General features: G+C 55.9%; 105 protein-coding genes (1 of these 105 cut by a window edge). 62 read left to right on the plus strand and 43 right to left on the minus strand.

Going from position 1 to position 115,343, the window contains the following annotated elements; translation table 11 throughout:
* A partial coding sequence (locus tag LA5095_RS15685; protein WP_055116444.1) for a cadherin-like domain-containing protein occupies positions 1-3,401 on the minus strand: 3,401 nt, incomplete at its 3' end.
* Between the two features lie 571 nt (positions 3,402-3,972).
* On the opposite strand from LA5095_RS15685, the gene LA5095_RS15690 reads away from it, so the two are divergent.
* Positions 3,973-5,190: an NADP-dependent isocitrate dehydrogenase gene (locus tag LA5095_RS15690; protein ID WP_055116446.1), complete on the plus strand. Its 1,218-nt coding sequence runs from the start codon at positions 3,973-3,975 to the stop codon at positions 5,188-5,190.
* A gap of 22 nt (positions 5,191-5,212) precedes the next feature.
* Here LA5095_RS15690 and LA5095_RS15695 read toward each other — a convergent pair whose 3' ends face one another.
* Both LA5095_RS15695 and LA5095_RS15700 read right to left on the minus strand, forming a co-directional pair.
* The gene (locus tag LA5095_RS15695) at positions 5,213-5,566 is read right to left on the minus strand and encodes a hypothetical protein (protein ID WP_055116448.1); all 354 of its coding nucleotides are present in this window, start codon (positions 5,564-5,566) and stop codon (positions 5,213-5,215) included.
* 82 nt (positions 5,567-5,648) lie between these two features.
* Positions 5,649-7,196 carry a S8 family serine peptidase gene (locus LA5095_RS15700; protein ID WP_082442429.1) on the minus strand — a complete coding sequence of 516 codons (1,548 nt, stop codon included), beginning with the start codon at positions 7,194-7,196 and terminating at the stop codon, positions 5,649-5,651.
* A 506-nt stretch (positions 7,197-7,702) separates the two neighbouring features.
* On the opposite strand from LA5095_RS15700, the gene LA5095_RS15705 reads away from it, so the two are divergent.
* Positions 7,703-8,341 (plus strand): glutathione S-transferase family protein, encoded by a 639-nt coding sequence (locus LA5095_RS15705; protein ID WP_055116957.1) that lies wholly within the window; start codon positions 7,703-7,705, stop codon positions 8,339-8,341.
* Positions 8,342-8,587: 246 nt separating this feature from the next.
* Here LA5095_RS15705 and LA5095_RS15715 read toward each other — a convergent pair whose 3' ends face one another.
* The 3 genes from LA5095_RS15715 to LA5095_RS15725 form a co-directional block, all read right to left on the minus strand.
* Positions 8,588-8,887 (minus strand): hypothetical protein, encoded by a 300-nt coding sequence (locus LA5095_RS15715; RefSeq protein WP_144436008.1) that lies wholly within the window; start codon positions 8,885-8,887, stop codon positions 8,588-8,590.
* 93 nt (positions 8,888-8,980) lie between these two features.
* Positions 8,981-10,987 (minus strand): HAMP domain-containing methyl-accepting chemotaxis protein, encoded by a 2,007-nt coding sequence (locus LA5095_RS15720; protein WP_055116454.1) that lies wholly within the window; start codon positions 10,985-10,987, stop codon positions 8,981-8,983.
* 606 nt (positions 10,988-11,593) lie between these two features.
* A complete protein-coding gene (locus LA5095_RS15725) occupies positions 11,594-12,292 on the minus strand; it encodes an aspartate/glutamate racemase family protein (RefSeq protein WP_055116456.1) in 699 nt (232 codons plus the stop codon).
* Between the two features lie 124 nt (positions 12,293-12,416).
* Between LA5095_RS15725 and LA5095_RS15730 the strand changes: the two genes are divergently transcribed.
* On the plus strand, positions 12,417-12,824 hold the full coding sequence (locus LA5095_RS15730; protein ID WP_208992712.1) for a hypothetical protein: 408 nt from the start codon (positions 12,417-12,419) through the stop codon (positions 12,822-12,824).
* A gap of 103 nt (positions 12,825-12,927) precedes the next feature.
* Positions 12,928-13,386, plus strand: a complete 459-nt coding sequence (locus LA5095_RS15735) for a cupin domain-containing protein (protein WP_055116961.1) — start codon at positions 12,928-12,930, stop codon at positions 13,384-13,386.
* Positions 13,387-13,412: 26 nt separating this feature from the next.
* On the opposite strand, the gene LA5095_RS15740 is transcribed toward LA5095_RS15735, so the two are convergent.
* Positions 13,413-14,699: a cyclic nucleotide-gated ion channel gene (locus LA5095_RS15740; protein WP_055116458.1), complete on the minus strand. Its 1,287-nt coding sequence runs from the start codon at positions 14,697-14,699 to the stop codon at positions 13,413-13,415.
* A gap of 191 nt (positions 14,700-14,890) precedes the next feature.
* Here LA5095_RS15740 and LA5095_RS33415 point away from each other — a divergent pair, with 191 nt between their 5' ends.
* Positions 14,891-15,016 carry a hypothetical protein gene (locus LA5095_RS33415; RefSeq protein WP_268873255.1) on the plus strand — a complete coding sequence of 42 codons (126 nt, stop codon included), beginning with the start codon at positions 14,891-14,893 and terminating at the stop codon, positions 15,014-15,016.
* 76 nt (positions 15,017-15,092) lie between these two features.
* Here the strand turns inward: LA5095_RS33415 and alaS are convergent, their stop codons facing one another.
* Together alaS and recA are read right to left on the minus strand one after the other, a co-directional pair.
* Positions 15,093-17,750 (minus strand): alanine--tRNA ligase, encoded by a 2,658-nt coding sequence (gene alaS, locus LA5095_RS15745; RefSeq protein ID WP_055116460.1) that lies wholly within the window; start codon positions 17,748-17,750, stop codon positions 15,093-15,095.
* A 270-nt stretch (positions 17,751-18,020) separates the two neighbouring features.
* A complete protein-coding gene (gene recA / locus LA5095_RS15750) occupies positions 18,021-19,106 on the minus strand; it encodes a recombinase RecA (RefSeq protein WP_055116462.1) in 1,086 nt (361 codons plus the stop codon).
* Positions 19,107-19,422: 316 nt separating this feature from the next.
* Here recA and LA5095_RS15755 point away from each other — a divergent pair, with 316 nt between their 5' ends.
* The 11 genes from LA5095_RS15755 to LA5095_RS15805 all read left to right on the plus strand — a co-directional run bounded on the left by LA5095_RS15755 (position 19,423) and on the right by LA5095_RS15805 (position 31,282).
* Positions 19,423-20,364: a PfkB family carbohydrate kinase gene (locus LA5095_RS15755; protein ID WP_208992713.1), complete on the plus strand. Its 942-nt coding sequence runs from the start codon at positions 19,423-19,425 to the stop codon at positions 20,362-20,364.
* A 93-nt stretch (positions 20,365-20,457) separates the two neighbouring features.
* On the plus strand, positions 20,458-21,390 hold the full coding sequence (locus LA5095_RS15760; RefSeq protein ID WP_306360548.1) for a pseudouridine-5'-phosphate glycosidase: 933 nt from the start codon (positions 20,458-20,460) through the stop codon (positions 21,388-21,390).
* 279 nt (positions 21,391-21,669) lie between these two features.
* Entirely contained in the window at positions 21,670-22,875 is a 1,206-nt protein-coding gene (locus LA5095_RS15765; RefSeq protein WP_055116464.1) for a hypothetical protein, read from the plus strand.
* A 63-nt stretch (positions 22,876-22,938) separates the two neighbouring features.
* The gene (locus LA5095_RS15770; protein ID WP_055116466.1) at positions 22,939-23,874 is read left to right on the plus strand and encodes a DUF6384 family protein; all 936 of its coding nucleotides are present in this window, start codon (positions 22,939-22,941) and stop codon (positions 23,872-23,874) included.
* Between the two features lie 37 nt (positions 23,875-23,911).
* Positions 23,912-25,366 (plus strand): coiled-coil domain-containing protein, encoded by a 1,455-nt coding sequence (locus LA5095_RS15775; RefSeq protein WP_055116468.1) that lies wholly within the window; start codon positions 23,912-23,914, stop codon positions 25,364-25,366.
* Between the two features lie 166 nt (positions 25,367-25,532).
* Positions 25,533-26,027 carry a hypothetical protein gene (locus tag LA5095_RS15780; RefSeq protein ID WP_055116470.1) on the plus strand — a complete coding sequence of 165 codons (495 nt, stop codon included), beginning with the start codon at positions 25,533-25,535 and terminating at the stop codon, positions 26,025-26,027.
* A 160-nt stretch (positions 26,028-26,187) separates the two neighbouring features.
* On the plus strand, positions 26,188-27,126 hold the full coding sequence (locus LA5095_RS15785; protein ID WP_055116472.1) for a hypothetical protein: 939 nt from the start codon (positions 26,188-26,190) through the stop codon (positions 27,124-27,126).
* Entirely contained in the window at positions 27,123-28,004 is an 882-nt protein-coding gene (locus LA5095_RS15790) for a HesA/MoeB/ThiF family protein (RefSeq protein ID WP_055116474.1), read from the plus strand. Before LA5095_RS15785 ends, LA5095_RS15790 begins: the two co-directional genes overlap by 4 nt.
* Positions 27,997-29,202, plus strand: coding sequence for a hypothetical protein (locus tag LA5095_RS15795; protein ID WP_055116476.1), 1,206 nt, complete (start codon positions 27,997-27,999; stop codon positions 29,200-29,202). The genes LA5095_RS15790 and LA5095_RS15795 overlap by 8 nt, the downstream gene beginning before the upstream one ends.
* Positions 29,202-30,311 carry a GNAT family N-acetyltransferase gene (locus LA5095_RS15800; protein ID WP_055116478.1) on the plus strand — a complete coding sequence of 370 codons (1,110 nt, stop codon included), beginning with the start codon at positions 29,202-29,204 and terminating at the stop codon, positions 30,309-30,311. The genes LA5095_RS15795 and LA5095_RS15800 overlap by 1 nt, the downstream gene beginning before the upstream one ends.
* On the plus strand, positions 30,308-31,282 hold the full coding sequence (locus LA5095_RS15805; RefSeq protein WP_055116479.1) for a nitroreductase family protein: 975 nt from the start codon (positions 30,308-30,310) through the stop codon (positions 31,280-31,282). The genes LA5095_RS15800 and LA5095_RS15805 overlap by 4 nt, the downstream gene beginning before the upstream one ends.
* On the opposite strand, the gene LA5095_RS15810 is transcribed toward LA5095_RS15805, so the two are convergent.
* Entirely contained in the window at positions 31,269-32,933 is a 1,665-nt protein-coding gene (locus LA5095_RS15810) for a c-type cytochrome (RefSeq protein WP_055116482.1), read from the minus strand. The genes LA5095_RS15805 and LA5095_RS15810 overlap by 14 nt on opposite strands.
* 534 nt (positions 32,934-33,467) lie before the next feature.
* A complete protein-coding gene (locus LA5095_RS15820) occupies positions 33,468-33,896 on the minus strand; it encodes a VOC family protein (protein WP_055116485.1) in 429 nt (142 codons plus the stop codon).
* A 123-nt stretch (positions 33,897-34,019) separates the two neighbouring features.
* Between LA5095_RS15820 and LA5095_RS15825 the strand changes: the two genes are divergently transcribed.
* Both LA5095_RS15825 and LA5095_RS15830 read left to right on the plus strand, forming a co-directional pair.
* Positions 34,020-34,613, plus strand: a complete 594-nt coding sequence (locus tag LA5095_RS15825) for a TetR/AcrR family transcriptional regulator (protein ID WP_055116487.1) — start codon at positions 34,020-34,022, stop codon at positions 34,611-34,613.
* Positions 34,614-34,911: 298 nt separating this feature from the next.
* On the plus strand, positions 34,912-35,622 hold the full coding sequence (locus LA5095_RS15830; protein WP_082442459.1) for a DUF1287 domain-containing protein: 711 nt from the start codon (positions 34,912-34,914) through the stop codon (positions 35,620-35,622).
* 394 nt (positions 35,623-36,016) lie between these two features.
* Here the strand turns inward: LA5095_RS15830 and LA5095_RS15835 are convergent, their stop codons facing one another.
* Positions 36,017-36,865 carry a helix-turn-helix domain-containing protein gene (locus LA5095_RS15835; protein WP_055116489.1) on the minus strand — a complete coding sequence of 283 codons (849 nt, stop codon included), beginning with the start codon at positions 36,863-36,865 and terminating at the stop codon, positions 36,017-36,019.
* A 140-nt stretch (positions 36,866-37,005) separates the two neighbouring features.
* On the opposite strand from LA5095_RS15835, the gene LA5095_RS15840 reads away from it, so the two are divergent.
* From LA5095_RS15840 to LA5095_RS15885, 10 genes are all read left to right on the plus strand, one after another.
* Entirely contained in the window at positions 37,006-38,478 is a 1,473-nt protein-coding gene (locus LA5095_RS15840) for an NAD-dependent succinate-semialdehyde dehydrogenase (protein WP_104702129.1), read from the plus strand.
* Positions 38,475-38,792 carry an NIPSNAP family protein gene (locus tag LA5095_RS15845; RefSeq protein ID WP_055116493.1) on the plus strand — a complete coding sequence of 106 codons (318 nt, stop codon included), beginning with the start codon at positions 38,475-38,477 and terminating at the stop codon, positions 38,790-38,792. Before LA5095_RS15840 ends, LA5095_RS15845 begins: the two co-directional genes overlap by 4 nt.
* Before the next feature lie 19 nt (positions 38,793-38,811).
* A complete protein-coding gene (locus LA5095_RS15850) occupies positions 38,812-39,441 on the plus strand; it encodes a hypothetical protein (protein ID WP_055116495.1) in 630 nt (209 codons plus the stop codon).
* Positions 39,442-39,461: 20 nt separating this feature from the next.
* Entirely contained in the window at positions 39,462-41,132 is a 1,671-nt protein-coding gene (locus LA5095_RS15855) for a thiamine pyrophosphate-binding protein (protein WP_055116970.1), read from the plus strand.
* 28 nt (positions 41,133-41,160) lie between these two features.
* Positions 41,161-41,913 (plus strand): SDR family NAD(P)-dependent oxidoreductase, encoded by a 753-nt coding sequence (locus tag LA5095_RS15860; protein ID WP_055116497.1) that lies wholly within the window; start codon positions 41,161-41,163, stop codon positions 41,911-41,913.
* A gap of 30 nt (positions 41,914-41,943) precedes the next feature.
* Entirely contained in the window at positions 41,944-42,933 is a 990-nt protein-coding gene (locus LA5095_RS15865) for a TRAP transporter substrate-binding protein (protein WP_055116499.1), read from the plus strand.
* A gap of 58 nt (positions 42,934-42,991) precedes the next feature.
* A complete protein-coding gene (locus LA5095_RS15870) occupies positions 42,992-43,543 on the plus strand; it encodes a TRAP transporter small permease (protein WP_055116500.1) in 552 nt (183 codons plus the stop codon).
* Positions 43,540-44,796, plus strand: a complete 1,257-nt coding sequence (locus tag LA5095_RS15875; RefSeq protein ID WP_055116502.1) for a TRAP transporter large permease — start codon at positions 43,540-43,542, stop codon at positions 44,794-44,796. The genes LA5095_RS15870 and LA5095_RS15875 overlap by 4 nt, the downstream gene beginning before the upstream one ends.
* A gap of 502 nt (positions 44,797-45,298) precedes the next feature.
* Complete coding sequence (locus LA5095_RS15880; RefSeq protein ID WP_055116504.1) at positions 45,299-45,751, plus strand: ester cyclase; 453 nt, start codon at positions 45,299-45,301, stop codon at positions 45,749-45,751.
* Between the two features lie 101 nt (positions 45,752-45,852).
* Positions 45,853-46,245 carry a nuclear transport factor 2 family protein gene (locus tag LA5095_RS15885; RefSeq protein ID WP_158510387.1) on the plus strand — a complete coding sequence of 131 codons (393 nt, stop codon included), beginning with the start codon at positions 45,853-45,855 and terminating at the stop codon, positions 46,243-46,245.
* 85 nt (positions 46,246-46,330) lie between these two features.
* On the opposite strand, the gene LA5095_RS15890 is transcribed toward LA5095_RS15885, so the two are convergent.
* Together LA5095_RS15890 and LA5095_RS15895 are read right to left on the minus strand one after the other, a co-directional pair.
* Complete coding sequence (locus LA5095_RS15890) at positions 46,331-46,672, minus strand: GNAT family N-acetyltransferase (RefSeq protein ID WP_208992714.1); 342 nt, start codon at positions 46,670-46,672, stop codon at positions 46,331-46,333.
* 366 nt (positions 46,673-47,038) lie between these two features.
* Entirely contained in the window at positions 47,039-47,950 is a 912-nt protein-coding gene (locus LA5095_RS15895; RefSeq protein WP_055116975.1) for a LysR family transcriptional regulator, read from the minus strand.
* 113 nt (positions 47,951-48,063) lie between these two features.
* On the opposite strand from LA5095_RS15895, the gene LA5095_RS15900 reads away from it, so the two are divergent.
* The 6 genes from LA5095_RS15900 to LA5095_RS15925 are packed head-to-tail and all read left to right on the plus strand — an operon-like array spanning position 48,064 to position 53,770.
* Positions 48,064-48,891: a putative hydro-lyase gene (locus LA5095_RS15900; protein WP_082442434.1), complete on the plus strand. Its 828-nt coding sequence runs from the start codon at positions 48,064-48,066 to the stop codon at positions 48,889-48,891.
* A gap of 33 nt (positions 48,892-48,924) precedes the next feature.
* A complete protein-coding gene (locus tag LA5095_RS15905) occupies positions 48,925-49,971 on the plus strand; it encodes a TRAP transporter substrate-binding protein (RefSeq protein WP_055116509.1) in 1,047 nt (348 codons plus the stop codon).
* Positions 49,972-49,983: 12 nt separating this feature from the next.
* On the plus strand, positions 49,984-50,517 hold the full coding sequence (locus LA5095_RS15910) for a TRAP transporter small permease subunit (RefSeq protein ID WP_055116511.1): 534 nt from the start codon (positions 49,984-49,986) through the stop codon (positions 50,515-50,517).
* Positions 50,514-51,794: a TRAP transporter large permease gene (locus LA5095_RS15915; protein WP_055116512.1), complete on the plus strand. Its 1,281-nt coding sequence runs from the start codon at positions 50,514-50,516 to the stop codon at positions 51,792-51,794. The genes LA5095_RS15910 and LA5095_RS15915 overlap by 4 nt, the downstream gene beginning before the upstream one ends.
* An 11-nt stretch (positions 51,795-51,805) precedes the next feature.
* Positions 51,806-52,459, plus strand: a complete 654-nt coding sequence (locus tag LA5095_RS15920; protein WP_108873823.1) for a DUF2848 domain-containing protein — start codon at positions 51,806-51,808, stop codon at positions 52,457-52,459.
* A 39-nt stretch (positions 52,460-52,498) separates the two neighbouring features.
* The gene (locus LA5095_RS15925; protein ID WP_055116516.1) at positions 52,499-53,770 is read left to right on the plus strand and encodes an amidase family protein; all 1,272 of its coding nucleotides are present in this window, start codon (positions 52,499-52,501) and stop codon (positions 53,768-53,770) included.
* 65 nt (positions 53,771-53,835) lie between these two features.
* On the opposite strand, the gene LA5095_RS32415 is transcribed toward LA5095_RS15925, so the two are convergent.
* From LA5095_RS32415 to LA5095_RS15940, 3 genes are all read right to left on the minus strand, one after another.
* The gene (locus LA5095_RS32415; RefSeq protein WP_055116518.1) at positions 53,836-55,875 is read right to left on the minus strand and encodes a M10 family metallopeptidase; all 2,040 of its coding nucleotides are present in this window, start codon (positions 55,873-55,875) and stop codon (positions 53,836-53,838) included.
* Between the two features lie 388 nt (positions 55,876-56,263).
* On the minus strand, positions 56,264-58,009 hold the full coding sequence (locus LA5095_RS33420; protein WP_158510388.1) for a CAP domain-containing protein: 1,746 nt from the start codon (positions 58,007-58,009) through the stop codon (positions 56,264-56,266).
* Positions 58,010-58,412: 403 nt separating this feature from the next.
* Entirely contained in the window at positions 58,413-59,357 is a 945-nt protein-coding gene (locus tag LA5095_RS15940) for an AraC family transcriptional regulator (RefSeq protein ID WP_144436009.1), read from the minus strand.
* 219 nt (positions 59,358-59,576) lie between these two features.
* Here LA5095_RS15940 and LA5095_RS15945 point away from each other — a divergent pair, with 219 nt between their 5' ends.
* The 5 genes from LA5095_RS15945 to LA5095_RS15960 all read left to right on the plus strand — a co-directional run bounded on the left by LA5095_RS15945 (position 59,577) and on the right by LA5095_RS15960 (position 65,678).
* A complete protein-coding gene (locus tag LA5095_RS15945) occupies positions 59,577-61,217 on the plus strand; it encodes a sulfatase-like hydrolase/transferase (protein ID WP_055116524.1) in 1,641 nt (546 codons plus the stop codon).
* Between the two features lie 166 nt (positions 61,218-61,383).
* Complete coding sequence (locus LA5095_RS15950) at positions 61,384-62,655, plus strand: DUF3179 domain-containing (seleno)protein (protein WP_055116526.1); 1,272 nt, start codon at positions 61,384-61,386, stop codon at positions 62,653-62,655.
* 118 nt (positions 62,656-62,773) lie between these two features.
* On the plus strand, positions 62,774-64,438 hold the full coding sequence (locus LA5095_RS15955; RefSeq protein ID WP_055116528.1) for a sulfatase-like hydrolase/transferase: 1,665 nt from the start codon (positions 62,774-62,776) through the stop codon (positions 64,436-64,438).
* Between the two features lie 15 nt (positions 64,439-64,453).
* A complete protein-coding gene (locus LA5095_RS32420) occupies positions 64,454-64,786 on the plus strand; it encodes a hypothetical protein (RefSeq protein WP_144436010.1) in 333 nt (110 codons plus the stop codon).
* A 133-nt stretch (positions 64,787-64,919) separates the two neighbouring features.
* Positions 64,920-65,678 (plus strand): hypothetical protein, encoded by a 759-nt coding sequence (locus tag LA5095_RS15960; RefSeq protein ID WP_055116529.1) that lies wholly within the window; start codon positions 64,920-64,922, stop codon positions 65,676-65,678.
* 68 nt (positions 65,679-65,746) lie between these two features.
* Here LA5095_RS15960 and LA5095_RS15965 read toward each other — a convergent pair whose 3' ends face one another.
* Genes LA5095_RS15965 through LA5095_RS15980 form a run of 4 tightly spaced genes read right to left on the minus strand, consistent with a single transcriptional unit; the run spans position 65,747 to position 71,316 of the window.
* On the minus strand, positions 65,747-68,872 hold the full coding sequence (locus tag LA5095_RS15965; RefSeq protein WP_055116532.1) for an efflux RND transporter permease subunit: 3,126 nt from the start codon (positions 68,870-68,872) through the stop codon (positions 65,747-65,749).
* A complete protein-coding gene (locus LA5095_RS15970) occupies positions 68,869-70,002 on the minus strand; it encodes an efflux RND transporter periplasmic adaptor subunit (protein WP_055116534.1) in 1,134 nt (377 codons plus the stop codon). Before LA5095_RS15970 ends, LA5095_RS15965 begins: the two co-directional genes overlap by 4 nt.
* Positions 69,999-70,460: a DUF2147 domain-containing protein gene (locus LA5095_RS15975; protein WP_055116536.1), complete on the minus strand. Its 462-nt coding sequence runs from the start codon at positions 70,458-70,460 to the stop codon at positions 69,999-70,001. Before LA5095_RS15975 ends, LA5095_RS15970 begins: the two co-directional genes overlap by 4 nt.
* Positions 70,453-71,316, minus strand: coding sequence for an ABC transporter six-transmembrane domain-containing protein (locus LA5095_RS15980; RefSeq protein WP_029063050.1), 864 nt, complete (start codon positions 71,314-71,316; stop codon positions 70,453-70,455). Before LA5095_RS15980 ends, LA5095_RS15975 begins: the two co-directional genes overlap by 8 nt.
* Before the next feature lie 191 nt (positions 71,317-71,507).
* Here LA5095_RS15980 and LA5095_RS15985 point away from each other — a divergent pair, with 191 nt between their 5' ends.
* The 4 genes from LA5095_RS15985 (at position 71,508) to LA5095_RS16000 (ending at position 74,387) form a co-directional block, all read left to right on the plus strand.
* The gene (locus LA5095_RS15985) at positions 71,508-72,101 is read left to right on the plus strand and encodes a TetR/AcrR family transcriptional regulator (RefSeq protein WP_158510389.1); all 594 of its coding nucleotides are present in this window, start codon (positions 71,508-71,510) and stop codon (positions 72,099-72,101) included.
* Positions 72,102-72,210: 109 nt separating this feature from the next.
* Positions 72,211-72,822 (plus strand): CDP-alcohol phosphatidyltransferase family protein, encoded by a 612-nt coding sequence (locus LA5095_RS15990; RefSeq protein WP_055116540.1) that lies wholly within the window; start codon positions 72,211-72,213, stop codon positions 72,820-72,822.
* The gene (locus LA5095_RS15995) at positions 72,819-73,745 is read left to right on the plus strand and encodes a phosphatidate cytidylyltransferase (RefSeq protein WP_055116542.1); all 927 of its coding nucleotides are present in this window, start codon (positions 72,819-72,821) and stop codon (positions 73,743-73,745) included. The genes LA5095_RS15990 and LA5095_RS15995 overlap by 4 nt, the downstream gene beginning before the upstream one ends.
* 12 nt (positions 73,746-73,757) lie before the next feature.
* Positions 73,758-74,387, plus strand: a complete 630-nt coding sequence (locus LA5095_RS16000) for a lysophospholipid acyltransferase family protein (protein WP_055116544.1) — start codon at positions 73,758-73,760, stop codon at positions 74,385-74,387.
* A 238-nt stretch (positions 74,388-74,625) separates the two neighbouring features.
* Here LA5095_RS16000 and LA5095_RS32725 read toward each other — a convergent pair whose 3' ends face one another.
* The 12 genes from LA5095_RS32725 to LA5095_RS16060 all read right to left on the minus strand — a co-directional run bounded on the left by LA5095_RS32725 (position 74,626) and on the right by LA5095_RS16060 (position 84,137).
* On the minus strand, positions 74,626-74,784 hold the full coding sequence (locus LA5095_RS32725) for a ClpB D2-like domain containing protein (RefSeq protein ID WP_158510390.1): 159 nt from the start codon (positions 74,782-74,784) through the stop codon (positions 74,626-74,628).
* 89 nt (positions 74,785-74,873) lie between these two features.
* On the minus strand, positions 74,874-75,209 hold the full coding sequence (locus LA5095_RS16010) for a cupin domain-containing protein (protein ID WP_055116979.1): 336 nt from the start codon (positions 75,207-75,209) through the stop codon (positions 74,874-74,876).
* Between the two features lie 250 nt (positions 75,210-75,459).
* The gene (chrA, locus tag LA5095_RS16015) at positions 75,460-76,788 is read right to left on the minus strand and encodes a chromate efflux transporter (protein ID WP_055116981.1); all 1,329 of its coding nucleotides are present in this window, start codon (positions 76,786-76,788) and stop codon (positions 75,460-75,462) included.
* Between the two features lie 4 nt (positions 76,789-76,792).
* Positions 76,793-77,611 (minus strand): chromate resistance protein ChrB domain-containing protein, encoded by an 819-nt coding sequence (locus tag LA5095_RS16020; protein ID WP_055116549.1) that lies wholly within the window; start codon positions 77,609-77,611, stop codon positions 76,793-76,795.
* A 136-nt stretch (positions 77,612-77,747) separates the two neighbouring features.
* A complete protein-coding gene (cckA, locus tag LA5095_RS16025) occupies positions 77,748-80,297 on the minus strand; it encodes a cell cycle histidine kinase CckA (protein ID WP_055116551.1) in 2,550 nt (849 codons plus the stop codon).
* A gap of 162 nt (positions 80,298-80,459) precedes the next feature.
* Positions 80,460-81,539: a flagellar biosynthesis protein FlhB gene (gene flhB, locus LA5095_RS16030; protein WP_055116553.1), complete on the minus strand. Its 1,080-nt coding sequence runs from the start codon at positions 81,537-81,539 to the stop codon at positions 80,460-80,462.
* 9 nt (positions 81,540-81,548) lie between these two features.
* The gene (fliR, locus tag LA5095_RS16035) at positions 81,549-82,322 is read right to left on the minus strand and encodes a flagellar biosynthetic protein FliR (RefSeq protein WP_055116555.1); all 774 of its coding nucleotides are present in this window, start codon (positions 82,320-82,322) and stop codon (positions 81,549-81,551) included.
* A 13-nt stretch (positions 82,323-82,335) separates the two neighbouring features.
* Positions 82,336-82,605 carry a flagellar biosynthesis protein FliQ gene (gene fliQ / locus LA5095_RS16040; RefSeq protein ID WP_029063062.1) on the minus strand — a complete coding sequence of 90 codons (270 nt, stop codon included), beginning with the start codon at positions 82,603-82,605 and terminating at the stop codon, positions 82,336-82,338.
* A 22-nt stretch (positions 82,606-82,627) separates the two neighbouring features.
* Positions 82,628-82,942, minus strand: coding sequence for a flagellar hook-basal body complex protein FliE (gene fliE, locus LA5095_RS16045; protein WP_029063063.1), 315 nt, complete (start codon positions 82,940-82,942; stop codon positions 82,628-82,630).
* A gap of 33 nt (positions 82,943-82,975) precedes the next feature.
* Positions 82,976-83,386: a flagellar basal body rod protein FlgC gene (gene flgC / locus LA5095_RS16050; protein ID WP_055116557.1), complete on the minus strand. Its 411-nt coding sequence runs from the start codon at positions 83,384-83,386 to the stop codon at positions 82,976-82,978.
* Between the two features lie 31 nt (positions 83,387-83,417).
* Positions 83,418-83,822: a flagellar basal body rod protein FlgB gene (flgB, locus tag LA5095_RS16055; protein ID WP_082442462.1), complete on the minus strand. Its 405-nt coding sequence runs from the start codon at positions 83,820-83,822 to the stop codon at positions 83,418-83,420.
* Between the two features lie 93 nt (positions 83,823-83,915).
* On the minus strand, positions 83,916-84,137 hold the full coding sequence (locus LA5095_RS16060) for a hypothetical protein (RefSeq protein WP_055116559.1): 222 nt from the start codon (positions 84,135-84,137) through the stop codon (positions 83,916-83,918).
* Positions 84,138-84,241: 104 nt separating this feature from the next.
* On the opposite strand from LA5095_RS16060, the gene LA5095_RS16065 reads away from it, so the two are divergent.
* The 3 genes from LA5095_RS16065 (at position 84,242) to LA5095_RS16075 (ending at position 87,755) form a co-directional block, all read left to right on the plus strand.
* Positions 84,242-85,816: a flagellar biosynthetic protein FliO gene (locus LA5095_RS16065; protein WP_055116561.1), complete on the plus strand. Its 1,575-nt coding sequence runs from the start codon at positions 84,242-84,244 to the stop codon at positions 85,814-85,816.
* Positions 85,813-86,580: a flagellar type III secretion system pore protein FliP gene (gene fliP, locus LA5095_RS16070; RefSeq protein WP_055116564.1), complete on the plus strand. Its 768-nt coding sequence runs from the start codon at positions 85,813-85,815 to the stop codon at positions 86,578-86,580. The genes LA5095_RS16065 and fliP overlap by 4 nt, the downstream gene beginning before the upstream one ends.
* A gap of 104 nt (positions 86,581-86,684) precedes the next feature.
* On the plus strand, positions 86,685-87,755 hold the full coding sequence (locus tag LA5095_RS16075; RefSeq protein ID WP_055116566.1) for a DUF2336 domain-containing protein: 1,071 nt from the start codon (positions 86,685-86,687) through the stop codon (positions 87,753-87,755).
* Positions 87,756-87,823: 68 nt separating this feature from the next.
* Here the strand turns inward: LA5095_RS16075 and LA5095_RS16080 are convergent, their stop codons facing one another.
* From LA5095_RS16080 to LA5095_RS16100, 5 genes are all read right to left on the minus strand, one after another.
* Positions 87,824-92,068, minus strand: a complete 4,245-nt coding sequence (locus LA5095_RS16080) for a tetratricopeptide repeat protein (protein ID WP_055116568.1) — start codon at positions 92,066-92,068, stop codon at positions 87,824-87,826.
* A gap of 180 nt (positions 92,069-92,248) precedes the next feature.
* Entirely contained in the window at positions 92,249-92,980 is a 732-nt protein-coding gene (locus LA5095_RS16085; protein ID WP_055116569.1) for a MotE family protein, read from the minus strand.
* Positions 92,977-93,570, minus strand: a complete 594-nt coding sequence (locus LA5095_RS33275) for a DUF6468 domain-containing protein (RefSeq protein WP_055116571.1) — start codon at positions 93,568-93,570, stop codon at positions 92,977-92,979. Before LA5095_RS33275 ends, LA5095_RS16085 begins: the two co-directional genes overlap by 4 nt.
* Positions 93,567-94,763 (minus strand): flagellar motor switch protein FliM, encoded by a 1,197-nt coding sequence (fliM, locus tag LA5095_RS16095; RefSeq protein ID WP_408008785.1) that lies wholly within the window; start codon positions 94,761-94,763, stop codon positions 93,567-93,569. Before fliM ends, LA5095_RS33275 begins: the two co-directional genes overlap by 4 nt.
* Before the next feature lie 50 nt (positions 94,764-94,813).
* Positions 94,814-95,326, minus strand: a complete 513-nt coding sequence (locus LA5095_RS16100; protein WP_055116575.1) for a flagellar basal body-associated FliL family protein — start codon at positions 95,324-95,326, stop codon at positions 94,814-94,816.
* A gap of 278 nt (positions 95,327-95,604) precedes the next feature.
* Here LA5095_RS16100 and flgF point away from each other — a divergent pair, with 278 nt between their 5' ends.
* The 5 genes from flgF (at position 95,605) to LA5095_RS16125 (ending at position 99,915) form a co-directional block, all read left to right on the plus strand.
* On the plus strand, positions 95,605-96,345 hold the full coding sequence (gene flgF, locus LA5095_RS16105; RefSeq protein ID WP_055116577.1) for a flagellar basal-body rod protein FlgF: 741 nt from the start codon (positions 95,605-95,607) through the stop codon (positions 96,343-96,345).
* A 23-nt stretch (positions 96,346-96,368) separates the two neighbouring features.
* Positions 96,369-97,151, plus strand: a complete 783-nt coding sequence (gene flgG, locus LA5095_RS16110) for a flagellar basal-body rod protein FlgG (RefSeq protein WP_055116579.1) — start codon at positions 96,369-96,371, stop codon at positions 97,149-97,151.
* 15 nt (positions 97,152-97,166) lie between these two features.
* Positions 97,167-98,150 (plus strand): flagellar basal body P-ring formation chaperone FlgA, encoded by a 984-nt coding sequence (gene flgA / locus LA5095_RS16115; RefSeq protein ID WP_082442436.1) that lies wholly within the window; start codon positions 97,167-97,169, stop codon positions 98,148-98,150.
* The gene (gene flgH, locus LA5095_RS16120; RefSeq protein ID WP_055116581.1) at positions 98,150-98,899 is read left to right on the plus strand and encodes a flagellar basal body L-ring protein FlgH; all 750 of its coding nucleotides are present in this window, start codon (positions 98,150-98,152) and stop codon (positions 98,897-98,899) included. The genes flgA and flgH overlap by 1 nt, the downstream gene beginning before the upstream one ends.
* Before the next feature lie 209 nt (positions 98,900-99,108).
* Positions 99,109-99,915 (plus strand): lytic murein transglycosylase, encoded by an 807-nt coding sequence (locus LA5095_RS16125; protein ID WP_055116587.1) that lies wholly within the window; start codon positions 99,109-99,111, stop codon positions 99,913-99,915.
* A gap of 91 nt (positions 99,916-100,006) precedes the next feature.
* On the opposite strand, the gene dksA is transcribed toward LA5095_RS16125, so the two are convergent.
* The gene (gene dksA / locus LA5095_RS16130) at positions 100,007-100,423 is read right to left on the minus strand and encodes an RNA polymerase-binding protein DksA (RefSeq protein ID WP_029063077.1); all 417 of its coding nucleotides are present in this window, start codon (positions 100,421-100,423) and stop codon (positions 100,007-100,009) included.
* 162 nt (positions 100,424-100,585) lie between these two features.
* A complete protein-coding gene (locus LA5095_RS16135; RefSeq protein ID WP_208992717.1) occupies positions 100,586-101,014 on the minus strand; it encodes a flagellar assembly protein FliX in 429 nt (142 codons plus the stop codon).
* A gap of 324 nt (positions 101,015-101,338) precedes the next feature.
* On the opposite strand from LA5095_RS16135, the gene LA5095_RS16140 reads away from it, so the two are divergent.
* The 4 genes from LA5095_RS16140 to LA5095_RS16155 all read left to right on the plus strand — a co-directional run bounded on the left by LA5095_RS16140 (position 101,339) and on the right by LA5095_RS16155 (position 103,897).
* Positions 101,339-102,475, plus strand: a complete 1,137-nt coding sequence (locus LA5095_RS16140) for a flagellar basal body P-ring protein FlgI (protein ID WP_055116988.1) — start codon at positions 101,339-101,341, stop codon at positions 102,473-102,475.
* On the plus strand, positions 102,475-102,786 hold the full coding sequence (locus tag LA5095_RS16145) for a rod-binding protein (protein ID WP_055116589.1): 312 nt from the start codon (positions 102,475-102,477) through the stop codon (positions 102,784-102,786). The genes LA5095_RS16140 and LA5095_RS16145 overlap by 1 nt, the downstream gene beginning before the upstream one ends.
* Complete coding sequence (locus LA5095_RS16150; protein ID WP_082442438.1) at positions 102,783-103,277, plus strand: flagellar protein FlgN; 495 nt, start codon at positions 102,783-102,785, stop codon at positions 103,275-103,277. Before LA5095_RS16145 ends, LA5095_RS16150 begins: the two co-directional genes overlap by 4 nt.
* A gap of 227 nt (positions 103,278-103,504) precedes the next feature.
* On the plus strand, positions 103,505-103,897 hold the full coding sequence (locus LA5095_RS16155; RefSeq protein ID WP_055116590.1) for a flagellar protein FlaG: 393 nt from the start codon (positions 103,505-103,507) through the stop codon (positions 103,895-103,897).
* Between the two features lie 225 nt (positions 103,898-104,122).
* On the opposite strand, the gene LA5095_RS32730 is transcribed toward LA5095_RS16155, so the two are convergent.
* The gene (locus tag LA5095_RS32730) at positions 104,123-104,290 is read right to left on the minus strand and encodes a hypothetical protein (protein ID WP_158510391.1); all 168 of its coding nucleotides are present in this window, start codon (positions 104,288-104,290) and stop codon (positions 104,123-104,125) included.
* 209 nt (positions 104,291-104,499) lie between these two features.
* Between LA5095_RS32730 and LA5095_RS16160 the strand changes: the two genes are divergently transcribed.
* From LA5095_RS16160 to LA5095_RS16185, 7 genes are all read left to right on the plus strand, one after another.
* Positions 104,500-105,996: a flagellin N-terminal helical domain-containing protein gene (locus LA5095_RS16160; protein WP_055116592.1), complete on the plus strand. Its 1,497-nt coding sequence runs from the start codon at positions 104,500-104,502 to the stop codon at positions 105,994-105,996.
* A 443-nt stretch (positions 105,997-106,439) separates the two neighbouring features.
* Positions 106,440-107,936, plus strand: coding sequence for a flagellin N-terminal helical domain-containing protein (locus LA5095_RS16165; RefSeq protein WP_055116594.1), 1,497 nt, complete (start codon positions 106,440-106,442; stop codon positions 107,934-107,936).
* 279 nt (positions 107,937-108,215) lie between these two features.
* Positions 108,216-109,712, plus strand: coding sequence for a flagellin N-terminal helical domain-containing protein (locus tag LA5095_RS16170; protein ID WP_055116596.1), 1,497 nt, complete (start codon positions 108,216-108,218; stop codon positions 109,710-109,712).
* A 290-nt stretch (positions 109,713-110,002) separates the two neighbouring features.
* Entirely contained in the window at positions 110,003-111,496 is a 1,494-nt protein-coding gene (locus LA5095_RS16175) for a flagellin N-terminal helical domain-containing protein (protein WP_055116598.1), read from the plus strand.
* 91 nt (positions 111,497-111,587) lie between these two features.
* Positions 111,588-112,082 carry a flagellar biosynthesis repressor FlbT gene (flbT, locus tag LA5095_RS16180; protein ID WP_055116599.1) on the plus strand — a complete coding sequence of 165 codons (495 nt, stop codon included), beginning with the start codon at positions 111,588-111,590 and terminating at the stop codon, positions 112,080-112,082.
* Positions 111,964-112,344: a flagellar biosynthesis regulator FlaF gene (gene flaF / locus LA5095_RS32070; RefSeq protein ID WP_144436011.1), complete on the plus strand. Its 381-nt coding sequence runs from the start codon at positions 111,964-111,966 to the stop codon at positions 112,342-112,344. Before flbT ends, flaF begins: the two co-directional genes overlap by 119 nt.
* Before the next feature lie 141 nt (positions 112,345-112,485).
* Positions 112,486-113,415 carry a hypothetical protein gene (locus LA5095_RS16185; RefSeq protein ID WP_144436012.1) on the plus strand — a complete coding sequence of 310 codons (930 nt, stop codon included), beginning with the start codon at positions 112,486-112,488 and terminating at the stop codon, positions 113,413-113,415.
* Between the two features lie 283 nt (positions 113,416-113,698).
* Here LA5095_RS16185 and LA5095_RS16190 read toward each other — a convergent pair whose 3' ends face one another.
* Together LA5095_RS16190 and flgK are read right to left on the minus strand one after the other, a co-directional pair.
* The gene (locus LA5095_RS16190) at positions 113,699-115,234 is read right to left on the minus strand and encodes a hypothetical protein (RefSeq protein WP_055116603.1); all 1,536 of its coding nucleotides are present in this window, start codon (positions 115,232-115,234) and stop codon (positions 113,699-113,701) included.
* Positions 115,235-115,242: 8 nt separating this feature from the next.
* Positions 115,243-115,343: the 3' end of a flagellar hook-associated protein FlgK gene (gene flgK / locus LA5095_RS16195; RefSeq protein ID WP_055116605.1), read on the minus strand. It continues 1,753 nt past the right edge of the window; only the last 101 of its 1,854 coding nucleotides appear in the window; the start codon falls outside the window, past its right edge; the stop codon is at positions 115,243-115,245.

Here is a 115,343-nt window from a genome sequence, read left to right on the forward strand (position 1 = left end):
GAGGCAACCGACAGGCCGTCTCCGTCGGCATCCGTATCATTGGCAAGAAGGTTCTGGCCGGAAAGCAGGCCATCCTCACCGACAGTGTAGCTGTCGTCGACCGAGACCGGTGCCGTGTTGTCATGCGATCCTTCAATGGTGATCGTCACCGTTGCCGGTTCGGAGTTCCCCTCGCCGTCGCTGGCAACATAAGAGAATGTCTCCGTTGCGGTCTCTTCATCGCCCAGGTGATCGAATGCACCGTTCTGGTCATAGGAGAACGTGCCGTCGGCATTCACCGTCAGCAGTGCACCGGAATCCAGCACGATCTGCGAGCCGACCGACGCAGGAGAGCCATTGACCGAGGCAACCGACAGGCCGTCTCCGTCGGCATCCGTATCATTGGCAAGAAGGTTCTGGCCGGAAAGCAGGCCATCCTCACCGACAGTGTAGCTGTCGTCGACCGAGACCGGTGCCGTGTTGTCATGCGATCCTTCAATGGTGATCGTCACCGTTGCCGGTTCGGAGTTCCCCTCGCCGTCGCTGGCAACATAAGAGAATGTCTCCGTTGCGGTCTCTTCATCGCCCAGGTGATCGAATGCACCGTTCTGGTCATAGGAGAACGTGCCGTCGGCATTCACCGTCAGCAGTGCACCGGAATCCAGCACGATCTGCGAGCCGACCGACGCAGGAGAGCCATTGACCGAGGCAACCGACAGGCCGTCTCCGTCGGCATCCGTATCATTGGCAAGAAGGTTCTGGCCGGAAAGCAGGCCATCCTCACCGACAGTGTAGCTGTCGTCGACCGAGACCGGTGCCGTGTTGTCATGCGATCCTTCAATGGTGATCGTCACCGTTGCCGGTTCGGAGTTCCCCTCTCCGTCACTGGCAACATAAGAGAAGGTCTCCGTTGCCGTCTCTTCATCGTCCAGGTGATCAAAGGCACCGTTCTGGTCATAAGAGAATGTTCCGTCGGCATTCACCGTCAGCAGCGCACCGGAATCCAGCACGATCTGCGAGCCGACCGAAGCGGAAGAGCCATTGACCGAGGCAACCGACAGGCCGTCGCCATCGGCATCCGTATCATTGGCAAGAAGGTTCTGGCCGGAAAGCAGGCCATCCTCACCGACAGTGTAGCTGTCGTCGACCGAGACCGGTGCCGTGTTGTCATGCGATCCTTCAATGGTGATCGTCACCGTTGCCGGTTCGGAGTTCCCCTCTCCGTCACTGGCAACATAAGAGAAGGTCTCCGTTGCCGTCTCTTCATCGTCCAGGTGATCAAAGGCACCGTTCTGGTCATAAGAGAATGTTCCGTCGGCATTCACCGTCAGCAGCGCACCGGAATCCAGCACGATCTGCGAGCCGACCGAAGCGGAAGAGCCATTGACCGAGGCAACCGACAGGCCGTCGCCATCGGCATCCGTATCATTGGCAAGAAGGTTCTGGCCGGAAAGCAGGCCATCCTCACCGACAGTGTAGCTGTCGTTTTCTGCATCGGGCGCGGAATTCGTGTCCGCCTCGAGCGAATCCAGGATGGACTGGTGGCTGACTGTCTGATCTGCAAACCCAAGCCACTCGACCGTAAACTCCACAAGGTCCACGGCAACATTGATGACCTGAAGGAACGAGCCGCTCACGGCAAAACTGTAGTCCGAAAAATTGCCGGAGAAGATAGCCGTATCCGTTCCCGATCCACCGAGATAAGTGTCATTGCCCGCGCTGTCGTGGAATGTATCGTTGCCACCATTCCCGGTCAGGGTATTGTCGGCACTATTGCCATGGAAAGTCTCCGCTCCCGAACCGCCGATCGCGTTTTCAATGATCGTGCCTTCCGCAATTGTCAGGTTTCCAGTTCTGCCGCCGATGCTTGATACCGAAGGTCCCGTTGACTGACTGTCGCTTGGCGCAAGGTTGATTACGGAATTGTTGCCATAGCCCGACAGGTCGAGCGTATCGATGCCACCGCTGTCGACAATTGTTGACGCGGTCTTGTGCGCATAGCTCGACCATTGCGCCCAGATATCACTCACATCGGACGTTACCGTCGTGTTGAAGCCCCAGGTCGTGTTTTCGGTAAATGCATTCGAAACGCCGTAACCTTGTGACCCGTAGATCGCATCCAGCGCCATCCAGTCGACGGACATCGGTGTTTGCAAAAGCGCACCCGACGCATCTACATTCGTATTCTCTGTCTGGCTGAAATAGGACATCATCGATGCCTGCCAGCTGTCATTTGCAAAATTGTTGCTGACACCGAAGGTCGCAGAGCCGTTGTAGTTGCCCTGGTGACCGAGGCCGAGCGCATGACCGATCTCGTGGAAGATCGTTTGCAGCGTGTAGTCGTTGTAGGTCGACGTTCCCCCCGACCAGGAGCTTGCAACATTCACATAGCTCGCCGCAATTGTACCGCTGCTGTAGTAGCTGTAGTTGGCCCAGGCACCGGAGGAATTGTCGCTGAAGAAGAAATCGACTTCAGACGTGTTTGTCGAAGTCGTTTCTTCGAAATCAATGCCAAGCGTCGCTTCGAACAACTTGAAGGCCTCACGCACCAGAACCTTGCGTTCTTCGGTAATGCCATTGCTGTCGGAGGAAAAACCGGAGAGGTTGTAATGGAGAACGCCATTGTTGGCGTCGGTTCCGGATGTTCCAAGATTGTGGGACAATGTCCCTTCCGAATTGGAAACATTCAGTCCCTTGTCCGCCCAGTAACCGCTGGTCAGATAGTCTGCCATATCTCCCAGCGTAGACGGCGCGGAAGTCGTTCCAGTCGAGCTCAGACCCGCTTCAGAATCCGCATTGAGCGTCACGCTGCTTTCTTCCCGGGCACCACATCCCGGGCATGGGCAGGTTTGATCGTGCAGGATAATGCCGTCGTCACCAACCGCTGGGGCAAAGGCTTCGAAAACCGATGCCGTGCTGTCGCCTTCCCCCGGCTGCGCAGCCTGCTCAGTGGAACGGGCATCATGACCGGTGTTTTCGGTAGCGCCCCCCGGTTCAGCTACCGGGGTATTTGTGTCCGGTCTCGCAGGTTGGTTGCCTTCACCGTTCGCGTCAGGTTCGCCATCAAAGAGTGAATCGAAAAGCGCCTTGAGCGGGCTGTCGTTTCCGGCATCGCTCATGTCAGGCTCAACAGAAGAACCAGAAGCGTCGTCTTCCACTTCAGCGACATCAGTGTCGGTAGGATCTTCCTTGCGGGATCGCGCTGATTTCCACGCCGGCCCTGATCCGAGAAACTGTATCCAACGTGCGCCGAACGAAGTTGCGCCGGAAATGTCCGTGTCTTCCGGGTCGATCGCCGGTGTCCCTTGAGAAATCTCTGAAGACCACCGCCCCGACTTGAAACTCGCGGCAACGGAAGACCCGAAGACAGCCTGTGGAATGACTGGACCGTTTTTGAACCCAAAATTAAATGCCGGATGCATGAAGCCTCTCAAAACAGGTTTCCCTAGATCCGCAAAATCAAAAATCCTGCAGCAGACGGCCCATACTCTGGGTTACGGAAAGCAAGCTATCCACCAACTTGGGGTATATAAAAAATAGTATTGCAAAGTATAATTTTTTAAAATTTGAATTTTATTTGTGTATATTCTCAAATTCTATAAGTTAACAAAATGTAAATAGTCAAAATACATTCATTTGAACAAGAGTAAACACTTTGAAGCAAAATCTCTTTCGGGCTGGAACACCCGCAAATTTACCACTGATAAAGGTTATGAAAGCGCTTCACCCATTGTTCATTCGATATCTTTCAAAGCATGTCAGAGGCAAAAAAAATCAGATTATCTTTCATTTTGTTCTGTAGACGCGCTGTTTCGAAGCGTCATATGCCCTAACCGGCAAAAAAAACGCAATCTCAGTCGAGCGGGAATGGAGCGTGTTGCATTGCAAACTTCGATTGTATACAAGCGCGCACAATTGTTTTCCGGTACAACTCTGTATCGCAAGACTTCGTTCGCCGATCCCGGCACCTAATCCCGCGAGGCACATCCGTCCATGGCAAAGATCAAAGTCGAAAATCCGGTCGTCGAACTCGATGGCGACGAGATGACACGTATCATCTGGACCTTCATCAAGGACAAGCTGATCCATCCCTATCTCGACATCGATCTGCAGTATTACGACCTCTCCATTCAAAAGCGCGACGAAACCGACGACCAGATCACCGTCGACGCAGCCAATGCCATCAAGGAGCACGGGGTTGGGATCAAATGCGCAACCATCACGCCCGATGAAGCCCGTGTCGAGGAATTCGACCTCAAGCGCATGTACCGGTCTCCCAACGGCACGATCCGCAATATTCTGGGAGGCGTCATTTTCCGCGAACCGATCATCATGCAGAACGTCCCTCGGCTGGTTCCCGGTTGGACACAGCCGATCATCGTCGGCCGCCATGCCTTTGGCGATCAATATCGAGCGACAGATTTCACGTTCCCGGGCAAGGGCAAGCTGACAATCAAGTTTGTCGGCGAGGACGGAACCGAAATCGAGCGCGACGTCTATGACGCCCCCTCCTCCGGTGTCGCAATGGCCATGTACAATCTTGATGACTCGATCCGTGATTTCGCCCGCGCGTCACTGAACTACGCGCTGCAACGCAAGGTGCCCTGCTATCTTTCCACCAAGAACACGATTCTCAAGGCTTATGACGGGCGTTTCAAGGATCTTTTCCAGGAGATCTACGATGCCGAATTCAAGGACGGATATGCTGATGCGGGTATCTGGTATGAGCATCGCCTGATCGATGACATGGTCGCCTCTGCACTCAAGTGGTCAGGCGGTTATGTCTGGGCCTGCAAGAACTATGACGGTGATGTCCAATCCGACACAGTTGCGCAAGGGTTCGGTTCTCTCGGTCTGATGACTTCGGTTCTGATGACACCAGACGGCAAGACCGTGGAAGCGGAAGCTGCCCATGGCACGGTTACGCGTCACTATCGCCAGCATCAGAAGGGCGAAAGCACGTCGACCAATTCGATCGCCTCGATCTTCGCCTGGACCCGTGGCCTTGCCCACCGGGCGAAACTAGACGGCAATGACAAGCTGGCCGGTTTTGCCAGGACGCTTGAAAGCGTTTGTATCAAAACCGTTGAATCCGGTTACATGACCAAGGATCTTGCCTTGCTCGTGGGTCCGGATCAGGGCTGGCTGACGACAACGGGTTTTCTCGACAAGATCGATGAAAACCTGGCGAAGGAAATGGCGGATCTCTAGTGCGTGGATCCGCGTCGCAATGTCAAAAGAATGAAGGCGATGGTGGTACGATCACGTCCGCGACATAGTCGCTGACATTGGCCGGGATCCGGGTGGCGTGGGCTGCAACACCCACCGCCTCCGCACCGGCCTCAATTCCGAATGTCTCGACAAATTTCGTTCTGGACCCCTCGATTGAAATCGTCGTCCCGTCATCTCCGGTGACCCGAAAGCCAAATCCTTCCAGCGCCTTGCGCGCGGTGTCGCGGACTTCCGGGGGGACCCTGTATTTGTCTATCACGCTGGCGGTCAGCGCCTCTTGTGCATCCAGGATGGACGTTCCGTCGGCTCGTTTGAGCACCACCTGCGCGCCGTAGACTGTGTCGTCGTCCGTCATTGGTCTCCACTTTCAGGACAAATTGCCGACAAAGGCATGCGCACCGTGCGCATGCCGATCTTTCCTCAGCCTGCTACAGGCCTTACCTTGAGCGCAAGGTATCTATCATGTCGTCGATAAACTCCTTGGAAAATTCCGGCATGGAGCCCGACGTCACCATTGCCAGCTGTTTCTCGCGTGTGGCGTTGAAGAACGTAGCTGCAACGTCACCCATCGTATTGATATATGCCCATTTGGCATCTGCAAGCCCCGCTCCGGTCGCAAGATCGGGACCGCTCGTGGCGGTGTGACCCATTTGGGTTGTGCCCTTTTTGACGTCACGGGCACTCTTGATCAGGCTGTCCTTTACCTGTGCAGGCGTAAGCGACGCATCCTTTTCAAGGATCAGGGCGCAAATTCCTGCGATCTGCGGACACGCGGCGGAAGTTCCGGAAAACAGTCCCCACCCGTCCGTGTTCGAGCCGGTTGACGGTGCGATGCCATCCAGAGACGCTCCCGACTGGACCGGCAACATCAGGCTTGGCGCTTTGGTTCCGCCGATATTGACGCCTTTGCCGGTCAGCCCGCAAAGGTCGGGCACCTGGCGCCCCGGATACCAGGTTGAATTGAAACTTGAGGCATAACTGGAAGCTTCAAAGTCGTTCTCATCAGGAAGGTTCACGTGGACACCACCGACGGATATCACGTCCGGATGGCTTCCCGGGAACCCGAAGTGACCGTTACCGGCCGAAAAACACACGACAACACCCTGGGCTACCGCATTGGCAACCGCTGCTTCCAGGGGCTTCAGCCAGTTCGGGATCGTGGTCCCGGGTGTATCGACGCTGTAACCCCAGCTGTTTGTCAGAATTTGTGGTTTGGGGTTGGCATTCAACGCCGCATTTATCGCCCCGACTGTATCGTTACCCATCTTGGTCATGCGCAATTTACAGTCCGGCGCGCAGGCGAACACGTTGGCACTTTCTCCTGTGCCATGGCCGTTGGGGTCATCGGCCGGGTCCGTCGCACCTGGGGCCAGGATCGTGGACAGAAGCCTGTAGCCGCGGGAACTGAAAAACGGATGCCGGTAGTGGCCGGTATCAAGCATCCCGACCACAATATTCTTGCCTGTCACTCCGAGCCGGTGAACCCGGGCCGCTCTCAACACGACGGCAACACCATCGGGGACCATCAGATAGGGGTAAGCATCCTTGTGAACCGATGCGAGCGGCGGGATCGGATGAGTCGCGAAATAGGTGGGAGGACGTGCAACAACTGCGCCTTCGATCAGCTTGCTGAATTCATCGGGCGCATTCATGAGGGCTGCCTCCGGCTCCTCGCTTGTCGCCATGAACTCAACAGTCGTCTCCGGACGGATTTCCGCTTTTTGCTTAGTCAGTTTTGCTCCGAAAAAATCCTTGAAGAGCTTCGCGGTACCGCCGATTGAAATTGTTGTTTCGTTCGACGCCTCTTCAAAGACATGGAACCCCGCCCGGCTCAAGGCGCGCTTTGTATCGCGGACGTCCGAAGGATCGGAGTTGAACTGTTTTACATTGTCACTGGTGATCGCTTCCTCTGCGTCAAATAATGTCGTCGGGCCAAGCGAACGAGGTGAGACCGTGGCAATAACTTCATATTCTCCATTGCTCATGATAAATCTCCCTATAAAAGTCGTTTTTCCATGAAATATAAGACCTGCAGAAATGATGCAGGAGGGTACAATTATTAACAGTACCAGAGAGCTCAACACGAACTAGAGAATAAAAGTATTATTCGAGAACAAAATTCCTCGAAACTATTATAATTTTGTCTTGTTAATAAAAAAGAACGCAACGCAATTACACGTAAGGATAGTCCTGAGTTTTGTTCATCTCGGGAACGTCTAAAAAAAGAAACGTGATTGCTTGGCGATAACAAACAAGTGCGCCACAACCTGGAAAAAGATCGCGAGCAAAGGCTTTGAACAGCATTTTTCGGCTTGTTCAAGACACGGAAAACAATCGCGTCGTGCCCCTCCGGAAAATTAACAGGGCTGAGGCCCGTTGTTCAGTCATTTGACGCAAGCTAATGTCTCTATTGACCGGTCCCTGCTCCGGGGACATGCAACATCGACGGAACCACCAGGCTGATGCCGGCCAACAAGATGAGCGGACACAGATGATCGAATTATTCGGCTCGGACTATTCAGTTTATGTGCGCTCAGCCAGGTTGACGCTTGAGGAAAAGGGCATCGACTACACCCTGTGTCCGATTGATGTCTTCGCACCCGGTGGCCCACCGGACAGCTATCTGGCGCTGAATCCCTTTGCGAAAATCCCCACTCTAAGGCACGGCACATTCGTCATTTACGAGACCGGCGCCATTCTGCGCTATGTCGATGAGCAGCTTGAAGGCCCCGCGCTTCAGCCTGACGACATTCAGGTGCGAGCACGGATGAACCAGATCCTGTCCATCCTGGACGCCTATGCCTATTCGACGCTTGTCTGGGAGATCTATGTCGAGCGTGTGGTGAAGCCGCGCGACGGCAGCGCTCCGGACGAGGTCAGGATCTCATCGGCAATCGGTCAGGCCCGACGAATTGTCACGGCGCTTGAAGAATTGACGCGGTCCGGGCCGTTTCTTCTCGGCAACCAGTTGACCCTCGCTGACTGTCACGCGGCCTCGATGATGCATCTGTTTCAGCAGGCGGAAGAAGGTGCCCTGCTCCTGAAGAGCGCTCCGGTGTTGTCCCGCTGGCTTGAGATGTTCAGATCGAGAGCGAGTTTTGTAAAAACCGCGCCGACTGCCGGCGACTAGATCGCAGTATGATGATTTGAATGTCGCTGATCACCTGGATGAGAAGCAGGAAATTCGATCGATTATAAAAGCCGCAATGTGCTCTTGCAGGCCCATGGAATTTCCGGTCCGAACCTGACCACATCCAGGCTGCAGGATCCGATCTGGTCAGCTCCAGAGGAACCCAGATGACGATAGCGGTACTGGCTCGGCGCATTCAGCCTGAGGTCAATCTGAACGGAATCCGACTGAGGCCTGCATTGCATTTCATCGGTTTTTTCCAAGCACGCAAACACTGCTGGAGTAGTTGTCAATGACGATCGCTACCTGTTTCGCCAGTTTTCGGACGATCACCGCCTCGCTCGGATTTGTTTTTGACAATTCGAGCATTTCAATAATGTTGCGCGACAGTGCAACCACTTCGCCGGACTTGTCGAAATAGCTGTCGACACCATCGGCTTCCCAACAATCCACCAATCTCTGAAAACCGGCGATCAACATTTCATTTTTGGAACTGTCGATATCATCAGAAGGCAGAAATCCCAGGATTGAAACCACTTCACCCATCATTCCCTCCTATTGTTCGCCAGATTTTTCGCCCGATCGATTGTCAGGAAGAGTTTTGAAAGGGAGTTGAGATCCACAACTCCCTCCATTGGATCAGGCAGCTCTGACTTCGGCCAGGAACTTCTCGACCTGTGCCTTGAGCTGTTCGGACTTGCTGCTAAGTTCAGATGCCGTCGCTGTCACCTGTGTCGCGGCCGATCCGGTTTCGCTGGCGGCTCGGGTCACCTCCAGAATGTTGGAGGTCACTTCACCGGTTCCAGCTGCTGCCTGTTCGACACTGAGAGCAATTTCCTGAGTTGCAGCGGTCTGCTCTTCGACAGCCGAGGCAATTCCCGAAGCAATCTCGTTGATGTCCGCAATCGTCTTGCCGATACTCTGAATTTCGGCCACCGCGCCTTCTGTCTCTGTCTGAATGCTCGCGATTTGCTGACCGATTTCCTCCGTCGCCTTGCCTGTCTGACTGGCAAGATCCTTGACTTCAGCCGCAACAACGGCAAATCCCTTGCCTGCCTCTCCGGCCCGGGCTGCCTCGATAGTTGCATTGAGCGCAAGCAGGTTGGTTTGCTCCGCAATATCGGAAATCAGTTTGACGACATCGCCAATCTTCTGCGCTGCTATCGCCAGTCCCTGTACCTGCTGGTCGGTACTTGTGGCCTGCTCGACAGCCCGTCCTGCAATTTCAGCGGATTGAGACACCTGGCGGGAGATTTCCTGAATTGAACTGCTCAGTTCTTCGGTCGCACTCGCCACCGTCTGAACGTTTGCGGAGGCATTTTCTGCAGCATTTGCGACTGTCGATGCCCGGTCGTTTGTGTCACTTGCAATGTTCGACATGGAATGAGCGGTTGATTCCATTTCGGTGGAGGCCCCAGCAACTCCTCCCAGCAAGTCGGAAACACTTGTGTCGAATTCCTGTGTCAGGTTCTCGATTGCTCGGGAACGGGCTTCCCGCGTTTCAGCCTCCTTGGCCTCTTGATCGGAAAGCTCGTCCGCCTTGATCATGTTTTCCTTGAAGACCTGAACGGCTGCCGCCATCAGGCCGACTTCATCCTTGCGGTTCTGATCCGGAATTTCTGCGGTCTTGTCGCCTTCCGCCAGGGATTTCATCGAGACTGTAATCGAATTGATCGGCTTGGAAATTCCCATCCCGATAAACCAGGCAGCCAGGGAACCAAGAAGGATACTGACGGTGACGATCGCAATCGTTACGGTAACGGCAGTTTCAAGGGCGGCCGTTGTTTTTGGGCCGAGCGAATCCTGCTCTTTTTTCACGCCCAGCTTTAACTGCTCCATTTCCGAAGCAACCTTTGGCCCAACCGTATCAAGCGTCCCGGCGATGATGGCATTTCTCTGAAGTATTGTCTCGCGAACGTCGTTGAAGGCAGAAACGTACTGTACGAAGAGTTGTTCCGCTTCCTGCGCCAGCTCTCTGCGTTCCGGATTTTGCAACGAAGCGATCAGGGTTTCGTAATTGGCGGTAAATTCTTCGGATTCCTTGATTGCCCGTTCGAAGTCCGCCTGCTTGTTGGAAATCAGAAACTTGCCGGAATACAAACGCATCAACAGCAAATTGCGTTGCACATTTCCTGCATAATAGGCAGCCGTCGCATCATCGTCATCATGCGCGCTTTTCATCACAGCCGTAAGGTCGCGCTCGATTTGCGGTCCAAATACATCGAGTGAGCCAAGAACCAGCTTGTTTCGCTCGTCCTGAAGCGACGTGACTTCACCAAATGCCTGGATGTATGCCTGCATTTCTTCGGACGCTACGGTGACCGTCTGTTTCTTGGCATCTGAATCGACCATTTCACCAAGTCTTCCGGCGAGATCCAGCGTGCTGGCCGCACGTTTTTCCACTGTCGCAATTGCGTCTTCGGAACCGTTGATAATGAAATTCTTGACCGCCAGCCGTGTTTCCAGAAGGTTCGCCTGAACCCGGCCCGCCTGGTTGGCCTGCAACGCAATTGAACGGTATCGCGTGAACTGGTCATTGCCGCTGCTCAGGTTCAGTGCGCCCGTTGCTCCCGTCACGACAAGAAGTAATAGTATTATTCCGAAGCCGCCGAAAATTTTCAGCGTGACGGGTATATTCTTGAGCATTTTTTCCACCTCGGAATACGAAAGAATGACTAGCGAACTGAGCGAATCGATAGCGATCGTGTAAGCGCTTACGTAGATGGAGCATTAATTCGCACTTAAGAAATTAACGCATCCTTACGGATTAACTTTTTCAACTTTAGCTAATTGAATATTCAAACACACCTGCAAAAATTGACAGGTAACTTTCTACCAGGTGATGAATTCCGGCGACCTGCTAAACCTTGAATATACATGGCCTAAAGTAGGAGACGCTTCGGCATCCGATCGACTTTTTTCGACAGGCCAACCCCTCCCCTGACGCAGTCCGAAGATGTCCGCATGGCCCGATGGCCAACCGATCTCGGCCCACCGTACAATTGGCTCCCCATGAAATGGCCGCAGAAATCTCAAGAATTGGCGTTGCTGAATTAAATAAAGTCCAAATTATTTTACCATATATGAAAGATATAAATGCAATATCTTACATAACAATTTCATAATTTATTTCTTAATTACTTTCAAAACACTCATTATGCGAGGCAGATCAATGCGGTCGTCAGAAGCAGTGATGCAGCTTGGCGTATCCCTATTCGTGAAGCAGGCCTGTCACACTTGAAATTCACACGATCAACCGGTTTCCAGCGCGAATTTCAACGCTGCCCGAGCATGCAGAGTTGTTGTGTCAAATGAGGGAATGCTGAAGTCATCGGCTGATACCAGAAGCCCGATTTCCGTGCAGCCGAAAATGACACCGTCCGCCCCGGCTTCGTGTTCCTTTGCGACGATTTCAAGGAGCGTCTGCTTTGAGTCGGCCCAGATCTCTCCCTTGCACAACTCTTCATAAATGATGCGATGAATTTCCGTTCGGTCGTCCGCATCCGGCACACGCACGTCGATGCCGTGTATGTCTTTCAAGTTTCCCTTGTAGAAGTCCTGCTCCATCGTGTAACCGGTTGCCAGGAGCAGAGGTGTCTTGCAGCCGTTTTCCGTGATCGAAGGCGCCGTCGCATCGGCAATGTGAAGAAGCGGAATGTTGACAGACGCCTCCACGTCTCCGGCCATCTTGTGCATCGTGTTTGTGCAGATGACCAGGCAATCCGCCCCGCCCCGCTCCAACTGACGGGCAGCGTTCACCATCATGTCAGTCGCCCTGTCCCAGTCTCCCGATGCCTGTGCAGCCTCGATCTCGGCAAAATCAAAGGACCAGATGAGACATTGCGCCGAATGCAGTCCGCCCAGCTTTTCGCGGGCCATTCTGTTCAGGAACTGATAGTAGGTGACCGTGCTTTCCCAGCTCATTCCGCCAAGCAAACCGATGGTTTTCATGTTAGCCTTTCCGGGTTTTCAGTAAGCTGACTTTTTGATTCTGCAGACGGGGGAAAGCATGCTTGATTCAATTTCTGAAGTTCGATTTTTTGATCATTTTTTTCAGAAGCTTACGAGAATTCTCTTGGGTGCCTTCCTCCTGATTTCGATCAGTCTAGGGGCTTCGGCACAATCCGTCTACGAGCCAGGACGCGGGACAGCGGACCGAAGCGGCATTTTGAACGCGATCCGTCCGATGCTGGAAGCGCGCGTCGGACCACCTGTTGAATTTGTCGTTGACTGGATGCGGGCCGGATCAGGCTGGGCCTTTGTCCAGGTCAGTCCACAGCGCCCGGGAGGCGGCGTCATCGACTTGAACAGAACGACATATGCAATGCAGGCGGAATACATGGATGGCCTCATGACATTCGCCCTGCTGCGTTACCAGTACAATCGATGGAACCTGATCGACTTTGCCGTGGGTCCGACCGATGTTTTCTGGCATGGCGATCCGCTCTACGCTCAGGTGCCGCCAGGCCTGCTGCCATATTGAGTGTCACGTTCCTGGAAAACAGCATCCTGATCCCGGGCGAGCGCTCCCCTCGCGGCAAGTCTCCTGGTGCGCCATGCACGAGCGCAACAACGGAACCATGCTCATGAATTCGACAAGCGATACAAAAGACCCTGCTGCTCACTACTGGCATCTTTGGACCGATATTGACGGCGTCACACACCAGTCCCATTGCCGGTTCTCCAATTTTGAACTGCAGAGTTTCGCCCCACCGGCCAGCGACCTCTGGGTAAAACGCCTTGCAGCCGATCCTCAGGACATCACGATACTGGTCCTTCAGCCCGGGACGTTGAGGTGGCACCGCAATCCGAAGCCGCAGTGGATCGTTCCGCTCTCGGGAACCTGGTTCGTTGAGAGCATGGATGGGACCCGTGTGGAAATGGGCCCCGGCATGGCTTCATTTGGTGAAGACCAGCTCTCCAGGCCCGGTGCCAACGGACGGGAGGGACACCTGTCGGGTGTTGTAGGCGATGAACCTTGTGTCCTGCTGTTGATCCAGGTGACCGATACTCCGAGGACAGACGCTGCTTGCAGGCTGGACTGAAATCTGACCGGCCCTCTGAATAAAGACTACCGGGCGGGATCCTTGTCCGTTTCATCGTCCTTGTCGAATGAAAGCTCCGGTTCTTCGCTCATCTCGTCTGCAGAAGCATAGACCCCGGCCTGCTGAAGCTCTTCTTCTGCAAGTTCGCCAAGCACCTTCTTGCCGGCAGCGACACGCTCGCGCGCTTCGTCCATGATCTTTTTGGCAAGCGTTTCGTCCCTGTTCATGAGTTCCTGGAGCGTGTCGGACTCAAGCACAAGCAACTGACAGTCCCGGTAGGCCGTTACGGTTGCCGTTCGGCGGCTTTGATTGATGAGAGCCAGCTCTCCAAAGAAACTTCCTTCTCCTAGATAAACCGTTTCATGTTGCAGCTTGATCGCCACTTCACCTTCCGAAATGAAATACATCCGGTCAGCCACGTCGCCTTTTTCTGCTATCACCCCGCCTTTGCGAATTGCCTGTGCCTGCAGGAGTTTTGAAACTTCCGCGATTTCGGTTGCCTTCAGGTCTTCGAACAGCGGGACACGGGCGACCATCGACCAGGTGACAACAAAATCCCTGCTGTGAATTTCGCGCGCGAATGCGGAAGCGATAATTCCCACGGGCAGCGCAATCAGGCCATACCCCATCAGCATGACCACGCTGCCAACGATTTTCCCGAGGTTGCTGACCGGTACGACGTCCCCATAGCCCACAGTCGTGATCGTCGTGATTGCCCAGTAGATGCCGTGAAGAATGCTACGGAATTTCTCGGGCTGAACGTCATGTTCTACGAGATACATCAGGGTCGCCGACAACAGGATCACACCGCTGATGATCATGCTTGAACCCAGAAGCGCCTTCCTCTCACCGACGACAGCCGAAATCAGCGACCGGAGCGCCGGTGAATAGCGTGCGAGTTTCAGGAACCTGAGCAATCGAAGGATGACGACGATTGTGAAGGCCTGATTGGGCAGGAAGAGAACGAACAGAAGCGGAAGGGCTCCGATCAGATCGATGATCGCATCGGGATGAGCCGCATAACGCAGTCGAGACCACAACGGACCATAACGACGAAGCGGCGGGTGCAGATCGGCAACATAAAGCCGCAATATGTACTCTATGAGGAAAATGAACCCGCTGCCGAGCTGAAGAAACCGCAAATGGTGGCCAAAAGTTGTGCGCACCTGAGGCACCGTTTCCAACACCGCCAGACCTATGTTCAGCAGAATCAGGAAAATCAGGAAATGACTCAAAGTACGGGCTGCGACCTTTCGTTTGCCCGTGTCCTCAAGCACTTCATAAAGAGCCCGTTTGAAACTTTCGTCCTGCACTGCGCGCTCCGTATTGAAAAATCAGCGATTTCATGAATAGCCGAATATCGTTTCAGGACAAAATCATCCGTTCGGGTCTTCACGCATACCGCGCGATTCCGTGAGAGCCGGTTCCGCGAACGTGATTGGGCAAATTTGTCGCAGGCCCCATTTCTATGGATGTGGGCGACACAACTCGTCAGGAGGGAATTATGACAATTGAAACCAACAAGGTCCGCGCAGCGGAGACGTCACCTCACCACATCGTGCTGAAAATGCTGATCGTGTCGACATTCCTGGCCGCAATCGCGATGGCCGTCACCGCAGCTCTGAACTGACCGGCACCACGGTCCTGATGAAAAAAGCGTGCCCAGTTGGCACGCTTTTTCATTTCTCAAAGTCATCGATACCAAATCACATTGCGCTCAGGTGAGTCTCGATCGCCGCAATCGCGCTGTCCGCCTTTGCGCCATCCGGTCCCCCGGCCTGTGCCATGTCCGGACGGCCTCCGCCGCCCCGTCCTCCAAGCGCTTCCGATCCGATGCGCACCAGATCCACCGCGTTCACCTTTTCCGTCAGATCCTTGGTGACTGCGGTCACGATCGCCGCCTTGCCATCTTCGGCGACGTTGATCAGTACGATCACCCCTGACCCGAGCTGGGCCTTGGCCTCGTCAGCCATGCCCTTCAAGTCCTTCGGATTGATGCCTTCAACCGTGCGTGCCATCAATTTGAAGGCACCAGCATCCTTGATCGGCGCAGTTCCGTTGCCGCCTCCGCCCATCGCGAGCTTTTTCTTGGCATCAGCAAGTTCCTTTTCCAACTTGCGGCGTTCATCCACAAGCTGGGAGACCCTGGCCGGCACATCATCGGCGCCGATCTTCAAAAGTGCCGCGATTGCGCGCATGCGCTTGTCCTGCGCATCAAGATAGGAACGCGCTTCAGCGCCCGTAAGTGCCTCGATCCGGCGCACACCGGCGGCAACTGCACCTTCGGAAACAAGCGTCACCAGTCCGATGTCGCCGGTCCGCTTGACATGGGTACCGCCGCAAAGTTCCAGGGAATAGGGCTTGCCTTCCCGTGACCCGTGCAATGCCGTTCCCATCGAGACAACGCGCACTTCATCACCGTATTTTTCACCGAAAAGCGCCATCGCACCGGCCTCGATGGCATCATCGACCGCCATCAGGCGTGTCTCGACCGGAGCATTCTGCAGGATGATCTCGTTTGCATAGGTCTCGACTGTCGCCAGTTCGCTGTCATCCATCGGCTTTGGGTGAGAGAAGTCGAACCGCAAACGGTCCGGCGAGACCAGAGACCCTTTTTGTGCCACATGCGTGCCGAGCACTTCACGAAGAGCCTCGTGAACAAGGTGTGTCGCGGAATGGTTTGCCCGCACAGCGCTGCGCCGGGCGTGGTCAACCTTCAGCTCCAGAGCAAGGCCGGGGACGAGCTCTCCGTCCTCAACCGTGACACTGTGGACAAAAAGACCATCGGCTTTTTTCTGCGTGTTGGTCACCGTAGCTTTCAGACCGGCTGCAAGCATCTCTCCGGTATCACCGACCTGACCACCGCTTTCACCATAGAACGGTGTCTGGTTCAGAACGACGAAGCCGCTTTCACCGGCGGACAGTTTTTCGATTTCCATATCTTCAGAGGCAAGCGCAACAACAACACCTTCCGCGCGCTCGGTCTCGTAGCCGAGAAAATCCGTCGCGCCGTGTTTTTCCTTCAAGGCAAACCAGACGGCCTCGGTAGCGGCCCCTCCGGCCCCGGACCAGGCAGCGCGAGCTTCGGCTTTCTGGCGCTCCATCGCGGCATCAAAACCGTCGGTATCGACGGATATGTCGCGCGCGCGCAGCGCGTCCTGTGTCAGGTCGAGCGGGAAGCCATATGTGTCGTAAAGCTTGAAGGCCGTTTCACCGTCAAGCTGGCCACCGGCCGTCAGATCGTCCGTTGCGGTGTCGAGCAACCCAAGGCCGCGTTCCAGCGTCTTGCGGAACCGGGTCTCTTCCAGCTTCAGCGTTTCGGTGATCAGGTCCTCTGCGCGAGACAGTTCCGGATAGGCACGTCCCATTTCACGCACGAGTGTCGGCACCAGCTTGTGCATGAGGGGTTCAGCCGCACCAAGGAGATGCGCGTGGCGCATCCCCCTTCGCATGATACGGCGCAGCACGTAGCCCCGGCCCTCATTGGAGGGCAATACACCATCAGCGATCAGAAAACTTGTCGAGCGCAGATGATCAGCAATCACCCGATGACTGCCGAGCGCAGCACCGGCAGCTTCGACATTCGTTTCATGTTCCGACGCAGCGATCAGCGCCTTGAACAGGTCGATATCGTAGTTGTTGTGGACGCCCTGCAATATGGTCGCCAGTCTCTCGATACCCATGCCCGTATCAATCGAGGGACGCGGCAGGTCGAGACGTTCATCGCTCGTCTGCTCGTATTGCATGAAGACGAGGTTCCATATCTCGATGAAACGGTCGCCATCCTCTTCGGCGGAACCTGGAGGACCACCCCAGATATGATCGCCGTGGTCGTAAAAGATTTCCGAACACGGACCGCAGGGTCCTGTATCACCCATGGACCAGAAATTGTCCGACGTTGGAATACGGATAATCCTGTCATCGCTGAGGCCGGCAATTTTCTTCCAGAATCCGGCAGCTGCCTCGTCCTGAGAATAAACGGTTACGAGAAGCCGGTCCTCGGGCAACCCGTATTCCTTCGTGATCAGGTTCCAGGCAAGCTCGATTGCTCTTTCCTTGAAGTAGTCTCCAAAGGAGAAATTGCCGAGCATCTCGAAGAACGTGTGGTGACGGGCGGTGTAACCGACATTGTCCAGATCGTTATGCTTCCCGCCGGCACGGACAACCTTCTGGGCGGTCACAGCGCGCGAATAGGGGCGTGTTTCCAGCCCCGTAAAAACGTTCTTGAACTGGTTCATGCCCGCATTCGCGAACATCAGGGTCGGGTCATTGCGCGGAACCAGCGGTCCGGACTCAACCACTTCGTGATCGTTTTTCTTGAAAAAGTCCAGAAAGGTAGAACGGATTTCATTTACGCCGGTCATTCGGGTCTCACATCAGTGCCTGCCCTTGGTAATTCGGGCCAATTGAAAATCTAAAGGTGCGAAGGCCCCATTTCAGGGTCCACACCGGAACTGCCTTTTAACTTTGACCTCAAACCCTGTCCAGCAATTGAGCACGTCCTGACAAAGTCAGAGCACTCCATGAGTGCTGGTCCTTTTCCGAGAGACAATGAAAAAGGCTTTCTCCGAAACGGGAGAAAGCCTCTATCAAATCGCGCAAGTCACCGATACTAAGTATGCAAAAACAATATCTTAGCTTTGATCGTCAACCAGATCTTCAGCGCTTTCAGCCGCTTCAGGGTCAATGATCGCTTCCGCAATCAGGCCCGCATTCTGACGGATGGCCAGTTCAATTTCCTCCGCAATTTCCGAATTGTCCTTCAGAAACTGCTTGGCATTCTCCCTGCCCTGACCGAGGCGCTGGCTGTTGTAGGAGAACCACGAACCGGACTTTTCGACAACATTGCCTTTGACGCCGAGGTCGATGAGTTCACCCATCTTGGAAACGCCTTCGCCATAGACGATATCAAATTCAACCTGCCGGAAGGGAGGGGCAAGCTTGTTCTTGACCACTTTCACACGTGTCTGGTTTCCGACGACCTCGTCACGATCCTTGATCGCGCCTATCCGGCGAATGTCGAGACGGACGGAGGCATAGAACTTCAGCGCATTACCACCTGTTGTGGTTTCGGGAGACCCGAACATCACACCGATCTTCATACGGATCTGGTTGATGAAGACGACCATGCACTTTGACTTGGAAATCGAAGCCGTGAGTTTGCGCAGGGCCTGGCTCATCAGGCGGGCCTGCATGCCGGGCAAACTGTCACCCATCTCGCCTTCCAGCTCGGCCTTCGGCGTCAGAGCGGCAACGGAGTCAACGACCAGTACATCGACCGCGCCCGACCGGACCAGCGTGTCGGCGATCTCCAGAGCCTGTTCACCGGCATCCGGCTGCGATATCAGCAAGTTGTCGATATCGACACCAAGCTTGCGGGCATAGAGAGGATCAAGAGCATGCTCTGCATCTATGAAAGCGCAGATACCGCCCTCTTTCTGGGCTTCGGCGACGGTATGCAGGGCAAGCGTTGTCTTGCCGGAAGACTCAGGGCCGTAAATCTCGACAACACGGCCGCGCGGCAATCCACCGATCCCGAGTGCAATATCAAGACCCAGGGACCCGGTCGAAACAGATTGAACCTCAACAACCTGCCCCTGCCCCATCCGCATGATGGATCCTTTGCCAAAGGAGCGTTCAATCTGGCTGAGCGCTGCATCCAGCGCTTTTGTCTTATCCATCTGGCTGCTTTCTACGAGACGAAGTGTATTTTGCGACATAGCTTACGCTCCTTATTCCACGACGGACGCGTTGTTTCAATGGATGGGTTTGTACACTATTTGTTCTCAATAAACAAGAACAGCAAACTGCTTGGTTTTAATACGGAAATTATACTTTGTTTCCAATATGTTCTCATTTTTGTCAAATAAGATACCGTTGCGTTAGAAAAGAATGGAAACATATCGTGATTCTGTCTTCCGGCAGAATCGCGTCACCCGCCGAACAGGTTGCCGCAGTCTTGATGATCTGCTAGCCCGCAGGTTTTCCCGGTCCCGGTCAAAAGACCGGCCTGCTCTAGACGGAAGTGCCATACCTGTGTTCTCCACACCCGAATATCGATTGGTTTCCATCGGTGCGGTTCACTACGATACGATTGCGCATGCGGTCACCAAAATTCATCGTGAGACATCGACCCCTGCCCGCTTCAGCGCCAGACCGGGCGGCGTTGCCACCAACATCGCCCGCGCCGTTTCACAGCTTGGTGTTGAAACGACTTTGATCGGAGCAGTCGGTGGAGACGGTGCTGCTCATTTGCTTGAAGATCAACTGACACGGGAAGGACTTCGCCTGAACCTGGTGCAGCGCCTGGATCATTCGACAGGACAATATCTCGCATTCCATGACCCTGGCGGAGAACTTGCCGCGGCCTGCGTCGACGATCGTGTCTTGTCCGAAGCACCGGACAATCTGTTCGACACTCTCCTGGACAAGGAAACAAAGGTTTCAAACGAAAAGACCCTTTGGTTTCTTGACGCGAACTTGCCCGAAGCGATGCTGCAGCACACCATCGAACGTATCGGCGGCCAGTTTGTCATCGCCAATGCCGTCTCGGACGCCAAGGCACCGCGTCTCAGACCTGTTCTGAAGGGTCTCGATTGCCTCACGCTCAACAAAAGCGAAGCAGCATCTCTCCTTAACAGGCCTACCGAGACACCCGCCGAAGCGTTGGCGCAGGCATTGATCGACAGCGGCCTGAAGTCGTTCATCCTGACCGACGGTGGCGGCGAACTGCGGGTATTTTCCGGCGAAACGCTGCGCAGCTTCGCTCCTCATACAGCCGAAATCGTGGATGTAACCGGCGCAGGCGATGCCTTGACCGCCGGAATGATCGCAGCACTGGCAAGAGGGTATGACCTCCTCGATGCGACGCGCTTCGGATTGTCGGCAGCAGCGCTGACCCTGAGGTCTACCGGTGCGCTTGCCGGCGATTTGTCCTGGCAAAATCTCGAGATTTTTGACCAGTCGGACAAATTGTAGCCTTGGCGCAACGCCACGATCTACCTATAAGGCGCTCAACTCACGTCCCAACAATTTTGGATGGGACAGCCTCAACAACAAAGGCCTCACAACGTGACCCAACCTTCCAACGCCGCCGCCGTCCAAACGTTGATTGTCTATAGCGAAGAAGCCAGCGAGGCCCTTGCATCGGCCAAACCCGTTGTTGCGCTGGAATCGACAATCATCACCCACGGCATGCCGTTTCCCCGCAACGTCGAAACCGCGCGGCAGGTTGAGGCCGATATTCGCGCGGAAGGCGCCGTACCCGCGACAATCGCCATCATGGACGGCAAGCTTCACGTTGGCCTGAGTGATGCGGATCTCGACCGTCTCGCACAGGCGGAAGACGTCATGAAGTGTTCACGGGCAGACATGACTTTTGCTTTGGCGACAGGCCGTTTTGGCGCTACGACCGTTGCAGCCACGATGATGGCCGCGCACCTCGCCGGCGTAAAGGTTTTTGCAACCGGCGGCATCGGCGGCGTTCACAAGGGCGCCGAAGAGACCTTTGATGTTTCTGCCGATCTCGACGAACTTGCACGGACGCCTGTTTGCGTTGTCAGTGCAGGAGCAAAAGCGCTGCTCGACATTCCGAAAACACTCGAGGTACTGGAGACCAAGGGCGTTCCTGTGATCGCCTATGGAACAGAAGAGCTTCCGGCTTTCTGGTCACGCGACAGTGGACTTGTCGCTCCCTATTCACTGAACTCGGCAAGTGAAATCGGCCGGCTTTTGAATACGCGCGCCAAATTCACTGATCACGGCGGCGTGCTCATAGCCAATCCGGTCCCAGAAGCTGACGAGATCCCGCGCGATGAAATGTCCGGGTACATTGATGCAGCAATCAAAAAGGCCGAAAGAGAAAAAATCAGGGGCAAGGACGTCACTCCCTTTGTCCTCGGTGCAATTCTTGAGCTGACCGATGGCAGGAGCCTCGACACCAACATCGCCCTGGTGCGCAACAACGCGCGGCTGGCGGCAAAGATCGCTGCCAAACTTGGTTGAAATCCAACCCGGTTTCACAATCGGAGCAGCAGAGACACCTGATCCCTTTTGACAATCCCGGTCGTTCGATATGACGCCGTCGCAATTGTCGCCTGTGGGTTGTGTGCGCGCAGATTGTGACCGGCGGCAAAATTCCTGGCAACCGACGCTAAGCCGTTGACAGAGCGGCGTTAGCCTGCCCTTACTTGCAGCATATGATTGTCAACGGGACGGCAGGGCGAACCTCAGGGAATGTGCCCTCACCATTTGTAAAAGCCGTTTCGCACAGGAGGCTCGAAAATGACTGACGCGTCAACACCGGAAACCACCGGAACGGCAGCAACGCCGGCGGGAAGCTTCTCGCCGCTTCAGTATCTCGATCGCGCATTGTCGACACTGCGCGATATTGGAATTACGCCGGAATCTGAAGCGGACGCACCTATCAACGCGCTTCTTGAACAGATTTCGGAGCTGTCTCCCGACAAGGTGCTGGTCATCTCGCGCACGCTCAGCCAGGCTTCCAATTTCAACGAGGTTGTCCGCACGCAGGTCCAGCAGATGGATATCGGTGAGCGATACGAGGAAATCACCAACGCCTTCAATTCCATCAGGGACGACGCCAAGTCGCTGGTGGATCAGCTGGCAGACGGCAAGATCTCCTTCACGGAAAACCTGTCGAACAAATGGCGCGACATGCGCCGGGGCACCATCTCTGACCGGTTTCAGGATATTCGCGGGACGTACAAGGAAGTCGCCCTTGCGACCAAGGACCAGATCGAGCGCGAGCAGACAATCCTGGACTCTTATCGCGACTTTCGCGGCGCCCTGAAACAGGCCGAGGTGACAGCACTGGAGTTGCTGAACATGGCAACCGAAAAGCTGAATGGCAAAAAACTCGCGCTGGAAGCCGCCTCCAAGGAAGTGGAAGGCTATGCCGGTGACGATCCGGCGCAAAAGGCACGGCTGGAGCTCACCCGCGACGAACGCATGCGCGAGATGCAAGACGAGGAGAAACGCTATCAGATTGCCAAGGACCTATCCGACAACCTGACCATAGGCTACAACACCTCGGAAGTGATCATGGCGCGTCTTGTGCAGACCACCAACGCCAAGGAACGTGTTTACGCGCAGTCCGTCAGTTTCTTTTCGACAAACGAATCCGTCCTGACAGCTCTCAACGCGTCCTTTACGGGATTGCAGGGCCTGCACGAGTCCACCGAAACCTTGAATGCCATGAAGGAAGGTATCAACAAGAGCCTCGAAACTCTGGCTGAAATCGGCGACGCCGTGCAAAAAGAAGCCCTTAAGGCAGGCTATGGCCCGACCGTCGCCGCAGCATCAGTGAAAAAACTGGTCGATTCCGTGGTGAATTTCCAGGTCCAGTCCCGCGAGATCATTTCCGAAATGCGGGACATGTCGACCAAGAATTCCGAGGAAATTCGCAACGCGGTCGAAGAAGGCAAGCGCCGGCTGGCAAAACTGACTGCACAGGGTCAGGGTCTCTGATCACGAAAGACTTTATCGGGCCGGCAAGAGGTCGGCCCGACCGATGCAAGAAGACAGGTATTGATGGCAAGCAGGACTGACAAATCCGACGCGCCTCTCGACGATCTGATGATGGTGATGGACGTGGTGGATACGCTGCGTCACGAAGAAGGCCAGGTTGCGCGGGAGCTGAAGACGGATGAGCGTGACGCCGCGATGGTTGAACGGCTGCGTCATGTGTATGCCTCGCAAGGTATCGAGGTCCCCGAGCACATCCTGAAAGCCGGTGTCGAGGACCTCAAGCGCGATCGCTTTGTCTATTCGCCGCCCAAGACCGGATTTCAGCGCACGCTGGCGATGATCTACATTTCCAGAGGGACCTGGTCCAAGTGGCTTGCGGCGGCCGCCGCCGTGCTTTTTGTGGTTATCGCCGCCTGGTATTTCCTCGTCATAATGCCACAGCAACGCGCCGAAGCGGAGCTGACCGCGCGGCTTGAAGCTCTTCCTGCGACGTTCACCGAACTCGTGGAGCGCGTCGAGACGCTGACCGAAAATACCGAGGTTGAAGCCGAGGCAAACTCGCTTGCTGCAGATGGCCGCCTTGCGCTGGAGGACGGCAAAAACGAAGCGGCCTTCAAGGCGGAAGCGGATCTGCGCCAACTCGCCGGGCGGCTTCAACAGGTGTTTGAGGTCCAGATCGTCTCGCGCGAGGGTGAACCGACCGGCCTCACACGTATACCGGAAGCCAATCCGAACAGCGAGAATTTCTACATTGTCGTGGAAGCCATCGATCCGGACGGAAATGTTCTCAAGCAGACGATCCAGTCTGAAGAAACGGGCAAGTCCGAATCCGTTGACAAATGGGGGCAACGGGTATCGGAGGCGATCTATGACGCTGTACGGCGCGACAAGATCGAAGACGGCATCGTTCAAAAGGGAGTTCTCGGTCAAAAACGGCGTGGCGAACTCGATGTCAAATGGCGCAGCGGTGTTCAGGGCGGAGCGATTACGACATGGTAGCGCAGGTTAAGCCGTCATTCTCGCCGGAGGACATCTCATGTTGACGGGACGGCAAACACTCGGAACGATTGAGCAGTCCATGGCAGATCTCCGCCGGGAAGAAGCAGAGCTGAGCAAGCGCATCGAACGTTCGACGCGTTCGGTGACGGACCTGCAGGAACGGCAAAGCGAGGCTTATCGCGACCTCGCCCGATTTCGTCTGGACACTGATGCGGCCGGAACACTTAACACGCGCCTCGACAGTGCTGCTCGTGAGGCAAGACGCCTGCTCGACAAGCGCAGCGACGATTACAAGGTTCTGAGCGAACAGCTTCGCCAGTCTGAATCCGAACGGAACCAGAAGCACAAGCAGCGCCAGGAGCTGGACACGTCGCGCGACACGGCAGAAAACCAGATGGATGACCTGATGGAAACGGTCGACGGTCGCCTGGAAAACGACAGCGCTTACCTGGCTCAGCGCGAAACCGCAGAACAGGCAAATGCGACCGCCGAGGCTGCGGCTGAAAAAGCGCGTACCGCCCAGCAGGACCAGGAACAGAAGGGCAAAGCCTATGATGCCGATCCGCTATTTGTCTATCTGTGGCAGCGTGGTTACGGGACGCCTGACTACAATTACAGGGGACTGACCAGGTCACTTGACCGTTGGGTTGCCGGACTGATCCGCTATGATGATGCACGGGCAAACTACGCCATGCTGACAGGCATTCCCGACCGCATGGCAAGACATGCCGAACGTTGCGCCGAGATTGCCGCGCAGGAAGAAGAAAAGCTTGCCGAATTCAGTCGCAATGCCATGAATGATGCTGCGGGCACGGATCTCGTCGGATCGATCGAAGGCTATAGTGACGAGATCGAGCAGATCGACACGGACCTTGAAAAACTTGACAGTCAGATTGAAACACTCGCTGGCGCACTCGCGGAATTCTCCAGCGGCGAGGATTCCGATTTTCAGAAGGCCGAGGGGTTTTTGTCGGAATCCCTGAAAGCCGACGATCTCAATGACCTGTGGCGAGCCGCAATGGACACCCCCTCTCCGGAGGACGAAAAGATCGTCCAGCGCATAGAGGACTTCAGGGAGCGCGTCGAGCAGGTTGCCCGGGAAATCCGGCAGGACCGCGAACTGCAGCGTGACATCAGTCGCCGGAGAGCAGAACTCGCCGATGTCATCAAGCGCTTTCGATCGAAAGACTACGGTAGTTGGGAATCGACATTTTCCGATGACAAGCTCACGACGGTTCTGCTCGGCGAACTTGTCAAGGGCGCCATCACGGGCGCCGACTACTGGGCGCGAGCGGAACGATCTCATCGTCGCCGGAAACCGCGCGGCCGCAAGGTTGCCTTTCCCAATGGTTCCGGATTGCCGAAGTCCATGGGTGGTTTCGGACGCTCGGGTCGCCGGTCTTCGGGATCTGGTGGACAATTCGGCGGTGGAGGCTTCAAGGGAGGTGGCAGTTTTGGCGGCGGCGGCTTCAAAACGGGCGACCAGTTTTAGTTGGAAATCTGCCCGGTCTTTGCCACAAGGTTTCGTTAGCACTCTTGTAGAAGACTTGAGACATGGGACAGGAAGAGATTCTGACTTGTTGTGTCTGAGGTTGGACCTGGACTAAAACACGGTAAATACCGGACCTTTGAAACCCCTTTGGACTGTGGACCACCCGATGCGACATACAGTAATCTTCAGCATTTGCGCCCTAACCCTTGCTGCATGCCAGTCCGGTTCGAACCGGTCGGCCTCTCTCGGTGATCAGCCGAGACTGGATGTTCCCGCAGGGGCCCAGAGCGTGAACATTGCGGCGGACCCGGTTACCGTTCGCAGTGCCCTGGTCTCCAGCGCAAAGGAAAGAGGAACGGTGGTGCTGCAGGATCAGCCCAACATGATTGTTCTGGAACGTCCGATGGCCGGCGAGAACCCCGCTCTGGATTCAGAATTCGGACCTTCCGACAACGGCGACAGGGTGATCCGTATCCGTGTGCGTTTCACCGGAAACCAGTGCCAGACCCTCGCGGTACAGGATCTTGCCGTAATCAACAACGTGCGCACCGCGCTGGAACAGAGTTTCGTCCTGCCGGGCAATCCAAACACGATGCAAAGCCTTCAGGGCCTCAAGTCGAGAGCCGAACAGAGTAGTTCGTGCCCGCCTGTCGCTTCCTGACAGTCCGGCTGAACACACGGCAGTTCTTGGCATCTTCATTGAATTTTCAGATCTTGCGGTCCATCTGACTGAAGGTGCAACTGGTCCGGTACGATGGTAACGGGATAACAGGCTTGCCTGAGCGTTTCGCGACGTACAGGGCAGCCATGAGAGATTGCTGATGAGGCTGATCGCCAAAGCTGTCAGTAAGGACTATCTCGATGTGTCGTTCCAGAGCGGCACCAATACCGTTGAAATCGTCGAACGTCCGGGCCGCTGGATGACCGCTGACCGTCTGGAGAAACTCCGGTCTGACCTGACCGGGATCGCAACGGCAACACTTGAAACCGGGGCACTCCACTACGGAGTGTTGTCAGGCAACCGGGAGCGCCTGGAAAATGCGATCGTAACGCTGGTAAGGCGAACCAGCGACGGCAAACCCGTTGCATTCAATGCACTTTCATTGATGGACTGCAATCTGTCAGCCTCAAGGTGCCGGATAATTCACCTTGGTCTGGTCATGATAGATCCGCAGGAACGTCAGAAGGGGCTTTCCTGGATCCTCTACGGACTGACGTGTCTCCTGCTCTTCATACGTGGTGGCTTGCGGCCGCTTTATGTCTCCAATGTCACGCAGGTCCCGGCAGTGGTCGGCATGGTTTGCGAGACGTTTTCCGAAGTGTGCCCAAGCCCAGAAGAACCGGAACCGAGTGACTTCCGAAAAATCCTGATTGCGCGCGAAATCATGCAGAACCATCGTCATGTGTTTGGCGTGGGCGCTGACGCGGATTTCGACGAAAAGCGATTTGTCATTCGCAATGCCTATACCGGTGGATCTGACGACCTGAAAAAAACAATCGAACAAACCACCAGGCATCGTGACGAAAAATACAACACCTGGTGTCGAAACGAACTCAACTACGATCGTGGAGACGATGTCTTGCAGATTGGTCTGATCGATCTGGCAGCAGCTCAGCGGTACGTAGCGCGCGCGGTTCCCAGAGGATCTTTGATGCAGCTGGCGGCGCTGGGCACTTTGGTATTTGCGCGGCGTGTATTTCTTCCCGCGGCGCACTGGTTCAATTCAGAAAAAGACTACGGTCTACTGCGGGCACGATGACATTCACCTACTCGGAATTCACCACACGGAACATCGGATTTGTCACCGAAGCCGAACAGCAGATGTTGAAACAGGCCTGCGTATTCGTGTGCGGGACAGGCGGAATGGGTGGAGCTGCGATCCAGTCGATCATTCGGGCAGGTGTCGGTAACCTAATCCTCGCGGACCTTGACTCCTTCGAGACGTCAAACCTCAACCGCCAGGTCTTCGCCAATCTCGATCACCTGGACCGGGACAAGGCCGAAGCAACAAGGGCCCAGTGCCTCAACATCAATCCCGATGCCAATATCGACGTCTACGACCAGACCTGGACTCAAAGCGCCACCGAGCTTGTCTCGAAGGCTGACGTGGTCATCAACGGTACCGATGATCTTGCAGCCACGCTCCTGCTCTATCGCACGTCACGAGAACTTGGCCGTGCCGTCATAGATGCTTACGCTTCCCCGCTTCCATCGATCTATGTAACCCGTCCCGGAAGACCGATGCCGGAGGAGCGTCTTGGTTATCCGACAATCGGAACCGACTGGAATGCGCTTACGAAAGACCAGTGCGATGCGTCATTCTTCGCTGAAGCCGTCTATGTCATGCTGAACTCTTCATCCAGGCACCATATCGATCTGGATCTTGCAGCCGATGTCGCTGCCGGCAGGCGAAGCCGGATGTCATTTGCACCCATGGTGATCAGCACGGGGACACTGATGGCATATGAAACGCTGGGCCTGGTGCTTGGCAGGACGAGCAATACCGACGAGAACGGCTGGTTCCTCAACCCCTATACGGCCAGAATCGAACGTCCGCTCCCTCGCCTCCTGTCCGGAATGTTGAGGCCGTTCGTGCGGCGAAAGCTGACGGGCATGGTTGAGGCAGCCGATGGGTGAATCGCAACTGGTCACAGACCTCACGGTCACCCTGTCGGCCGTCGTCGGTCTGTTGGTTGTTCGCTGGCAGATCGATCCGGCCAGTGGTGGTGTTGCCGGCAGGTTCCGTTTTGCGCTGCTTGTGGTCGCTGTCTTTTATTTCGTGCGCGCTGCCGACTGGCTGACAGACTTCGGTCTTTTCAGAACGGCAACCTTCGTTGCGGCGGCCGTCATACCGTTCGCCGCGTTATTGCTGACGGAGGGTTTCCTGCGCCGTCACGCACCACGTTTCGTGAAACTGGTCGTTGCCGCCGGAATGATAGCCACGGGGTGCGCCGCGGTGCTTTTACCCGGCTCAGTCGCGTCCTCTCCAGGTTTTCTGCTTCTCCTGGCCGCGTACCAGTTGATGTCTTTCACCTTGATATTCGTGATGCTTCTGACGCGAGACAGATCCAGCCTGACTGCAACTGAAAATACGGCGATCAACAGATTTGCCATTGCGATCCCGATCGTGATGATCCTGCTGTTGTCGGACTACGATCTGCTGCCACCGGAAAACCTGCCCTATCTGTCCGGACTTGGGGCGCTGACGATCGCCTGGGTCACCGTGACGCTGGAAGCCAGGATAGCCAGTGCCGCACGCGTGTTTTCTGCTGTCGCCTCGATTGCCTTCATAGGCTGCCTTGCCTCCTGGCTTGTCAAACTGCAGACGGGTCTGTCTCCCGAAGAGACACTTGAGACTTCGGCGATTGTCGTTTCGCTTATGCTTGTCCTGGTCCTCGGCCTTTCGTCCGCAGCCATTCGTCGCGACCGCCGTCAAACATCCCTCCTTGCCGCCATGCGACATGCAAAACGTCTCGACGACTACCTGGCCGCTCTCGACAACAACGGCTTGACGGCCGGTTATACAATTCTGCGAACAAACGAACTTCAGGACTATGACGGCGATCTAATGGTGCAGGTGCTTAAACCGACGGGATCCCAGAACATGTCCGATCTTCCGAAAAACCGCTCTCTGGACACGGCAGCACAAAGCCAGATCAGGGAATTGATCGCGCGCACCGGTGGAAACGAGGTTTTGCTCGTGGCTGAAGAACCGCTGATGGTCGCAGTCGGGTCCCCTGCCGGTTTTTCAGCAACTTCAAGCAGCAGCCTGCGCTCCGCTTTCGGCTTTGCACGGGTGATCGCGGAACGCGACATGGTCCGGAGGGGAACCTGATGACAATCCGTATCGAGACCGGCAATTTCGACGCCTTCTTCCAAGCACCCTTCAATGCTTATGGACCCGACAGTCTTTATGTGTCTCCTCTGCGCGCGGATCTCCTTCGCTTCGTCTCACACGACAAGAACCCGTTGTTTTCCGGTCCTGACGACATTTCGATCTTCACAGCCTTTCAAGGCGAGAAACCCGTCGGCCGTCTCACTGCACATGTCCACAACGCGTCCAACAAGAAGTTCGACTGGCGGCGCGCCTATTTCGGCTTTTTCGATTGCACAGATGACGGGGTCGCTGCCAGCGCCCTGCTGGCCGCTGCCGAAACCTGGGCACACACCCGCGGGTTGGACGAGATTGTCGGAAACATCAACCTGACAGCGATGCAGCAGATTGGTGTCGTTACGGACGGGTTCGAAAACGCACCTTACACGGACCAGGTCTGGAACCCTCCCCACATACCGCGGCTATTGGAAGAAAACGGATATGCGCGTGACTTTCCAATGGCAACTTTCGAAGTTGATCTGACGTCGTGCGCACCTCCGGCAATCGGACCGAAACAACAGCAGGTACTTGACGATCCGGACTTTGCTTTTGCCCGGATTTCACGCTGGAATGTCCGCGAACGGATGGAACAGGCGCGGCTCCTGCTGAACTCGGCCTTTGCGCAAAATCCGATGTTCGTCCCGGTCAGTGCCGACGAATACAGTTTTCAGGCCAAGGATATGGTCTGGATAATAGACCCGCGAATTTCCGCACTCCTGACTTACAAAGGCGACCCGGTGGCGACCATCTTGTGCATCCCGGATCTCAACCCCGTTCTGAAAAAGATCCGGTCACGCCCAGGGCTCACGATGCCGTGGCATTTTCTCCGGCACAGGTTTGCCAACAAGCGCGCCGTGCTGATCTATTCAGCGGTCCGCGCGGACATGCAGGGCAAGGGCATCAATCCCGTTGTTCTGCGGCATGTGATCCTGGCGATGAAGAAGGCCGGTTACAAGACACTCGGCAACACCTGGATCGCTGACGTCAACGCCGCGAGCCTGGCCCAGAAGACGAAGGCCGGTGCCCACATGCTTCACCGCGCGCACCTCTACCGGAAGGCGCTGACGTGACCCCCGAAATTCTCGAAAAGATAGCAGCGGAAGCCAATCTCGCTCCCTCGGCGCACAACACCCAGCCGACCCGCTGGGCGATGGACGGTCAAAATGCCATTGTTTTGTCCCTCGACCCCGCCCGTCTGCTCCCTGTGGGTGACTCGGAAAACAAGGATGCACGATTGAGTGGCGGTGCCGCACTTTACGGAACGATGCTTGCCCTTGCCCGCCATGGCCACGGCGTGTCGGGCTGGGAAATTTCTGACGACATCGCCCGCCTCGCCATCGCCGGTCCACCCGGACCTGTCCAACCGATCGAAACACTGAAAAGACGGACCACGTTCCGCGCAGGGTTCGCACAGGCCAGCCTGGAGCTGCGCAAGTCACTCAGTGATATGTGTGCCGGCCGTTCCGACACGGCGCTCACGCAGGACGCCCACCGGATTGCGATGCTCTCGGAATTGAACGACCAGGCAAGCCTCAATGTCATGCGCTCTCCGTCATTTCGTAAGGAGTTGGTAGACTGGATGCGGCTTCGCGCTTCGGACCCGCGCTGGGCCCTTGATGGTCTTTCCGCTGAATCTCTGGCGTTGTCAGGCCTCGAAGCGCGTATGGCAGGAATTGCGCTTGGACGTCCGGTGTTTGAAATTCTCGACCGGCTTGGGTTCGGCAAGGCGATCGTTTCAGAACACGGCAAAACCGTCACGGCTACCGGGCTCGTCGCCTTTCACCGTCCGGCAGAAGAAGATCGCTGGACAAGCGGCGGCAAATTCTATGAATTCTGGCTCGCGTTGACCGCCGCCGGATTCGCGGCCTGGCCCATGGCCGTCCTCGCCGACGATCCCACGGCACGGCGGGAGGTGATGAAACTGTTTGAGCTCGCCGAGGAGCGCGAACTGATTACGGTCTTGCGTGTCGGACCCCACCCTGGAAACAGGCAGCCGGAAAAAGCCAGACTGCCAGCCGACCAACTCGTCACAAAAGCTTGAGATATTCCAGAAGTGCCGCCTTGTCGTCCTCGGACAGGGAAGAGAACGGACGCTCGTGACCCTCGTTCCCCAGGCCATACTGACTGACGTCGATTTCTGCCGAAAGCGCCCAGGGTTCATAATCAGGCGGCGGCATCCAGCCTCCTTGCGCATCGTCCGATCCGCGGAGCCCCACCCGTGTCATGTCAAGCGCATGGCCGCCGACGACAAAACGTTCAGGCCGCTTGTCCGGACGCATGAGGTGCCACAGTGTCGGAACACTGCCGTTGTGAAGATAGGGAGCGCTGGCCCAGATACCGGTCAGCGGCGGCGCCGCGTAGGCGCCGGTGCTTCTTGCACTGATATAGCGCCCGAAATGACCGGAATTGACGGCGGCAGCGACGTTTTCACCGGTCAATTCCAGACGGCGCCGATCGGTTCCGATATCTCCCTGCCAGTTTGGAAATGCGACCAACTCCGGTTTGGTGAGATTCTGGTTGTATACGCCGTGGCATTGACTGCAGTTGTCGGCATAAACAGACCGTCCATCGGTTAGAAGATGTCGGTTGATCTTTCCAGGAAATCTCTGAGGCTCATAGTCTTGAAGCCAACGCAGTACCGCTTCAGCATCCGCAATATGGGCCTCGGCTACTTCAGCGCTTACCCCCATACTCGGAACCGTGAAATAGGCGACGATGGATGCCATTTCCTTCAGATGGTTTTCATCGAGATCCTTCGGAACGGTTTCCGAGAGGGGATCAACGCCCGGTGGCACGTAGGAGCCGGTGTTGAGGAAGCTGCGCCGCCAGAGCCTCCCACCAAGCTCGGGAACCGAATTGAAGACGCTCTTGTCGACAACGGTACCCTCGGGAATAAGCCCCAGCCGGTTGCGCAATGCATCGAGACCGTTTGTTGCACCGGGTAACCCGGCCACGAACGGAACAAGTCGACCAATAGTCCTGTTCCTTTCGTCCATTTCCTGTTGAAGCATTGGCAATATCGCGAAACGAAGCGTTTGCCGTTCACTCCAGCCTGTCTCCGGAAACAGGATCTCGACAGTCTCAAACAGCTTTGCATCGTCATGTCCGTAAGTCCGGAACGCTGAATGGAGCGCAGCGGTATAGGCTTCCAGATTGATCGAACTGTTTGGCATGCCCAACCAGATTCTTGTCGTATCCGGTGTGCCGTCCTCCCGGTAGGTCACGGCCGAATGGCAGGCTGCGCAACCGGTGTTTCCAATGGTCACGGCAATCGGCAGGAGTGCATGCTTCGCAAGACCGGTATTGATCCCGACCGGTTTCGAGAGATCCGGCCTGGCAAGTGTCGGCGGCCAGTTGGCGATCTGCGTCGGACTGTGAAATCCGAACCCGCGATAGATCGCGGCAATATCAATTTGCTTCAATGCTGCAACGTCGCCGGCGGTTTCCTGGAGCGCCAACGCTGAAACTGCAAGTTTCCAGGGTGCCGCCGACGTTCGCAGCGTGTCCGAACTCAGACCGCCGAAGTCGCCGAAACCGAACAGAGCAATACCCTCTTCTGTCCCGGACATCGCGCCGGTTTCAAACCGTGTCAGCGACGCCGATGATGTTTTGAGTTTCGTGGGATCACTGATCCAGACAAAAACTGCCAAGGCAATGAGCATCAGCAGCAAAGCTGTCCCAATTCGCTTCATGTGCCCCTCATCATCCAATCCAAAGCGTGTCCTGCCTCTGCCGGTTGGCCGCACTTCATGTGGCCATTTGGTTCAGGATTGCAATTTCCGGCAGCGCTGTCCTGAACTTGAAACCGACCGCATCGCCACAAGCGAAGGATGATCAGACAGCAAGATAAGTAAACATTTTCAGAAGCTTGAGACGTTTTACTTCTGCGCAGGAACATCCATCTTTATATACGAAGGCCGATTTTCTGCCTCGAACATTGGGTTTCTTTCTTCCCCGGGCAAATGCCGCGTCGAGTTGGTTTCGTCTGAATTGCCTGAAACGCCAGGATGAAGCAATCGCGGTATCAGGTACCCGACATGTAACGGATCGCCGACAGCTTCACAGGGCTGCGCATTGCACCTGCGGCCGGCGGCTGTTCCTGCAGTCGCGCGCATGTTCCGATCCACAGATGTTCCAAAACTGGGAACCGGATTGCCGAAAGCGGCAATCCGAGAGAAGACTTGAGTGTCTCGCTGCCGAAAAAAACGTTCTTCTGCTTCAGTCGGTCACGCCGGGACCGCGTCCGGCGAATACTGCGCGAGAAACTCAGCGCTAGGCGGAATGGGCGTGATCACGTCGATCAGGACACCATTTGGATCTTGCGTGATGAAATGGCGCTGGCCGAAAGGTTCGTCCTTCAAGGCCAGAAGAATGGGTAACCCCTTTTCCTTGAGCCGGTCGTATATCGGGTCCACGTTTTCGACTTCGAAATTCAGCAGCAAGCCTCCTGTGCAATTGCCGCGACCCGGCTCGGGAATGGTCGGGTGATCCTTGTCGAGAATGGCCAGGTTGATTTTTTCGTCCTCTTCCGACTGCAGGTGAATGTACCAGTCCGCCTCAAAGGCTGCCTTGAATTTGAAATGATCGCGGTAAAACCGGGCCGTCCCGGCAACATCGTCTGTCATCAGAACCGGGTAGTACTGGGTGGCTTTCATGGCATTTCTCCCTTTGTTCGTGAGTCGCATTCAAATCCCGGCATTGGAACGCCGGGGCTTTTCAGGCGCTCTAAAAAAACATACAGTTTGTATGTAACTCGAATTAACATACAGGCTGCATGTATGCAAGATGCAAAACCACGCCGAAAACAGGCCGAGCGCAGGGCGGAGACCAGACGTGCCCTTCTGGGCGCCGCCAGGAAACTGATCGTTGCCAAGGGCTACGCCGAGACAGGAACGCCGGAAATCGTGAAAGATGCGGACGTGACGAGAGGTGCGCTCTATCACCACTTTTCCGACAAGGCAGACCTGATGCGCGCGCTTGTGCACCAGGAGGCAGCCGCTGTTGCATCGGAAATCAACGCGGATACGAGTACGGATCAATCCCCGCTTGATGCATTCATGGCAGGAGCAAAGGCCTATTTTTCGGCAATGTCGGCGCCGGGCCGGGCAAGGATCCTGCTGTTGGAAGGGCCCGCAGTGCTTGGCCTGGGCGAAATGGCTGAAATAGACCGGGAAACCGGCGGCGCGACCCTGCTCGAGGGGCTTCGCCACGCAGCTGCCCAGGGTGCCATAGGAGACATTCCCCTGGAGCCGCTAGCAGACCTGCTCTCGTCAGCGTTTGACCGGGCGGCTTTGGCGATTGCAAACGGAGGAGACAGCGAGGCTTACGAACAGGCAACCAAGAAACTGCTGGCAGGAATTTTGAAAGCATGAGGAAACCTGGCCCTCGCTTCGCTCACATCGAGCCTAGATGCCATGTCAGCAAGACTTGCAATGCCGTTTCTGCTGTTTCAAGTAACGTTTCTCCTTTGACGTCTCCATCGGCGACTTTATTGCTTGGGTGGCAATGCAAAAACTGAACGGGTCATACGCCTGAATGGTCCGGATCGAAGGAGCCGGAACAACTTATATCGTCAGAAAGCTTCGCCTGAGAAACAAAACCGGCCCCTGCCCCATTCCTGACTCAGAATCCGCATATTCAGGTCAGCGGGCGAGAAACTATGGATGGCGGATGAAGCGGCGTGAATTTCTGATCGGGGCAGGTATTGCCGCAGGCAGCGGCCTGACTGCAGCTGCGATGATACCCGGCAAACTCGAAGCCGGATTGCAACTTGCGCAAAACGCGATTGAAAGTCACGACGAGCCACTGGTCAGGATTACTTTTCAACGGGATCTTGAGCAGGCCGAGCCCTGGGCGGAAAAACTGATAACAGCCGCCGAAGACCAGATCGGGGTAACGCTGATCTACGACCCGGCTTATGTTGGACTGGGTTTTCCCAATGGTGACCTGCCGCGCGAACGTGGCGTTTGCACCGACGTCATCGTCCGGGCCTATCGCGATGCCTTCGGTTTCGACCTTCAAAAAGAGGTCAATCGCGATATGAAATCGCACTTCAGGGCCTATCCGAAGATATGGGGCCTCAGGCGACCGGATCGGAACATCGATCACAGACGGGTCCCGAACCTGCAGACCTTTTTCAAAAGACAGGACGCTGCGCTCCCGGTCAGCAACCGCGCGTCAGACTATCTGCCCGGAGACGTTGTCTCGCAGATGCTGCCTGGCAATCTGCCGCATATTGCCATCGTCTCGCACTACCGCTCACAGGATGGCAATCGTCCGCTTGTCATACACAACATCGGTGCCGGTACCCGCCTGGAAGACAGGTTGCTCGAATTCCCGATCACCGGCCGTTACCGTTTCAAGCCGGGTGTCAGCAGCTGAGTCTCACTCTGATTTCCATATGAGGTGTGCCATCTGGTCGTCCGGCAGCTAAAATCCGCGGTCAACGAAGGCGCTGCCAGATAGTACGCGCGAATTGGCTGACAACGAACCCCGCGCGTCCATTGGTCTTGATGACAGCTTCTCGTCCTCAAGTTGATCATTTGGCTGCTGAGGTTCGAACACAGATCCGGACATTCATTGCTTGACGAACGAACGATCGGGTTTTGGACAACTCAGCCGTTCTTGTTGTTCAACGCAATTGCCACTCTTAGAGCATTCGGCGTTTTGCCCTGATGAAACCACTGAATTGAAAACTTGAGACAAAGCGACAAGACTGCGCGCAAATCAGTGATTGCGCTGCATGTCCAGTCAGTCTGGATCTTGCCGGAAGGCATTACCTCAAGACGCGTCCGATTTCGATATGCCCCATTCGAAAGCTGTTCGGCGACACGCCCGTTTTGGATTTGAAGAACCTTGTGAAATGCCCTTGAGCAGAAAACCCCAACAGTTCGGATATTTCCGCAATCGTAATGGCAGGGTCACTAAGAAGGTGCGATGCGCGTTCGCAGCACAGGGTATCCAGATAAGTTCGTGGCGACAGGCCAGTGCATTGGCGAAAGCGTGCATAAAACTGTGACCGCGACAATCCCACATCCCGTGCTACATCGTTCAGGTCCAGTTCCTTGGAAGGTTCCTGGCGAAATGCCTTTACCGCTCTTCGAATTCGGTGGTCGCTTACAAACAGGCAGTTTGTGCTCTGCTCCGACACAGCGTCGGTTTTCGAACATTGGAGCACTGACCAGACCAGGTCACGAAGCAATGTGTCGAACTGCTCTTCATCGCTATGCATGTCCATCATCTGATCCGCAAGTTTCACGGCCTGCTCCTGCAAGCGGGAACTCACTGTCGCCGTTGATTTCGCGAAAGGAAGGTTCTTGAAGCCGGCAAGTATCTGATTGCCGTTCTCTCCGAACCACAGCGTGTCGATGTAGAGCGCCAAGAGAACCGTCGGCTCTACACCCGTAGACCGCTGATTGGAATGAACGACCCAGGGATTGACCAGCACCATTTGGGTATCGGTTAGCCGCGCGCCTTTACCGTCGACGCTGTAGACCGTGTCGGGCCCTGTAAGTTTGATGAGCGCATGAACCTGGGAATGGGCGTGATCCAGAACCGGCTCCGTTGCGGACAGCAAGGCGACGCGCCCAAACGCTCCTACAGCGATCCCAAGTGCGTCAGCCACGGCATCCCTTCGGCATTTGCCTCAATTAATCGGACAAAAAGGTAAATAGCACGAAACCGTGGCAAAGACCACTGAGCAGGAGCGTGCCATCCTGAGGTCAATGAAATCGTGCTTCGCCACCAGCAAAGACAGGGAAAGTTATCTTGGCCCAATTGCCTGATTTTTTGAAAACCGAGAGTTATGTAGGTGGACAGTGGGTCAAGGCTGAATCAGGTGAACGCCTTGAAGTCAATGACCCTGCAACCGGCGAGACATTGGCAACGGTGCCGCGGATGGGCGCGGTGGAAACAACTCATGCGATTGCCGAGGCACAAAAGGCGTTTGAAGGTTGGAGCAACAGGACGGCGGCGGACAGGGCAACTGTACTTCTTGCCTGGGCTGCTGCGATGCGATCCAATGCAGCAGCGCTTGCAAGTCTGCTGACGCTCGAACAGGGCAAGCCATTCAGTGAATCTCTGGTTGAAATCGAGTATGCGGCCAGCTTCTTTAGCTGGTTTGCCGAAGAAGGCCGCAGACTTTACGGAGATATCATCCCCCCGCACCGTGCCGACGCACGCATACTGGTCACCCGGAATGCACTCGGCGTTGTTGGTGGAATAACACCCTGGAATTTTCCATCGGCAATGGTGACGCGTAAAGCAGCACCCGCATTGGCCGCCGGCAACTGCATGGTGCTGAAACCGGCCGAAGCGACACCGCTATCGGCGCTTGCAATCGCCGCGTTGGCCGAACAGTCAGGTGTCCCTGCCGGCGTATTCAATGTTGTCACCGGTGGCCGGGAGGAAGCGCCGCATATCGGCAGGGCGTTGATCGACAGCCCGCACGTGCGCAAGATCGGGTTCACCGGGTCGACGGCCGTCGGCAAACAGTTGATGCGCGACTGCGCAGGCGATTTGACAAAGGTGAGCCTCGAACTGGGTGGCAACGCTGCATTCATTGTATTCGATGATGCCGATATTGATGCGGCTCTCGACGGCGCACAAATCTGCAAGTTCCGCAATTCCGGTCAGACCTGCATCGCGGCAAACCGCATCTACGTTCAAGAAAGTATTCACGACAGATTTGTAGAGGCTCTGTGTGAAAGGGCTCAACAGATCCAGGTGGGTCATGGCCTCGAAAGAGGCGTGAGCCAGGGCCCCTTGATCGACCACCGTGGATTGGAAAAGGTGGAACGCCTGGTCGCGGATGCGACGGGCAAAGGGGCAAAAATTCGCATTGGTGGTCAGCGACATGCGGTTGGCGGAACATTTTACCAGCCGACGGTCATGACAGGCGTCACACCCGCAATGGATATCGCTCACGAAGAGGTTTTTGGTCCGGTTGCAACGATCACAAGCTTTCGCAAGGAACAGGACGCGGTCGAGATGGCGAACAACACGCCATACGGCCTGGCCGGATACTTTTACAGCCGTGATGTAGGACGAATTTTCCGCGTAGCAGATGCCCTCAAAACGGGCATTGTCGGTGTCAACACCGGGCTGATTTCCACCGAGGTGGCGCCTTTCGGCGGTGTGAAGGAAAGCGGCATCGGACGAGAAGGGTCTAAATACGGCATCGAAGACTGGACCGAGCTGAAATACATCTGCCTGGCCGGGCTGGGAGCTGCGTCATGATCGTCGAAGAGCGCATCTACACCCTGCACGTTGGAAAGGTTCCTGAATATCTGAAGCTTTACGAAGCCGAGGGTCTGGCCGTTCAGACCCGGATACTGGGAAATCTTCTTGGATACTACCAGGTCGAATTCGGCCCCCAGAACCAGATCGTGCACATGTGGTCCTATGCCGATTTTGCTGATCGTCAGACCCGTCGCAAGGAACTGGTCCGCGATCCCGAATGGACAAGTTACGTCAAGAAAATCCGGCCGTTGGTCAGGCATCAGGAAAACAAGCTGCTGCTGCCTGCACCGTTCATGCAGACACGAGACTAGCGTTCGAGGGAAAGCCACGATGGAATTGCACTTGTTTGAAGACAATCTCTCGAACGGTCAAACCGTTGCGTTCGGCAACACATGCTCAAGGGCGATCTATGTGACCGCCGGTGAAGTCACGGTCGAAGGCAACAGCTATGGCCTTGATGAGGGGTTCGTTGCCAGCGGGCCGGTTACACTGGTCGCGGGAACGGAAGGCGCATCGCTTTGGCGTTGGGACCTTTCCGATGCGCCACCTACCGCCCGTCCCCAGCACACGACGAAGAAACTTTCCGGCGAAGTCCCGGCGCAATTGGCAAGGGCAGGAAATTTTCTGCGGCTTGACAGCGTAACATTTCCACCTTCGGGCACGGCGCTGCTGCACACTCATCAAGGTCCGGGTATCCGCTGTCTGCGCGAGGGAGGCATCAGGATTGACACCGGTGGTAAGTCGACCTCCTTCGGACCTGGCGGCGCCTGGTTTGAAAGTGGCCCTCTTCCCGTATTTGCTCAGGCTGATCACGCAATCCAGAGCCGGTTCATCCGGGCGATGATTCTGCCTGACGAGTTGCGCGGAAAATCCTCCATTCACTACGAAAATGAAGAAGATCGGACAAAACCCAAGTCCCAAAGCTATCGCAATTTCGGTGAAACAGGACTGTTGCTGTGAACAAGATGCTCCAGACAAGGTTGCTTACCGGAGCACAATGTCTTGTGGACTGTCTGCTTCAACAAGAAGTTGACCAGTGTTTTCTGGTTCCCGGCGAAAGCTACCTGGCCGTGCTCGATGCACTGACCGATGCCCCTCAAATCGACATCACCGTTTGCCGTCAGGAAGGCGGCGCGGCAATGATGGCCGAAGCCTTCGGGAAACTGACAGGCCGGCCCGGCATCTGCATGGTCACACGGGGACCGGGCGCAACCAACGCAAGTGCCGGGCTGCACATTGCCCGTCAGGATGCGACGCCTATGATCCTGTTGGTAGGACAAGTTGCGCGCGACATGCGCGAACGCGAAGCATTTCAGGAAATCGACTATCGCCGGATGTTCGGCCAGGTTGCCAAATGGGTCGCGGAAGTGGACAGCCCCCACAGAATTGCCGAGATGGTGTCGCGCGCCTTTCACGTTGCCATGTCCGGACGCCCCGGACCGGTGGTTCTGGCGCTTCCCGAAGACATGTTGGTCGAGACAACGGATGTGATCCCGCCGAAATTGGCCGTTGCCCGGCCAGCCAAAGCTGCTCCGACCGATACAGACGTCCAGAACACTCTCAACGCACTGGTGACAGCCTCAAACCCGATGATCATTGTCGGAGGGGGAGCATGGTCGGAGAGCGCGCGGCAGAACCTTCAGAACTTCGCAGCCAAATGGGATGTTCCGGTTGCCGCTTCGTTTCGATGTCAGGATTTTTTCGACAATACACACTCCTGCTACGCAGGCGATGCCGGCATCGGGATCAACCCGGGTCTTGCCGCACGGATAAGCGCGGCCGACGTTCTGGTCCTGCTGGGCACTCGGTTCAGCGAGATGGAATCCGGCGGCTACCGACTTGTCAATATTCCCAAACCTGCTCAAAAACTCATCCACGTTTACCCGGATCCGGAAGAGATCGGGCGGGTTTACGCGCCCGACATAGGCATTGCCGCACCTGCAGCAGAAACTATCGCGGTACTGAACAACCAGGCCCCTCCGGTGGAGGGATCACCTGAAAGGCGAGCCCATGTCGCACATTGCAATGCAGACTATCGCGCATGGTCGACGCTGCCCGTGGGTCGTGGGAAACTGGCCATGGCCGATGTCATGCGTCACCTGAAAAACGTTCTGCCGGATGATGCCATCGTGACCAATGGTGCCGGAAACTACACCGTATGGCTGCATCGATACCTGAAGTATCGCCAATACCGAACCCAACTCGCACCGATCTCCGGGTCGATGGGATACGGACTGCCCGCCGCCGTGGCTGCTGCCAGAGCCCATCCTGGACGGCAGGTCGTGTGCTTCGCAGGTGACGGATGTTTCTTGATGCACGGACAGGAATTGGCAACCGCCGTGAAGTATCGCGCCAATCTGAAAGTGATCGTCGTCAACAATGGAATGTACGGTACGATCCGCATGCACCAGGAACGGAGCTATCCGGGCCGGGTCAGTGCGACGGATCTGGTGAACCCCGATTTTGCAATGTTGGCAAAGTCCTACGGGTGTCACGGCGAAACAGTGACGCGCACTGAACAGTTTGCGGCAGCTTGGGAGCGTGCTTGTGACTATCCCGGGCCAAGCCTGATTGAGCTTCAGGTAGATCCTGAACTGATCACTCCGACACAAACCATCGAAGACTTGCGGCGCGCCTCGCCAGGCCAGTAAACGCCTCAAGTCTTACGGGAGAAGAGCAATGGATGAAAAGAATGTTGTCATCGTGACCGGTGGAGCCATGGGTATTGGACGCGCCATCGCCGACCGGTTTGCCAGGGATGGTTCTGCCGTCGTGATTGCCGATGTTTCGGGAGCGAGTGAAGCGGCTGCGGAAATCTCAGCAACAGGCGCAGCCGCGATAGGTGTCTTTTGTGACATATCCGATCCGGCTTCATGCAACGAGATGGTCGCTGAAGCCCTGAAAGCCTTCGGACAGATCGACACGCTGGTGAACAATGCCGGTCTCTATTCCACGCTGAAGCTTACGGAATTCACCGACATATCGCCTGAAGAATGGCAACGGGTGTTGAACGTCAATGTCATGGGTCAGGCGTTTGTTACTGCCGCGGTGTTGCCGGCGATGAAGGCACAGGGCGCTGGAGTGATTGTCAACATGTCTTCGGGCACCCCCTTCAAGGGTGTGCCCTACCTGCTGCACTACGTCGCCAGCAAAGGCGCGATCAACGCCATGACCAAGGCCTTGGCCAAGGAACTTGGTGCAGACGGTATTCGCGTCAATGGTGTCGCTCCTGGCTTTACAATGTCCGACGGTGTCAAGGCGAACCCGGATCAGATCACAAAACTTCAGGAAATCTCGCAAAAGGCACGGGTAATTGCGCGCGACCAACTGCCTGAAGACGTCGTTGGTGCTGTGGCGTTTCTCGCTTCGCAGGACTCCGCCTTCATGACCGGCCAGACGCTGGTCGTCGATGGCGGAGCATATTTTCACTGACAAGAACCAAACCAAAAGGGGAGAAATCAAATGGACCGTCGTACCTTTCTGAAGACCACTTCACTTACAGCCGCAATGCTTGCCGCACCGGGCATCGCCAGCGCTGCCGCGGAAAAAACACTCCGCATCGGCACGATCACGCCTGGCAGCCACTTCTGGACACAGACCATGGACCGGGTCGGGGCGTCGATGGCGGAAAAGAGCGGCGGCAAGTTCGACACTCAGGTATTCCCGTCGGGCCAGCTGGGCAACGAGGCAACCATGATCCAGCAGCTCCAGTCCGGTGGTTTGGACATGGGCTTCCTGACGGTGGCGGAGTTCTCAAACCGTCTTGATGACATGGCAGCCCTATTCACACCTTATCTGGTGCAAAATGTCAGCCAGGCGTCCAAGCTGCTGACCGGTCCCACGGCAACGGGAATGCTTGAACAGTATTCAACATTGGGCATGAAGGGTCTTGGTTTCGGACTGGGTGGCATGCGTCACCTGATATCGCGCGAGCCGGGATTGTCGTCGGCTGACCTGGCCGGACGCAAGTATCGCATCACGCCATTTGCACCGCTGCGGGACTTCTATGAGCTGATGGATGTAGCCCCCACACCGGTGCCCCTACCCGGTCTGTTTGATGCGCTCGCAAATGGCCAGGTCGATGGCGCTGATATCGATCTGGAGTTGGCCTGGAAGCTCAAGCTTTATGACCAGGCGCCCAACCTGACGATCACAAGCCAGATGATGTTCCCGGTGGTTGCCGTGGTTTCCGGCCGGTATTGGGCTGCTCTGAGCGACGACGAAAAGCAGATGCTGTCGCAATCTGTCTCCGAGCAGATCGATTGGCTCTTCGCCCAATATGTCGAGTTCGAGCCGAAATGGCTGAATGATCTCAAAGGTACCGGGATCAATGTTGTCGATGCAGAGCCAGGTTTCTTCGGGGACACGATTTCCGAATGGAAGAGCATCTGGGAACCAAAGGCACCGTCCATCGCAGCATTGCAAAAGGAAGCAAAGATGCTTGCGGGTTAAGTCAGACGCCCACGTTCAGGCGTGGGCGGTCAACCTGGGGGCCAAAGAGGATCACGCTATGAAGATGGTGCTGAAAACATCTGACTGGATCGCCGGAATCGAGGCGTTTCTATTGAAGATTCTGGTGGCGGCCGTACTGATGTTGATGATCCTGAATGTCGCCAGCCGTGCTGTGAACTGGTCACTCTACTGGGTGGATGAACTGGCCATCAACCTTATGGTTGTCTTTGCATTTGTCGGATCCAGCCTGATGTTTGCCCAAAGGCGAAACTTTTCGGTCACCCTTCTGTCGGACGCGGTTTCAGAATCTCTCCGCCGCCAGATGTCAATCGCTGTGCAGTGCGTCAACCTGGGTTTCGCGCTGTTCTTGGCCTATGCCACCTGGGTCTGGTTCGATCCCGTCACGATGGCCCGGAGTGGGTTCAACCTGCAGATATTTTTCGAGAGCACATACAACAGCGTGTATCAGGAAGTAACCAACACCATCGGCGTACGGCGCTTGTGGTTCTTTTTGGTGATGCCGCTATTTGCGTTCACACTAACGATCCATAGCACGGCTTGCCTGCTGCGAGACCTCCATGGCACCCCGGCAACGGGTACGCCGCGATGATTACGGCCCTGGTCTTTGTCGTGTTGCTGTTTGTCGGCGCGCCGATCGGCATCGTTCTTGCGGTCTCCGCGGCAATCTATGTGTTGGATACCGGCAACACCGCCCTGATCGGCTCCTATGCGCTTCAATTGCAATCGGGCATCGGCAAATACGGATTGTTGGCGATCCCGCTTTTCATGATGGTTGGCGAGATGATGAACGGCGGCGGCATCACGGCCAGGCTGATAGGCATGGCGCGGGCAGTCGTCGGCACGATGAAGGGCGGATTGGTCTATGTGAACATTCTTGCCAACATGATGATGGCCTCAATTCTGGGATCGGCCACGGCACAGATTTCGATCATGTCCAAAGTGATGGTTCCCGAAATGGAGCGGGCCGGATATCAAAAGACATTTGCAGTTGCCACAACGACTTCGGCCGGGCTGCTATCTCCAATCATACCTCCGTCCATGATGTTCGTGGTTTATGGTGTGCTGGCTCAGATCTCGATCGGGGACCTTTTCATCGCCGGAATTGTGCCGGGTCTGTTGATGGCCGCCGGCTTCATGATCGTGATCTTCCTGATCGGTCTGTTCAGTCCGTTTCCTGTGGCTCCACCGCTGACGCGGCAGGAACGGGTCGGGTTGCTGCGCGACGGTCTTCTGACGCTCATCATTCCTGTTTCGATCATCGGAAGCATCTTGCTCGGTATCGCCACCCCGACTGAATCGGCTGCCATAGCTGCACTCATGGCTTATCTGATCGGCAAATTCATAACACGCGAGCTTTCGGACCGGGATATCCCGAAAATGCTGCTGACTGCCGGTTCAAACGCAGCTCTCGTCCTGTTCATGGTTGCCACCGCAAACGTCTTCAGCTGGATATTGATTTACGGACAGATCCCTCAAAGCCTGGCGGAGTGGGTCGTAACGGTGGCCGAGCATCCGATACTGTTTCTGCTTCTGGTCAATTTGATCATGCTGGCTGTCGGCATGATCATTGATGGCATACCGGCCCTCATCATGGTTGTGCCGATCATTCTGCCGGTTGCGACATCCGTCTATGGCATCGACCCTTATCACCTGGGTGTTGTTCTGTGCCTGAACCTGACACTTGGACTGGTTACTCCGCCGGTTGGCGTCGCCCTCTACGTGGCTGCGACCGTGTCCGATGTGAAAGCCGGCGCGATCTTCAGATCCGCGCTGCCCTTTGTCGCGGTGGCCGGAATAGTCGTTATATTGCTTAGCGTTTTCCCTCAAATGGTGTTTCGCTGAGAGTAGCAGGGACCGCCTTGCGACGATTGAACCGATGCATGCCAATTGCGGGATGCGATAAAATTCGCTCAATCGATTTCCGCAACACTGTGATTGAAATTCCCCTCGCCTTCATTTGATTTTGGACAAGTATCACCGAAAACACGCTGTCCCCTCTCGAAACTCTGAAGCCACAGGTGCCCTTCTTCCCTCAAAACCAATACCGGATTGACATTCGGCATTCGTCGGTTCGGCCACGAGTAGCCAACAAGTCACTTCTCGGCTGCCAGGGGCAAGGCTTGAGACGGTCTGCGTCAAACGCGAAAACAAATGCGCTCACGTAAAGTTGCATTTGACCTTGTTCGCACCCGCCATTTCCAAAACGTGAGGCGTTTGCTTGATCTCTCGGCAAAAAAGCGAAGGCACAATCTTGCCCTTTTGGTAAAAATCACACGTTTCCCCTTCGTAATTTCAACCAGTCATGGCAAGGTGGGTGTATTTATACCAGAAGAGGTCTTTCATTATGACAAATCTTGAAATTCTTGAAACCTGGTTTCAGCGTGTTTGGAACGAGGAAGATGAAACAGCCATCGATGAAATGTTCGTCAGGGACGGTCGGGCTGTTGGACTGGGAGCACAGACCCGCGTTGGCGGAAGCGAATTTCGCGAACATGAAATGCTGGGACCGGACGAATTCAAGGTTTTTCAAAAGGCTCTGCTCGGCCTTGTGCAGGACGTGAAAATAAGCGTCACGCACCACATGACCTCCGGTGAATGGCTTTGCGCGCTCTGCGTCTTCGAGGGAAGGTCGCGTAAAACGGGCGAACCCATCAAGATGACCGGTACCGTTTATGGCCGTTTCTCGGACGACCAGATTATCGAAGCCTTTAACCATTTTGACTTTCTCAGCCTGTTTCAACAGCTTGGCTCACTGGACGGAGATACTTTCGATCGCTGCCTTTGCGGCAAGCAATAGGGGCGTCAAATCGCCGGGCCATGAAAGGTTCAGCAATAGCTCGGCTCAACACGTCAACGCTCTGGCTGAATTCCCATTTTCTGGATTTGGAGGGAAAACTCATGACAACCGAAGAGGTCGTTCGCAAAGCCATTCAGTCTTACAAAAGCGGGGATGCAGAAACAGTTTCCTCGCTGCTTCATGATGAAATTCGTTATTGCATCCACGCCAATGCGGAAACAGGTCCCTATTGCGCCGATTGTTGTGGCACCAATGCATTCTGGGAAACGATAGGCCGGATACAGGCTGACTGGAGCATTGATGACTATCGACTGACAGACATTATCGTTTCCGGCGAGCGCGCCGCGACCCAGATTGGCGTCACAATCACCAGCCGGCACACAGGTGCTACGCGAGAAACCGAGTTGGCCCTGTTCTGGACGGTGAAAGACGGCTGCGTCGTGGAGCTTCACGAGTATCATGACACCGCCGCGGCGGCCCGTGCAAAAGGGTAGATGCGCTGAGTGCCAGTTCGCAGGAATAGGCCTCGGCGACATCAGGCGCGTTTGATTTGAACGAAATCTGGCGATCTGCCGTTCGTCAGATCACCTTTTCGAAATAGACACGTTCGAAGCCGTCTTCGGTTACGCGGCCGGTCTCCTTGTATCCAAGGTGGGGATAGATCGACAGGTTTTCGGTCATTTTCTCATTCGTATAGAGTTTGATGGATCGAGCACCCAGTTTCCTGGCTGACGCCTCGCAAAACGCGATCAACGCCTTTCCTATTCCTTGCCCTGATGCACTCGCCTTGACAGCGACATTTTCCAGCAGGACGTGCTGATCAGTTGGATAAAACACGATAAACCCGAGAACCTCGTTGTCCGGATTGACCGCGACATGCACGTGCTCCGCTGCAATCAGGGCTTCAAAATCTGCAACCATTGGGGCAGGTGCTTTGCCAATTGCGTCAACATACTGCTCGTAAGCTCCCTCGGCGCATATACGTACGCTTTGGACATCACGCCCGACAGCGGGCCGAATTCTGAGTTTGTTATCCAAGGATACCTCGAACTGATAAATCCGCGTGCATAGCCCTTGCATGCCGCGATTTCCCACTAGGCCAAAATCTGACCTTCGCTCCAGGGACCTCTATCAACGGCCAGGAGAAGGAAGGTATCTTTAGGTTGCTTCTTGTGAATGTCCACGTCAAAAACGTTATGCGCAAAAACCGACATTGAACAAAGCCAGTGCAAGACCTGCCGGGAACGCTATCCGGCGGCCTCATTGCTCGCGACCAATGTCAGCCATTCACAAACTGCCGCCCTGCCCGGCTCGCCCCTGTGCACTTCGGTCCACGTCTCCAAACTCCAGCGCCACCTTCTGCGCCACCCGCGCGGCGCGGGAGATCAGTTCGTTTCTCGGTTCGCCAATATAGGTTGCGGTGAAGTTGAGAGGCGTGGCCTGCCAGCCTGGGTCGAAGGTCGTTATCCGTTTTTCCTCCACCAGGCGATGGCCCAGAACGTGGGGCAGGATGCCGACGCCAATCCCCGAGGCGACCATCTCGAACCCGGTCGAAAGCGAATTCGTAGGGAAGATCTGGGCGGTGCTGCCATACCTGTCGCGAAGTTGCTGTGTCAGTTCGCGGTGCGGGCGGGAATTCCGGTTGTAGGTGATGACCGGTGTCGTGCTGAGGTCCGGATCGGCAAGATCGATCGGCCGGTACCATGAGAGTTCAAATGGCGGCAGGTCCAGATTGTCAACACTGTAATCAGATATCGGGCCCATCAGGATGGTCAGGTCGAGCGACCGATCCAGCAGCAACTCCCTCAGATTGACGGATATGTCGACTGAAACCTCGATCTTGAGCCTGGGGAAACTGCGATGAAGAGCGCGCAGAAAATCGGGAAGCCAGGTTTGCGCCACCGTCTCCGCGACACCGAGGCGCAACAGGCTGCTCACACTGTCCTCTGCCATGACGTCCCCCTTGATCCGTTCCATGATCTCCATGATCTGCTCGGCGTGATTTCTGAGCAGAACGCCTTTTCGGGTGAGGACGACGCCTGTCGATACACGGCTGAACAGTTCAGTTCCCAGATAGGTTTCCAGACTTGAAATCCGTGTCGAAACAGCCGGTTGGGAGACATTCATCTGCTCGGCAGCCTTGCGCACACCTCCCATGCGCGCAACGGTCAGGAAGGTCTTGAGTTGCTCGAAGGTCATATTGGTCACTCCGGAAAAGCGATCCAAAAATTTGATCACTTTGGACAAAAAATCACGATTTGACTTGATAATAGATCCACCGCAGCATTTTGCCACCAACTTTCGAGGTGGAAATGACCAGCGGACTTGCCCAACTTCCAGATCTGTTTGACATGGAGACCACTGCCCAGCGCAGGATGATCCGAGACGGGCTGTATTCGGGTCATACGGCCGGACTTGCAAAGGGCAATCTTCAATGCAATCTGGCAATATTGCCCGGTGAACTTGCTGATGACTTTCATGCCTATTGCCGACTGAACCCGAAGGCCTGTCCACTGGCTGGCGTTTCGCGCGCAGGCGAAGCTTCCATCGATCGACTTGGCAATGACGTCGACATTCGGACTGACGCAGCGCTTTACAACATTTACCGCTATGGTGTTCTGGAAAAGCAGGTCAATGACCTCAAGGCGCACTGGCGCGACGATCTGGTCGCATTTGCGATCGGATGTTCCTTCACCTTCGAGGACGCCTTGCGCAAGGCGGGAATTGAAATGCGCCACATTGATCGCAACGTCACAGTCCCGATGTTTCGCTCGTCAATCGAGACCGTGGCAAGCGGACCGTTCGAAGGCGGGATGGTGGTTTCGATGCGCCCGATCCCGGAAACAAGGATCGCGGAGGTCTTTAAGATCTGCAGAAAGTATCCACTGGCCCATGGTGCGCCCGTTCACGTGGGCGATCCCGCAACGATCGGCATTTCCGATATCGATAAACCGGACTGGGGCGAAGCCGTCGATTTCAGTTCCGGTGAAGTCCCTGTCTTCTGGGCCTGCGGAGTAACGCCTCAAGCTGCGATCATGAGATCCAGACCACCCCTTTCCATTACCCATGCACCTGGCGCCATGCTCATTGCCGATGTCGGCGAGCACACGGACCCGATTTACCCCTATAACGATAACTAACTGAAAAAATACGAAAAACAGAGGATGAACGCTATGAACAGACTGGTATTGTTATCCGCGATCTCACTGATTGCGTTCTCGGCAGGAACGAGTGCAAAAGCCGAAGAACTTGCTGTTGTCGGCAGCTGGAGCGGGTTGCCATTGCACAAGCAATACGAAGCCCCCTTCTGGAATGAAAAACTCCCGGAATTGTCAGGAGGAGATCTGACGGCTGCATTGACCACCCATGACCAGATGGGTATCTCCGGCGGTGACGTCTTCCGTCTTCTGTCCCAGGGTGTCTTCGATGTCGGCATGACGGTTGCGGATTATGCCGTATCGGACAGCGTCGCTCTTGAAGGTCTCGATGTACCGCTGATCGCGACCGACGCACCGACGGCTCAAAAAGCGGTCGAAGCGGCACGACCGATGGTCGATGACATCTACCGTGATGTGTTCAATGCCAAGGTGCTCGGAATTGCGCCCTATCCGCCCCAGGTCGTTTTCTGCAATGCCGACATTGGCTCACTGGACGATCTGAAAGGCAAGAAGGTGCGCGCTTCGGGCCGTATGACGGCCAAGTTTCTGGAAGCGCTCGGCGCCGAAGGCGTCAATGTCGGCTTCGGCGAAGTGCCGGGTGCACTGCAGCGGGGCGTCGTGGATTGCGCCATCACCGGCGCCGGCTCGGGCTACAATGCCGGCTGGTGGGAAGTCTCCACACACTTGATGCCGCTGCCGCTTGGTGGTTGGGACCCGGTCGTTACCGCGATAAACCTTGATAAGTGGAACGTGTTGTCGGACGAGCAAAAGGCGACACTGGAAAGAGGCGTCAAGGAGGGCCTGGAGGCTCCGGCTTGGGAAACAGCCCAAAATGCTCTTGAAAATGACGTCGCCTGCCTGACCGGCAATGGTGAATGCCCCTATGGCGATGCACGTGGACTGATCCTGGTCGAGGCAAGTGAAGCTGATCAGGAAAAGGCCAGGAACGTGCTGATCACCGAGGTTCTTCCCGATTGGGCTGAACGCGCCGGAGGCGACTGGGCCAAACGCTGGAGCGACAGTGTCGGCAAGGTCACCGGTGTGAAACTGGAAACCAACTAAGGCAGGATTTCAATGACATCCCTGGCAACCCTCCTCAGGCGGATAAACGACCGAGTCGCAATCGTGGTCGGATTGGTGCTGCTCGCATGTGTGGCGTTCACGCTTATCGAGATTGCAGCCCGCCGGCTGGGTGGTTCGCTCGGGGGTGTCGATGAGATTTCCGGCTATGTCATGGCCGTCACGACCAGCTGGGGCATAAGCTACGCGCTGACGGAACAGGCACATGTGCGCATCGACCTGCTCCGCCAGCGTCTGGTCCCTTTTGGCCGGGCGATCTTTGACATCCTGTCAATGCTCTGCCTCTCCGGAACGGCCATCGTTGTCGCCTGGAGAGGCTGGGGTGTCCTGGAAAAAACACTCTCGACGGGTGCAAGTGCAAACACACCACTGGAGACCCCTTTGTGGATCCCGCAGTCGCTCTGGTGGGCCGGCTGGGTCTGGTTCGCGCTGTCGGCAAGCATATTGCTGATATCCGCTCTCACGAATTTCCTCGCTTCCGATTACAAGTCCGTTGATGCAATCGCCGGTGCGCGGGGGGAAGCATGATCGCGTTCACCTCCGTAGGCCTTCTCGGGCTTCTGGCACTGTCCATTCCGGTCGGCATCGTCCTGTTTCTCCTGGCCTTCGGGATAGACGAGTTCTTCAGCCCGTTCCCGCTGATGCGCGGCCTCGGGCAAGTCGTCTGGTCCTCGTCAAATTCGGCCACGCTCATTGCCATCCCCTTGTTTGTTCTTCTGGGAGAAATCCTGGTTCGCAGCGGTGTTGCGCGGCGCACCTACGCGGCGCTGGAAAAGTGGGTGGCGTGGATGCCCGGCGGGCTGATCCACGCGAATATCGCGACATCAACGATGTTCTCGGCAACCTCCGGCTCATCGGTTGCAACAGCCGCGACGGTTGCAACGGTCGCCATGCCGCAGGCGCAGACACTGGGCTACAATCCGAAACTCTTTTCCGGCGCAATCGCGGCCGGCGGAACGCTCGGGATCATGATCCCACCCTCGATCAACCTGATCGTCTATGGGTTCCTGACAGAGAGTTCCATCCCGCAGCTCTTTCTGGCCGGGCTGGTGCCGGGGCTGTTTCTGGCTGGTCTTTTCATGTTGATCACCGTCATCATGTGCATCTTCAGACCTGCCCTGGGCGGACCGCGCCAATCCAGCTCCACAAGGGAAAAACTGGAAGGGCTGACCGATCTGTTGCCTATTTTCGGACTGTTTGGCGCGATCGTGGGGTCCATCTATGCAGGCTGGGCAACCCCGACCGAGGCGGCGACAGTCGGAGTTGCCATTGCCCTTCTGATTGCCGCCCACCAGAAAGCGCTGAACTGGGACATGCTCCAGAACGCCTTGCGTGGCGCAGTCAAGACTTCATCCATGATCATGCTGGTCGTGATCGGCGCTTACGTGCTGAACTTTGCGCTTACGGCGGCCGGTGTCAGTCGCGCGCTACAGGATCTTCTCACCGGTCTCGGTCTGGGACCGCTCGAAACGCTTCTCGTGATCATTCTGATCTATATCGTGCTGGGTTTCTTCATCGAAACCCTTTCCCTGATGGTTGCGACCATTCCGATCGTCGTGCCGATCATCGTGCAACTCGGTTATGACAAGATCTGGTTTGGCATCCTGATGATCATCCTGGTCGAAATGGCGCTGATCACTCCCCCTGTGGGCCTCAATCTCTACGTTGTCCAGGCCGCACGGAAGACCGGCAGTTTCAGCGATGTCATGCTGGGCTGCATTCCTTATGCGCTCGCCATGCTGGCCATGGTTGGTCTGCTCATCCTTGTTCCGCAACTGGCCCTGTTCCTGCCCTCAACCCTTTAAGAGATCTGTCGATGAAATTTCAGACTGTCACCGGAGTGCTCGACTGCACTCCCGACCGGCTCATCGTGGCCGGATGGACCGGACGAGACCGGGCTGCCGTTGATCATCACATCGAGGAACTGGCGGCAATCGGAGTTCCTGCTCCGTCGACCGTTCCCCTTTATTACCAGTGCGCTCCTGCCCTGCTGACACAGGAACCTGAAATTCAGGTCCTTGGACATGAAACGTCAGGTGAAGCAGAACCCTTCCTGATGCGCATGGACGGCCGGCTCTGGATCGGTCTTGCCTCGGATCACACGGATCGTGCTCTCGAGACGCATTCGGTTGCCGCCTCCAAGCAGATTTGTGCCAAGCCGGTGGCTGACAGGCTCTGGTCCCTTGATGACATCGAGCCGCGTCTCGACAAACTTGTACTGAAATCGTGGATATTGGAAAATGGCGACTGGACTGCCTACCAGGAAGGAACTTTGTCATCCATCCTGCCTTTGCGTCAGTTGATCACCGGGGCCGAACTTGTTGACGGTAGTGCCATGCTGTGCGGAACCCTTCCGGCGCTCGGCGGTGTGCGCCCAGCATCCGACTTCCGGATGTCGCTCATCGATCCGGAACGTGACCAGGCAATTGACTGGCGCTACCGAAGCTCTACTCTCCGGATCATCTCGTGAACCTCCCCGGCCTGCATTTCAAATCAAGGACACCACCAGATGAGCGCATCCTTTGCCTGGGCACCCGAAACTGCCGGAAAAAGGCTTAAAACCGCACTTGAGCGTGCCGCCGGGGATGATGCGGCAAAATATGTTTTTCTGAAGCTTCTGCCGGACCGTGCAAGAAAGCAGGTCACCCAGGCAGGCAAAACGGATCACCCGCTGGCAGGAGCGCTCATCAGCGTGAAAGCGTTGTTCGATGTTGAAAACGAAACGACGACAAGCGCGACCAGGGTTCTGGTTGAAGATCCGCCGGCAACGTCGGACGCACCGGCCATCGCGCGTCTGGCTGCCGCGGGGGGTATCTTTGTCGGGCTCACCAACATGTCCGAATTCGCCTATTCGGGCATGGGGCTCAACCCGCATTACGGTACGCCCCGGAATCCGGCCTATCCCGGCTGCGCCCCTGGAGGATCGACAAGCGGCGGTGCCGTTTCCGTTGCCCTCGGCCTGTGCGACATCGCGATCGGCAGCGACACCGGCGGTTCGCTGCGGATACCTGCGGCATTTACGGGCATTACGGGCTTCAAGCCAACGCAGGGTTCGGTGTCCATGGAAGGTGGCAAACCACTGTCCGACAGCCTCGACAGTTTCGGGCCGATGGCAAGAACCGTGGCAGAATGCGAACTGGCATGGCAGGTAATGTCGGGGACACCCGCTTCGCCTGCTCCCACCGCACCTCGAAGACTTGTCGTCCCGCTCAATTTCGGCCTATCGGAAGCAGATACAGAGGTGATTACAGGCTTCAATGCGATTGTACGGAACCTTCGGAGCGCCGGGCTGGAGATCGTGGAAAAGGAACTTGCCTCGATTGCACAATACGAAAGTGTTCCACCCTGGCATATGACATCGGTGGAATCGCGCGCGCATTACGAACCCCACTTCCAGGCTTCACCTGATCAGTTTGACCGCCGCGTTCATGCCCGCATGGCACTCGCCGACAAGCTGTCTGCCATTGAGTACCGCAGGACCTTGAATCGGCGGGCCGAGTTCATCGCTTCATTCCGCAAAGAGCTTGGCAACGACGTGCTTCTCATGCCGACAACGCCCAAGCTGCCTCCCAGGATCGAGGATCTCGCGGATGATGAGGAATTCAATCGCCTCAACCTTCTGGCACTTCGAAATCCCTCTCTCGCCAATGTCGCCGATGCCTGTTCCATTGCCCTGCCCTACCAGCACGACGGCAAGACGTTAAGTGCGATGCTGGTCGCTGGCGGCGAGCGCGACGACGACCTGCTGGCTTGCGCGAAGGCAGTCGAGGCAGTCCTGTAAGCCCCACCAAAATCAGAAAAACGGCTCACGCATTTGGCAGCGCGTGAGCCTTGATCCTCTGCGCCTCAGACAAATGCAAAATCATCTGCCTGCAGCACCGTACCGTCCGAGAATTCGAAATTGTCGACATAGACACCAAGGTCGTTGATCTTCACCTGGCCAGCACCGCTCGCCCAGGACAGGAGCATGTTGCTGTCGCTGTCCGACGAAGCTTCAACGTCCGAGACCTGCAGGTCCTTGAAGAACAATGTGTCGATGCCATTGCTGATCAGTTCAACGATATTGATCCAGCCGCCATTCGACGAAACGACATAGCTGTCGTTGCCTGCGCCCCCCTCCAGGTTCTGCCAGCCACCGGAGGAAGAACCCGCATCCAGAGTGTCATTGCCTGCGGCGCCGATCAGCGTATCCGTACCATCGTTTCCTTTCAGGAAATCATTGCCGCCGCCGCCGTTCATCCAGTAGTCGACACTGGCATCGTTGCCGATCACCCGGTCACTTTTCTCCGCACCCTGGAACTCTTCAAACCCGTACCAGGACAGCCCCGAAGTGTTGAACTTCGATCCGGATTCGATGATCAGCTTGTCGATACCGGATCCGCCCACATCCTTTGGTGTGCCGCTCTCCCAGAACAGGTCGCCGCTGGCATAGTAGATCGTATCGTTCCCTCCCCCTCCCGATACACTGTCGTTGCCCCAACCGCCTCGGAGAAAGTCATTTCCGGCTCCGCCAATGAGTTCGTCGTCACCACCGCTGCCGATCAGCGTATCGTTGCCGCCGCCACCGTCGAGAACGTAGTCGACCGTGCCGTCATTGCCGACGACCCGGTCGTTTCGCCCCGCACCGATGAATTTTTCAAAACCGTACCAGGAAAGACCGCTGGTATTGAAAACGGACCCGCTTTCCATCACCAGTGTGTCCGTTCCGCTCCCACCGACATCCTTGGGGGCACCGTTCACCCAGAATGTGTCTCCATTGGTGTAGTAGATGGTGTCGTTGCCGGCGCCGCCCGACATGTTGTCATTGCCGTAGCCACCACGCAGGATGTCGTTGCCACCGCCACCGATCAGGTCATCATTCCCACTGTTACCCAATAGCGTGTTGTCGGCATCGTTGCCGATCAGTTCATCATTGCCACCACCGCCATATGCATTTTCAATGATCGTGCCACGAGCGACAATGAGATTGCCGGTTAGCCCGCCGACATTCGAAATGGCTTCCTGGTTGAGGTCTATGCGCTGATTGGCTCCAACGTGGGAAAAATCGAACAGATCCGTTCCACCATTGTCGTAGATTGTCATCGCAGCTGTTTGATTTGAATCGAAAAACGTCTCCAGGTAGCCGCCCGCATTTGAATTGTTACCATATATGGTCGCACCGGTTCGAATGCTGGCAGGTGTGCCGTACAGGTCCTGTATCGCGACGATATCCGCGACCATCGGAGTAATCACGTATGCGTAGCTGGCGTTGACATAAGTGTTTTCTGTCTGGCTGAAATAGGACATGACTGTCGCTTGCCAGGAGTCGTTAAGGTAGTGATTGTCGACGCCATATGTCGCCGACCCGTTGTAGTTTCCGCCATGCCTCAATCCAAGCGCATGACCGATCTCGTGAATATAGGTCTGGAAGGAATAGCTGTTTATACCGGTGCCGTACGAACTCAGCCATCCCTTCGACACATTGACATCGGCCGAAATCATGTCGCCGTTGCTCCACCAGGAATAATTGGCATAAGCACCGGAACTCTCATCATCGAACGTGATCTGCGCACCGCTTGAGACGAACGAGAAATTGATCCCGGTAACATTCTCCCACGCTTCCAGCGCATTCGTGGCCAGGAACTTTCCATCATTTGTCAGGCCGGTAATGTCGACGGTGATCGTATCGCCCGGACCGGCATTGAAGGCAATCGGCGAGCCGTTGGAGGTTTCCTGTGTCAGTTGATCTGCGATCTGGTCGTTGCTGAAGACCGGCAGAGGTGCAGATAAAACCGCTGACCCGTCGGCGCCGGTACTTGCTGCGGTTCCACTGCCATCAACGCAGCTGAACCCTGCGACATAGGGAATTTCTTCGGTACGGCCGGTGGCGAAACAGAGTTCACACATGTCGAATTTGCCTCATTTTTGTTTGTCAGACCCGATAAAAACAGTGCGACAAGAGCCCCGGCCACGAGGACATCCTGCCGCGCATGCGGACGACCGTCCTAGAGCTCCACCACAGCAAACAAGGGAAAAAGAAGTCCGAATCTCGATCTCCCAGAGTGTTTTATGATGGAAAGTCTAGGGAATACACGGCGCTCCCTCAAGTAAATTTCAAATACACTTGCAATGAAAAGAACAAATTTTGAACAAATAACACAAACAATTCGAAATTGTTTTGATTTTTAAAGTAAAAATCAGAATTTTGACATAATTTGACAACCACAAACAAGTTGCTCTGCTGAGCCAAGACGGAGAAGACCCGCTCCACGAAAGAGCGGGTCTTCCTGCCAGATCACAGCAAGGCAAAATCATCGGGTTGATAGACCGCTCCGAACTGGAACACAAATTGATCCAGATACTCGCCTGCATCATTGACCGTCACCTGGCCCGCACCGTCATCCCATGAAAGAACCATTCTGTTGTCCGCATCCAGCGAGACATCGACATCAGACCTCTTGAGATCCTTGAAAATCAGCTTGTCATTGCCGTTGCCAGCCAGTTCGACGATGTCGATCCGGCCTCCTTTCGAGGTGACGACATACGTGTCGTTACCGGACTGACCGAAGAGTTTCTGCAGCCCGCCTGCGGACGCACCGGGCTCGAGCCTGTCGTTGCCCGTGCCACCGAGCAGCGTATCGTTTCCGGCGCCCCCCTTCAGCAAGTCATTGCCGCCGCCGCCATTCAGGACATAGGCAACCTTCGCATCGTCACCGGTGACCCGGTCGTCCTTTTCCGCTCCCTGGAACCTTTCAAACCCGTATTTTGACAGGGCCGAGGTGTTGAACCTGGATCCTGCCTCCACAACGAGTGTATCAATTCCGGCCCCACCGACATTGCGCGGAACTCCACTGTCCCAGTAAACGTCTCCACTGCCGTAATGGATCGTGTCATTTCCAGCTCCACCGAAAACTACGTCACGCCCGGCACCGCCCTTGATCGTGTCATTGCCGGCTTTGCCGTAAAGGCGGTCATTGCCGCTGCCTCCGATCAGCGTATCGTCGCCTGCGTTGCCCTGGAGCGTGTCGTTTCCTGACCCGCCATTGAGCCAATAGTCGACATTGCCATCATTGCCGATCACCCTGTCATTCTTCTCCGCTCCCTGAAATCGCTCAAAGCCGTACAAGGAAAGACCGGATGTGTTGAACACCGAGCCCTTGTTGACGATCAGCGTGTCTGTTCCCGCACCGCCGATATCCTTCGGCACCCCGTTGGTCCAGAAATCATCCCCGTTGGTATAGTGGATCGTGTCGTCGCCATCGGTACCGACCGGCGGCGGAGGCGTTCCGCCGCCCTCAGATCCATCCTTGACGTCGAGTTTGACGTTCTTTCCGGAGATGGAAAAACTCTTCTCGATGGTTCCGTCGATACCCGCGCCGGTGAACTTTGCCGTATAGGAGCCGTTGGCGAGCGCAATGCTGTAACCACCACCTGGGTCGGTCGACTTTGTGGCGACGGTCGATCCGGACGAGTTGACGATGGTTACCTTCGCCGCCCCCAGCGCCTCACCCATATCGTAGAACTTGTCACCGTCCGCGTCGTCAAAGACAACACCGGTCACATAGTTTTTCGTCGTCCCGGCAAAATTCTGCGTGGCATAACTCGTCGAATGATCAGGAGAACTGGGATGCCCACCGATGGCATCACCGACACCCAGCATCGTATAACCTGCATTCAGTATATTGGCTCTGTGACCGGATGAATTCATCCAACCCGTATGCATGTCCTCGATGATCTTTTGGGGGACATATTCACCTGACGCCGGCCGGCTCTGGTTGAAAGGATTGTAGGCAATATTCTCGCCCATTGGATACTCGGTCCAGCCTTCCGCCTTCATCCTGTCCCACGGGCTTGAGCCTCCCGATCCTGTGTGATCAAGCCGTCGACCGTCCGCCATCCATTCGGAATGTTTTTGAGCCGCTGCGTTGAGCTGAGATGCTGAAGCGACCGGTTCCAGTCCGGCTGCCTGCCTCTCCTTGTTGACGAGTTCCAGGATCAGCTGCTCGCTTGAACTCAGCGTGTTCACCGGATTGTCCACCATTGCGTTTCCTTTCGTGCTTCGCATTGCGCACGGAAGGCTCGCGGCGAAATCCGGCGAAAGAATCGCCGCTTTGCGGATGGAATTTGCTAAAGATGTGTCAGAAAAAATGTATCGCACCGCGCGCATCCCGGGTTGTCGAACATTCGACCAATCGCAACAAGGTCAAGTGCCCCCGAACGCTGCGTTAAAGGCGTCACGCAAACAATTTCAACACCAGGGCTCATTCGAAAAACGAGATATGTTAAGTCAATCAAAAATATCCGGTTGCGAAAAATGAAAAAATACTTCCAACAAAATCCAAAACTACAATAAATCTAAATTCAAATCAAAATATATGCACCGACAAATTAAATATTGCTTCTCTCGGATATTTGGAACCAGCAACGGAAAACAATTCCAATCATCAGGAGTACCGTTTCACGGTATCAGACGGTCTTTCACCGAACATCTTGCGATAGTCGAGCGCAAATTGTCCGACATGGGAAAATCCCGCCTCGTCCATAATGTCGGCAATGGACCACGCTGCTTCCGAAGCTGTCTGCAGCTTCCTGCGCGCTTGCGCCAGGCGGGCGGATTTCAGGAATGCCGACGGTCCGGTGCCGAACTTGTCACGGAACGCGATTTCGAGTGCGCGCCGCGAGATGTTGGCCTTCTGACAGAGGGTCGAGATCCGGATGTCTGCGGCGTCTCCGGATGCTATCGAAGCGAGGATCTCTTCGATCACGAAGCGCGAGGAACTGGGCGCCACTTGACGTGGCTGAAGACCTGTCTGCATCACCCAGCAACTGACGAGCTCTTCCACAAGTGCATCCAGCGAGCATGGATCCACAAAACGCGGATGCCGGCCAAGCCGACCGAGAACCGCCCTGGCATTTCGCAGGACGTGGTCAGGCGCTCGAAAGACACTCGGAAATCTTGCAAGCTCAATTTCCCTGAAGCCGCAGCGTTCCAGGTATTCCTCGATGACAGGCACATCAACTGCGATCAGATACACCTCGAAGTCCTGAGCGGAAATCGATCTGAGTTCCGTTTCGGGCAGATAGACCAGAACATCGCTTGAGCTGGTGAATTGATCGCGCCACCAGAGTTCGTTCAGCTTCTCACCGGGAATCGTGAACGTCACCTTCCCTTGAGGCGGCGCGCCTCTTTGGTCGAAATTCATCCGGAACCGCGCGTATGTGCATTCAAAACGGGACATATTGCCCTGAACAATGCGTGCGATTTTTTCGTCAGGCGGGATTGAGCCAAGTGGCTGGAACCGGAGGTCCCAGTATTGAACGTCATGACATAACTGGTCGACGTCCAGAAACTCCGCAACGAGTGTTGTTTGAAATTCCGGACTCTCCAATGAAACCTTGCCTCCGTTTCGCAATTTCGATCATGGGAACAGCTGATCCGCCCTAGAGTCAATTCAGCAAAAACAAAAATAAACCGGCTCTTGGAAGGCATCTCAGCATTTCTTACAATGAAATGCTGATTTTCGAGCAAGCAATAGAATAGCTGTTGATCGATATTCGTCAAAATACTGCGTATATGAATTTATCAGCCAACTCAATGGAGCTGGGAAATGAAGGTATTGTCCGCATTTTTACTTACGCTCTGCATTGGAATTGCCAATTCGTTCGCGCAGGATGGCCCCATCATCCGTGACGGTGAGTTTACGTTTCTTCTGGCTCAGAAAGGCGATGAATGGAAAGAGCAGGATCAGAGGATCGATGCGAGACTGGAGGAGATCCGTGCGGCGAATGACGGCAGACCTCCCAATATCCTTTACATTCTGATCGACGACGTAAGCTTTGGGCAAATGGGAAACCGGACCCTCAACTACGTCACTGGTATCGAGACACCCAACATCAACGAGCTGGCAGGCGAAGGTCTGTCACTGATGCGGATGTACACGGAACCTTCGTGTACCCCCACACGCACGGCCATGCTGACCGGGCGCCATCCTGTTCGCGCCGGTGTGGAAGAGGTAAAGGTAGCGTTGGTCGGCGAAGGTCTTTCGGCGGAAGAAGTCACCATTGCCGAAATCCTCAAGGAAGTGGGCTACAACACCGCACATGTCGGCAAGTGGCATCAGGGCGACATCGAACAGGCTTATCCGCACAACCAGGGTTTCGATTGGGCAGCATTCCCGTTGCATCAGCAGGTTCAACTCAGCCTGATGACCCGGGAAGCTATGACCGCCAACAACATGCTCGGATTTCACGCCTCAGGCCAGAACAACCAGTTCGCCATCGACCAGCGTTTCAAGCCTTACGGACTGGTAACGGGTGTCGAGGCTGAAGCCGGCGCCAAGGCAAGGGAAGTCGGCATGGATCCCGGGGAAGAATGGACCCAGGCCAAATACGAGGAGATGAACGAACGCTACCAGCGTCAGATCCTCGAACAACTGGAGCGTCTAGCCGGCGAGGATGCTCCTTTCTTCCTGCAATACTGGCCGCTCTATCCACTGAACTTCGTCTATCCTGATCAGGCGATTTCCCGAAATGGCGGATTTCATGCCGACAAGCTCCAACTTCTGGACGGGTGGATCGGAGATCTTCTGGCAAGGGTCGACGACCTGGGACTGCGCGACAATACCATAGTCGTTCTGATGGCTGACAATGGACTGATGTATCACTACGAGGGCACATCCGGTCTCAACCAGCTCATTTACAGGGGCGGAAAGACCCAACATCTGGAAGGCGGCGTACGTACTGACGCCTTCATTCGCTGGCCCGGCGTCATCGAACCGGGCAATGCGGCTGGCGACATCATTCATGTGTCTGACCTCTTCACCACGTTTGCCCGTATAGCCGATGCCACGGACTATATACCGCGCGACCGGGTGATCGATGGCCTCGATCAGACAGCACTGCTCCTGGAAGGCGAAGGCAATTCGCGCCGGGATTATGTTTATGTTTACGAAGGCACTGTCCTTCGGTCAGTGGTCAAGCAGGAATTCAAGATGCATCTTCCTGCCCCGGGTCAACCCGGCGCCGCGGCACCGGTCTTCAACATCTACCGCGATCCGCGCGAAGAACATCCACAGGTCGGCTATTCACTTTGGTCCGGTGCCTCTTTCCAGGACATGGTCAAGCGGCATCAGTTGACGATCGCAAATCATCCACACCTGCCGCTCGGCAAAGGCGTTCCTTACGAAGGGATTGAGAACCTGCGTCCCGAGAGCGAGCTCACAAGGGAAGTTTTCGCAAGCTGGCAGTGACAGACAAGTTATTCGGATGGTCGACCGAGTTCACACAAACAGACATCCGAGCGCAGTTCTTGGTGTTCCGTTGCCGAGTGACATCTCAGGAACAGACCTTGTCGAGATATGCAACGCGACGGTGACAACGAAAACCCGTTAGCTCCCGGGAGATGAGGAATACGCCATGGCTGTTATCGGAAACCTCTTTTTCTATGGCGGCCTTGCTGTTTCACTTGTCATCGGCCTGCTCTATTTTCGCGATCTCGGCGACGTCACGCAGATGGTTCTGAAAGTGAAACGGGCGAACATGGCTCGGTTCATACGCAACGAAAACCGCCTGCTAGCCGCTGGTCTCGCAGGTGTCGCCATCATGACACTGGCTCACTTCAGTGTTGGCGGGGGCCCATTCTGGCTCTGGCTCGCAGCGTTTCTGCTGCTCGTTGTCCTCTATGGCTTTCCCTATGTCTGGGTCCATGTCGGTCTCCGAAACCAGAAGAACACCGCGCAGTACCTCCCCATCAAAGAAGCAATGGAATGGGTCAGTCCCTCAAGTCCTGTCCTCGTCATTGAAAACAACGGTGTTGCCCGGGCACATCCGGACGCGCAGATCATGCGTCCGCACCTGGCCGGCAATCGGGAAGGCCTGGATGGCGAGAATGTCATCATGACCTATTGCGCCATGGCCAATCTGGGGATCGGCTATACGCCGTCAATCGAGGGGCAGGAGCTGGACCTTGAAGTGCTGGCGCAACATGGCAACAATCTGATCCTGCGCGACAACAGGACTGGCGAACCGGTTCAGCAGATCTACGGCTTCCGGGACCGGGACAGCAAAGAGAGCGAAAATGGTCCGGCCTGCCCTCTTCAGCCCCAGCTTGCCATGCGTCCGTGGCCGACATTCCGGATGACAATGCGTGGTTTCGCCAAGGCTTATCCTGATGGCAAGGTTTTCATCAACAAACCCTCGAAGAACCCGATACTGTTTTTGTTCGACCTGGCTATCGAGACCATCTTTTCATCCGAAATTTCCCGCCAGCATCGCGTGAATGCACCCATCATCTCGAACATGAACCGCAACGGCGACGACCGCCTCCACAACAAGACCTATGTCTGGGGCATCGACATAGACGGCGATGTGGTGTGCTGGACGGACGACTTTGTGATCGAAAACGGCAATATCATCAACGCCAAGGTGGGCGGAAAGGATCTTGTTGTCGTATGGGACCCGAAGGTCGAGAGCCTGGGCATCTGGTACAACGATACCGCAGCGCCAGTTACCGACATTGATTTTTTCGGCAAAACACCGGCCGGAAAACTCACACGGGTCGAAAATGTCCGCCCCGGGATGTTCTGGCACGTGTGGGCCGAGTTCTTTCCCAACACCGAAATCAACCGTACCGGCACAGCTTCAACGAAAAGCGCTCCAGGCGAGACCGCAACGGAGGCAGCTCAGTGAACAATCTGTCCCAAAGCCGATCCGGGCGATGCAACGGTGCAATTTGCAACACCCCCAAATCAGCAAAAATCGATCAGTTTCAGAAACTTGCGTTTACAACACCTCGTGGGAGCCAGGCATGAGAAAACTGCTGACGGCAATGACATTCGCTCTGTTGGTCACCTCGGCACAGGCCCAAGACGCCCCGATCGCACATGATGCGGAGTTTTACATCCTGCAGGCCCAACACGCCGATCAATGGACCAAGGATGACGCGGCCGTAGACGCTGCATTGGCACAATTCCGAGCCGGCAACGATGGCAAACCACCCAACATCTTGAGCATACTTGTTGACGACATGGGCTTCGGTGACATGGGCATTCCGGAGCTGAACGCCGTTCGCGGCTACGAGACGCCCAACATAAACCAGTTGGCCGACGAAGGCATGCGCATGGTGCGCATGTACACCGAACCCTCGTGTACGCCGACGCGGGTTGCACAGATGACCGGCCGCCTGCCGGTACGCATGGGGATGGGCGACACCAGCGTGGACATCTCCGGGTTCGGTCTTCCAGGCAACGAAGTGACCTTGGCAGAAGTCCTGAGTGAGGGCGGTTACAGCACATCGCATGTCGGCAAATGGCACATGGGCGACATCCCGGAAAGCTGGGCCATGAACCAAGGTTTCGACTATGCACAGCACGCCGTTCACCAGCAGGGACAGCTGACGATTTTCCACGACGACGCCATCCGCGAACAGGTTTCCGTCGGAATTGCCGACTTCGATCCGGCCTACACTCTGGACGATCTCTTCAGGCCCGATGCCTCGGCGATGGCAACCGTTATCGAGGGCAAGCCGGGTGAGCCGGTTCGCGAAATTCGAATGGCAGCAGGCGAGCGCTGGACGGCCGCAAAATATGACGAGATGAATCAGGCATTCCAGGACAAGACACTGGATGAGCTGCGCCGACTGGCGGGTGAGAACGAGCCATTCTTCCTGCAATACTGGCCAATGATACCGCTCGACAATACGCGCACCGGACGGGACGGTCCAGACAGCCCGAACGGTGGTCTTTATGCTGACAAGATGCAACTCCTGGATACCTGGGTTGGCGACATCATGAACGAGTTGGATACCCTGGGCATTGCGGACAATACGATTGTCGTGCTCATGGGTGACAACGGTCACTTCACGAAATATGCCCCGCAATCCGGATTTACGCCGATGATTTACAAAGGTGGCAAGGGCGATACCAGCGAGGGTGGCGTCCGGGTCGACGCCTTCATCAAGTGGCCCGGAATGATCGCGCCAGACTCCATGGTGAACAACATCATCCATGTATCCGACCTCTATACGACCCTGTCTCGCTTTGCCGGAGCGGATCAGTTCATTCCAAGAGACAGGTTGGTGGACGGGGTCGACCAGTCCGCGTCACTCCTTTTTGACGACGAAAGCAAGGGACGGCGGGACCATGTCATCGTCTATTCGATCAGCACACCCAAAGCGATCGTGAAAGACAAGTTGCGGCTGAACCTGCCAGGCCCCGGCGAGAGCCCTATCCTCGCAGAATTCTTCGATCTCTATCGCGACACCCATGAGAAATATCCTGTCTCCACCGAGGTGGGTGCATGGGGTGGCCAGGAATTTGTCCGCATCCTCGGACGGCATATGGCGCGCAAGGAAAAATATCCGGATGGGCCTCCGGCCTACGGGGTTCCTTATGAAGGGATCGAAAACCTGCGGCAGGAAACGCAGGCTGCGGTCGAAGCCTTTGCAATCAAGCGTGGATCCGTGACGAAATAAAGCCTGGAGGATGTCATGATCGACAGGGAGCGGCGAACTCTCAAGGTCTCCAAAAGTCTTGCTGCCGCAGTCGCGGTGATAACTTTCACAGCAGGTCTGTTTCTGGAGATCAGGCGTGACACCGCCACACGGTCGTTATCCGCACCTGCGGTGACGACCGCGGCGGCACAAAAGCCAGGAACCGTACGTCGATCTGCACGCCGTACCGTGCGCCGAACAACGCGGAGAGTGAATGCCTTGCCGTCCGGATGCAGCAAAGTCGTGGTCGATGGTGTTGCATATCAGCAATGCGGCGGGAGTTATTACCTCGCGGACGGTAGCGGTTACGTTATTGTTGTGTTTGAATAAAAAAACCGATTCATCTGTAGGTGAACCGTGAAAATGCTGAGAAGGGCAAGAATTCATGCGTAAAAATTACAATATCTCGAAATTGCTCCGAGATCTTGGATTGATTTTATTCGCAGCCGGGTTGCCTTTGACCATGGTGCAAGCTGCTGACCTGCCACCATCACCTATCGTGGAAACCTATCCCGCCAACGATCGGATCAACCGGACCTGGGAGTTCCTGATTGCGCCTTATTTCGTGGCGGCAAACATTACCGGAACGACGCAGGTCGGACGTTTGCCAAGCACGGATATCGACGTCGGCACTGACGATATTCTTGAAAATCTGCGATTTGGTGCAATGGTTCGCGCCGAAGCGCTTTATCAGCAGAAATTCGGCGCGATGCTGGACGTTGCCTACATGGGGCTTGGTGCGTCGGCGGATTCGCGCGTTGGCGGCGGACGGATCAGCGTCGGGGTTGACCAGCTCATCGTCGAAGGCATGCTGTTCTATCGCGTCCACAACTCTCCTCAGACTTCGGTCGACCTCTATGCCGGGGGGCGCTATTGGGACATCAACCTCGACCTGAACGCCAACGGAACATTTGCCGGCAGTTTCGACATCTCAAGAGGCGACGACTGGATCGACCCGGTCATCGGCATACGCGCTATCCATCAGTTCAATGACAAATGGTCTGCGAATGCCAGGGGTGATATCGGCGGTTTTGGTGTTGCTTCCGACTTCTCCTGGAACGTTCAGGCAGGTGTCGGCTACCACTTCAACCAGACCTGGTCGGCCCACCTGCAGTACAAGGCGCTGAGCGTCGACTACGACAACGACAAATCCGGTGCGAACAGGTTCGCATACGATACCATCACGCATGGGCCGCTGCTCGGTGTCGCCGCCCGCTTTTAGTTGAAACAGGCATGTGTCACCGGAAGCCGCCGACTTTGGCGGCTTCGTCAATTTAAGGGGACCATGCATCAAGCCGGTGCGACTTCAACAGTTGGAGATTTTCCGAAAACTATCCTTCGGACATCCTGCGAGATCGCCAGCAGCACCGGTATCAGGATCAGGGTGATCAAGGTCGCGAAAATCTCGCCATAGGCCAGGGAAACAGCCGCCGGGATAAGATAGCGGGCCTGCTCGGATGTTTCGCTCATGAGCGGCAACAGCCCGACAACGGTGGTTGCGGTCGTCAGAAAAATAGCCTGAAAGCGGTCCACGCCGCATCTGAACGTTGCTTCCTCACTCGGCATCCCCTCTTCCCTGGACTGGACATAGAACGTCATCATGACGAGCGAGTCACTCACCACAACCCCGATCAATGCCAGCACGCCAAAAAATGACAGGAGTGAAAACGGCAGGTCCATGATTGCGTGGCCTATGACCGCTCCGACAAATCCGAACGGAACCACGGACATGATAATCAGCGGCTTCCAATAGGATTTGAGCGGTACTGCCATCAGAATGTAGATCAGGAGACAGGCAATGATGACGGCGCGCAGAAGACCACCTCTCATTTCGCCAATCTCTTCCAGCTCACCGCCCCTGTCGATTGCGATACCCGGATACTTTTCTTCCAGTTCCCCGGTGAACCCGCCGAACAGTGCCTGGCCGATCTCTTCCGGTGATACGACTTCGCGATTCACGTCGGCCAGCACGGTCGCAACAAGATCGCCATTCCGGCGCTGGACCTTCTCCGATACATATCGTGGCTCAATTTCCGCAACGGTCGAAAGCGATATCCAGTCCCCTTTCTCACTCTTCAGCCGGAGTGCCATCAGGTCTTCGATACGGTCACGAGAATCTCGTGAATTGCGCACCACGACCCGGACTTCGGAGGTACCCCGCTGAATGCGCTGCGCTTCTCCGCCGCCGAATGCATAGCCGATCTGGCTTGCCAGACGTTCGGAAGTAAATCCGAGCGCACGTGCTTCAGGTTTCAGTCTGAGCCTGAGTTCCGGCTGCCCGGTCAGGAAGGTATCGCGGACGTTTGACACTCCCTCGAACCTTGCCAGCCGCTCTTGCAGATCCAGACTGGCATCTGCCAAAAGCCCCTTGTCCGGACCGATCAGTCGGATCCGGAACCCTCCGCCGAAATCCTCAAATGCGGAAAATGTGAGTTCCGACACCCCTTCCAGGGGACCGACGCGCTGTTTCCAGTTTTCAAGAACGTCCGATGTGGACAGTTCGGGCCTTGCTTCGGAAGGCGTCAGCTCCAGGTAAAGCTCTGCAGACGCCGTTCCATTCAGAAACGCAAAGAGGTGCGCAACCGGGCCTGCCCCTTCAGCAGTGTGCAAGGCCGGATCTTTGTTCAGGGCCAGCCCCGCCTCCTCAAGGATGGCAACATTGCGTTTCGTCAGATGTGCCGGAGCGCGTTGATCCATGGTCAGGGAAACGGAGATGACCTGGCCGGGGACATTGGGGAAGAACGTGGACTTGATCTGGCCTTTTCCCATCAGGCCGAAAACCAGCGTTGCCACCGCGACAAAAACAACGAGAACGGCGTACCGGTTTGCAAGCGACCACTTGAGCACAGGCGCATAGACCCGGTCCCTGAACCCCATCAGGCATCCGCGTGCAAAACCCTGAAAACGCGCCCACCCTCGTGAGAGCGGGTTCGACTTTCCTGTTTCATCCATGGAAATGTGAGCAAGGTGCGCCGGCAGGATAAGCTTGCTCTCCAGCAGCGAGAACAACAGCGCCAGTATGACGACGCCTGCAAAACCCGCCAGAACTTTGCCCAGGGGACTGTCGATCAGCAGCATCGGAAAGAACGCCGCTATTGTCGTGAGCACGCCGAAAACCGTGGCCGTCGAAACCCGCGCGACCCCGGCCTCGGTGCCGCGCAAGGGATCAACGTGACGTTTTCGCTGCTCGTGCACGCTTTCACCCACAACAACGGCATCGTCCACCAGAATGCCCAGCACGATGATGAAACCGAACGTGGTGATATCGTTGAGCGAATAGTCGACCCAGCCCGTGGTCGACACGGCCAGCGCCCCCGCAATGGAAATCGGAATCCCCATTGCGACCCAGAAGGCGAGTTTTACATTCAAAAAGACGGCCAGCATCAAAGCCACAAGGACAAGACCCTGAATCGCGCTGTTGCTCAGAAGTTCCAGGCGATCTGAAATGTAATCGCGGGAGTTGCCCCAGACGGCAATTTCGACGCCTTCTGGCAGGGTCCGTTCAACTTCGCCAACAATGGCGTCGGCAGCCTCCGAGACGCGCAGCAGATTATCCTTGCGCCCGATCAGGACTTCCATGCCGACCGATGGTTGACGATTGAAGCGGGTTTCAATGTCGATTTCTTCAAATCCGTCAGTGATTTTCGCAATGTCACCAAGCAAGGTCGTCGTTCCGTCAGGCCATCTGACAACGGGAATGTCCTGGTAGTCCCGTAGCGAATTTGCCTGACTGTCGGCTCGCAGCGAGATGTATCCCCCTTCCGTTCGCAAGGTTCCGCCTTGAAAATAGAGCGACGTTTCCCGGATACGTGTCATGACATCTGCAAGTGTGAGGTTCAGGCGCTCCAGTGTGCCGGGCAGAAACTCGATGGCAATTTCCTGATCCTGCAGGCCCCAGTTGTTGACCCGGGAGATTTCAGGACTGGCAAGCAGATCGGCCCTGAGCCCGCGGGCAATTTTCTGCAAGGACTTGAGATCGGTTTCGCCGAAGACCTGAACATAAAGAGCCGGCACATCGAAATTGTTGGTCTCGATCACCGGTCGACGGGCATCTGTCGGAAGATCTGCCAGTCCGTCGATCTTCAAGCGGACGTTGTCGAGCAGTTTTTGCAGGTCGTATCCGTTGTTTTTCTGAATTGAAACCAGCGAAAAGCCCGGTTCGGAGGTCGACCGGACGGCCTTGACACCTTCGAGCCCCTCGATCGCCTTTTCCATCTTTTGCGTGATCTGCTCGTCGACCTGTGCCGTGTAGGCATTGGGGAAGAAAGTCGACACGGTCACCGTATCGGCCGGAATTTTCGGAAAACCTTCTATTCGGATCGTCAGGAGCGATGTCACGCCGGCAATCAGTATGAAAACCATCAACAGGTTTGCTGCCACCGGATTGCGGATAAACCAGTTTGTGAGCCAGGTCATTCGCCCTGTCCTCCGCTTACCGGTGCCACCACTTGCCCCGGAAGATAAGCACTCATGGGAAGCCGGACGATCCGCAACACGTCTCCTGTGGACGCATCGTCTGGCGCTTTCACGACAACATCTCCGCTGTTGCGGAACAACGCGGAGGCTTCGTATCTTTGCAATCGGTCAGCCGGATCGACAAACCAGACAAAACCGTTTTGCGTCAGCGCGCTTTCGGGAATCCGGAGCGTGTTTTCGACCTGTTGCCCCTGCAGGGCAACGCGGACAAACTGTCCGGGCAAGGCAAGTGTTTCTGCGGACCTGTCCACCTCGAGGAAGAGCTGGTATCTGCGCGACTGAGGTTCGAGGAAACCTCCGCCGCGCTTCACCTTTGCGGTTCCGATATGAGAACCGGCGTCGTCAAAGAGATCCGCGCGCCCGTCTTCCCAGTTTGCCGCCAGCAATCTCCACTCATTCGGGGAAAGAGACACGCGTATGTCCAGTTGGCTGTCATCAAGCAAGGAAAACAGCACGTCCCCCTCGTTGACTGATTGTCCTGGGCTGACGCGCCGCTTCGTCACGATCGCATTGAACGGGGCCCTGATTGTCGTTGACCGCAAATCGAACTCAGCGGCGCCAACACGTGCCTCGGCGGCCGCGACGGATTGCTCGGCAACCCGGACCTCCGGCAGGTGAATGGCCATTTCCGGCGGTACTTCGTCCGGATTGACCGCTCGCCAGTCCTTCAGCGCGATGTCGCGCTTGTTTTCTTTCTGACGCAGCCCGAATTCGGCATTCTTGAGCGTATGGCGTGCTTCTTCAACACTTGCGAGAAATGGAGCTTCCTCCAGCGTCAGAAGGACGGTGTCGCCGGGAACCCTCGATCCGCCCAGCGCCAATGGAGAAATATCCTTGACGATCCCTGCAACGCGAGAGCGCAAGTCGACCTGCCAGCGCGGTACGACCTCCGCAAAAACCGATATGGTTCCCGCGTGGTTGCCAATCCTGGCGTCAACGACGGTCACGGGTCTCGGGGCCACCTCGGCACCCGTTTCGGTGACTTCGGCAACATCTTCAAGCGTTTCCAGATAAAGAACAACGCCGACAAGGGCCACAAGGGCCAGCACGATCCAGATTGCCTTTCTCATGTGCAAGGCTCCTTGAAAGTCTCGATCTTTTGCCAGGTCAGCTTGTGCGTTTTCGTTCGCCGCGCTTCGAAAACGCGTAACTCGAGAGCGTGTCCCACGAAGTTCGCCTGAGGGTCGTGGACTTGCCCGGTCTCGGGATCCAGAATTTTCCCGTCCTGCCAGAATTGGTTCCCGTCGCCTGACTGCAGGTCCCAGATCAAGGGCAATCCGCACAGCTCGGAGCGGTAGCGTTCGAGTTCGGTATTACTGGTCGCGCCTGGCAAACCCACAATTATCCCGCAGAGTTTCACACTGCCCGCTTCACAGGCGCCGATGGCAACGACGACACTCTTGTCTCCGTTAAGCCAATAGCCTTCCGGTGGTGTCCCGGCTTCAACAAGCCCTGGCAGCAACGAAATGAAGGAGGCGAAGGAAAGAACTGCAAGCAAACGGTCTGGCTTGATCGCCATATCAGGCATTTGAGTATCCGTCGTTGTCAGAGTTGATACGTGAGATGATTTCGCTGAGGCGTGACCAGCTCTGAAGCGCGACCGGAAGCATCAGTGCTGCTTCGACATACTCCCAGGAATAGCTTGCGATCGAGAAGATCTGGCCGGCTGTCACGTCCGGAATTCCGGCACCCTGGAAGAGATTGAAAGCGACAAAGGCGATTTGAAGTAGAAAAATCCCGCCATAAACGAGTGCTTCCGTATCCGATATGGAAACTTCGTGTCTGCGCAATGCTCGCAGATGACGGAACACGCCAAGCCGGTTTCCTGCGGCAAGCAGATCAACCTGCTGTTCCTTTTGTTCGTTCAGTCTGGCGTTGAAACGGTAGAACCGATGGTGGAAGCAGCCATAAACGGCAATCATGCCGATCACGACGATGACAGCAGAAACACCCAGCCGGATGTCGAAATAGGTCAGGATGGCAAAACTGACTGCGATCTGGATAACCGCGGTGATCAGTTCAGGCGCGTCCGTTTCCAGAAAGTCGACCAGCTCCCTGGACATGTCGATCCGCGCGCTGCGCTTGGAGACCTGGAGAGATGACGTTCTTTTCTGGAGTTGCGAACCCAGATGCAGCCGGATGGTGCCATAGGTCCGCGTGTCGTATAACCTGCGCGCAACGGCGATGATCCCCAGCACGACAAGAATGGACATCATCCAGAACAGCTCGGTCATCTGCCCTTTCAGCAACCCATCGATAGTCCTGCCGATAAGCAAGGGGACAAACGCAATCAGCACATTTTCGACAAGGACAATGCCCCAGGTCAGCGCGATCCGGCTTCTGAATGTTCGCAGAATAAATGGAAGATCAATTTTTATGTGCATTGCCTAAACGTCTCAAATCAACTGAAATCCCTTTGAAAAGGGAAACCAAACGAGTGACCGCCGCTCTGGCGGGGCGAGCCGGGTCGCATTGCACGGCGACAAAAAGGCCCCTATTAGATTATGAGCGAACGATCGTTCATTATGTAGTAATGAAATTCGAGAGTGCCAATGCACAAAACGAGAAAAGTCGGATGAGCGAAAAATTATCGCGCGCGGAAACCGCAGATGCGCGCCGGAAACACATCGTCGAAACCGCCGCTATCTGCTTTGTCGAACAGGGGTTTCATCAGACCGGCATCCGCGACATAGCCAAACGTGCGGGCGTTTCCCTTGGCAACATTTACAATCATTTCGGTGGAAAGACCGAACTCATAGCGGAAATCGCCACTCTCGAAGCCGAAGAACTTGCCGAATTGCAAGAGGGCCTGACGACCAACACGGACCCGCTCGCCGCGCTTGAAACATTCGTGGAACGTTATCTGAAGCTGTGCAGCCAACCTGAAAACGCAGCCCTCACGATCGAAATCCTCGCCGAAGCCATGCGCAACCCGGTTATCGTGGAAGGCTTCCTTACCAATCGGGACAGTCTCCTATTAGCCCTCGAAGATCAGATTGCAGCCATTCGTAAACTGTCTGGCGGGAATCCGGACATACCGGACCGGGACTGCGCGAAGTTTACGCTTGATCTCATTGAGGGTTTGTCGATGCGTATCGCCTTTTCCGAAAGGAAGCCGAGCAAGAGAGAGCTGAACTCTTTGAAAAGGGCTGTCAAACGTCTAGTTTAAACTCCCCTTGGCTCGCCACTCCGGCTCGTCAAACCTCTCTTGGCGAATCGGATGAATTTTCGGTCTTGTAAGATTTTCGCGTTCATTGGCCACTTCGGACAAACTTAATATGCCAACCATTTACCAGCTCAAATCCCGCTTTCAGGACATGCTCCGCCCGATATGCCGCAAGCTTGCAGCAAGCGGTGTCACCGCCAATCAGGTGACGGTTTCGGCAATTGTCCTGTCTGTCCTGCAAGGAGCGCTGCTTTGGCTCTTTCCGGGTGCAGCCCTGCCCTTGCTGCTCCTGCCTGTCGTTCTTTTCCTCCGCATGGGTTTGAACGCCATCGACGGCATGCTTGCCCGGGAACACGATCAGAAATCTCATCTGGGTGCGGTTTTGAACGAGCTTGGAGACGTCGTATCGGACGCGGCACTCTATTTGCCGTTCGCCGCCCTGCCCTTTGTTCCAACCGAACTCGTCATCGGGCTGGTCGTCCTGGCACTCATTGGAGAAATGACTGGGGTCATTGGCGTTCAGATCGGCGCGAGCCGCCGGTATGACGGGCCCTTCGGCAAGAGCGACCGTGCCGCGCTCTTCGGTTTCTGCGGGTTTTTGATGGGGATCGGGCTGACCACGCCAATTCTCTACCAGGTCCTGTTCGGTGTGGGTCTCATCTTGTCCGCACTCACGATTCTCAATCGAGCCCGTAATGCACTCAGGGAGCTGGAAACCCGATGAAACTACTCGCTATTCACTGGGCTCTGATCGGCATCTGGGCTCTGCTCACACTTGCCAGCATTGTTGTATTCGTCGTTTCAAAGCGTTCAAGCAAGGACATGAGCGAGCTCGTCCAGCGTACTCAGAGCTGGTGGGTCATGGTGGCGATCTTCACAGTCGCCTTTCTGGTCAGCCAAACCATTTCGATCATCGTGTTCGCACTCATCAGTTTCCTGGCGCTGAAGGAATATTTTTCGATGATCCCAACCCGCAGGGCCGACCGACGGGTGCTTTTTTGGGCATATCTGTCGATCCCGGTTCAGTATTTCTGGGTCTACGACCATTACTACGGCATGTTTGCCGTCTTCATCCCGGTCTACATGTTTCTGTTTCTGCCGTTTGCAAGCTTGCTGTCCCAGCAGACAGACGGATTTCTCAAATCGGTGGGTACACTTAACTGGGGACTGATGCTGTGCGTCTTTTCGATCAGCCACGCGGCATTTCTGCTGATCCTGCCGGCGACGCCTGAAAGCAGCGCCGGCGGCGCCGGCCTGCTTTTGTTTCTGATCTTCCTGACCCAGTTCAACGATGTCGCCCAATACACCTGGGGCAAGCTCTTCGGGCGTCGCAAGATCATTCCAGGTGTCAGTCCCAACAAGACCTGGGAAGGTTTCCTTGGCGGTGTAGCCACCACATTCGTTCTCGCCATGCTGATCGCACCGCTTGTCACGCCTCTTGACCTGGCCCATGCCGCAGCAGCCGGCCTGTTGATTGCCATTGCCGGTTTCGTCGGCGATGTGACTGTTTCCGCTCTGAAGCGCGACCTCGGCGTCAAGGATACGGGCAGCCTCATTCCCGGACATGGCGGCATTCTGGACCGTATCGACAGCCTCACCTTCACGGCACCGCTGTTCTTTCACTTCATCCGATATTTTTATTACTAGGAGGCCGAATGCATGCTGCAAAAAGCCTTCTATTCATTCGTCAAGATCGCGGTCCTGTTCCTGTTGGGCCTGAACGTCCGGCGAAAGGATCTTCTCCCTTCAAAGGGACCGGCAATCATTGTTGCCAACCATAACAGCCATCTGGACACGATGGTGCTGATGGCCCTGATGCCGCTCTCCAGGCTCAAGGACATCAAGCCCGTAGCCGCTGCCGATTACTTCTTTTCCTCTCCTCGCAAAGCCTGGCTGTCGGAGCATGTCCTCGGCATCATACCGGTGGAAAGAACCAGCGCCGATAAATCAGTTGATCCGTTGGAGGGGTGTTACGAGGCTTTGGCGCAGGACAGGGTTTTGATCCTTTTTCCCGAGGGGTCCCGCGGCAAGCCGGAACAGATGACGGATCTGAAAAAGGGAGTTTCATATCTCGCCGAACGGTTCCCCGATGCTCCGGTCGTTCCCGTATTCACTCACGGCCTCGGCAAGGCCCTGCCCAAGGGATCCTTTATGCTGGTTCCGTTTTTCTGCGACATTTTTGTCGGTGAACCAATCACCTGGCCGGGAAACCGGACTCAGTTCATGGACAGTTTGAAAGAACGTTTCAGCCAACTTTCATCTGAAAAGAATTTTGCGTCCTGGGAGTGAGGCGCTTGCTGCCCTTCGCGCATCTTCAAACGCACCCCTGTTCTTCATTGTTCAGGCGCCACCTGATGAAGGCGCTCCAGAGAGCGCCATTCCATCGCAGCCATGTTCATTCCAATACGGTCTCTTCAGCACCTGGTTCCGTTGCACCCGCCTCATCAATATCTTCAGGGGCCCAAGCCTCTGTCTGATCCTCGGCAGGCCTTTCGACCTCGACCGTCACTTCGGCGGCTGCCTCCGGTCAATCGGCAGCGACAGTATCTCCGGTTCCGGTCTCGCCTTTCGGTATCTCTTCCCGCAGGCGTGCTTCAACCAGCGTTCTGATCGGGCATCGCGGTTCCCGCGCACCGAAATCGGGCCGGTAGCCTTCCGATGAAACATCGGTCAACTCCAACGACATCGAGCCCGGAAAACCAAAGTTCTGAAGGAAAGACGGTAGGTTTGGCCGGGACGCGTTATGAAAACCAGAAAAACGACCGGGCAGCACCTTCAGCCGCGCAACTGATACCGGTCCGCTTCTTCAAAAACGTCAATTGCCTTGCTGCCCGCCTTGATGACGGCTCCGTGTTCAACCCCGCTTGGAATATCCCAGACAGCGCCAGGACCGAGCGTGTTTGTTTCGCCGTTAATCGTGAATTCGATTTCACCATCGAGCAGTGTTCCCCATTGGGCAAGATGGGAATGGGGCGGCAGTACAAAGTCTTTGTGAAACTCAAAGAAGACGACGAGACCGGCGTCAGAGCGTATGGCGTGAGTGCTCACGGTCTCCTCTGGAAAAGGAATATCGAGTGCGGGAAAATTCTTTATGAAATCCGGTAACTGCATGCTGTTTCCTCCAAGCGGGACTGTGTCCACAACGCGTGCAGAGTGCACGGTTGCAGTAACCCGTTCAAGGCTTCTTTCACGAGAGACAGAGCAAGCGCCGATCCAGTTGGCACAAAGGCAATGCAATACCTCCACGCGACAGCGCACACCGAAGAAACCTCCATCAAAACAGGGAGTTGAAAGCAAAACCGGAATCAACACGTGACGAGGTCGCAGAACAAATTTTCATTGCCCTGCGATTTTGGAAGGCTCAACCGACCTGGGACAGGAGCACGCCCCCTAGCGCGGCTGCGAGCAATGTCCAGATCAGGTTCGCGTGCAGACGCAGCAGCAAAAAGCCGCACAGGGCTGCAAGCACGGGCACCCGCCAGTCGAGGCTGCCGACATCCGGAACCCAAAGCGTCAGCCAACCCCATTGCAAAGATGCGACTGTCTGAAAGAAGACATGCAGCGCAAACCAGACCGACAGGTTGAGAACGACACCGACGACAGCCGCGATGATGGCTGAAAGAGCGGACTTGAGCCGAGGTTGCGCGGAGATCCACTCGATATAGGGCGCTCCGGCAAAGATCCACAGGAAGCAAGGGACAAAGGTTGCCCAGAGAGCCACAAGGCCACCTGCTATTCCCAAAGCTGTCCCGCCTTCATGATACGCTGCGACATACCCGACGAACTGGGTCACCAGGATCAGGGGACCGGGTGTCGTCTCCGCAAGACCGAGCCCATCCATCATTTCCCCGGCACTCAGCCAGCCATGCAAGGTGACGACGTCCTGTGCCATATAGGCCAGGACGGCGTATGCCCCGCCGAAGGTGACAACAGCCAGCTTGGAAAAGAACCAGCCGATATCGCTCAGGATCGGGTAACCGGTAACCCATTCAAGAACCATGAGCGGCCCAAGCCATATCCCCAGGCCGACGACGACAGTTGCCAGCGTCCTGGAGGGAGATGTTCTGACACGAACCGGTTCTTCGACTGTTTTCCCGGCGACCTTGTGGCCGAAGGCAGCACCATAAAGTCCGGCGGCCAGCACGATCATCGGAAACGGCAAGGCGAGAAAGAAGATTGCGAAAAAGGCCAGGCCGGCGATCACCCATTGCCGTCGTTCTGTCAGGGCCCTTTTCGAAAGCCGGATAAGTGCTTCCAGTACAACAATCAGCACGGCCGCCTTGATCCCGAGAAACAACTGGCTGATCAAGGGAACATTCCCGAACGCGGTGTAGACAGCGGCCAGTGCGAAGATCGCGAGTGCTCCGGGCACGACAAAAAGCAATCCCGCCAGCAACCCGCCTGCAACACCGCGCAGTTTCCAGCCGCAATAGGTCGCAAGCTGCATGGCTTCCGGACCGGGCAAGAGCATGCAGAATCCAAGCGCGTTGACGTAGGTTTTTTCCGACAGCCAACCGGTTTCGTCGACCAGCTTGCGATGCATCAGTGCAATCTGGGCCGCCGGTCCGCCGAAGGACAGAACGCCGATACTGCCGAAAACGGACAAGAGCCGTTGCCATGACGTATTTTCGGCATCAGGCCTGTCTGGACCTCCGGCCGATACCCCGGCGGAAGTTGTGTGCGATGACATGACTTCAGCCCTTTTTGCTTGCAGTTGGCCAATCATGTCCTTCGTCGGCCGCGTCGCGCGCCCATCGGTAAAAGGCATCGTAGAGACCCATACCTGCTTCCAATTGCTGCAGATCGTCTTTGTACATGCGCGACAGTCCCAGCGAGGCGGCCAGAAGACCGGCTGCTTCGGGTGCAAGATCATGACGATTTGTGTCTGCTGCACGCACTATTGTGGCAAGCCGGGAAAGCGGGTCGGTCTGAAGCGCGAACTCCTCCACCATCGTATCGAAGCTGCAGAGTTCTCCGCGGTGGCTCCAGAACGATCCTTCGATATCGAAGGGTGTCGCGTTGAATTTTTCGGCTACGGCTTCTACCTGCGCCGGTGATACGAACAGGAAACGGGCATCGGGATCCACAAAACGGCGGATCAGCCACGGACATGCGATCCGATCGATCTTCGGCCGGTGGCGCGTCACCCATACCGTTTGCCCGGCCTCATTGCATTCAGGCAGCTTTGCCGCCGGGATCATCGGCAATCCGGCCTCGCGCCAGGCGATGCAGCCGCCTTCAAGATTTTCGGCAGAAATTCCGTCAGACCTCAGAGTTGCGGCAACGCCCTCGGAAAGCTTCAGACCTCTCCAGCACGCAATCGCAACCTTGCGGCCTTTCAGCCGGTCCGAGATCTCGCCGATTTTCGAATACGGATGCCGGAAGGATCCCGGAATCAGGTGCGGATCGTCGTTAAAGTCCTCGTCAATACGCACATCGACAATCACCGGAGACTCAGGGGTTCCGATCAGTCTGGAAAGCTGGGATATGGATATGGAATTCAGAGACGGCATGGCGCGTCCTCCCGTTCAATTGGGTTTCAAGGACGCGAAACTTCAGCTTACGCCTCACGGGGTGTTCGCTCGCCCCATCGGTTTCTAGTGCCAAATCAGGGAAGGTCTGTCAAGGAGGCCTGAGATGAGATTTGCTTCACCCGTTCAGGACATCCTTCACGGTCGTCGCGAGCTGCTTCAGCGTGAACGGTTTTGGCAGGAAGAAGAATTGCTCGCCTTCAGGCAGGTTTTCCTCAAAGGCGTCTTCCGCATATCCGGAAACGAAAATGATCTTCAGATCGGGCTGGGTCTTGCGCAACTCAACCAGAAGTGTCGGTCCGTCCATCTCCGGCATGACCACGTCGGAAACAACCAGATCAATTTCGCCATCCGTCTCTTCCATGACTTCAAGCGCTTCATTGCCGGTTCCTGCCTCGTGGACAGTATAGCCTCGCGACGTCAATGCACGAGCGGCAAAAGCCCGGACGGCTTCTTCATCTTCCACAAGAAGGATAGAGGCGGATCCGGTGAGATCGGCAACCTTTTCCGGCTCGCTTTCCTTGGGTTCCGGTTTCGGTTCATCGACCACGTCCGGAATGTGCCGCGGCAGGAAGAGCCGGAATGTCGTTCCTGCGTCAACTTCGGAGGTACAGAAAATAAAACCGCCCGTCTGTTTGACGATACCATAGACTGTCGACAGCCCGAGGCCCGTCCCCTTGCCAACTTCCTTGGTGGAGAAGAACGGGTCGAATATCTTCTCCATGATCTCGGGCGGCATTCCGTGACCGGTATCGTTCACTTCGACAAGCGTATATTCACCCGGCGGCATCCCACGCGTGTTCTCGAACTGGGTGGATTCGGCTTCCTCGACATTTCGAGTGCGAATGGTGAGCCGCCCGCCTTCGGCCATGGCATCGCCGGCATTCACCGCCAGATTGACGATGACCTGCTCCAGCTGGTTGAGGTCTGCCATCACCGGCCAAAGGTCGCGACCATGAACAACCTTCAACTCGACTTTCTCACCAAGAAGCCGGTCCAGCAGGATTGAGAGATCGGCCAGAACGTCATTCAGTTCAAGTCGCTGCGGCCGCAATGTCTGGCGACGAGAGAATGCCAGAAGTTGCCGAACAAGACCCGCGGCCCGGTTGGCGTTCTGCTTGATGTTCATGATGTCCTGGAAGGACGGGTCGGTCGGCCGATGGCTGGCAAGCAAAAGATCGGAAAACCCGATGATCGCGGTCAGAACGTTGTTGAAGTCGTGCGCAACGCCACCAGCCAGCTGGCCGATGGCCTGCATTTTCTGGCTCTGCGCGAATTGTGCTTCCAGGGCACGCTGTTGTGTTGTTTCGAGCGCATAGACGATTGTGGTTTCGCCGTCGCCTTCACCGTCCTGAACGGCAGAGACATAGAATGTGGCGGAACGCGGATCGTTTCCTTCCACGAGCGGAATGTCGATCGGGGAAACTTCCCCGATACCGTTCGCCGCAGCCGACAATGCCTTGGAGAGTTTCTCGCGGCCGCTCTCGGCAACATAGGCTTCCAGTTTTGGCGACTCTTCGACCGAGTCCACCGCACCGAACAGCTTCAGGAACGGCGCATTGGTGCGCAGAACCCGGCCGTCGTTGTTGAGCGAGGCAATCGATATCGGCGTGTTGTTGAAGAAGCGCGCAAAGCGGACTTCCGCTGCGCGCAGGGCCTCGGAAGCCTCCTCCCCGCGCGACCGGTTCAACACCAGCGTCCGGCTGTCGCCGGGTTGTCCGTTTTCGCCGAATGGAACACGGTGCAGAAGGCGCACTGGAAGTCCGCGTCCATTGCGGGTGACGAAGTCGAGATCGAAGGTCTCGCTCTTGACTTCTCCCGCCTGCCCCTTGACGGAGCGGATCAGTTCGGTGCCGTCACCGCGTACGATCTCTGACAGATCAAGGTCGCCGGCATCAAACTGCGCCAGATCGTAACCAAGCCAGTCGGCAAGCGTCGCATTGAGATAAACAAGGCGGCCATGCGCATCGCTGGAAAAGAAACCGGCGGGTGCATGATCGAGGAAATTGATGGCCCGCTGCAGCTCCTGGAAGGAATTCTCCTGCTCGGCCCGGTCCCGGGTGATGTCGGCCAGTTGCCAGATCGCCCTTTGCCTGCCGCCGCGTTCGTGTTCCGGCTGCAGGGGGCGGACGGACACACGGTACCAGCGAGCCGTTCCTTCCACCCGACCAAGCGGGAACGGCATGCGGATCTCTTCCTGCGCCTTGCGCCCGTCTCGCATGGCCTGCGACAGCCGGAAAATCGCATCCGCCGCATCCGGATCAGAGGAAAACACCCGTTCCACCACAGTGATGTCGGCCGCGCTATCGGCCCCGGTAAGATCGGCATAGGCCTTGTTGGCATAGACCAGCCGTCCGTCCATGTCCGTGATAAGTGCGCCGTCTTCCATCGTGTCGACAAAAGCGGCCGCGAGCGGATTTGCTTCGCCAGGGCGAGCCGACAGGCGCAGGAATCCGATGGCACCGGCAAACAGGCAGAAGACACCGACAACGGCCAAAATGCCCAGCAGCGCAAGTATGAACGGCTGTGCCACTTCACGGTCCATAACCGCAAAGGCCGCAGCCGCACCGACGAGTAGCAGTGCCAGACCTATCAACAGGCCAATATTTCCGGAACGCTCCGGCCGGCTGATCATCGGCCCGCCCGGCGCCCCGTCCATGTCACTCATACGTCCTGTCTCCCCGGCCCGATTCGGTTTACAAGGGACCGTGTGTAAGCATTCTGTGCTTAATAACTAATTTCAACTGATATGAAGCTTACTTCTGTTGAAATTCGCCCGTTTGGCCGCACCAGGTGCGTGAAATTTCCACAAGATGCAGAAAGTGCGTTCCTAGTTCGACCTCCAGGAAGCGCGCCGGCGCATGCGGTACACAAAGCCGATCACCTCGGCAACCGCCTTGTAGTGTTCCTCGGGAACCTCCCGATCGATATCAACCGTAGCATAGAGCGCTCTTGCCAACGGAGGATTTTCCACTACCGGAATTTCGTTTTCCCTGGCAATTTCCCGCATTTTCAGGGCGATTGCGTCCGTCCCCTTTGCAAGACAGAGCGGGGCACCCATACCCTCTTCATACTTCAGCGCGACCGCGTAGTGAGTCGGGTTCGTAACGACCACAGTCGCCTGCGGCACGGCAGACATCATCCGCTTGCGCGAACGTTCCATACGCAGCTGACGGATCTTGCCTTTGACCTGCGGATCGCCTTCGGTCTGCTTGTACTCTTCTTTGACCTCGCGAAGCGTCATCTTCTGCTTATTGAACCACTTGTTTTTCTGGTAGATGAAATCTGCGCCCGCCACCACCGTCATGACGGCAAGAATTGCTGCCAGCAGCTGCAGAATTAGAACGCGCGCCTCCTGGAGGATTACGCTCGTTTCGGCAAAGATAATGATCTCGGCTTCGTCCCTGTGCGGCCACATGACGGCGACCATGACGGCGCCAACGATCGAGATCTTGAGCATCCCCTTGGTGAAATTGACCAGGCTGTCTGCAGAAAACAGGCGCTTGAAGCCGGAAGCCGGAGATACCTTGGAAAGCTTTGGCTTGATTGTCTCGCCCGTGAAGAGGGGTTGATGCTGTATGAGATTGCCCGCGACCGCCATCAATACCAGTGCGATCAGCGGCACGCCGACGATCAGGGCGACTGACTGACCGGTATCGCGCCACAGCGCTTTCAGCGCATAACCATCCACCGGAATCTGGTGGGCATGCTCCAGGTAGCCGCTCATCAACTCTCCCAGCGAGGCAGCTGCGCCAGGTGCGAAGATCGCAATCATCAGGGTTGCACCGGCAAGCGTGAACCAGGTGCTGACTTCTTGCGATTTGGGAACGTCCCCCTTGTCATGCGCTTCCTTCAAGCGCTTTTGCGTGGGGTCCTCTGTCTTTTCTGAGTCGTCGGTATCGTCAGCCATTTTGCGGCGCTACCCCACGATAAACTTGCCGAGCGCTTCCTGGAAATGATCGAGATAGAACATCATCAGGGTCGCAATCAGCACCATGAGAAGGAACAGCCCTACCGCGATGTTGACCGGCATGGCGATGAAGAAGATCTGCATTTGCGGCATCAGCTTGTTGAGCAGGCCGAGACCAAAATAAAAAACCAGACCGACAACAAGGAAGGGAGCGCTCATTCGCACGGCAATCGTGAAGACATGAGCAACGGTATCGGTCGCATTTTGCGCGAAATCAGCAACCGGAGGAGCGTTTCCAGGTGGAAAGATCGTGAAACTGTCATACATCGCGGCAATGATCAGGTAGTGCGAGTCCGTCACGAACACCAGTGTAATGCCGAGAACTGCTAGGAAGTTGCCGTAAAGGGCCCCCTGCTGGCCTTCATTGGCAATGTCTGTGCCGAGAGCGAAGGCAAGCCCGGACTGGTTTGCCATGATGACGCCCGCGATCTGCAGGACCGAAGTGATCAGCCGGGCGCAAAGACCGATACCGAAGCCTATCGCAAGTTCGCCACCAAGCATGACGAGAAGCTGCATCATGTTGGCTGTGAGGTTGGCCGGGTAGAGCGAGGCGGCCACCGGATACATCACAAGCGTAAGCGCAAGCGCGATGGTGAGGCGGAAACGCATGGGAATGGAACTTTCCCCAAGAGCCGGCAAGAGCATCAGCATTGTGCCGAGCCGCGCGAACATCAGCAGGAACGCTGCAGCAATATCAGGCAGAAAATCGAGCTGAATGGTCATCAGGCCCCTTGCGCTATCCTCCTGTGGTCAGGATCATTTCGGTCACGCGCCCCATGAAGCTCTCCAACACCTGGCTCATGAATGGCAGCGTGACCAGGATCGTCACAAAGATCGCAAGAATTTTCGGAACAAAAACGAGCGTCATTTCCTGTATCTGGGTCAACGCTTGGAACAGCGCGATGACCACGCCGACAATCAGCCCCACCACCATGGTGGGACCTGCAACCAGGATCATTGTCCAGACGCCCTCACGGGCAATGTCGAGCACTTCACCGGCGGTCATGTTTCGCCCCCGCAAATTGGAATCAGATCGGCATCCGCATGATTTCTTCGTAGGCGGAGATAACCCTGTCGCGAACAGCAACCATTGTTTCCAGGGCCAGTTCGGTTTCCGCCACGGCCGTCACGACGTCGACCACACCGGTCTTGCCTTCGATCATGCCGATAGCCATGTTGTCGGTCTGCTGCCCCTTGTCGACGACGGTCTCGACGGCTTCCTGCACCATCTGGCCGAAGTCAACGGCTGAGCGATCCGGGACCGTTTCCTCAACCGCGCGTGCCTGCTGTTGCAGCTTGGCAGCAATCTGATAAGCATTGTTTGCAATAGACGGTGTGGTCACTGCCCCTGCCCCCTTCAGTGGTTAGCCCCCGGATCACGCCCGCAGGATGTCGATGGTTCGCTGCAGCATCCGCCGCGTCGATTCAATAACGTTCAGATTGGCTTCGTAGGAACGTTGCGCCTCACGCATGTCGGTCGTCTCGACCAGCGTGTTGACATTCGGTTGGAGCACGTACCCTTTCTCGTCCGCGGCCGGATGCCCAGGCATATAGGTCGACTTGAAATCCGACGAATCCTCCGCGACCTTGCCAAGTTCGACTTTCTCCGCGCCCAGCTCCTTGTCGAAGTGGCTTTTGAATGTCGGTATTTTCCGTCGGTAAGGTTCTTCTTCGGGCGTGCGCGCCGTCGAATTCGCGTTTGCAATATTCTCCGCGATTATGCGCATGCGCCCGTTTTGCGCTTTCAGCCCGCTCGCTGAAACAAACAGAGATTTGATCAGATCCATCTTGCCGGTCCTTTTTCAGCTGTCACGGATCCTAGACGCTCTTTGACAGAGCCGTCCGGATCAGCCCCAGTCCCTTGGTGTAAAGGCTCGTTGCAGCCTGAAAATCCATCTGGTTCTGAGTGATTTTCATCATCTGCTCTTCCAGATTGACGTTGTTGCCGTTTGGCGTGATTTCAAATGAATCGCGCTTTTCTATCTTGGTGGACAGGTTTCCGGAGACAGCGCCCGAAATATGCCCGACCTTCGTCGTTTTCGTTGCCAGCGCGGATTGCTGAAGACCGATGTGGTCTTCAAAGGAATACGTTTTGACGTCCCTGGAAACATATCCGGGCGTATTCGCATTCGCGATGTTTTCCGCCAGAACACTCTGACGTGTCTGGTGCCATCGCATTTTCGACTTCAGCGCCTGAAACAGAGGCAGGTCCGTAGAGGCCATCCCATTCACCATCCGTTAACCAACTAGGCAATGATTGCCGCCCCAATGGTTAATGAATGGTTAACGATCACCCACTCCTGCACCGCAACCCCTTCAAAAATCAGTGGAAGAGAGCAACATTCCTTTGCATTTTGCGAATTGAAGGCGTGCTGCAACAGGTAAATTTTGCCCGCTTCTGTTAACTTCAAGACCTAGAGAGATTCGCGCGGCTTCGGCAAGGATTCCTGAAAAACCGCCATCTGGTCCCCAGAGTAGCCGGCGCTGAAAGCGGAACATTTGCAAGCGGTCGGCGACAATGATGCGAAAGAGGGTCATATCCCGATTTGCTGGGGATAAGCGGAGCGCTCCCCAATTATGGCGGAAGTCCAGAGTAACCGAAGATCAAAATCAGTCCGCTGGCGGGGCGGCACGAGGTAAACATGTACGACTGGATTGAATCGACCTTCAACGTAAGCGGCGGCGTTACTCAGGTTATCGCGGTTTTCATCGCACTGGCCGTGGTTCTGCTGCTTTTCAGCCTGTTTGTTTTTGTTCTTAAGCGACTGATGGGATCCAGGGCACCGCAGACACGGAACCGTCAGCCGCGCGTCGCGGTGATGGACAGTTCTCCGGTCGATGCACGCCGATCGCTGGTGTTGATCCGCAGGGACAATGTCGAGCACCTTTTGCTGATCGGAGGACCCACCGACGTCGTCGTCGAACAGAACATTGTCCGAAACGCTCCGATTACAGCCTCGCGTCAGGCGGCCAATACCCATTCGACCCACGCCGGGACGGGTTCAAAAAAAGTTCCGACGGCCCCCGGACCCAACATTCCGGCCAGACCGGATGAAGCCGTTCCGGCGCCTGCACCGGCTCCGGTCGTCGGCGCTTCGGCGCCGCAGACAATACGTCAGACTTCAATCGGTACCCCGAGACCTGTTCAGCGGAGATCCGAGACGACCGAAAGCCTCATTCAAAGATCTTCATCGGTGAACAATCCGCCGACGGTCGTCGAACCGGATGTTTCCAGCGCAGCACGTCCGGTCGACAAACCATCTGGTATCGTCAGGGGCGCCGGCACGGCAGCAGATCTCTTGCGGGCAGCAACGCAAAACGGTTTCAACCGCTCGACAGCCTCACAGCAAAAGACCCAGGCTGAGACGATTTCGCCCCCCTTGGCGGAAATGGAAGCAGAGGTGGCAACTGCAAGAGCTCCGGATGTAAATCCCGAACCGTCCGTTTCGATCACGCCTGAAACCGGCAACGTTGGTGAAACCGGATCGACACTGAAAAGTCTGGCACGGTCGATTGCCACCCGGGAACGCTCTCCAAAGACGGGACATACGATCTCGCCGCCGTCATCCGGCCCGGCGGCCAGGGCAAAAACAGCACTCTTCAAGCCGGTAGATCCGGAACCGGTATCGAACAAGGTCGAACCGGTCATGTCCGATCCGTCGGTAAACAGCGCCGGCATGGCTGTGACCGATGTCGACGCTACTCAAGACCTGCCAGTGGCACCGGCTGAACCGGAGATAGCGACGCCGGCAGAAACCCGGGACGCGGCGCCTCCGGCAGAAGGATCAGACACATCGCTTGTGGTTCAGGAAGACACGTCCCTCATTCCGGCAATGGACGATAGCTCCCAGGTGAATGGTACCGACGCGATACTGGAAACTGCCTCCCCAACCGTCGAAACCGAAACGCAAAGCTCCGCTCCTAGGGAAGTCAACATAAACCTGGATCTGGGCGACTTGCTCGACGATGCGGCGTCAGAACCAATCGGTGAACCGCAGGCAGATGAATTCAACTGGATTCCGGACCCGCAGGTTCAATCACAGGATCAGGAAAATACGGTTCAGTCTTCGCAGTCACCGGCGACGCTGGACATTGTCCCTGGCGTGCAGCCCACGCAGCCGGAAAAACGAAACGTGCAAGGGTTGGGTGACAAGAACCCGATCGAAGACGAGATGGCGAAAATCCTTCACGAATTGGGTGGACAGCCAGGTCGATGATTGCAGACCGTCGTGCCAAGTGGCTGAAGCGGGTCGTTCAGGTCACCATTGCCCTGGCAGCATTCTGGGTTCTGTTCGCAGGACCGGCAACAGCGCAGGAAATCTCGGTCGGTTTCGGTGACGATGCGAGCTTGACGGAGCGCGCGGTTCAGCTCGTTATCTTGCTGACCGTTCTGTCCCTTGCTCCTTCCATCCTTGTCATGGTGACCAGTTTTACGCGTATTGTTGTCGTTCTGTCGTTGCTTCGGTCTGCCATCGGGCTTCAAACAGCTCCGCCCAACATGGTCATGGTCAGCCTCGCGTTGTTCCTTTCAGCCTTCATCATGATGCCGACCTTGCAGGCCGCCTATGATGCCGGGGTCCAGCCGTTGATCGACGGCGATATCGAATTCGATCAGGCATACGAGCGGGCATCCGACCCGTTCCGGACGTTCATGTTGTCCCAGGTCCGGGAGAAGGATCTGGCGTTGTTTCAGGAATTGTCAGGCCAGGACACTCCGGAAGGGCCCGAGGACCTGTCCATGTCGATACTTGTCCCGGCATTCATGATCTCCGAACTCAGGCGCGCTTTCGAAATTGGATTTCTGCTTTACCTCCCCTTCCTGATCATCGACCTCGTTATTGCATCTGTCTTGATGTCGATGGGTATGATGATGTTGCCGCCTGTCGTGATATCGCTTCCCTTCAAGCTCATTTTCTTTGTTCTCGTCGACGGTTGGAACCTTGTTGCCGGTTCTCTGGTAAAGAGTTTCGGTGGCGGCTAGCCACAGTCCGCATTGCTAAAAGTAGAACAAAATTAAGATAAATATGTAATAGTCGTGTCTTATTTGCAGGACCTCTGCCGTCTTGAAATTTATATGGAAAACCGGTGATACGCGACCAACTCGAACAACTGGCAAGAATCAGCGAACCCGAAGCAAGGTCAAAGCTTATTCGCGCGCTTGTTGGTGAGTATGCCCGTTCGGAAGAAAACGAACCGACCGAGGTTGAACGCGAGCTGTTTTCAAGAATTGTCCTGTCGGTCTTCGATCAGCTCGACAAGGAAGCCCGGTACGAACTTGTTGTCAGACTTGCCAAGACTGACCGGATCATACCCGACCTGGCCGATCGGCTCGCCCAGGAAGACTACGAACTTTCCGAACCGGTCATCGAGTGTTCACCCATGATCAGCCAACCGGCCCTGATGCGCATTGCCAGGACCGGCGGCAACGACAAGAGGCTGTCGGTTGCGCGCCGCGCTGATCTGAATGAGGAAATCTCCGACACCCTGGTTGCACGAAGCAGCCGTGACGTGGTTCATGCACTGCTGGACAACAAGGATGCCCCCTTTTCCGTCAAGGGAACGCTTGCACTGCTGATCTTTGCCAACACGGAAATTGAAGTGCTGGCTGGAATTGCAAAACGCGCCCTGAAGGATGAAGAGTTTCTGGAAACCCAGAAACTGGTTCTGGAAACGAATTGTCCGCTCATTCCCGCGCCGCTCCGGAAAGCCCTTGAAACCGGGGATCTGGAACGCCTTGCGACCACGATCGGTGATCTCGAACGCGACGGGGACATCGAGATCGACGGTGTACTCTACTCGCGGCACGAGGCCAGCATCCACATCGCGAATGGTGAAATGTCCTTTGACGCGATCCTGCGAACACTATTCGAAGATGATCGCATCGATGCGGCAATCTGGTTGATTGGTCGAAAACTCAATCTGAGCGACGATGTTGTTGCAGATACACTGAAATCGGATGCCGACGGGGCGATCATGCGTCTTATGCTGCAAACCGGCATCGACGAGAAAACCTATCGGGATTTCCTCAAGGCCCGCTGCAAGTGGCTCGACCGCAACTCCCGCACCATCCCCGAACTGGTTATGCGTTACAAGGCGGAGCTGAAGAAGCCGCGCGCGAATGCCGATGCCTCCTTCGCCGGAAGTGTTCTCAACTGATTCCGCAAATCCGCCTGTCACACAACAATTGCACGGGACCTGGCTGATTGCCGGTCGAAATTGCCAATCTACCCGGCCGGATCATTTCCGGCAGGCACTGCTGCAGCCTGATCTTCTTGTGTGCGGGTCGGCGACATGTACTGCCGGCGATACTCCTTGAGAAAGGTCTCAAGTGAATCCGTATCGGCCAGCCTGTTGGCGACCTCCAGAAACTCCACGCCCTGTGTCTCTATGGGCCGGGTGACAACTTCAAAGGCCAGTGCCTCCGGGCTTTGAGCCATCTTGCCCGTGTATTTGGTTTGAAGCCGTTCCAGGCTCAACTGGTCGCCTGCGAGTGAAAAGGCGATCCCGGCACGCAGGATGTCCCGCCGCTCCAGTTCGTCCAGGGGAATGTTGTCTGACCAGCGTGACCCGTGCATTGCTTCGAGTTGCTCACCGGCATCGCGCCAGCTTTCCGCGGCCCAGAAGGTATCAGCGCGCAGGCGATCCACATCCGATCCTCGCATGTTGCGTACGAGTTCAAGTGCAAGGTCCGGACGACCGTTTTCGGTGAGCGCGCGTGCTTCGACAATGTTGCGTTGTCTTTCCAGGGTAGATGGCAGACTTGCCTGTCTGGACCTGTTCAACACCCTCAAGGCCTCGTCGGCCTTCCGGTCCATCAGGTAGATTGCGGCAAGATCGGCGGCGATCTGAGCGCGCGCGGCACCTTTCAGACGGTTGTCAACCTGGTGACGCAGCAATTCGGTCGCCTGATCCAGGAGGTCCACCTCCACAAGCCGCTTTGCAAGCTGGCGAACCATTTCATCACCCTGACGGCCAATTGGTGTCAGTTCCCGGAAGTCATAGTAGAGTGCAAGGGCTTTGACCGGTGACATTTCGTCCGCCTTGCCGTCAAGGAACAGGGCATTGAAAAGGCCGTTCATTTCTTCCTGCAAAAGGCGCGTCGTGTCTGAATCCGGATCCGCCTGGACCGCCGACTTCATCGCTTCGAACGCTTCCCGGTATTGTCCCCGCTCGGCATAGAGCTGCGCAAGAAAGCGCAGTGTCTTAAGTTCGACTTCATCCCCCCGCCAGGACGTTGCAAGCCCGGCCAGCTGGTCGATCGTCTCGTCGACGCTGCGCTCACCGTCCCGGTAGCGGATCCGCAAGGCGCGGTATTCTGCCTCAGCGGCTCGGGGACGGTCGTCGGAGCGCGTCACCAGATCAAAAACAGTCAGCGCCTGTTGGGAACGGCCGGAAGCATCGGCAACGCGTCCGCGCAAGATGTCGTAGCGCGCTGCCTGTGCCGGAGTGACTTCGCTTGGTTCAATCTCGGCCAGAACGCCATTGGCGACACCGAAATCGTTGACTTCAACCATCGCCTGCGCGGCGGCAAGTTTGAATTCGGTCTGAATAGCTGAGGGATAGTTGCCGACCACGGTGCGACCCCGCGGCATGGCGATACGCGCGGGTGTCCAGTTCCCAAGCTTGACGTCGACAATCGTCTGCCAGATGGCTGCGTCGGGGTTGTTTTTCAGATCGGGGCGATTGAGATGAGCGTAGGCCTCCTGCGGCCTGCCGGCCATCGTCTGGGCCGCACCCATCATCAGGTTGAATGAGGTATCTTCCGCGAGCGCCGGTTCTTCCTCCAAAGCCAGGTTCATCAACCCGAGCGCTTCCTGTGCAAACTGGTGCGCGAGATAAAACCGCGACAGTTCGATCAGTGGTTTTCTGCGTTTGCCGGCGGGCGACCGTGAAAGCTTTCTCTGGAGCTCGATAAGTCTGGACCGATAGGCTCCCGGGCCTTCGGTGCTCAGGGACACGAATTCGACATTGGAACTTTCAGGGTCGACGATCGTGTTCAGGGCGCCTGTACCGCCGCGCAGATGGCGGTTCGAAAGAGACAGTCCTCCCTTTCTTTCGATGATCACATCGTCACCCAGTACCTGCATCTTGATACCGTCTGAGCGGGTAACGATCGCTATGCCCTGTGCAGAACTCAATGCTTCAAGGTCGACGAATTTCTGCGGCTTGAGCAATCCGCGAGGTGGCCCGAAACCCGTGACCAGCGAAATGGTATCACCGACAAACGGATCGGTGATCTCCCGAATATGCTGCGGATCCCGGTAAAGAACACGCAGTACCGATCCGCCATCGCCGCGAACGTTGCGTTCAAGCTGCAGCGGGATGGAAGGTTCCAGGATCATGTCCCCGATCACAAGCGACCAGGCATTGCCATCAACACCGACGGTCGCAAGCACCGGATCATTCATGTCCAGTCTGAGAATCTGATAGTCCTCGAACTGTTCGACATCGATCCTCTCCGCAGTTTCGGCAAGGGCTGAAACCATTCCACGTGTATCGATCGTCGCATCAGTATCGAAAACAAGCCAGATGCTGTCATTTCTCCTGAAGACCGCACTCGATACCGGCTCCGAGAACGGAAAGACTACTCGCACCGTGTTACCGATTCTGCGTGCTTCTGCCGAAACGAAATTCCTGACTTCCTCGGCCACATTGTCGGGCGGCCGCTCAGGAGACGGGCGCTCGTCGGCGAAAACATCCCCCCCGGTCGCGCGCCAGACTTCCGGCGCTGCAGTGGTCCTGCTTGGCAGTTGTATGGCCGCTGGCACCTCGCCGGCACCAAGCGTCGCTCCGCCTTCCATCTGAACAGATTCACCTGGACCAGGTCGATCCGATTGCATATCGGCAACCGGTTGCTGAACAGGTTTCAGCGTTGGAATGCCATTTCCCTCTTGAACTGGTACGCCCTCCTCAGGCGCTCCGATCTTCTTCTTTGAGAGATCGAGCATCGGCGCTTTGCGCACGACGCCCTCGTTTTCAGGCTGGGTCTCTGCAAGCGGCAGGGCACCAGGAGAAGTCTGGGCCAGAACAATCGGCAATACACCGCTGTCACCTGCACCGGCGCTTTGTGTCCCGTCAGGCAATATGGCGGATGTGACAAGCTCCCCCTGGGGACCGCTGCCAACGCCGCCCCCTTCTTCTGCAGACCGGGCAAGTTCAGGAGCTGCAAGCGTTTCGACCGCCGAAGCGGTCGCCGTTGATACCGGAATTGCGGAAGTCGTGTCTTGCGGGATCACTATCGGTAGTTCGCCAGCCGCCGTTTCCAATTCCTGTTCAGGTGGCCCTTGCGACCGTATCGCGGGTTTCACCCTCGGTGCCGCGCCTGGCGACCTGCCGGCCGCATTTTCCGTGACAGAGACGTGCTCCGGTGTCCCGGCAACAGGCACATTTTCAATCGCCGCGGCCTCTTTCGTTTCAGGACCGGGCTCACTTGCCTGCGACTGCGTTTCTTCATCCGGAAGCGATCCGCTTAGCGGAAGAACAGTATATGCGGGCGATTCATCTGCCCGCGATTCCTTCATCACGCCGCCCGAGACGTTTCCGCTGCTGATTGGCGGCAAGCCACGTGGATTGTCCACTTCACGCGTGTCACGCAGACCCGGTGCCGTGACCATGTTCTCGCGGTTTTCGTTGTCCGCGACGGAAAGCTCCTTGTTGATCAGAGCATTCGCCGGATCATTGGGCTCCATGTTTTCCGGTGTCACATCGATCACATAGGTCTGCTCTTCTCTGAAAGCGCGAATATCGACCGACGGTTCGACGCGCATCAGGAACTTGAGTTTTCCCTTGTCCAGGAATGATGTCGCATCGATGACCCCTTGCGGCAGATGTGCACGCAGGTGGGAAATATCCAGCTGCGCCGGATGGTTGAACGTCAGCTTGATGATATCGTTTTCCCGAACGAAGGCGGTGTCGAACTTGATCGACCAATCGAAAACGAGGCGTGTGAACGTTGGATGTTCACCGACATGCAGCGTGACTTCCGGACCTTCCTGGGCCTTCAGGCGCGCCTGCTCCAGCGCACGCACCTTTCTCATTGCGGCTTCCGCCCGCTTCGCAAGATCCCGGACCACGTCGTCCGGCAGTCCCGGTGGCAATCCCTGCCAGTTCATCGGCAGTATGTCGACGAAGAGCTTTTCGCCTGCCTCCAGCGTGTTGATCTGAAACTGGTTCTTCAAGGCAAAACGGATTGCACTTCCATCAGGATCGCGGCGCGCGATGGTGACGTAGTCGCCGAGGTCCAGCGGCACGTCGTCGACCTTTATGTCGACCGGGTCCTCGAATGAAATTCGCAACACACCGCCGGTAATCACCGCATCATAGATCGGCAGCAAGGTCCGGTCCTTGAAAGTCAGGACAATACGGCCATAACCTTCCGCCGGAACAACCTGAAGGTCCACCGGTTCCAGTGTCTGGGCTCTGGCGGCAAATGGAAGAGCGGTTGACAAAAGACAGACGCAGATCGCCATCAGGACAGAAAAACAGAAAGCCCGGCACACCTTTGAGGCGTCCGTGAGCTTGCAGTTTTGTCGCGATGTCAGGATGGGTGCCTGCAAGTCGTTCAGTCCTCGGATAGCGCCAACACTCTATTGTTAGGTAAGTGTTCTTAACGCGCCCTTACGTGTGCCCTTCAAATCCGAAAGAAGTGCTCAGTTTGAAGGAATTTTCGGCAGCATTTGCTGGGCCGGGGCCGGAGCGCTCACCGGTTGCACCGGCTGCGGAGTCGAGCCGGTGTTGCTGGCAATTGCAACGGTCAGTCGTTCTGCTCTTTCCGGAGACATTTTTGCCAAGATATCGGCCATTTTTCTGGGTTTCATCTGGCGCACGACTTTCAGAAGAATCGGCAGACTCAGCCTGTCGAAGATACGGGCTGCGTCCTTGGGCTTCATGGTCTCGTACATGGTGACAAGCCCAGCGACCTCATCCTGCTCCTGCTTCTTCTTTTTCTCTACGGCAGTTTCGATACGCTGCTCCAGTTTCTTGAGCTCATCGACCCGTTTCTGAATCCGTTCCTCGGTCGCCTGGAGCAGCTTCTCGCGCAGATCCAGTTGACCTTCTTGCTGCTGTAGGGTCTCGCGGCGCTTACCGAGGCTTTCCAACACCGCTCTTTCAGCCGCTGAGCCACCGATTTCAAGACTGTCGGGCAGTACCGGTGGCTCCGAGAATTCCTCTTGCGCCGCCATTTCGTTTTCAAGAGGTTGTTCGTTGACTTCGGCAGTCATCTCCTCACCTGGAGCAATATCTTCCGCGGACGTTTCCTGCGCAACCGCACCATTGATGGGCAGGTTCTCGCTTTCCGGTCCGAATGCGAGCCCGAGCAATTTCAGGGCAAGAAGGGCACTTGCCGAGATTCCCAACAAAGGCAACAGTCTCAAATTCATGCAGCAGCACCGTTCCGTCTACGGAATTGTTCAAGTCTTGCAGTCGCCTCTGCCGCCGCACTTTGTATGTCCGCCGCACGGCTCGTCCGTTTGCGCTCCGGCTCATAGACCGGAGCCTGAGGTGCCGGCGCGGCCTGAGCCGACGGAGCAGGATGCGAACCATGCCCCGCAGGCTGCTGCCCGTATGCAGCAACATCCGTCGGAGACCTGACGGCATAGGCGTCACTGCGCGGTGCCGGTTCCTGTTGTGAGGAAGCAGCCCTTGCAGCCTCTGCAATCTGCGAAATCCTGGTAAAGATTTTCTCACCTTCACCAATCTGTTCTGCAAGACCGCCGGACATGGTTTCCGCTTGCTTAAGGCGGGTACCGAGAACCTTGTCGGCCTCTGATGCCGTAGTCTTCAGACCGAGGATGGCCCGCTCTGCAATCTCCGTCGCAGTCATAAGTTCGGAGATGGTTGCCCGTAACACTTCTTCGTCGGCTCTGAGGCGTTGCAAGCGCCGATTGAGCATCCAGCAATAGCCGATCGTGACCAGCAATAGCACTGCGACCAGACCTTCAATGATCATTCCGATTGGCAAAGTGCTCATGGTTGCTCCATTTCGTTCTGCATGGCCCGCTCGAAAGCCGCCAGCGTCATTTTGGGCTTGCGCAAGTTCTTTGCGACCCGGATGGCAATGGAATCCTCCACCTTGCCGAGAGTACCTTCGGTCAGCGGGACATTTCCGCACTTGATCGTCACCGAATCCGCCGGAGCGACATCGAAAACCAGTGTCTGCCCAACGTCCAGACTGAGGACCCTGCTCAACGGCAGGTGGGTTTCATGCAACACCGCATCAACCTCGATTTCGGCTGCATGAATTTCACTGGCAAGGTGCCCTTCCCAGATCGGATCGCGGCCGAATTTCTCCCCCATGAACATCTGAAGCAGCAGATCGCGGATCGGCTCCAGTGTCGCGTAGGGCATCATGATCTCGACAGACCCGCCACGGTCCTCCATGTCGATCCGCAGCTCAACGAGAATCGCGGCATTCGCCGGGCGGGAGATAGCGGCGAATCTCGGGTTGGTCTCCAGGCGTTCAAGATTGAAGTGAACCGGAGACAACGGTGCGAAAGCATGTTCCGCATCCTGCAGTATCAGCGCCACCATCTGCTGCACGAGGCCGGTTTCGATCGTGGTGTATGGACGTCCCTCGACCCGCACCGCAGAGGTCCCGCGCCCGCCGCCGAGCAACACGTCGATGATCGAATAGATCAGGCTGGACTCAACCGTGATCAGCCCGAAGCCGTCCCATTCCTCGGCCTTGAACACTCCAAGGATAGCCGGAAGCGGAATGGAATTGAGATAGTCGCCGAACCGGACGGAGCTGATGGAGTCGAGCGACACTTCCACGTTGTCCGACGTAAAGTTCCGCAACGAGGTTGTTGTCAGCCGTACCAGCCGGTCAAAGACAATCTCGAGCATCGGCAATCGCTCGTAAGAGACCATCGCCGAATTGATAAGTGCCCGGATACCGCTCTGGTCGCCGGCAATCGTATCCTCGATATTGAAGCCCAGGAGATTGTCGATTTCCTCCTGATTGAGAACACGGTCCGCACCACGGGTCGCGTTTTCAAGGTCCGGCTCGCTGTCGTCGATCATCGCCGCCCATTGGGCAGCCATGTCGTCGGAACTGCCGGCACCCTGCTCTTCAAGCGCGGCACCCCAGGCGGCGGCTAGATCGTCATCATCATCACCACCGGCGCCCTGCTCCGCAAGAGCAGCTCCCCAGGCATCAGCCATGTCTTCTTCGGACAGATCGTCGTCTTCGTCGCTATCAGCCATTCATCGTGTCACTGCACAAGGATTTCCTTGAACAGAACCCCTTCCACTTTCGCCGGATACACCGACAAATTGATCCGTCTGAGCAATTCTTCCTTCAAACGGAACAGACCGGCAGACCCCTCCAGGTCCGCAGGGCGCAATTCGCGCAGATAAATTTGAAACGCATCCAGAATGCGCGGCAGAAACGGTTGAATCTGATCGATCATCGCGCGATTTTCGACTTCCAGCGCGATCCTGACCTTGAGATACGTCGTCCGTCCTTCCGTCGCCAAATTCACCGTCATTTCCGGCAGATCGAAGAAGACCACCGGCTTTTGAACCTCGACAGGCGAACCTGCATCGTCAGGCATCGTCGTCGGCGTTGCGGACCCCATCAGAAAATAGTAGGCCGCGCCCCCCGCGGCCAGCAGAACCACCAGGCCGATACCGCCAAACAGAAACAGCTTTTTCTTGCTGCCACCCGCAGCGCCTTCACTTTCGCCCTCGACGTCTTCATCAGCAGCAGCGCTTTCGTCAGCCATTCCGAACTCCGCATTATCCGGCGCTCGCGCGCGATAATTATTACTAAAGAGTTAATGGTTAACGAATGGTTACCAAGCCGTTAACGCGAGTCACCAGGCAAAAATTGCCAAGTGGTTAACTTCTGCCGGAATCTCTTGCCGCACGCACCCTGCTGTTTCGTCTTTTACCCAGATTTTCCAAGGATTTAAAAACTGGCACGGCACGTGCATTAACCTTAACGAGCCCGCAAGTCTGGGGAGACCGAACGGCTCATCGGGGAGCAAAAGGAACCGTTCACATGGAGAACGCACAGCTAATTGGCCTTTCCAGGCAGACCGCCCTGCGGAATCAGCTGAATGTCATCGCCAACAACATGGCGAACATCAACACATCGGGTTTCAAGTCGCAAAACCTGCTGTTTGAGGAATATATGATGCCGGTGGCCGAGGCGACCGAGTTCGAGACACCGGATGAAACACTGTCCTATGTTCTCGATTATTCGTCGCACACCGATTTTGCCAATGGCAGCTTCAAGCTTACCGGCAACGAACTCGACATCGCTCTTGAGGGCGAAGGGTTTTTTGTGGTGCAAATGCCGGACGGCGGTGAAGCCTTTACACGCAACGGCGCTTTTCACCTGGACGCGGACGGACAGCTTGTAACCTCCGAGGGCCGACCGGTCATGACATCCGCCGGTCCCCTAACCTTCTCCAACGAAGACGGCATTATCGAAATCGCCGAGGATGGCACCATTGCCACCGAACTTGGCGTTCGCGGTCAGATCCGGATCGCTTCGTTTGAAAATGTGCAGGATTTGGAAAAGCTCTCCGAAACCATTTTTGCAGGCGAAAATCCAGGCGTTCCGGCGGCGACCAAGGTCGTGCAGGGAGCGCTGGAACAATCGAACGTGGATGGCGTCTTTGAAGTCACGCGCCTGATCGAAGTCACCCGATCATACGAAGCGGTATCGAAGATGCTGAAAGACATCGATGAGTTGAGCCGGCAGGCCATCTCGACGCTCGGAAGAGTTCAAGCCTGACGGGCTCCAGAGGATTTAAGATCATGAAAGCACTGCAGATCGCCGCCACCGGCATGAAGGCCCAGGAACGGAACGTCGAAGTCATCTCGAACAACGTTGCCAACATGAGGACAACGGGTTTCAAGAAACAACGGGCGGATTTCCAGGATCTTCTCTATCAGAACCTTCGCAGGATGGGCACCGAGACCTCCGATGCAGGAACCATAGTTCCAACCGGCGTTCAGATCGGTTCCGGTGTAAAGATCGCGTCGACCGCGCGTATCATGTCCCAGGGTTCTCTTGAACAGACAGGCAAGGAACTGGATGTCGCCATCCGCGGCGAAGGCTTTTTCCAGATCGAACTTCCGGATGGAAACACCGGTTATACGAGGGACGGTTCATTCGAACGCGATGCCGACGGGCAACTGGTCACCGTTGACGGTTACACCGTCAATCCGGGCATAACGATTCCGGACGGCACCCAGGACATCACAATTTCAAACACTGGCGAAGTTCAGGGCATCAATCAGACCGGCGGCACCGTTACGCTCGGACAGATCCAGCTTGCCCGTTTCGTGAACAAATCAGGCCTGGAAGCCATCGGCGACAACCTGTTTCTGGAAACCAATGCCAGCGGCACGCCGCAAACAGGCAATCCGAACGACAGCGGCTTCGGCAATGTTCAGCAGTACTTCCTTGAAATGGCAAACGTGGACGCGGTGACCGAAATCGCCGACCTGATCTCCGCGCAACGTGCCTACGAGATGAATTCAAGGATCATCAAGGCGGCAGACGAGATGTACTCAACCACCGCTAACCTCCGTTAACGCAGGAAAGCCGAGATGATGAAACATCTGATCAAAGCCACGCTTGGCCTTCTGTTCATGGGGTTGACCGGGCTGTCTGCAATCGCAGAAGTCCAACCGGTCCTGCGCTCCCAGGTCATGACACTTTCCGAGATCGTGACTGTAGGCGATTTCTACTCCGATGCCGGTGCCCATGCCGCAAAACCGCTCTTTCGCTCACCGGACATGGGCACGTCGGGCAATGTCCCGGCCAACCTGGTCGCTGAAAGGGCGCGGGCCGCTGGTCTGACCACCGCCGGTACTGACGGTCTGAAAACCGTTGTCGTACACAGGGGCGCGACTGAACTGGGCAGAGACCAGTTGGCAAGCCTTGTGCGCAAAACGTTGGCCGAACGGAACGCAGGCATCGACCCGACCAATCTGGATGTGAAGCTCATTCAGGCACCCAACCGCGTTCTCGCCGACCCGAAAGTTGCGGAACCGATCCGGTTCGACCGCGTTGACTGGGTGCAGGCAAGCGGGCGCTTTATTATTCAGGCCAGCGTTGCCGTCGAACACGGCACCGAACCGCTGACACTTACAGGCATTGCCCACGAAATGGTCGAAGTCGTCACGCTCGCACAGCCGCTTCGCCGGGGTGACATCCTGAAGGAAGAAGACCTGACGGTGATGCGTCTTGCCCGCTCAAAGACGCCTGCGGGTGCCGTCATCGACCCATCGGAAGTTACCGGCATGGCTGCCCGTAACAGCATTCGCGCCAACATGCCGCTCTCCCGCAGGAATTTCCAGCGTCCGGTCCTGGTAACACGGGGAGACAAGGTCACGGTGACCTTCAACATGCCTGGCTTGAAACTGACTTCAAGGGCAAGAGCACTGGAAGAAGGTGCCAAGGGTGATGTCATAGACGTCATGAATCTCCAGTCACGACGTATCATTCCAGCAACCGTCATGTCACGTGGGCAGGTACGTGTCCACACCGCCAATCCTGTGGTTGCAAGCCTGAACAGCGAGACGAACTAATGTTGACCTCCCTTCCCCGCCATCTTTTGGCAAGTATTGCGCTGGCGTCGCTTGCTGCAGGCTGCGGTACCGCAGACCAGCTTGCGCAAGTCGGTCAGCAACCTGCCCTGAATGCAATCCAGGATCCGACAACGACACCCGGATACCGGCCGGTCCAGATGCCGATGCCGGAGCCACAGCAGGTTCACTACAATCCGAATTCACTTTGGCAGTCCGGAAGCCGGGCCTTCTTCAAGGACCAGCGGGCCAGCCAGGTCGGTGACATTCTGACTGTCGTAGTCACGATTGACGATGAAGCAGAGATTGAAAACGAAACCGAGCGCAACAGAACCGAGACAAACGGCGCAGGAGTTGGTGGCGCACTGGGAACGGCGATCGATACGATCTTCCTGCCGGCAGACATGGCGGCCAGCAATCTTGGCAATGTCAACAGCAACTCAAGTTTCCAGGGAGCTGGCAGTGTCGACCGGGAAGAAACCCTCCAGACCTCAATTGCCGCAGTTGTCACCCAGGTTCTGCCGAACGGAAATCTTGTCATCGAGGGCAGGCAGGAAGTTCGCGTGAACTTCGAAGTTCGAGAACTGATTGTCGCCGGTATCGTGCGGCCTGAAGACATCACCGCAAACAACCGGATTGCCAGCGAACAAATAGCAGAGGCCCGCATCGGATATGGCGGTCGCGGCCAGATCACTACGGTTCAGCAGCCGCGTGTGGGCAACCAGGTTCTGGATATCCTGCTGCCGTTCTGATGATCCCGGCACTGGAAACGATCCCCCGGCCAGCCACGGTCAAAGTGTTCTAGAAACTGGGACTTTGGCGGCTGACGACGGGCACGGTATCTCGCTCCCCGAGTGCCGTGCCCGTTCTCGTTTCGGAGGATTTTGGACTTTCCGAGATGACGTCGCGTCATTTTGATTTAGAATGCCGAAGGAAGACAGCTCGATTCACAGGGGGCTTCATGCAAATTGTCTTTGTTTCTATTGTCAGCTTTTTTCTGATTTTAACCTCACCCGTTTTCGCGGCCACTTGCGGGAATGGCCCCGCGGGGTTTGAAGCCTGGAAACAGGACTTCATCGCGAATTCGTCACGCTATCGGCTGAAGCAACGTATCGTGCGGGAAGCTCTGAAAAATGCGAAATACAGCTCGAAGGTCGTCCGCCTCGATCGCAACCAGAAATCGTTCAAGCTGAGTTTCAAGCAGTTTTATGCAAAGCGGGTCAACAATGCGATGATCCGAAGGGGAAAGAAACTCGGCGAGACATATCGCAGGCTGTTTTCAAGAATCGAAAAGAAATACGGCGTCCCGGCCCCGGTTATCCTGGCAATCTGGGGGCTGGAAACCAACTACGGCGGCTACTCCGGCAAAATGCCGGTCCTGCAGTCGCTGGCAACGCTCGCATATGACTGCCGCCGGTCGAAGTTCTTCACCAACGAACTCGTCAATGCTCTGGTCATCGTTCAGCGCCGCGATATGTCGCCAGGAGAAATGCGCGGGGCCTGGGCTGGAGAAATCGGCCAGACCCAGTTTCTTGCCTCCTCCTATGTCAAATACGCGGTCGACTATGATCGTGACGGCCGCCGCGACCTGATCCGCTCCATTCCCGACGTTCTGGCGTCCACCGCGAACTATCTGAAGAAGAAAGGATGGCGGCGCGGTCAACCCTGGGGTCCGGGCACGGCAAACTATCGCGTCATCAAGGAATGGAACAAGGCCAGTGTCTATCAGCAGACAATTGCCGTAATGGCCGACAAGATCGCCAACTGACTGGATCTGACAAAGAAAAAACCTCCCCTGGTGGGGAGGTTCAAAAGTTGCTCGGCCTTGCCGTATTCAGCAAGCCAGCCGTTTCTGGAAATCAGTCGTCGCGATACACTTTCTCGCGACGTTCATGCGCTTCCTGAGCCTCGATCGACAATGTGGCGATCGGTCTGGCCTCGAGGCGCCTCAAGGAGATCGGTTCACCGGTCTCCTCGCAATAGCCATAGCTCCCGTCAGCAATACGTTCCAAAGCATCATCGATCTTTGAAATCAACTTGCGTTGACGATCCCGGGCGCGCAGTTCAATTGAGCGATCTGTCTCAGAAGACGCACGGTCGGCAAAATCTGGGTGGTTCTGGCTTTCTTCCTGAAGGTTCGTAAGCGTTTCCTTGCTTTCTTTCAGGATCTCGTCTTTCCATGCAAGCAGTTTATCTCGAAAATACTCTCGCTGCCTGTCGTTCATGAACGGCTCGTTGTCCGAGGGTCGATATTCAGACTCAATTTCTACCGTCATCGATAGCTCCGGATTACCGTTAGGCCGGGCGCAATATATAGCCGGTTCTGTTCCCCGACAACGGTTCATTTCCGAAAAATAGCATTAAAGAAATGTCATATCTTTCAATCCGTTGAGCGCCAATTGAACAGTTTTAGCGCTATTTTGACCCGATTGTGACCATCACCGGTCGGTAAAACGTCCAAGCTTTGCGAGCTCAACTTTCACTCGCAATTCGATCTCTTCAAGAACCGAATCGATCTGGTCATCCCCGCTGGTCTGCCGGTTTGTGACCTGGCTTGCCAGCACCTCCAGACGTTCTTCCGACACGAAGCCTGCCAACAGATCCGCACGCACCGCTTCAAGCGTATCAAGCAGCGAATGGCCGCGGCGCGCAGCTCGGGATCGACGCTCTGCCCGCTCATCAACCTCCTGCAAGGCAAGCAGCGCGTCCATGCCCTGAATTGCCGTGCCACCGGCCGTCTGCGACGACTGAGTCACCTCGCTTCCAAGATCGGGCGCAAACTGCTCACCGCCGGTGGTGGCCTGTTTCCGTGCCCCCTTGCCCTGAACGCCCGTGACGGGTTTGTTACCTGTGATGCGCATGATCATTTGCCGTTCCGGCTGACGATTGGTTCGACCGAAATCTTTCCGGATCTGTCCTGTTGCGTGTCAGATTCTGCCGGGAAGAGTAATTGAATCCTTGCAAGGGAGGCAATATTTGCCTGCCTGGAAAAGAATTTCATTAACTAAATTCGACATTCTTGTGCGGCCCGGAGGGAAACAATGCGCCACGAGCCGCAGAAAACAGCCACTTCTTCAAAAAAGGCGATCACGGCGCAAATGTGGCACGGCTCTCGCATAACGCATTCCAAACTCAGGTGACCCGGCGATCTGGCCGGAAACGAAACCGGACCGGAAACAGTGATGCGGAACATGGGTGGCAAAATTTCTCAGTGGTTTGGACGGCTCTCTTTCATTGCCGTCCTCGCGCTCATCGGAGCGAGCATTGCGGTTTCCAGTGCCGAAGCGGCATCCCGGATCAAGGACATTGCAGATTTTGAAGGGATCCGGGAAAACCAGCTCATCGGTTACGGACTTGTTGTTGGCCTCAACGGTACCGGCGACTCGCTCGGCAACACGCCCTTTACGCAGCAAAGCCTGCAGGCAATGCTTGAACGTCTTGGTGTCAACACCCGGAACATCGCACTGAATACGGACACGGTTGCCGCGGTGATGGTGACCGCAAACCTGCCTCCCTTTGCCACTCAGGGAACACGGATCGACGTCAATGTCAGCGCACTTGGCGATGCAGACTCGCTTCAGGGCGGTACGCTGCTTGTCACGCCACTGGTTGGTGCCGATGGTGAGGTCTACGCCATTGCCCAGGGGTCTGTGGCAATCGGCGGGTTTTCGGCACAGGCGGACGCTGCCTCTGTTGTCCGCGGTGTTCCGACCGCCGGTCGCATAGCCAATGGTGGTCTCGTCGAACGGGAGCTGGATTTCCAGCTTGCGTCCCTGACCACGCTGCGTCTTGCACTGCGCAACCCCGATCTTACGACCGCACGCCGCGTCGCGCTGTCCATCAATGAACTGATCGGCATGCCGACGGCCGAGCCTCTTGATCCGGCAACCGTACGTTTGGATCTGCCGCAACAGTATAACGGCAACATCGTCGATCTTCTGACGGATATCGAACAGCTAATCGTCGAACCGGATCTTGCCGCCCGCATCGTGATTGACGAGAATTCCGGCATCATCGTAATGGGCCAGGACGTAAAGGTGTCGATGGTGGCCGTGGCTCAGGGAAATCTGACGGTTACGATCGCCGAAACGCCACAGGTATCCCAACCCCTGCCCTTTGCCGACAACGGCCAGACTGTCGTCGTGCCGCGTTCCGAGGTGTCGGTAAACGAGGACGGAACGAAGCTCGCAATCGTACCGGAAACGATCACGCTCAAACAGCTGGTGGATGGATTGAATGCGCTTGGCATCGGGCCGCGCGACATGATCTCGATCCTGCAGGCGATCAAGGCGGCAGGTGCCTTGCAGGCCGAAATCGAGGTGCTGTGATGATCCAGTCGATCGCCCCTGCCACCAGTCAACCCGACCCGCTCGACGCAGTCCGTGGTGTGGATACCACGAGCAAGAGTGCGGTTCGTGACGCGGCCGAAGGCTTTGAGGCCGTGTTCCTCAACACCATGCTTCAGAACATGTTTACCGGACTGAACGAAGGTGGAACCTGGGGCGGCGGTACCGGCTCCGACGCCTGGCAGAAACTTTTGATAGACGAATATGCACGTACAATATCCAAAGCAGGTGGCATCGGCCTGGCCGACAGCGTCGAGCGCGAGCTGCTTGCATTGCAGGAGGGGGGCAGATGACTGCACAACCAAACGCGAATTCGTTTCCATTTTCTCTGGATCGACCGGCAAGCAAGCAGGATGCAGACGGTTTCTGCTCTGCCCTGTCGGGCACCATGGAAGCGCTCTTGTCCGTCATAGAAATGGAAACAGATCTTGTGCGGGCCGGAAAACTCAAGGAAGCCGGTGAACTTCAACCGGACAAGGCTCGGCTGATCCACGAATATACGCGCGGCATGATGACAGCCAAGGAACATGCGGTTGCCCTCGGCAACCTGTCCCCGTCCGCAACACAGTCGCTTCGCCGCCAGCACAGTGAATTTCAGCCTGTCCTCAGGATCAACCTGGCCGTTCTGTCGACTGCGCGGGACGTCGCGAACAGCATCGTTTCAACGGTCGCAAAAGCGGCAGGTGCCAAGAACGCGACAACGCCGACAACCTACGGCCGGGATGGCGGTGCCCCTTCAGGGCCACAGTCGGCGCGCGGGATCGCGGTGAACCAGGCCTTGTAGGCTTCCGCCGATTTTCAGCAGATCGCCAAGCTTGAAAGGCTCTCCACTCGAGAGCCTTTTTTCGTTGTGTCATTGAAAGCCTGTGTGGCCTGCCATGGGAAAACGAATCAATTCGACACACCGACTGCACCCGGCAAATTCTAACCATTTCGTTAACAGAAGATTCATTTCCTTGAATTAAAGTCGAGAGCGTACGGGTGTTTGTATCGAGTACACCGGAGAGAAAGATGTTGGATACGGGAATTGCCCGGCCGCCATCGCCGACATATACGGCGATTACGCCGGTTACGCGGGCTCCGGAAAAGAATGTGCCTGCAGCGAAAACGGATTTGCCTGCCAAGGAAACTGTGAACCCATCAAGCGAAACGCAGGATGGACGCAGGTCGGCAGACAATGAGCAGTCTCAACGGGCCGCACAACGGACCACGCCGCAGGTTGAGCGCCGCAATGTGGTTGATCCTGACAGCGAAAGCCTGGTCTTCGTCGCCACAAATACCGATACCGGTCAGGTACTGCGCCAGATCCCAAGCGAAACATTGTTGCGGTTGCGTGCCTACGCTGAAACGGTCGAGAACCAGCAAACAGAAGAATCTTCTCAACCGGTTCAACTCGTCGTTTGATCGCGCACGCAGATTTCACCTCTCGGACACTGCCTTTTTCACAGACCCGACACTAGTTTCGGCATTTTTCTGAGGCGGCTGCAAGGCGTCTTTGCCTGAGTGGAGTGTCCTGTTTGCATGCGTCGCGTCAGACGATCACGGCAACTTTCTCCTGAACCGACAGGCGCTCGCCAGTCTGGCAAAGGTCTTGCGACGTTATTCTACACGCCACTTGCCACCAGTGCGTCATACCGTGCCGGCTTCTCTTGAGAATGTGATCGATGCCCTCTTCCCGCCCGCAGCGTGGCACGCAATGTCGGACAGAAAGTGGAGCACTGTAACCGGCGTCACCATGCCGGGTGAAACGTTGTCCAACTCACGAATGGCAGCGCCGAGTGCCTCCACCCAGGGCATTGCGGCTCAATGGCAATGACGAATTCCGCTTGTTTCCGTAACAAAGACCTCAGCACAGCAAATATATCGTGCTTTCAACCATTTACGTTCCATTAGGGTTAAATTGCGCTAACCAAGTTTCTTTAGGTTTTGTTACCTCGGTCGGCCGCTTGATGTCTCGTGGACCCAGGAAGGGTTCCTACATCATGTTCCTAGAAAGGATCTAGACTATGGCTGACATCACGCTGTCCAGCGCGGTTCGTGCGAACCTGAATTCACTCCAGTCAACTGCGGAACTTCTGTCCGATGTCCAGAACAAACTGGCCACCGGCAAGAAGGTCAATTCTGCCCTGGACAATCCAAGCAACTTCTTCACCGCTTCCGGCCTCACGTCCCGGGCAAACGACCTCGGCACACTGCTCGACGACATGGGCCAGTCGGTCCAGACCCTGAAGGCAGCCGACGAGGGAATTGCCTCGATCACGACACTGGCTGAATCGGCGAAGGCGATTGCAAACCAGGCTCTGCAGACGCAAAGCCAGTACGAGCGCAAGCAGTTTGCCGCCCAGTACAACGAACTGCTCACGCAGATCGAGGACATTGCCAAGGATTCTTCCTACAAAGGCAAGAACCTGCTTGCAGGTACCGGCAACGACCTCACCACGATCTTCAACGAAGATTCCACGTCCAAACTGAACATCTCGGCTGTCGATTATACCGACAGTACCTTGTCCACAGGCCTCAACCTGTCGGACCTGGCGGAAGGTGAAGGGTCTTCCACATCGCTGCAGCTTCAGGGCAGCAAGACGACCATCAACCTGACGGATGGCACGTCAACCCTGAAAACAAACTCCACCCTGTCGGATTCCAACACGATCTCCACGACAGCGGTTCTCACCTTCGGCAACAATTCGGGGACGGCACCCGTTGCCCTTTCCGGTGCAAGTGACATCACGGCCGGTGCAACCGTCCAGGATCTGGTCGACGGGCTCAATGCTATCGCCGGTGTTCGCGCAGAGTTCGACAACAATACCGGTGATCTGACCGTCTATTCCGATGAAGATTTCAACATCGGCAACCAGACGTTCACCGCCACCATTGGTTCGTTTGATTTCGACGCAAGCGCGTTGACTGCAACGACCCAGCTGTTGTCGGAAACTGGTTCCTTCGCTGTTGGCGACACACTGACCCTGACTGACGGCAATGGTTACGAACTCGGCTCGCTCGAGATCGAAGCCGACACTTCGGTTGGCGATCTGGAATCCTTTGCTGACGATTTCCAGGGCGTCTCCGCCGACTTCGACACCACATCCGGCAAGCTGTCCATCACGTCGGAAACCGATCTGTCACTGACCAGCGACAATGTTGACTTTGCGAGCGCAAACTTTGTTGCGGACACGGACGGCATCACCTTGTCGGCGATCTCCGACAGTGGCTTTGCCACCGACAGCGACATCAACCGTGTGGTCGACAAGCTGAACACGGCCCTGAGCTCTCTCAGAACCCAGGCGTCCTCGTTCGGTACCAACCTGTCGATCGTCGAAAACCGTCAGGACTTCACCAAGTCACTGATCGGCACGCTTGAGGAAGGTGCGGGCAAACTGACCCTTGCAGACACCAACGAGGAAGGTGCAAACCTTCTGGCGCTGCAGACCCGTCAGAGCCTCGCCTCCACGTCCCTGTCCTTTGCGGCTCAGGCAGACCAGAACGTTCTGCGGCTCTTCTAGGACCGAAAGAACTTTCAGCAAATTCAGAGAAGGCGGGCCCCGGCCCGCCTTTTTTGCGTCCGGACGAAGCCGGGTCGGACTCTCGCAAGACAGGCGTCATACTTGTCGCACGGCGAACAAAACAAATTCGTCGATCAGAGAAGGAATAATAAATTCCGGATTATTCAAAATAACAGGAAGTATATTTCCTGAGATAACAAATTAAGAACTCAGAAATTTTCATGACTCGAAACAGTATTCGAGCTTTTCTCGATTTTATGAATAATGAATGCGAACTGTCTTCATTCGGGTAGAAAATTTCCTCAAGAAAGTAATTTACATCGCGTTAGGGTTAAATAACGCTAACCGTTTTTATTTATCCAATGTTTCCTCCCCTAGATGTTTTCTAGCAACGCGTTCCCAGGATGGGTTCTGTATCTCGTGTTCCTAGAAAGGATCAAATAATGGCTGACATCACACTGTCCAGCGCGGTTCGCAAGAACCTGAATTCACTCCAGTCAACTGCGGAACTTCTGTCCGATGTCCAGAACAAACTGGCCACCGGCAAGAAGGTCAATTCTGCCCTGGACAATCCAAGCAACTTCTTCACCGCTTCCGGCCTCACGTCCCGGGCAAACGACCTCGGCACACTGCTCGACGACATGGGCCAGTCGGTCCAGACCCTGAAGGCAGCCGACGAGGGAATTGCCTCGATCACGACACTGGCTGAATCGGCGAAGGCGATTGCAAACCAGGCTCTGCAGACGCAAAGCCAGTACGAGCGCAAGCAGTTTGCCGCCCAGTACAACGAACTGCTCACGCAGATCGAGGACATTGCCAAGGATTCTTCCTACAAAGGCAAGAACCTGCTTGCAGGTACCGGCAACGACCTCACCACGATCTTCAACGAAGATTCCACGTCCAAACTGAACATCTCGGCTGTCGATTATACCGACAGTACCTTGTCCACAGGCCTCAACCTGTCGGACCTGGCGGAAGGTGAAGGGTCTTCCACATCGCTGCAGCTTCAGGGCAGCAAGACGACCATCAACCTGACGGATGGCACGTCAACCCTGAAAACAAACTCCACCCTGTCGGACTCCAATGTGATCTCCACGACAGCGGTTCTCACCTTCGGCAACAATTCGGGGACGGCCCCCGTTGCCCTTTCCGGCGCAAGTGACATCACGGCCGGTGCAACCGTCCAGGATCTGGTCGATGGGCTCAATGCCATCGCCGGTGTTCGCGCAGAGTTCGACAACAATACCGGTGATCTGACCGTCTATTCCGATGAAGATTTCAACATCGGCAACCAGACGTTCACCGCCACCATTGGTTCGTTTGATTTCGACGCAAGCGCGTTGACTGCAACGACCCAGCTGTTGTCGGAAACTGGTTCCTTCGCTGTTGGCGACACACTGACCCTGACTGACGGTAACGATTTCGAACTCGGCTCGCTCGAGATCGAAGCCGATACCACGGTTGCCGACCTGGAATCCTTTGCTGACGATTTCCAGGGCGTCTCCGCCGACTTCGACACTTCCTCAGGCAAGCTGTCCATCACGTCGGAGACCGATCTGTCATTGACCAGTGACAACACTGACTTTGCCAGCGCGAACTTCGTTGCGGACACGGACGGCATCACCCTGTCGGCAGTTTCCGACAGCGGATTTGCCACCGACAGCGACATCAACCGTGTGGTCGACAAGCTGAACACGGCCCTGAGCTCTCTCAGAACCCAGGCGTCCTCGTTCGGTACCAACCTGTCGATCGTCGAAAACCGTCAGGACTTCACCAAGTCACTGATCGGCACGCTTGAGGAAGGTGCGGGCAAACTGACCCTTGCAGACACCAACGAGGAAGGTGCAAACCTTCTGGCGCTGCAGACCCGTCAGAGCCTCGCCTCCACGTCCCTGTCCTTTGCGGCTCAGGCAGACCAGAACGTTCTGCGGCTCTTCTAGGACCGAAAGAACTTTCAGCAAATTCAGAGAAGGCGGGCCCCGGCCCGCCTTTTTTGATTCCTGCAATGGGCTGAATCTCTCAGCATCCCCTTTCCTTCTGCGTTCAGTTTGTTCTCCCGGATTTCCGCCAATTTTCTCCACGCTCTCAAGGCGTTAACACCTCGTTAACCCTATAATGCCATCCAATTAACCAATGATTAGGGTTAACGGGAGATGATCCTAATCAACCTGCTCAGGAAGAGCAGAAGTACAAGTTGACCCAGGAAAGGGATATTTAAGATGAAGGACATCACCCTGTCAGCTGCCGTGCGGCAGAACCTTCTCACACTCCAATCCACCGCAGACCTGATGTCCGGCGTCCAGAACAAACTGGCGACGGGTTTGAAAGTTAATTCCGCGCTGGACAATCCGAATTCTTTCTTCACGGCATCAGGCCTGAATTCCCGTGCGGGTGATCTGAGCAATCTGCTCGACGACATGGGCCAGTCGCTGCAGACGATCAAGGCAGCCGACAAAGGCATCCAGACGATCAACGATCTGGTCGAAACCGCGAAGGCGAAAGCCAACCAGGCCTTGCAGACGCAGAGCCAGTATGAGCGCAAAACATTCGCTGCGCAGTACAACGACCTTCTTGAGCAGATTGAAGACGTTGCGAAAGACAGCTCCTACAAGGGGAAAAATCTCCTGGGTGGCATCGGCAACGATCTGACGACGATCTTCAACGAAGATGCGACCTCGAAACTGACCATCGAGTCCGTCGACTACACCGACACAGCCCTGTCTACCGGACTTAACTTGTCCAACCTCGCAGAAGGACAAGGCAATACAACCACCCTCCAGCTGCAGGGCGGCAAGACGACCATCAACCTGACGGATGGCACGTCAACCTTGAAATCCAGCTCGATCCTGTCGAATTCCAACGCGATCTCCACGACAGCGGTTCTCACCTTCGGCAACAATTCGGGGACGGCCCCCGTTGCCCTTTCCGGTGCAAGCGACATTACGGCCGGTGCAACCGTCCAGGATCTGGTCGACGGGCTCAATGCCATTGCCGGTGTTCGCGCAGAGTTCGACAACAATACTGGTGACCTGACTGTCTACTCCGATGAGGACTTCAACATCGGCAACCAGACGTTCACCGCCACCATTGGTTCGTTTGATTTCGACGCGACAGCATTCTCGACGACAACGCAGCTTCTGAGCGAATCCGGCTCATTTGCCGTTGGAGACACACTCACCCTAACCGACGGTAACGACTTCGAGCTTGGATCCTTTGAGATCGATGATGACACAACTGTCGCGGACCTCGAAAACTTCATCAGCGATTTCAATGGCGTGTCGTCTGACTTCGACACCGGATCAGGCCTGTTGACAATCGAATCCGAGACCGATCTGACACTGACCAGTGACAACACTGACTTTGCAGCTTCCAATTTCACTGTAGACACGGACGGGATCACTCTCGAAGCACTATCGGACTCCGGATTTGCCACGGACGGCGATATCAACAGGGTCGTTGACCGCCTCAATACGGCGCTCTCCAACCTTCGCTCCCAGGCGTCAGAATTCGGCACCAACCTGTCTATTGTTGAAATTCGCCAAGATTACACGAAGACGATGATCAATACTCTTCAGGAAGGTGCGGGTCTCTTGACCTTGGCCGATACCAACGAGGAAGGCGCAAACCTGCTGGCGCTTCAGACACGGCAGCAGCTTGCTTCGACATCTCTTTCCTTCGCCTCCCAGGCGGACCAGACGGTGCTATCCCTCTTCTAGGACTGAAAGAATCAGTCGGACACACGACTCACAAAATGAAGATCAGAAACGGCGGGCCATCGGCTCGCCGTTTTGGTTTCCGGTCTCGATTGAAGTCAAAGCTCGAATTTTTTCATCATATTTTTCAAATAGATAAAAGAAAGCTTTTGGTAACTTTTATTTACATCGCGTTAATTCGTGCATCACCGATTAACTTTCCATTTAGATTTACGTCAAAGGAGCGCGCTCATCTTGATGTTCTTGAGTAGCGCTTTCGGCGGACACTGAAGTAGGAAAAGCGGTGAAGTCTGATGTCTGATATTGTTCTATCCAGCGCGGTCCGGGACAATCTCCTGTCGCTCAAGCAAACTGCAAATCTTCAGTCTGTGACACAGACACGGCTTGCCACAGGCATGAAGGTCAACACGGCGCTGGACAACCCGAACTCGTTTTTCACGGCGCAATCGCTAAACGACCGGGCAAGCGACCTGGCCAATCTGCTCGACAATATGGGTCAGGCAGTACAGACCATCAAGGCGGCCGACAAGGGCATAACGTCGATCACCAAGCTGGTCGAATCAGCCAAGGCGATCGCAAACCAGGCGCTTCAGACATCAAGTGAGTTTGAAAGAAAACAGTTTGCCAGCCAATATAATGACATCCTCGAACAGATCGAGGATATGGCAAGAGACTCGAGCTATAAGGGCAAGAACCTTCTTGCGGGCGCCGGCAATGAGCTGGAAGTAATCTTCAACGAGGACAGCACGTCCAACCTCACGGTCAATCCGGTCGACTTTACCGACACAACACTTGATGACGGTCTGAACCTCGACAATCTCGACACCGGCGGTACCGGCACGGCGTCCTTCAATCTCTTCGGCGGAACAGGCACGCTTGCGCTGACCGGTTTGCAGGCATCCTCCAACCTGACGGACCTGGCTGCATGGTCAACCGGTGATCAGGTCACCATCACGGACAGTTCCGGAACCACGACCCTGACGGTCGGCACCGACATAACCACGGTTCAGGACTATGTCGATGCGCTGAACGACTTGAGCGGCGTTCACACCAGCTTTAACGAGTCGACGGACTCGATATCAATAACATCAGGCAATACAAATCCGATCTATGTTTCAAAGGACAACGCAGGTGGCGGAACCGCGACGAGCGGTGGTGCAACGGGTGGAACGACAACGACGCTGACCGTCTCGTCCCTGAGTTCAACAGCGACTTTGATCTCTTCGGGTGGCTTCCAGGCGGGTGATACGATCACGATTACGGACGGAAATGGATTTGAACCAGCGTCTATCGAGATCGATTCTGAAACGACAGTCAGCGATCTGGTCTCGTTCATCGATAATGTGAAAGGCCTGGATGCGACTTTCTCCGGCGGCAGTATCAGTCTGCTCGGCGAAGTCTCGTTCGACATCACGAGCAGCAACGCGGACTTTAACCGAACGACACTTGGAAGCACTTCCGGTACCGTAGGACTTTCGGCGGCGGCATCCGAATTCAAATCAGACACTGACATTGACCGGACGCTGCAAGCCATCAATGCAGCGCTCGACGAACTGAGGACGGCTGCCAGATCGATGGGTACATCACTGTCAACCGTCGAAATACGAACAGATTTCACACAGAACATGATCAACACGCTAGAAGTTGGAGCCGGCGAGCTCACCATTGCCGACATGAACGAAGAAGGTGCAAACATGCTTGCCCTTCAGACCCGGCAACAGCTGTCTTCCACCGCCCTGTCGCTTGCCAATCAGGCAGATCAGAGCGTTTTGAGCCTGTTCGGTTAACAGCTGGAATGAAAAGCTTTAAGGTATCGGCAAAGGGCGTTAACCAGTTCGTTAACGTTTGATAGCGATACTCAAGCGTGGAGGTCACGGAATGGCGCTCAAGGTCGAGCTAAAACCGGGCGAAAGGATTATCATTGGTGACAGTGTCATCACAAATGATAATCAGCGAACCCGCCTGTTTATCGAAGGCCAGGCACCTATTCTTCGAGAAAAAGACATTCTCACGCCTACCACTGCGGATACACCGGCAAAACGGGTCTATTTGGCCGTTCAACTGATGTATCTATCGACGGATATGGAAAAAATTCAGGAGAATTACTTCACTCTCGTCAACGATATTGTGAAGGCAGCACCAAGTACGATCCCATATGTTACCAGGATCAGTAACGCGATAATAACCGGTGCCTTCTATAAAGCATTGAAAGAAGCACGAAAGCTCATCGAGTATGAAGGGACGCTGATCAGTCATGTACAAGCAGGCAGCGCAAGCTTACCAGAAAACGAGCCAGGTGGCGGTGTCACCGAGAGAACTGGAAGCGAATCTGCTGATGAAAGCCGCAGCACGGCTGCAGCTGATCAAGGATGAATGGGGCGAGGCCACACTTGCGGAAAAAGACGATGCATTGGTCTATAACCGCAAACTCTGGAGTATTCTTGTAACCTCTGCGACCAGCGAAGAAAGTCAATTGCCGCAGGACATCAAGAACAATATCGCCTCACTGGCCGTTTTTGTGTTCAAGCAAACGATAACGGTGATGACGAGCGACGATGCCGAGAAGCTCAACACGCTTATCAGCATCAACCGGGCGATAGCCGAGGGGCTGCGCGCGCGAGTGGAAACCGAGTAGTCGGCGACAAAATCCAGAGCAGTGAAGCCGGTGCGCGCAGCGACCGGCTTTTTTCGTTGATGGCGGTGCGTCCCATCTTTTCTCATAGATCGACGATGTTGTTCCCCGTCCGAGCGATGTAACGCTTGTAAGTTTACCCAATTGGGTAACGCGCCGGGTCCATTTGGTGGCTACGCTGTCGATATCGCCTGCAAAATGCGTCTGGTCTGGCCCAGGATCAAACCGGGTATGGGGTATGACACGGACGATTGGACGCGTGGCCGCCTCTCCGTGATCATTAATCTGATTATGAGACCGTCAGGTCTTTACAAGATCGATCCGAGCGACCGGGGCAAAAACAGAACCGGAAGCCGCGCCGGATATGTGTGGGATGAATCAACCGGTCGACACGGCTTTGAGGAAAGCAATGGCACTATTCGGCCTGTTGTGTTTTTCAATCCAGACAACCGATCCACGGTTGCGATGATGAAAAACGACCTTGTCGGCAAGATCCTGGCTGATGAGCGATCGACTTGGTGCGGTTTTGTCACGCGATTTGCGAGCGGGATCGGTATCCCGAAGGCATCAAAGGGCTCGGAGTATACAATCGGCGCTCTGTACAACTGGCAGAAGCTTCTGGAGGGTATCACGGACGCACACTCCTTTCAGGCCCAGTTGACCCGAACAGGAACATGGGGAGCGGATGCAACATCCGGCTTCAATTTTGCCGTGGTCACGGGAATGCCCGACATTAGCAAACTGAAAGGTCTCGAGTTTTCCGGAAGCGATATAAATCTCGCTTTTATTGTGAGCGCCAAGGCGCTGAAAGAAATGTCCAAGGGACCGATCTATTTTAAATTGGCACAGAAATTTGCCAAGGGTGCCGAAAGACTTGAGGCCGCCGAAAAGAATATGATGATCGAGCTCGTTCAACGTATCGCCGGTCATGGACAGCGCGTTGGAGGAGGCGTCTCTGCCGCAGCTGCCGGCCACAGTATTCAGTTGTCATACATCGATATCGGCCTCGTGACCGGAGCAGCTGCGAGTTACACGAATTGGACAGGAAAGGTAATCTCGGTCGATCGCGGCTGACTCAAGAACAGTCTGATTTCACTTGTGGGTCGTCGACTTGAGCCTCCCCTTCTGAACCGGCCACAGCTAAATTCAGGAGACGAGGCGATAATTTCAGCGACAACACGGCTGGCGCCTGTCAGAAGTTCCAGTCCTGTAACACTGGCACATCCGGGATGGAAACAACTCCAAAAAATTTGCAGAACCGCACGGCGTTTTCAACGAAAAAACACCCCCGACCGGCACTTCAAAAGCGCATCGTCAAGATATGAACTACCCTTGGAAAAGCAGCATATTACCCCGATCAGAGATAATCGGACAGGCTGAGATTGAAGACGATCGAGGACGCACGGTAGGACACTTCAATATTGTTTTGGAGCTGCAGAATTTCCGTCGCAACCAGGTTCTTGTCGATGCCCTCGATTTCCGCAATCGTCCCTTCATAGGTACTTTTCATCTGCACGTGCCGTTCGCCGGTCAGGGAGACCGTCCGTTGCGTGATCGCGATGTCCGTCGCGATATCGACGATACCGGACTGATCGACCCCAACCGGTTGCAGGAGGCCGCGCATGTTGGCGGAAAGTTCGTTGTAGTATTCCTCGTCCGTCGATGTTCCGCCGGAAAAGTCGGCTGCAACGAATGTTGCCAGAGATTTCACAAGCTCCTTGAGTGCCGTTTCATTCGCCCTGACGCCGTAGCTCGCGGTCAGGTTTGAATCGATAACAGCATTCTTGTCGGTGCGCGCGTCGGTCGTGGTCGTATTCCGGCCGGTGTACCATTCAACTGTCGTGGAGGCGCCGGAAACCTGCGTGGTCGCGGTGGTGTAAGGAGGACCGCTGACCCGCAATGGTTCTTCGCCGGAAAACGTCGTGAAAAATTCGTCGGCAGCCCACTCGTCCGAAACTGCGCGGAGCTTTGTCTGGGCGGCATTTTCGATTTCCGCCGTAAGTGAGTTCAGCAGGTTTTGCGCTGTTTCTTCAAGATCCGCGCCAATGGCAAATGTTCCCTCCGCCTCATCGCTGGAGGCCGCCGTCAGTTCGATGGACACTGTTTCCGTGTGGGACGGTGGCAGCGTCAAATCAACCTTGATGGTTTCACCAAGATTTGGCTGACCGGTAAATTGCACGTCGAAACTGTCGGGATCGGTGCTTGTGGGTCCGGTCAGGGCGGCATTGCTCAGTGTCGACGTCACGCTTGAAATGTCGAAACCGAAATCGTGTGCTCCGTCTTCCGAGATCGTGAAGGTTGAATCGGTCGGCACTGCGCCTGCGTAACTGGTCGTCAAAGCCGATATCGCCAGTCTGCCGTTGTTCGATGCCCCCAGATTGGCCTGTGAGTATTCGCTGAGATATGTCTTCAAACCTGCCTGGCTGCCACTGCCATTCATGATGACGTCCAATGCGGCAACGGGATCCGAAATCGAGTCTGTTCCACCGAAAATATAGTACCCGGCAATTTCGGTATTCAGAATGTTGAGAGATTCCGTCAGAAGAAGTTCTGCCCTGGACTGGGTTTGGGTCTGGCCATCGCTCTGCAAAACAAAATCGTTGGTATCCATCGCGGATTTCGAATCTTGACGAATGGACTCCAGCCGTTCGAGAGACAACGACAGGGTTTGAAGATGCAGATTGGAAATCGTAATCGTCTCCTGGTAACTCTCGATAAAGCTGACTTTTTGGGTCAGCTGAATATCGAGCAGTCGACTGTCACCAATCTCGCCGTAGGTACTGCCAACCTTGCCTGTCGCGAGCTGTGTCGTCTTCTCGGACAGGAGGTTGTTCAGCTGCCCCAGTTGCTGAGTGAGGTAGGAACGGGACGTTGTGATTGAAGAAAAAGTCATTGAGCACCTTAAACGATTCTCAGAAGTTCATCGAAAAGCTCTTTGATAGTCTGCATCACCCGGGCATTGGCTGCATAAGCGTTTTCCAGCTGCACCATGAAGGCGAGTT

The organism is Roseibium album, assembly GCF_001404515.1.
Lineage (GTDB): Bacteria > Pseudomonadota > Alphaproteobacteria > Rhizobiales > Stappiaceae > Roseibium > Roseibium album.

What these genes read in the sequence shown, in the direction of transcription:
- LA5095_RS16125 (WP_055116587.1), top strand. Translation starts at nt 99,109, where the DNA reads ATGCAAATTGTCTTTGTTTCTATTGTCAGCTTTTTTCTGATTTTAACC.
- fliQ (WP_029063062.1), bottom strand. Translation starts at nt 82,605, where the DNA reads ATGACCGCCGGTGAAGTGCTCGACATTGCCCGTGAGGGCGTCTGGACA.
- LA5095_RS15880 (WP_055116504.1), top strand. Translation starts at nt 45,299, where the DNA reads ATGACAAATCTTGAAATTCTTGAAACCTGGTTTCAGCGTGTTTGGAAC.
- LA5095_RS15825 (WP_055116487.1), top strand. Translation starts at nt 34,020, where the DNA reads ATGCAAGATGCAAAACCACGCCGAAAACAGGCCGAGCGCAGGGCGGAG.
- LA5095_RS15985 (WP_158510389.1), top strand. Translation starts at nt 71,508, where the DNA reads ATGAGCGAAAAATTATCGCGCGCGGAAACCGCAGATGCGCGCCGGAAA.
- LA5095_RS16100 (WP_055116575.1), bottom strand. Translation starts at nt 95,326, where the DNA reads ATGGCTGACGAAAGCGCTGCTGCTGATGAAGACGTCGAGGGCGAAAGT.
- LA5095_RS32415 (WP_055116518.1), bottom strand. Translation starts at nt 55,875, where the DNA reads ATGTGTGAACTCTGTTTCGCCACCGGCCGTACCGAAGAAATTCCCTAT.
- LA5095_RS15995 (WP_055116542.1), top strand. Translation starts at nt 72,819, where the DNA reads ATGAAACTACTCGCTATTCACTGGGCTCTGATCGGCATCTGGGCTCTG.
- LA5095_RS15910 (WP_055116511.1), top strand. Translation starts at nt 49,984, where the DNA reads ATGACATCCCTGGCAACCCTCCTCAGGCGGATAAACGACCGAGTCGCA.
- LA5095_RS15965 (WP_055116532.1), bottom strand. Translation starts at nt 68,872, where the DNA reads ATGACCTGGCTCACAAACTGGTTTATCCGCAATCCGGTGGCAGCAAAC.
- LA5095_RS15780 (WP_055116470.1), top strand. Translation starts at nt 25,533, where the DNA reads ATGCGACATACAGTAATCTTCAGCATTTGCGCCCTAACCCTTGCTGCA.
- LA5095_RS15885 (WP_158510387.1), top strand. Translation starts at nt 45,853, where the DNA reads ATGACAACCGAAGAGGTCGTTCGCAAAGCCATTCAGTCTTACAAAAGC.
- flgG (WP_055116579.1), top strand. Translation starts at nt 96,369, where the DNA reads ATGAAAGCACTGCAGATCGCCGCCACCGGCATGAAGGCCCAGGAACGG.
- flhB (WP_055116553.1), bottom strand. Translation starts at nt 81,539, where the DNA reads ATGGCTGACGATACCGACGACTCAGAAAAGACAGAGGACCCCACGCAA.
- chrA (WP_055116981.1), bottom strand. Translation starts at nt 76,788, where the DNA reads ATGTCATCGCACACAACTTCCGCCGGGGTATCGGCCGGAGGTCCAGAC.
- LA5095_RS16065 (WP_055116561.1), top strand. Translation starts at nt 84,242, where the DNA reads ATGTACGACTGGATTGAATCGACCTTCAACGTAAGCGGCGGCGTTACT.
- LA5095_RS15925 (WP_055116516.1), top strand. Translation starts at nt 52,499, where the DNA reads ATGAGCGCATCCTTTGCCTGGGCACCCGAAACTGCCGGAAAAAGGCTT.
- LA5095_RS15865 (WP_055116499.1), top strand. Translation starts at nt 41,944, where the DNA reads ATGGACCGTCGTACCTTTCTGAAGACCACTTCACTTACAGCCGCAATG.
- LA5095_RS15975 (WP_055116536.1), bottom strand. Translation starts at nt 70,460, where the DNA reads ATGCCTGATATGGCGATCAAGCCAGACCGTTTGCTTGCAGTTCTTTCC.
- LA5095_RS15810 (WP_055116482.1), bottom strand. Translation starts at nt 32,933, where the DNA reads ATGAAGCGAATTGGGACAGCTTTGCTGCTGATGCTCATTGCCTTGGCA.
- LA5095_RS32730 (WP_158510391.1), bottom strand. Translation starts at nt 104,290, where the DNA reads ATGCCCTGGGTGGAGGCACTCGGCGCTGCCATTCGTGAGTTGGACAAC.
- LA5095_RS16170 (WP_055116596.1), top strand. Translation starts at nt 108,216, where the DNA reads ATGAAGGACATCACCCTGTCAGCTGCCGTGCGGCAGAACCTTCTCACA.
- fliM (WP_408008785.1), bottom strand. Translation starts at nt 94,763, where the DNA reads ATGGCTGATGCCTGGGGAGCTGCTCTTGCGGAGCAGGGCGCCGGTGGT.
- LA5095_RS16020 (WP_055116549.1), bottom strand. Translation starts at nt 77,611, where the DNA reads ATGCCGTCTCTGAATTCCATATCCATATCCCAGCTTTCCAGACTGATC.
- LA5095_RS15895 (WP_055116975.1), bottom strand. Translation starts at nt 47,950, where the DNA reads ATGACCTTCGAGCAACTCAAGACCTTCCTGACCGTTGCGCGCATGGGA.
- LA5095_RS15700 (WP_082442429.1), bottom strand. Translation starts at nt 7,196, where the DNA reads ATGAGCAATGGAGAATATGAAGTTATTGCCACGGTCTCACCTCGTTCG.
- fliP (WP_055116564.1), top strand. Translation starts at nt 85,813, where the DNA reads ATGATTGCAGACCGTCGTGCCAAGTGGCTGAAGCGGGTCGTTCAGGTC.
- LA5095_RS16080 (WP_055116568.1), bottom strand. Translation starts at nt 92,068, where the DNA reads ATGGCGATCTGCGTCTGTCTTTTGTCAACCGCTCTTCCATTTGCCGCC.
- flgA (WP_082442436.1), top strand. Translation starts at nt 97,167, where the DNA reads ATGATGAAACATCTGATCAAAGCCACGCTTGGCCTTCTGTTCATGGGG.
- cckA (WP_055116551.1), bottom strand. Translation starts at nt 80,297, where the DNA reads ATGAGTGACATGGACGGGGCGCCGGGCGGGCCGATGATCAGCCGGCCG.
- LA5095_RS15945 (WP_055116524.1), top strand. Translation starts at nt 59,577, where the DNA reads ATGAAGGTATTGTCCGCATTTTTACTTACGCTCTGCATTGGAATTGCC.
- LA5095_RS15845 (WP_055116493.1), top strand. Translation starts at nt 38,475, where the DNA reads ATGATCGTCGAAGAGCGCATCTACACCCTGCACGTTGGAAAGGTTCCT.
- LA5095_RS15800 (WP_055116478.1), top strand. Translation starts at nt 29,202, where the DNA reads ATGACAATCCGTATCGAGACCGGCAATTTCGACGCCTTCTTCCAAGCA.
- LA5095_RS15715 (WP_144436008.1), bottom strand. Translation starts at nt 8,887, where the DNA reads ATGGGTGAAGTGGTTTCAATCCTGGGATTTCTGCCTTCTGATGATATC.
- LA5095_RS15830 (WP_082442459.1), top strand. Translation starts at nt 34,912, where the DNA reads ATGAAGCGGCGTGAATTTCTGATCGGGGCAGGTATTGCCGCAGGCAGC.
- LA5095_RS15765 (WP_055116464.1), top strand. Translation starts at nt 21,670, where the DNA reads ATGACTGACGCGTCAACACCGGAAACCACCGGAACGGCAGCAACGCCG.
- LA5095_RS16145 (WP_055116589.1), top strand. Translation starts at nt 102,475, where the DNA reads ATGATCCAGTCGATCGCCCCTGCCACCAGTCAACCCGACCCGCTCGAC.
- recA (WP_055116462.1), bottom strand. Translation starts at nt 19,106, where the DNA reads ATGTCGCAAAATACACTTCGTCTCGTAGAAAGCAGCCAGATGGATAAG.
- dksA (WP_029063077.1), bottom strand. Translation starts at nt 100,423, where the DNA reads ATGACGGTAGAAATTGAGTCTGAATATCGACCCTCGGACAACGAGCCG.
- LA5095_RS15890 (WP_208992714.1), bottom strand. Translation starts at nt 46,672, where the DNA reads ATGGTTGCAGATTTTGAAGCCCTGATTGCAGCGGAGCACGTGCATGTC.
- flgH (WP_055116581.1), top strand. Translation starts at nt 98,150, where the DNA reads ATGTTGACCTCCCTTCCCCGCCATCTTTTGGCAAGTATTGCGCTGGCG.
- LA5095_RS16175 (WP_055116598.1), top strand. Translation starts at nt 110,003, where the DNA reads ATGTCTGATATTGTTCTATCCAGCGCGGTCCGGGACAATCTCCTGTCG.
- LA5095_RS15905 (WP_055116509.1), top strand. Translation starts at nt 48,925, where the DNA reads ATGAACAGACTGGTATTGTTATCCGCGATCTCACTGATTGCGTTCTCG.
- LA5095_RS15725 (WP_055116456.1), bottom strand. Translation starts at nt 12,292, where the DNA reads ATGAAAACCATCGGTTTGCTTGGCGGAATGAGCTGGGAAAGCACGGTC.
- fliR (WP_055116555.1), bottom strand. Translation starts at nt 82,322, where the DNA reads ATGACCATTCAGCTCGATTTTCTGCCTGATATTGCTGCAGCGTTCCTG.
- LA5095_RS15950 (WP_055116526.1), top strand. Translation starts at nt 61,384, where the DNA reads ATGGCTGTTATCGGAAACCTCTTTTTCTATGGCGGCCTTGCTGTTTCA.
- LA5095_RS16160 (WP_055116592.1), top strand. Translation starts at nt 104,500, where the DNA reads ATGGCTGACATCACGCTGTCCAGCGCGGTTCGTGCGAACCTGAATTCA.
- LA5095_RS16155 (WP_055116590.1), top strand. Translation starts at nt 103,505, where the DNA reads ATGTTGGATACGGGAATTGCCCGGCCGCCATCGCCGACATATACGGCG.
- LA5095_RS15785 (WP_055116472.1), top strand. Translation starts at nt 26,188, where the DNA reads ATGAGGCTGATCGCCAAAGCTGTCAGTAAGGACTATCTCGATGTGTCG.
- LA5095_RS15850 (WP_055116495.1), top strand. Translation starts at nt 38,812, where the DNA reads ATGGAATTGCACTTGTTTGAAGACAATCTCTCGAACGGTCAAACCGTT.
- LA5095_RS15860 (WP_055116497.1), top strand. Translation starts at nt 41,161, where the DNA reads ATGGATGAAAAGAATGTTGTCATCGTGACCGGTGGAGCCATGGGTATT.
- LA5095_RS16150 (WP_082442438.1), top strand. Translation starts at nt 102,783, where the DNA reads ATGACTGCACAACCAAACGCGAATTCGTTTCCATTTTCTCTGGATCGA.
- LA5095_RS16165 (WP_055116594.1), top strand. Translation starts at nt 106,440, where the DNA reads ATGGCTGACATCACACTGTCCAGCGCGGTTCGCAAGAACCTGAATTCA.
- LA5095_RS15980 (WP_029063050.1), bottom strand. Translation starts at nt 71,316, where the DNA reads ATGCACATAAAAATTGATCTTCCATTTATTCTGCGAACATTCAGAAGC.
- flgF (WP_055116577.1), top strand. Translation starts at nt 95,605, where the DNA reads ATGGAGAACGCACAGCTAATTGGCCTTTCCAGGCAGACCGCCCTGCGG.
- LA5095_RS15875 (WP_055116502.1), top strand. Translation starts at nt 43,540, where the DNA reads ATGATTACGGCCCTGGTCTTTGTCGTGTTGCTGTTTGTCGGCGCGCCG.
- flgB (WP_082442462.1), bottom strand. Translation starts at nt 83,822, where the DNA reads ATGGCCTCTACGGACCTGCCTCTGTTTCAGGCGCTGAAGTCGAAAATG.
- LA5095_RS15775 (WP_055116468.1), top strand. Translation starts at nt 23,912, where the DNA reads ATGTTGACGGGACGGCAAACACTCGGAACGATTGAGCAGTCCATGGCA.
- LA5095_RS15705 (WP_055116957.1), top strand. Translation starts at nt 7,703, where the DNA reads ATGATCGAATTATTCGGCTCGGACTATTCAGTTTATGTGCGCTCAGCC.
- flaF (WP_144436011.1), top strand. Translation starts at nt 111,964, where the DNA reads ATGTACAAGCAGGCAGCGCAAGCTTACCAGAAAACGAGCCAGGTGGCG.
- LA5095_RS33275 (WP_055116571.1), bottom strand. Translation starts at nt 93,570, where the DNA reads ATGAGCACTTTGCCAATCGGAATGATCATTGAAGGTCTGGTCGCAGTG.
- LA5095_RS15920 (WP_108873823.1), top strand. Translation starts at nt 51,806, where the DNA reads ATGAAATTTCAGACTGTCACCGGAGTGCTCGACTGCACTCCCGACCGG.
- LA5095_RS16085 (WP_055116569.1), bottom strand. Translation starts at nt 92,980, where the DNA reads ATGAATTTGAGACTGTTGCCTTTGTTGGGAATCTCGGCAAGTGCCCTT.
- LA5095_RS16060 (WP_055116559.1), bottom strand. Translation starts at nt 84,137, where the DNA reads ATGACCCTCTTTCGCATCATTGTCGCCGACCGCTTGCAAATGTTCCGC.
- LA5095_RS15870 (WP_055116500.1), top strand. Translation starts at nt 42,992, where the DNA reads ATGAAGATGGTGCTGAAAACATCTGACTGGATCGCCGGAATCGAGGCG.
- LA5095_RS32420 (WP_144436010.1), top strand. Translation starts at nt 64,454, where the DNA reads ATGATCGACAGGGAGCGGCGAACTCTCAAGGTCTCCAAAAGTCTTGCT.
- LA5095_RS15955 (WP_055116528.1), top strand. Translation starts at nt 62,774, where the DNA reads ATGAGAAAACTGCTGACGGCAATGACATTCGCTCTGTTGGTCACCTCG.
- flbT (WP_055116599.1), top strand. Translation starts at nt 111,588, where the DNA reads ATGGCGCTCAAGGTCGAGCTAAAACCGGGCGAAAGGATTATCATTGGT.
- LA5095_RS33420 (WP_158510388.1), bottom strand. Translation starts at nt 58,009, where the DNA reads ATGGTGGACAATCCGGTGAACACGCTGAGTTCAAGCGAGCAGCTGATC.
- LA5095_RS15960 (WP_055116529.1), top strand. Translation starts at nt 64,920, where the DNA reads ATGGTGCAAGCTGCTGACCTGCCACCATCACCTATCGTGGAAACCTAT.
- LA5095_RS15970 (WP_055116534.1), bottom strand. Translation starts at nt 70,002, where the DNA reads ATGAGAAAGGCAATCTGGATCGTGCTGGCCCTTGTGGCCCTTGTCGGC.
- LA5095_RS32725 (WP_158510390.1), bottom strand. Translation starts at nt 74,784, where the DNA reads ATGTCGTTGGAGTTGACCGATGTTTCATCGGAAGGCTACCGGCCCGAT.
- LA5095_RS16010 (WP_055116979.1), bottom strand. Translation starts at nt 75,209, where the DNA reads ATGCAGTTACCGGATTTCATAAAGAATTTTCCCGCACTCGATATTCCT.
- LA5095_RS15795 (WP_055116476.1), top strand. Translation starts at nt 27,997, where the DNA reads ATGGGTGAATCGCAACTGGTCACAGACCTCACGGTCACCCTGTCGGCC.
- alaS (WP_055116460.1), bottom strand. Translation starts at nt 17,750, where the DNA reads ATGACCGGCGTAAATGAAATCCGTTCTACCTTTCTGGACTTTTTCAAG.
- LA5095_RS33415 (WP_268873255.1), top strand. Translation starts at nt 14,891, where the DNA reads ATGACAATTGAAACCAACAAGGTCCGCGCAGCGGAGACGTCACCTCAC.
- LA5095_RS15820 (WP_055116485.1), bottom strand. Translation starts at nt 33,896, where the DNA reads ATGAAAGCCACCCAGTACTACCCGGTTCTGATGACAGACGATGTTGCC.
- LA5095_RS15990 (WP_055116540.1), top strand. Translation starts at nt 72,211, where the DNA reads ATGCCAACCATTTACCAGCTCAAATCCCGCTTTCAGGACATGCTCCGC.
- LA5095_RS15735 (WP_055116961.1), top strand. Translation starts at nt 12,928, where the DNA reads ATGAATTCGACAAGCGATACAAAAGACCCTGCTGCTCACTACTGGCAT.
- LA5095_RS15690 (WP_055116446.1), top strand. Translation starts at nt 3,973, where the DNA reads ATGGCAAAGATCAAAGTCGAAAATCCGGTCGTCGAACTCGATGGCGAC.
- LA5095_RS15915 (WP_055116512.1), top strand. Translation starts at nt 50,514, where the DNA reads ATGATCGCGTTCACCTCCGTAGGCCTTCTCGGGCTTCTGGCACTGTCC.
- LA5095_RS15900 (WP_082442434.1), top strand. Translation starts at nt 48,064, where the DNA reads ATGACCAGCGGACTTGCCCAACTTCCAGATCTGTTTGACATGGAGACC.
- flgC (WP_055116557.1), bottom strand. Translation starts at nt 83,386, where the DNA reads ATGGATCTGATCAAATCTCTGTTTGTTTCAGCGAGCGGGCTGAAAGCG.
- LA5095_RS15720 (WP_055116454.1), bottom strand. Translation starts at nt 10,987, where the DNA reads ATGCTCAAGAATATACCCGTCACGCTGAAAATTTTCGGCGGCTTCGGA.
- LA5095_RS15770 (WP_055116466.1), top strand. Translation starts at nt 22,939, where the DNA reads ATGGCAAGCAGGACTGACAAATCCGACGCGCCTCTCGACGATCTGATG.
- LA5095_RS16190 (WP_055116603.1), bottom strand. Translation starts at nt 115,234, where the DNA reads ATGACTTTTTCTTCAATCACAACGTCCCGTTCCTACCTCACTCAGCAA.
- LA5095_RS16000 (WP_055116544.1), top strand. Translation starts at nt 73,758, where the DNA reads ATGCTGCAAAAAGCCTTCTATTCATTCGTCAAGATCGCGGTCCTGTTC.
- LA5095_RS16140 (WP_055116988.1), top strand. Translation starts at nt 101,339, where the DNA reads ATGGGTGGCAAAATTTCTCAGTGGTTTGGACGGCTCTCTTTCATTGCC.
- LA5095_RS15695 (WP_055116448.1), bottom strand. Translation starts at nt 5,566, where the DNA reads ATGACGGACGACGACACAGTCTACGGCGCGCAGGTGGTGCTCAAACGA.
- LA5095_RS15790 (WP_055116474.1), top strand. Translation starts at nt 27,123, where the DNA reads ATGACATTCACCTACTCGGAATTCACCACACGGAACATCGGATTTGTC.
- LA5095_RS16135 (WP_208992717.1), bottom strand. Translation starts at nt 101,014, where the DNA reads ATGATCATGCGCATCACAGGTAACAAACCCGTCACGGGCGTTCAGGGC.